This window comes from Arsenicicoccus sp. UBA6765, assembly GCF_002453335.1.
Lineage (GTDB): Bacteria > Actinomycetota > Actinomycetes > Actinomycetales > Dermatophilaceae > Arsenicicoccus > Arsenicicoccus bolidensis.
The window spans coordinates 1-112,863 of record NZ_DKGR01000002.1 but is presented as its reverse complement, the minus strand read 5'-3'; the positions used below and the strand labels follow the sequence as shown (position 1 = coordinate 112,863).

General features: G+C 72.7%; 106 protein-coding genes, 1 pseudogene and 1 riboswitch (1 of these 108 only partly in view). Of the genes and pseudogenes, 52 read left to right on the top strand and 55 right to left on the bottom strand.

The window, feature by feature from the left end; genetic code table 11:
* Positions 1-89 carry the beginning of a DUF6504 family protein gene (locus B4K29_RS00565; protein WP_019287061.1) on the bottom strand. The gene continues 190 nt to the left of window position 1, outside the view, so the window shows 89 of its 279 coding nt (coding positions 1-89); the start codon lies at positions 87-89; its stop codon lies off the left edge, out of view.
* Between the two features lie 253 nt (positions 90-342).
* Between B4K29_RS00565 and B4K29_RS00560 the strand changes: the two genes are divergently transcribed.
* On the top strand, positions 343-936 hold the full coding sequence (locus B4K29_RS00560; RefSeq protein WP_019287060.1) for a DUF4126 domain-containing protein: 594 nt from the start codon (positions 343-345) through the stop codon (positions 934-936).
* Positions 937-939: 3 nt separating this feature from the next.
* Here B4K29_RS00560 and metF read toward each other — a convergent pair whose 3' ends face one another.
* The gene (metF, locus tag B4K29_RS00555; RefSeq protein ID WP_019287059.1) at positions 940-1,851 is read right to left on the bottom strand and encodes a methylenetetrahydrofolate reductase [NAD(P)H]; all 912 of its coding nucleotides are present in this window, start codon (positions 1,849-1,851) and stop codon (positions 940-942) included.
* Between the two features lie 113 nt (positions 1,852-1,964).
* Between metF and B4K29_RS00550 the strand changes: the two genes are divergently transcribed.
* Positions 1,965-3,062: a polyprenyl synthetase family protein gene (locus B4K29_RS00550; RefSeq protein ID WP_286958023.1), complete on the top strand. Its 1,098-nt coding sequence runs from the start codon at positions 1,965-1,967 to the stop codon at positions 3,060-3,062.
* A 79-nt stretch (positions 3,063-3,141) separates the two neighbouring features.
* Here the strand turns inward: B4K29_RS00550 and B4K29_RS00545 are convergent, their stop codons facing one another.
* Complete coding sequence (locus tag B4K29_RS00545; protein WP_019287057.1) at positions 3,142-3,531, bottom strand: Rv2175c family DNA-binding protein; 390 nt, start codon at positions 3,529-3,531, stop codon at positions 3,142-3,144.
* A gap of 164 nt (positions 3,532-3,695) precedes the next feature.
* Here B4K29_RS00545 and B4K29_RS00540 point away from each other — a divergent pair, with 164 nt between their 5' ends.
* The 3 genes from B4K29_RS00540 (at position 3,696) to B4K29_RS00530 (ending at position 7,433) form a co-directional block, all read left to right on the top strand.
* Positions 3,696-4,553 carry a transglycosylase SLT domain-containing protein gene (locus B4K29_RS00540; RefSeq protein WP_286966166.1) on the top strand — a complete coding sequence of 286 codons (858 nt, stop codon included), beginning with the start codon at positions 3,696-3,698 and terminating at the stop codon, positions 4,551-4,553.
* Between the two features lie 33 nt (positions 4,554-4,586).
* Positions 4,587-6,500, top strand: coding sequence for a Stk1 family PASTA domain-containing Ser/Thr kinase (gene pknB, locus B4K29_RS00535; protein WP_029209993.1), 1,914 nt, complete (start codon positions 4,587-4,589; stop codon positions 6,498-6,500).
* 63 nt (positions 6,501-6,563) lie between these two features.
* On the top strand, positions 6,564-7,433 hold the full coding sequence (locus B4K29_RS00530; RefSeq protein ID WP_286958025.1) for a DMT family transporter: 870 nt from the start codon (positions 6,564-6,566) through the stop codon (positions 7,431-7,433).
* Positions 7,434-7,541: 108 nt separating this feature from the next.
* Here the strand turns inward: B4K29_RS00530 and B4K29_RS00525 are convergent, their stop codons facing one another.
* Both B4K29_RS00525 and B4K29_RS00520 read right to left on the bottom strand, forming a co-directional pair.
* On the bottom strand, positions 7,542-8,123 hold the full coding sequence (locus tag B4K29_RS00525) for a molybdopterin-dependent oxidoreductase (RefSeq protein ID WP_029209991.1): 582 nt from the start codon (positions 8,121-8,123) through the stop codon (positions 7,542-7,544).
* Between the two features lie 33 nt (positions 8,124-8,156).
* Entirely contained in the window at positions 8,157-9,560 is a 1,404-nt protein-coding gene (locus tag B4K29_RS00520) for a class II 3-deoxy-7-phosphoheptulonate synthase (RefSeq protein ID WP_084412315.1), read from the bottom strand.
* A 45-nt stretch (positions 9,561-9,605) separates the two neighbouring features.
* Between B4K29_RS00520 and B4K29_RS00515 the strand changes: the two genes are divergently transcribed.
* Complete coding sequence (locus tag B4K29_RS00515) at positions 9,606-10,463, top strand: DUF1028 domain-containing protein (RefSeq protein WP_029209989.1); 858 nt, start codon at positions 9,606-9,608, stop codon at positions 10,461-10,463.
* 58 nt (positions 10,464-10,521) lie between these two features.
* On the opposite strand, the gene B4K29_RS00510 is transcribed toward B4K29_RS00515, so the two are convergent.
* The 3 genes from B4K29_RS00510 to B4K29_RS00500 are packed head-to-tail and all read right to left on the bottom strand — an operon-like array spanning position 10,522 to position 13,234.
* A complete protein-coding gene (locus B4K29_RS00510; RefSeq protein WP_019287049.1) occupies positions 10,522-11,220 on the bottom strand; it encodes a response regulator in 699 nt (232 codons plus the stop codon).
* A gap of 1 nt (position 11,221) precedes the next feature.
* Positions 11,222-12,352 carry a MacS family sensor histidine kinase gene (macS, locus tag B4K29_RS00505; protein WP_029209988.1) on the bottom strand — a complete coding sequence of 377 codons (1,131 nt, stop codon included), beginning with the start codon at positions 12,350-12,352 and terminating at the stop codon, positions 11,222-11,224.
* Between the two features lie 3 nt (positions 12,353-12,355).
* Positions 12,356-13,234, bottom strand: coding sequence for a lysophospholipid acyltransferase family protein (locus tag B4K29_RS00500; RefSeq protein WP_156911079.1), 879 nt, complete (start codon positions 13,232-13,234; stop codon positions 12,356-12,358).
* Positions 13,235-13,341: 107 nt separating this feature from the next.
* Here B4K29_RS00500 and B4K29_RS00495 point away from each other — a divergent pair, with 107 nt between their 5' ends.
* On the top strand, positions 13,342-14,094 hold the full coding sequence (locus tag B4K29_RS00495) for an alpha/beta hydrolase (protein ID WP_240483913.1): 753 nt from the start codon (positions 13,342-13,344) through the stop codon (positions 14,092-14,094).
* A gap of 4 nt (positions 14,095-14,098) precedes the next feature.
* On the top strand, positions 14,099-14,785 hold the full coding sequence (locus B4K29_RS00490; RefSeq protein WP_286966165.1) for a hypothetical protein: 687 nt from the start codon (positions 14,099-14,101) through the stop codon (positions 14,783-14,785).
* A 60-nt stretch (positions 14,786-14,845) separates the two neighbouring features.
* Here the strand turns inward: B4K29_RS00490 and B4K29_RS00485 are convergent, their stop codons facing one another.
* Genes B4K29_RS00485 through B4K29_RS00465 form a run of 5 tightly spaced genes read right to left on the bottom strand, consistent with a single transcriptional unit; the run spans position 14,846 to position 18,345 of the window.
* Positions 14,846-15,526: an endonuclease/exonuclease/phosphatase family protein gene (locus B4K29_RS00485; RefSeq protein ID WP_239266496.1), complete on the bottom strand. Its 681-nt coding sequence runs from the start codon at positions 15,524-15,526 to the stop codon at positions 14,846-14,848.
* The gene (locus B4K29_RS00480; protein WP_239266498.1) at positions 15,523-16,500 is read right to left on the bottom strand and encodes an ROK family glucokinase; all 978 of its coding nucleotides are present in this window, start codon (positions 16,498-16,500) and stop codon (positions 15,523-15,525) included. The genes B4K29_RS00485 and B4K29_RS00480 overlap by 4 nt, the downstream gene beginning before the upstream one ends.
* Positions 16,497-17,462: an ROK family glucokinase gene (locus B4K29_RS00475; protein WP_029209984.1), complete on the bottom strand. Its 966-nt coding sequence runs from the start codon at positions 17,460-17,462 to the stop codon at positions 16,497-16,499. Before B4K29_RS00475 ends, B4K29_RS00480 begins: the two co-directional genes overlap by 4 nt.
* On the bottom strand, positions 17,459-17,899 hold the full coding sequence (locus tag B4K29_RS00470) for a hypothetical protein (protein WP_156911078.1): 441 nt from the start codon (positions 17,897-17,899) through the stop codon (positions 17,459-17,461). The genes B4K29_RS00475 and B4K29_RS00470 overlap by 4 nt, the downstream gene beginning before the upstream one ends.
* Positions 17,900-17,904: 5 nt before the next feature.
* A complete protein-coding gene (locus B4K29_RS00465; RefSeq protein ID WP_286966163.1) occupies positions 17,905-18,345 on the bottom strand; it encodes an SRPBCC family protein in 441 nt (146 codons plus the stop codon).
* A gap of 228 nt (positions 18,346-18,573) precedes the next feature.
* Between B4K29_RS00465 and B4K29_RS00460 the strand changes: the two genes are divergently transcribed.
* Entirely contained in the window at positions 18,574-20,376 is a 1,803-nt protein-coding gene (locus tag B4K29_RS00460; protein WP_029209981.1) for an AMP-dependent synthetase/ligase, read from the top strand.
* A 122-nt stretch (positions 20,377-20,498) separates the two neighbouring features.
* Here B4K29_RS00460 and B4K29_RS00455 read toward each other — a convergent pair whose 3' ends face one another.
* Together B4K29_RS00455 and B4K29_RS00450 are read right to left on the bottom strand one after the other, a co-directional pair.
* Positions 20,499-21,872: a peptidase MA family metallohydrolase gene (locus tag B4K29_RS00455; protein WP_286966162.1), complete on the bottom strand. Its 1,374-nt coding sequence runs from the start codon at positions 21,870-21,872 to the stop codon at positions 20,499-20,501.
* A gap of 21 nt (positions 21,873-21,893) precedes the next feature.
* Positions 21,894-22,127 carry a hypothetical protein gene (locus B4K29_RS00450; protein ID WP_019287036.1) on the bottom strand — a complete coding sequence of 78 codons (234 nt, stop codon included), beginning with the start codon at positions 22,125-22,127 and terminating at the stop codon, positions 21,894-21,896.
* Between the two features lie 141 nt (positions 22,128-22,268).
* Between B4K29_RS00450 and B4K29_RS00445 the strand changes: the two genes are divergently transcribed.
* Both B4K29_RS00445 and B4K29_RS00440 read left to right on the top strand, forming a co-directional pair.
* A complete protein-coding gene (locus B4K29_RS00445; protein WP_286958029.1) occupies positions 22,269-24,089 on the top strand; it encodes a DEDD exonuclease domain-containing protein in 1,821 nt (606 codons plus the stop codon).
* A complete protein-coding gene (locus B4K29_RS00440) occupies positions 24,086-24,367 on the top strand; it encodes an Lrp/AsnC family transcriptional regulator (RefSeq protein ID WP_019287032.1) in 282 nt (93 codons plus the stop codon). Before B4K29_RS00445 ends, B4K29_RS00440 begins: the two co-directional genes overlap by 4 nt.
* A 64-nt stretch (positions 24,368-24,431) precedes the next feature.
* Here B4K29_RS00440 and trpD read toward each other — a convergent pair whose 3' ends face one another.
* Together trpD and B4K29_RS00430 are read right to left on the bottom strand one after the other, a co-directional pair.
* A complete protein-coding gene (trpD, locus tag B4K29_RS00435) occupies positions 24,432-25,493 on the bottom strand; it encodes an anthranilate phosphoribosyltransferase (RefSeq protein ID WP_286958030.1) in 1,062 nt (353 codons plus the stop codon).
* A gap of 8 nt (positions 25,494-25,501) precedes the next feature.
* Positions 25,502-25,939, bottom strand: a complete 438-nt coding sequence (locus tag B4K29_RS00430; RefSeq protein WP_286958031.1) for a hypothetical protein — start codon at positions 25,937-25,939, stop codon at positions 25,502-25,504.
* Positions 25,940-26,065: 126 nt separating this feature from the next.
* Here B4K29_RS00430 and B4K29_RS00425 point away from each other — a divergent pair, with 126 nt between their 5' ends.
* The 5 genes from B4K29_RS00425 (at position 26,066) to B4K29_RS00405 (ending at position 30,983) form a co-directional block, all read left to right on the top strand.
* Positions 26,066-26,716: a cytochrome c oxidase subunit 3 gene (locus B4K29_RS00425; protein WP_286958032.1), complete on the top strand. Its 651-nt coding sequence runs from the start codon at positions 26,066-26,068 to the stop codon at positions 26,714-26,716.
* Positions 26,717-26,789: 73 nt separating this feature from the next.
* Positions 26,790-27,575, top strand: coding sequence for a c-type cytochrome (locus B4K29_RS00420; protein ID WP_286958034.1), 786 nt, complete (start codon positions 26,790-26,792; stop codon positions 27,573-27,575).
* A 57-nt stretch (positions 27,576-27,632) separates the two neighbouring features.
* The gene (locus B4K29_RS00415; RefSeq protein ID WP_286966161.1) at positions 27,633-28,706 is read left to right on the top strand and encodes a ubiquinol-cytochrome c reductase iron-sulfur subunit; all 1,074 of its coding nucleotides are present in this window, start codon (positions 27,633-27,635) and stop codon (positions 28,704-28,706) included.
* Positions 28,706-30,415, top strand: a complete 1,710-nt coding sequence (locus B4K29_RS00410; RefSeq protein WP_286958036.1) for a cytochrome b — start codon at positions 28,706-28,708, stop codon at positions 30,413-30,415. The genes B4K29_RS00415 and B4K29_RS00410 overlap by 1 nt, the downstream gene beginning before the upstream one ends.
* A 214-nt stretch (positions 30,416-30,629) precedes the next feature.
* A complete protein-coding gene (locus tag B4K29_RS00405) occupies positions 30,630-30,983 on the top strand; it encodes a metallopeptidase family protein (protein ID WP_239263252.1) in 354 nt (117 codons plus the stop codon).
* 60 nt (positions 30,984-31,043) lie between these two features.
* On the opposite strand, the gene B4K29_RS00400 is transcribed toward B4K29_RS00405, so the two are convergent.
* The 9 genes from B4K29_RS00400 to def all read right to left on the bottom strand — a co-directional run bounded on the left by B4K29_RS00400 (position 31,044) and on the right by def (position 39,889).
* Positions 31,044-32,087: a L,D-transpeptidase gene (locus B4K29_RS00400; RefSeq protein WP_019287024.1), complete on the bottom strand. Its 1,044-nt coding sequence runs from the start codon at positions 32,085-32,087 to the stop codon at positions 31,044-31,046.
* 399 nt (positions 32,088-32,486) lie between these two features.
* Positions 32,487-32,891, bottom strand: coding sequence for a cytochrome c oxidase subunit 4 (locus B4K29_RS00395; RefSeq protein ID WP_239263256.1), 405 nt, complete (start codon positions 32,889-32,891; stop codon positions 32,487-32,489).
* A complete protein-coding gene (gene ctaD, locus B4K29_RS00390; protein ID WP_239263258.1) occupies positions 32,891-34,657 on the bottom strand; it encodes a cytochrome c oxidase subunit I in 1,767 nt (588 codons plus the stop codon). Before ctaD ends, B4K29_RS00395 begins: the two co-directional genes overlap by 1 nt.
* Positions 34,657-35,580, bottom strand: coding sequence for a cytochrome c oxidase subunit II (gene coxB, locus B4K29_RS00385; protein WP_376783725.1), 924 nt, complete (start codon positions 35,578-35,580; stop codon positions 34,657-34,659). Before coxB ends, ctaD begins: the two co-directional genes overlap by 1 nt.
* Before the next feature lie 136 nt (positions 35,581-35,716).
* Positions 35,717-36,415, bottom strand: a complete 699-nt coding sequence (gene aat, locus B4K29_RS00380) for a leucyl/phenylalanyl-tRNA--protein transferase (protein WP_286956608.1) — start codon at positions 36,413-36,415, stop codon at positions 35,717-35,719.
* Positions 36,412-37,392 (bottom strand): carbohydrate kinase family protein, encoded by a 981-nt coding sequence (locus tag B4K29_RS00375; RefSeq protein WP_286960566.1) that lies wholly within the window; start codon positions 37,390-37,392, stop codon positions 36,412-36,414. Before B4K29_RS00375 ends, aat begins: the two co-directional genes overlap by 4 nt.
* A gap of 116 nt (positions 37,393-37,508) precedes the next feature.
* Complete coding sequence (locus B4K29_RS00370; RefSeq protein WP_019287018.1) at positions 37,509-37,886, bottom strand: HesB/IscA family protein; 378 nt, start codon at positions 37,884-37,886, stop codon at positions 37,509-37,511.
* A gap of 138 nt (positions 37,887-38,024) precedes the next feature.
* Positions 38,025-39,224: a glycerate kinase gene (locus B4K29_RS00365; RefSeq protein ID WP_286966160.1), complete on the bottom strand. Its 1,200-nt coding sequence runs from the start codon at positions 39,222-39,224 to the stop codon at positions 38,025-38,027.
* Positions 39,221-39,889 carry a peptide deformylase gene (gene def, locus B4K29_RS00360; protein ID WP_286966159.1) on the bottom strand — a complete coding sequence of 223 codons (669 nt, stop codon included), beginning with the start codon at positions 39,887-39,889 and terminating at the stop codon, positions 39,221-39,223. Before def ends, B4K29_RS00365 begins: the two co-directional genes overlap by 4 nt.
* A 109-nt stretch (positions 39,890-39,998) precedes the next feature.
* Here def and B4K29_RS00355 point away from each other — a divergent pair, with 109 nt between their 5' ends.
* Positions 39,999-40,598, top strand: coding sequence for a DUF3043 domain-containing protein (locus B4K29_RS00355; RefSeq protein WP_286956635.1), 600 nt, complete (start codon positions 39,999-40,001; stop codon positions 40,596-40,598).
* On the top strand, positions 40,595-41,431 hold the full coding sequence (locus B4K29_RS00350) for a methyltransferase domain-containing protein (protein ID WP_286966157.1): 837 nt from the start codon (positions 40,595-40,597) through the stop codon (positions 41,429-41,431). The genes B4K29_RS00355 and B4K29_RS00350 overlap by 4 nt, the downstream gene beginning before the upstream one ends.
* An 84-nt stretch (positions 41,432-41,515) precedes the next feature.
* Here the strand turns inward: B4K29_RS00350 and B4K29_RS00345 are convergent, their stop codons facing one another.
* Genes B4K29_RS00345 through cobN form a run of 9 tightly spaced genes read right to left on the bottom strand, consistent with a single transcriptional unit; the run spans position 41,516 to position 55,178 of the window.
* Positions 41,516-42,910, bottom strand: coding sequence for a serine hydrolase domain-containing protein (locus B4K29_RS00345; RefSeq protein WP_239263270.1), 1,395 nt, complete (start codon positions 42,908-42,910; stop codon positions 41,516-41,518).
* A 2-nt stretch (positions 42,911-42,912) separates the two neighbouring features.
* A complete protein-coding gene (locus B4K29_RS00340) occupies positions 42,913-43,134 on the bottom strand; it encodes a hypothetical protein (RefSeq protein ID WP_019287012.1) in 222 nt (73 codons plus the stop codon).
* A gap of 38 nt (positions 43,135-43,172) precedes the next feature.
* On the bottom strand, positions 43,173-44,255 hold the full coding sequence (gene cobA, locus B4K29_RS00335) for a uroporphyrinogen-III C-methyltransferase (protein WP_286960559.1): 1,083 nt from the start codon (positions 44,253-44,255) through the stop codon (positions 43,173-43,175).
* Positions 44,252-46,027, bottom strand: coding sequence for a nicotinate-nucleotide--dimethylbenzimidazole phosphoribosyltransferase (cobT, locus tag B4K29_RS00330; RefSeq protein WP_286966156.1), 1,776 nt, complete (start codon positions 46,025-46,027; stop codon positions 44,252-44,254). The genes cobA and cobT overlap by 4 nt, the downstream gene beginning before the upstream one ends.
* Positions 46,024-47,223 (bottom strand): aminotransferase class I/II-fold pyridoxal phosphate-dependent enzyme, encoded by a 1,200-nt coding sequence (locus tag B4K29_RS00325; protein ID WP_286966155.1) that lies wholly within the window; start codon positions 47,221-47,223, stop codon positions 46,024-46,026. The genes cobT and B4K29_RS00325 overlap by 4 nt, the downstream gene beginning before the upstream one ends.
* Positions 47,220-48,599 carry a cobyrinate a,c-diamide synthase gene (locus B4K29_RS00320; RefSeq protein WP_286966154.1) on the bottom strand — a complete coding sequence of 460 codons (1,380 nt, stop codon included), beginning with the start codon at positions 48,597-48,599 and terminating at the stop codon, positions 47,220-47,222. Before B4K29_RS00320 ends, B4K29_RS00325 begins: the two co-directional genes overlap by 4 nt.
* 23 nt (positions 48,600-48,622) lie before the next feature.
* Positions 48,623-49,237, bottom strand: coding sequence for a cob(I)yrinic acid a,c-diamide adenosyltransferase (gene cobO / locus B4K29_RS00315; protein ID WP_019287006.1), 615 nt, complete (start codon positions 49,235-49,237; stop codon positions 48,623-48,625).
* Positions 49,237-51,453 carry a VWA domain-containing protein gene (locus tag B4K29_RS00310; protein ID WP_286956654.1) on the bottom strand — a complete coding sequence of 739 codons (2,217 nt, stop codon included), beginning with the start codon at positions 51,451-51,453 and terminating at the stop codon, positions 49,237-49,239. The genes cobO and B4K29_RS00310 overlap by 1 nt, the downstream gene beginning before the upstream one ends.
* Positions 51,450-55,178, bottom strand: coding sequence for a cobaltochelatase subunit CobN (gene cobN, locus B4K29_RS00305; RefSeq protein ID WP_286966153.1), 3,729 nt, complete (start codon positions 55,176-55,178; stop codon positions 51,450-51,452). The genes B4K29_RS00310 and cobN overlap by 4 nt, the downstream gene beginning before the upstream one ends.
* Positions 55,179-55,225: 47 nt before the next feature.
* A riboswitch (cobalamin riboswitch) is annotated at positions 55,226-55,307 on the bottom strand.
* Between the two features lie 134 nt (positions 55,308-55,441).
* On the opposite strand from cobN, the gene B4K29_RS00300 reads away from it, so the two are divergent.
* Genes B4K29_RS00300 through cobJ form a run of 3 tightly spaced genes read left to right on the top strand, consistent with a single transcriptional unit; the run spans position 55,442 to position 58,943 of the window.
* On the top strand, positions 55,442-56,758 hold the full coding sequence (locus B4K29_RS00300) for a nitrite/sulfite reductase (protein WP_029209956.1): 1,317 nt from the start codon (positions 55,442-55,444) through the stop codon (positions 56,756-56,758).
* On the top strand, positions 56,755-57,384 hold the full coding sequence (locus tag B4K29_RS00295) for a precorrin-8X methylmutase (RefSeq protein ID WP_029209955.1): 630 nt from the start codon (positions 56,755-56,757) through the stop codon (positions 57,382-57,384). The genes B4K29_RS00300 and B4K29_RS00295 overlap by 4 nt, the downstream gene beginning before the upstream one ends.
* On the top strand, positions 57,384-58,943 hold the full coding sequence (gene cobJ, locus B4K29_RS00290; protein ID WP_286966152.1) for a precorrin-3B C(17)-methyltransferase: 1,560 nt from the start codon (positions 57,384-57,386) through the stop codon (positions 58,941-58,943). Before B4K29_RS00295 ends, cobJ begins: the two co-directional genes overlap by 1 nt.
* Positions 58,944-59,067: 124 nt before the next feature.
* Here cobJ and B4K29_RS00285 read toward each other — a convergent pair whose 3' ends face one another.
* Positions 59,068-59,367 carry a hypothetical protein gene (locus B4K29_RS00285; protein WP_019286999.1) on the bottom strand — a complete coding sequence of 100 codons (300 nt, stop codon included), beginning with the start codon at positions 59,365-59,367 and terminating at the stop codon, positions 59,068-59,070.
* Between the two features lie 279 nt (positions 59,368-59,646).
* On the opposite strand from B4K29_RS00285, the gene B4K29_RS00280 reads away from it, so the two are divergent.
* The 4 genes from B4K29_RS00280 to B4K29_RS00265 all read left to right on the top strand — a co-directional run bounded on the left by B4K29_RS00280 (position 59,647) and on the right by B4K29_RS00265 (position 63,370).
* Positions 59,647-60,993 carry a DUF222 domain-containing protein gene (locus tag B4K29_RS00280; protein WP_019286998.1) on the top strand — a complete coding sequence of 449 codons (1,347 nt, stop codon included), beginning with the start codon at positions 59,647-59,649 and terminating at the stop codon, positions 60,991-60,993.
* Between the two features lie 87 nt (positions 60,994-61,080).
* Positions 61,081-61,620, top strand: a complete 540-nt coding sequence (locus B4K29_RS00275; protein WP_286960547.1) for a DinB family protein — start codon at positions 61,081-61,083, stop codon at positions 61,618-61,620.
* Positions 61,621-61,745: 125 nt separating this feature from the next.
* Entirely contained in the window at positions 61,746-62,399 is a 654-nt protein-coding gene (locus tag B4K29_RS00270) for a class I SAM-dependent methyltransferase (protein WP_084412277.1), read from the top strand.
* A 50-nt stretch (positions 62,400-62,449) separates the two neighbouring features.
* Entirely contained in the window at positions 62,450-63,370 is a 921-nt protein-coding gene (locus B4K29_RS00265; RefSeq protein ID WP_239263290.1) for an NADPH:quinone reductase, read from the top strand.
* Positions 63,371-63,397: 27 nt separating this feature from the next.
* Here B4K29_RS00265 and B4K29_RS00260 read toward each other — a convergent pair.
* Both B4K29_RS00260 and B4K29_RS00255 read right to left on the bottom strand, forming a co-directional pair.
* Positions 63,398-64,684 (bottom strand): annotated as a pseudogene (locus B4K29_RS00260) (lysine--tRNA ligase).
* A gap of 35 nt (positions 64,685-64,719) precedes the next feature.
* Complete coding sequence (locus B4K29_RS00255; RefSeq protein WP_240483906.1) at positions 64,720-66,741, bottom strand: phosphatidylglycerol lysyltransferase domain-containing protein; 2,022 nt, start codon at positions 66,739-66,741, stop codon at positions 64,720-64,722.
* Between the two features lie 223 nt (positions 66,742-66,964).
* On the opposite strand from B4K29_RS00255, the gene B4K29_RS00250 reads away from it, so the two are divergent.
* The 3 genes from B4K29_RS00250 to B4K29_RS00240 all read left to right on the top strand — a co-directional run bounded on the left by B4K29_RS00250 (position 66,965) and on the right by B4K29_RS00240 (position 69,373).
* Positions 66,965-67,273: a hypothetical protein gene (locus B4K29_RS00250; protein WP_286960543.1), complete on the top strand. Its 309-nt coding sequence runs from the start codon at positions 66,965-66,967 to the stop codon at positions 67,271-67,273.
* Between the two features lie 133 nt (positions 67,274-67,406).
* Positions 67,407-68,054 (top strand): hypothetical protein, encoded by a 648-nt coding sequence (locus tag B4K29_RS00245; RefSeq protein ID WP_286966150.1) that lies wholly within the window; start codon positions 67,407-67,409, stop codon positions 68,052-68,054.
* Positions 68,051-69,373 (top strand): LssY C-terminal domain-containing protein, encoded by a 1,323-nt coding sequence (locus B4K29_RS00240; RefSeq protein ID WP_286966149.1) that lies wholly within the window; start codon positions 68,051-68,053, stop codon positions 69,371-69,373. Before B4K29_RS00245 ends, B4K29_RS00240 begins: the two co-directional genes overlap by 4 nt.
* Positions 69,374-69,460: 87 nt before the next feature.
* Here the strand turns inward: B4K29_RS00240 and B4K29_RS00235 are convergent, their stop codons facing one another.
* The 3 genes from B4K29_RS00235 to B4K29_RS00225 all read right to left on the bottom strand — a co-directional run bounded on the left by B4K29_RS00235 (position 69,461) and on the right by B4K29_RS00225 (position 71,361).
* Complete coding sequence (locus B4K29_RS00235) at positions 69,461-69,943, bottom strand: hypothetical protein (RefSeq protein ID WP_286966148.1); 483 nt, start codon at positions 69,941-69,943, stop codon at positions 69,461-69,463.
* 171 nt (positions 69,944-70,114) lie between these two features.
* Positions 70,115-70,606 (bottom strand): hypothetical protein, encoded by a 492-nt coding sequence (locus tag B4K29_RS00230; RefSeq protein WP_019286989.1) that lies wholly within the window; start codon positions 70,604-70,606, stop codon positions 70,115-70,117.
* Entirely contained in the window at positions 70,603-71,361 is a 759-nt protein-coding gene (locus B4K29_RS00225) for a cobalt-precorrin-6A reductase (protein WP_286966147.1), read from the bottom strand. The genes B4K29_RS00230 and B4K29_RS00225 overlap by 4 nt, the downstream gene beginning before the upstream one ends.
* A gap of 25 nt (positions 71,362-71,386) precedes the next feature.
* Here B4K29_RS00225 and B4K29_RS00220 point away from each other — a divergent pair, with 25 nt between their 5' ends.
* A complete protein-coding gene (locus tag B4K29_RS00220) occupies positions 71,387-72,499 on the top strand; it encodes a cobalt-precorrin-5B (C(1))-methyltransferase (protein WP_029209944.1) in 1,113 nt (370 codons plus the stop codon).
* Positions 72,500-72,502: 3 nt separating this feature from the next.
* Here the strand turns inward: B4K29_RS00220 and cobM are convergent, their stop codons facing one another.
* The 6 genes from cobM to B4K29_RS00190 form a co-directional block, all read right to left on the bottom strand.
* Positions 72,503-73,279, bottom strand: a complete 777-nt coding sequence (gene cobM, locus B4K29_RS00215; protein ID WP_286966146.1) for a precorrin-4 C(11)-methyltransferase — start codon at positions 73,277-73,279, stop codon at positions 72,503-72,505.
* Positions 73,276-74,508: a precorrin-6y C5,15-methyltransferase (decarboxylating) subunit CbiE gene (cbiE, locus tag B4K29_RS00210; RefSeq protein WP_286966145.1), complete on the bottom strand. Its 1,233-nt coding sequence runs from the start codon at positions 74,506-74,508 to the stop codon at positions 73,276-73,278. The genes cobM and cbiE overlap by 4 nt, the downstream gene beginning before the upstream one ends.
* The gene (locus B4K29_RS00205; protein WP_286960529.1) at positions 74,505-76,004 is read right to left on the bottom strand and encodes a cobyric acid synthase; all 1,500 of its coding nucleotides are present in this window, start codon (positions 76,002-76,004) and stop codon (positions 74,505-74,507) included. The genes cbiE and B4K29_RS00205 overlap by 4 nt, the downstream gene beginning before the upstream one ends.
* A complete protein-coding gene (locus B4K29_RS00200; protein WP_286966144.1) occupies positions 76,001-77,083 on the bottom strand; it encodes a cobalamin biosynthesis protein in 1,083 nt (360 codons plus the stop codon). Before B4K29_RS00200 ends, B4K29_RS00205 begins: the two co-directional genes overlap by 4 nt.
* Positions 77,084-77,147: 64 nt before the next feature.
* Complete coding sequence (locus B4K29_RS00195) at positions 77,148-77,576, bottom strand: cobalamin biosynthesis protein (RefSeq protein ID WP_084412276.1); 429 nt, start codon at positions 77,574-77,576, stop codon at positions 77,148-77,150.
* Positions 77,577-77,718: 142 nt separating this feature from the next.
* Entirely contained in the window at positions 77,719-78,921 is a 1,203-nt protein-coding gene (locus tag B4K29_RS00190) for a hypothetical protein (protein WP_286966143.1), read from the bottom strand.
* Positions 78,922-79,307: 386 nt separating this feature from the next.
* On the opposite strand from B4K29_RS00190, the gene B4K29_RS00185 reads away from it, so the two are divergent.
* Genes B4K29_RS00185 through B4K29_RS00160 form a run of 6 tightly spaced genes read left to right on the top strand, consistent with a single transcriptional unit; the run spans position 79,308 to position 85,221 of the window.
* Positions 79,308-80,123, top strand: coding sequence for an SCO2322 family protein (locus B4K29_RS00185; protein WP_286966142.1), 816 nt, complete (start codon positions 79,308-79,310; stop codon positions 80,121-80,123).
* Between the two features lie 29 nt (positions 80,124-80,152).
* On the top strand, positions 80,153-81,271 hold the full coding sequence (locus tag B4K29_RS00180; protein WP_239263325.1) for an energy-coupling factor transporter transmembrane component T: 1,119 nt from the start codon (positions 80,153-80,155) through the stop codon (positions 81,269-81,271).
* The gene (locus B4K29_RS00175; protein WP_239263327.1) at positions 81,268-83,028 is read left to right on the top strand and encodes an ABC transporter ATP-binding protein; all 1,761 of its coding nucleotides are present in this window, start codon (positions 81,268-81,270) and stop codon (positions 83,026-83,028) included. The genes B4K29_RS00180 and B4K29_RS00175 overlap by 4 nt, the downstream gene beginning before the upstream one ends.
* Entirely contained in the window at positions 83,025-83,849 is an 825-nt protein-coding gene (locus B4K29_RS00170) for an ECF transporter S component (protein ID WP_029209937.1), read from the top strand. Before B4K29_RS00175 ends, B4K29_RS00170 begins: the two co-directional genes overlap by 4 nt.
* Positions 83,846-84,409 (top strand): bifunctional adenosylcobinamide kinase/adenosylcobinamide-phosphate guanylyltransferase, encoded by a 564-nt coding sequence (locus B4K29_RS00165; RefSeq protein ID WP_286960517.1) that lies wholly within the window; start codon positions 83,846-83,848, stop codon positions 84,407-84,409. The genes B4K29_RS00170 and B4K29_RS00165 overlap by 4 nt, the downstream gene beginning before the upstream one ends.
* The gene (locus B4K29_RS00160) at positions 84,406-85,221 is read left to right on the top strand and encodes an adenosylcobinamide-GDP ribazoletransferase (protein WP_239263333.1); all 816 of its coding nucleotides are present in this window, start codon (positions 84,406-84,408) and stop codon (positions 85,219-85,221) included. Before B4K29_RS00165 ends, B4K29_RS00160 begins: the two co-directional genes overlap by 4 nt.
* A gap of 83 nt (positions 85,222-85,304) precedes the next feature.
* Here B4K29_RS00160 and B4K29_RS00155 read toward each other — a convergent pair whose 3' ends face one another.
* Both B4K29_RS00155 and gcvT read right to left on the bottom strand, forming a co-directional pair.
* Positions 85,305-86,207 (bottom strand): DMT family transporter, encoded by a 903-nt coding sequence (locus B4K29_RS00155; protein WP_029209934.1) that lies wholly within the window; start codon positions 86,205-86,207, stop codon positions 85,305-85,307.
* Between the two features lie 124 nt (positions 86,208-86,331).
* The gene (gene gcvT, locus B4K29_RS00150; RefSeq protein ID WP_019284720.1) at positions 86,332-87,450 is read right to left on the bottom strand and encodes a glycine cleavage system aminomethyltransferase GcvT; all 1,119 of its coding nucleotides are present in this window, start codon (positions 87,448-87,450) and stop codon (positions 86,332-86,334) included.
* Between the two features lie 156 nt (positions 87,451-87,606).
* On the opposite strand from gcvT, the gene B4K29_RS00145 reads away from it, so the two are divergent.
* The 5 genes from B4K29_RS00145 to B4K29_RS00125 all read left to right on the top strand — a co-directional run bounded on the left by B4K29_RS00145 (position 87,607) and on the right by B4K29_RS00125 (position 94,980).
* Positions 87,607-89,109: a leucyl aminopeptidase gene (locus tag B4K29_RS00145; protein WP_286966141.1), complete on the top strand. Its 1,503-nt coding sequence runs from the start codon at positions 87,607-87,609 to the stop codon at positions 89,107-89,109.
* 213 nt (positions 89,110-89,322) lie between these two features.
* Entirely contained in the window at positions 89,323-90,486 is a 1,164-nt protein-coding gene (locus tag B4K29_RS00140) for a putative zinc-binding metallopeptidase (RefSeq protein WP_286966139.1), read from the top strand.
* Between the two features lie 154 nt (positions 90,487-90,640).
* Complete coding sequence (lpdA, locus tag B4K29_RS00135; protein WP_019284718.1) at positions 90,641-92,017, top strand: dihydrolipoyl dehydrogenase; 1,377 nt, start codon at positions 90,641-90,643, stop codon at positions 92,015-92,017.
* 61 nt (positions 92,018-92,078) lie between these two features.
* A complete protein-coding gene (gene sucB, locus B4K29_RS00130) occupies positions 92,079-93,980 on the top strand; it encodes a 2-oxoglutarate dehydrogenase, E2 component, dihydrolipoamide succinyltransferase (protein WP_286966138.1) in 1,902 nt (633 codons plus the stop codon).
* A gap of 82 nt (positions 93,981-94,062) precedes the next feature.
* A complete protein-coding gene (locus B4K29_RS00125; RefSeq protein WP_286966136.1) occupies positions 94,063-94,980 on the top strand; it encodes a TIGR01777 family oxidoreductase in 918 nt (305 codons plus the stop codon).
* A gap of 121 nt (positions 94,981-95,101) precedes the next feature.
* Here the strand turns inward: B4K29_RS00125 and B4K29_RS00120 are convergent, their stop codons facing one another.
* A complete protein-coding gene (locus tag B4K29_RS00120) occupies positions 95,102-95,470 on the bottom strand; it encodes a hypothetical protein (protein WP_029209930.1) in 369 nt (122 codons plus the stop codon).
* A gap of 86 nt (positions 95,471-95,556) precedes the next feature.
* Positions 95,557-97,347, bottom strand: a complete 1,791-nt coding sequence (locus B4K29_RS00115) for a protein kinase domain-containing protein (protein WP_286966135.1) — start codon at positions 97,345-97,347, stop codon at positions 95,557-95,559.
* Positions 97,348-97,501: 154 nt separating this feature from the next.
* Between B4K29_RS00115 and lipB the strand changes: the two genes are divergently transcribed.
* On the top strand, positions 97,502-98,212 hold the full coding sequence (gene lipB, locus B4K29_RS00110) for a lipoyl(octanoyl) transferase LipB (protein ID WP_286966134.1): 711 nt from the start codon (positions 97,502-97,504) through the stop codon (positions 98,210-98,212).
* Positions 98,213-98,224: 12 nt separating this feature from the next.
* Here the strand turns inward: lipB and B4K29_RS00105 are convergent, their stop codons facing one another.
* Positions 98,225-98,746, bottom strand: coding sequence for an ASCH domain-containing protein (locus B4K29_RS00105; protein WP_286960505.1), 522 nt, complete (start codon positions 98,744-98,746; stop codon positions 98,225-98,227).
* A gap of 181 nt (positions 98,747-98,927) precedes the next feature.
* Here B4K29_RS00105 and lipA point away from each other — a divergent pair, with 181 nt between their 5' ends.
* Both lipA and B4K29_RS00095 read left to right on the top strand, forming a co-directional pair.
* Positions 98,928-99,938, top strand: coding sequence for a lipoyl synthase (lipA, locus tag B4K29_RS00100; RefSeq protein ID WP_286966133.1), 1,011 nt, complete (start codon positions 98,928-98,930; stop codon positions 99,936-99,938).
* Between the two features lie 42 nt (positions 99,939-99,980).
* Positions 99,981-100,784, top strand: coding sequence for a DUF4191 domain-containing protein (locus B4K29_RS00095; protein ID WP_019284709.1), 804 nt, complete (start codon positions 99,981-99,983; stop codon positions 100,782-100,784).
* 553 nt (positions 100,785-101,337) lie between these two features.
* Here the strand turns inward: B4K29_RS00095 and B4K29_RS00090 are convergent.
* The gene (locus B4K29_RS00090) at positions 101,338-101,802 is read right to left on the bottom strand and encodes an RDD family protein (RefSeq protein ID WP_286960499.1); all 465 of its coding nucleotides are present in this window, start codon (positions 101,800-101,802) and stop codon (positions 101,338-101,340) included.
* Between the two features lie 145 nt (positions 101,803-101,947).
* On the opposite strand from B4K29_RS00090, the gene glnA reads away from it, so the two are divergent.
* The 9 genes from glnA to B4K29_RS00045 all read left to right on the top strand — a co-directional run bounded on the left by glnA (position 101,948) and on the right by B4K29_RS00045 (position 110,481).
* The gene (gene glnA, locus B4K29_RS00085; protein ID WP_029209923.1) at positions 101,948-103,372 is read left to right on the top strand and encodes a type I glutamate--ammonia ligase; all 1,425 of its coding nucleotides are present in this window, start codon (positions 101,948-101,950) and stop codon (positions 103,370-103,372) included.
* 85 nt (positions 103,373-103,457) lie between these two features.
* On the top strand, positions 103,458-104,162 hold the full coding sequence (locus tag B4K29_RS00080; protein ID WP_029209922.1) for a SanA/YdcF family protein: 705 nt from the start codon (positions 103,458-103,460) through the stop codon (positions 104,160-104,162).
* 78 nt (positions 104,163-104,240) lie between these two features.
* A complete protein-coding gene (citC, locus tag B4K29_RS00075) occupies positions 104,241-105,311 on the top strand; it encodes a [citrate (pro-3S)-lyase] ligase (protein WP_286956799.1) in 1,071 nt (356 codons plus the stop codon).
* A 27-nt stretch (positions 105,312-105,338) separates the two neighbouring features.
* On the top strand, positions 105,339-105,689 hold the full coding sequence (gene citD, locus B4K29_RS00070) for a citrate lyase acyl carrier protein (protein ID WP_029209920.1): 351 nt from the start codon (positions 105,339-105,341) through the stop codon (positions 105,687-105,689).
* Entirely contained in the window at positions 105,686-106,609 is a 924-nt protein-coding gene (citE, locus tag B4K29_RS00065; RefSeq protein ID WP_019284702.1) for a citrate (pro-3S)-lyase subunit beta, read from the top strand. Before citD ends, citE begins: the two co-directional genes overlap by 4 nt.
* Complete coding sequence (gene citF, locus B4K29_RS00060; protein WP_286956804.1) at positions 106,606-108,150, top strand: citrate lyase subunit alpha; 1,545 nt, start codon at positions 106,606-106,608, stop codon at positions 108,148-108,150. The genes citE and citF overlap by 4 nt, the downstream gene beginning before the upstream one ends.
* Complete coding sequence (gene citX, locus B4K29_RS00055) at positions 108,147-108,665, top strand: citrate lyase holo-[acyl-carrier protein] synthase (protein WP_286956805.1); 519 nt, start codon at positions 108,147-108,149, stop codon at positions 108,663-108,665. The genes citF and citX overlap by 4 nt, the downstream gene beginning before the upstream one ends.
* Positions 108,649-109,572 carry a triphosphoribosyl-dephospho-CoA synthase CitG gene (gene citG / locus B4K29_RS00050; protein ID WP_286956808.1) on the top strand — a complete coding sequence of 308 codons (924 nt, stop codon included), beginning with the start codon at positions 108,649-108,651 and terminating at the stop codon, positions 109,570-109,572. The genes citX and citG overlap by 17 nt, the downstream gene beginning before the upstream one ends.
* Before the next feature lie 39 nt (positions 109,573-109,611).
* Positions 109,612-110,481 carry a diacylglycerol/lipid kinase family protein gene (locus tag B4K29_RS00045; protein WP_286966131.1) on the top strand — a complete coding sequence of 290 codons (870 nt, stop codon included), beginning with the start codon at positions 109,612-109,614 and terminating at the stop codon, positions 110,479-110,481.
* Between the two features lie 122 nt (positions 110,482-110,603).
* Here B4K29_RS00045 and B4K29_RS00040 read toward each other — a convergent pair whose 3' ends face one another.
* Together B4K29_RS00040 and B4K29_RS00035 are read right to left on the bottom strand one after the other, a co-directional pair.
* Positions 110,604-112,019: an MFS transporter gene (locus B4K29_RS00040; protein WP_286966130.1), complete on the bottom strand. Its 1,416-nt coding sequence runs from the start codon at positions 112,017-112,019 to the stop codon at positions 110,604-110,606.
* 237 nt (positions 112,020-112,256) lie between these two features.
* Positions 112,257-112,754, bottom strand: coding sequence for a PhoX family protein (locus B4K29_RS00035; protein ID WP_349680234.1), 498 nt, complete (start codon positions 112,752-112,754; stop codon positions 112,257-112,259).
* Between the last annotated feature and the right edge of the window lie 109 nt (positions 112,755-112,863).

Genomic DNA, 112,863 nt, shown 5'->3' with positions numbered 1-112,863 from the left:
GCGCGCACGTCGTAGAGGCGCCCTCGCCAGATGAACTGCAACGGTCGGCCCTCGTGCCTGACCTCGATGACGTCCTCGCACCGCCTCATCGCCGTCCTCCTTCGAACAACCGACCCGTGAACCGAACATGTGTTCGATGGAGAGAACTCTAGGCCCGACCACCGACAGACCCCACCCCCACGTCACCCGCTTGCGCATCGGCGCAGGTCAGTCGATCCCTGACCGAGGGGCCCCGACCGGATACCGTGAGGCGTCGTCGTCGGACGCCCTTGGCTCGAGCCAGGCCGCCGGCCCGGCGAGACCCGAGCACGAGCACGAGCACACGATCACTGAGGAGGACCCATGGGGACCGAGCTGCTACCGATGGTCTTCACGAGCGGCTGGGCGAGCGGCATCAACGCCTACGCCGTGGTGCTCGTCATGGGCCTGGCCGGGCGGTTCTTCTCGATCGACCTGGTCCCGCACGTGCTGACCCGCACGGACGTGCTGATCGCCGCCGCGGTGCTGTTCCTGCTGGAGATGTTCGCCGACAAGATCCCCTACCTCGACTCGATGTGGGACAGCGTCCACACCGTCGTCCGGCCGGCCGTCGGCGCGACCCTGGGCTATCTCCTGGCCGGCCACGAGGGGTCCGGGCTGGAGCAGGCCTTCGCCGCCGCGACCGGTGGCTTCAGCGCCCTGGCCAGCCACGGGGTCAAGGCCGGGATCCGCGCGGGGGTCAACGCCTCGCCGGAGCCGGTCAGCAACGTCGCCATCTCGTCCGCGGAGGACGTCGCCGTGATCGGCGTGATGACCCTCGCCACCGAGCATCCCTGGGCGGCCGCCACGGTGGCCGGGATCCTGCTGCTCGCCGGCATCGTCGCCGTGGTCTGGCTGCTGCGGCGCATCGTCCGGCTCAAGCGCAGGTATGACGACTGGGGCACCCGCACCGGCTGAGGGTCAGTGCCCCAGGTTGGCGAAGACCTCGAGCGTCGCGGTCGAGCGGTTCATCGTGTAGAAGTGCAGCCCCGGCGCGCCCTCGGCCATGAGGCGGGACGCGTGCTCGGTCGCGATCTCGACCCCCACCTCGCGCACGGCGTCGGCGTCGTCCCCCACCGCCTCCAGCCGCGACGTCACGGCGACGGGCAGGGCGGCCCCGGACAGCTCGGCCATGCGCGTGATCTGCTTGGCCGAGGTGATCGGCATCAGCCCCGGGATGATCGGCAGGGTCCCGCCACGCGCCGCCACCATGTCCCGCAGGCGCAGGTAGTTGTCGACGTCGAAGACCATCTGCGTCACCGCGAAGTCCGCCCCGGCCCGCTGCTTGGCGACCAGCACGTCGGCGTCCTGCTCCAGCGAGGCCGACTCGGGGTGCTTGTCGGGGAACGCCGCCACCCCCACCGTGAAGCCGCCCAGGGCGCGCACCAGGGACACGAGCTGGTCGGCGTGGTCGAGCCCCTCGGGGTGGGCCACCCAGGGGCTGCCGAGGCCGCCGGCGGGGTCGCCGCGCAGCACCATGACGTTGCGGATCCCGGCGTCGGCATACGCCCCGACCACGCTGCGCAGCTCGGCCCGCGAGGAGGCGACGCAGGTCAGGTGGGCCATGGGCAGCAGGGTCGTCTCCTCGGCGATGCGCCGGGTGACGCGGACCGTGCGGTCGCGCGTGGACCCGCCGGCGCCGTAGGTCACCGACACGAACGACGGGCGCTTCTTCTCCAGGTGGCGGATCGCCTCCCACAGCACCTGCTCCGACTCGTCGTTCTTGGGCGGGAAGAACTCGAAGCTGAAGCTCGTCCCCTCGGACCGCAGCATGTCCGGGATGGAGATGCCGGAGAGGTCGCGGGGAGCGAGGAAGGACGTGCCCGATGCCATGGCCGCGACTCTAGGTGACCCGACCGCGTAGGCTCGGTCTGCACCGACATGTGGGCACTCCCGTGTCGCCGTACCCACAGTGCCGCAGGGCCGCACCGACGGAGGATGCCGGGATGACCACCGCAGGGACCGAGATCGTCGACCTGGCGCAGCTGCGTCACCGGGTCCAGGCCGAGATCGACGAGGAGATCGCCCTGCGCACGTCCCAGCTCGCGCCCGTGGGGCGCGACACCCGCCTGCTCGTCGACGCGATCGCCGACCTGCTGCGCGGGGGCAAGCGGCTGCGCGCCGCCTTCTGCTACTGGGGCTACCGCGCCGCCGGGGGCGACGACAACGAAGCCATCGTGCGGGCCGCCGCCGCGATGGAGCTCTTCCAGGCCGCGGCGCTCATCCACGACGACGTCATGGACGACAGCGACACCCGACGCGGCCTGCCCGCCGCGCACCGCCGCCTCGCCGCGCACCACGCGGAGCAGCAGTGGGAGGGGCTGTCGGAGCGGTTCGGCGTCGCGGGGGCCATCCTCGCCGGCAACCTCTGCCTGACCTGGACCGACTCGATGTTCGCCGGCTCCGGGCTGAGCCGGCACGAGCTGCACGGCGCGCGGCCGGTGTTCGACGAGATGCGGACCCAGCTCATGGGCGGGCAGTTCCTCGACGTGCTCGAGGCCGCGCGCGGCTGGGACGACCTCACGACCGAGCAGCGCCTGCGGCTGGCGCACCGCGTCATCACCTACAAGAGCGCGAAGTACTCCATCGAGCACCCCCTCGTCATCGGGGCCGCGGCGGCGGGTGCCAAGCAGGGCGACCTCAAGAAGCTCGGCGAGTTCGGGCTGGCCGTCGGCCAGGCCTTCCAGCTGCGCGACGACCTGCTCGGGGTGTTCGGCGACCCCGAGGCGACGGGCAAGCCCGCCGGCGACGACCTGCGCGAGGGCAAGCACACCGTCCTGGTGGCGCACACCCTGTCCACCCTCGACGACGAGCGCGCCGCGCGCTTCAGCCGCCACCTCGGCGACCCCGACGTGGACGACGAGACGGTGGACTGGATGCGCGAGACGATCGTCGCGTCCGGAGCCGTCGACGCGGTCGAGCGCGACATCGAGCGCCTCGTGGCCCAGGGTCTGGAGCGGCTGCACGACACGCGGGCGCTCCTCGACGACGGCCGTCAGGTCCTCGTCGACCTCGCGACCTACGCCACGAGCCGCACCACCTGAGCGGCGTCAGCCGCCGGGCCGACGGCTGACGAGACCCCGGCCGTATGCCGGGAGGCGCCACCGCCTCGCGGGGTCACCCTCAGAAGGCCAGCTCCTGCGCACGGCGGCGGATCTCGGTGCGGTGCCCCGCACGCAGGTCGCCGACCGGGGTGCCGGTGCGCAGCGTGTCGTCCGGCTCGTGCAGCCAGGCGATCGCCTCGGCGTCGCTGAGGCCGGAGTCGTGCAGGACCGACAGGGTCCCGCGCAGCAGGTGCAGCGGCGCCCCGTCCTGGACGAAGGTCGCGGGGATGCTCACGACCTTGCGCTCGCCGCGGCGCACGGACGCGATCTCACCCTCCGCGAGCCACGACCGGACGGTCGCCAGGGGGACGGCGCACGCCTCGGCGACGTCGGGCACGGTGATCCACTCGGGCACGAGCTCGTCGAGACGGGCGAGGAGGACCTGGTCAGGGGCTGAGGAGCGGCTCACGGCCCCTAGCCTGCCATGCGCGCCGGTCGACGCGCACGGATGCGCCATCCGGGTGAGCGTGCTTCACTGGACGGGCTGGATCGTTCAAGGTCGCCCGACGCGCTCGGGCCCTGACCTCCCACCGGACGGACCACGCTCCCCGACACCGACCACAAGGACCCACGATGCCCCTCGTCGCCGGAATCGCCGCCGTCTCGATCGCCGTCGCGATCACCCCCACCGCCACCTCCCCGTCCACCACGTCGCACCCGTCCACGTCCTCCGCAGCGTCCGCCACGTCCGCAGCGTCCGCAGCGTCGGCGCTGTCTGCGCTGTCTGCGCTGTCGGTGCTGTCCGCCGTCCAGGGGGACTACACCGTGCGCCGCGGAGACTCGACCTACACCATCGCCCGGCGCGCCGGCACGACCGTGCAGGCCGTCGTCGCGGCCAACGGCCTGCAGGGCGGGGGACGTCGCATCCACCCCGGCCAGCGGCTCGTGATCCCCGCGGCCGGCACCGACGCCCAGGCCGGACGTCGCCAGGCTCCCGCGACCACGGCCCCCACGCGCACGGCACCCCCGTCCAAGGCCCCCACGAGCAAGGCACCCGTCGCCAGGGCCACCGCCCGCACGTCCCCACCTGCCGCTGCCGGGACGCAGAAGGCCCAGGTCCGCGCCCTCATCGAGCAGGTGGCCGACGAGCACGGCGTCGACCGGCGGCTCGCGCTCGCCGTCGGGCTCCAGGAGTCCGGGTGGCGCCAGGACGTCACGTCCCACGTCGGCGCGAGGGGCACCATGCAGGTGATGCCCGCCAACGCCCGCTGGGCCTCGTCGCTCGCAGGCCGCCGACTCGACCTCGGCGACGCCCGCGACAACGTCACGGCCGGGGTCGTCATCCTCAAGCAGCTCCAGGCGACCGCCGGCAGCGAGGACGCGGCCATCGGCGCCTACTACCAGGGGCTCCCCTCGGTCAAGAAGCGCGGGATGTACCGCGAGACCCACCGCTACGTCGCCTCCGTCAAGGCACACCGGTCCCGGATGTGAGGTCGGGGAGGCTCCCCCGCCTAGGATCGAACGGTGCCTCGACCCACCGACGTGACCGCGCCCGGGCGTGTGCTGGACGGGCGTTATCGCCTGGTCCGGCACATCGCCGACGGCGGTATGGCGTCCGTGTGGGAGGGCCTGGACGAGCGCCTCGACCGTGAGGTCGCCGTCAAGATCCTGCGGCGTGGGCTGACCGACGACGAGTCGTTCACCTCGAGGTTCCAGCGCGAGGCGAGGTCCGCGGCCCGCCTCAACGACCCGCGCATCGTGGCGGTGTTCGACCAGGGCATCGACCATGACGACATGTTCCTCGTCATGGAGCTGGTGCCGGGTCGCACCCTGCGCGAGGTCGTCCACGCCGAGGCTCCCCTCACGGTTCGTGCCGCCCTCGACCTGGTCGTGCCCCTGGCCGAGGCGCTCGGCGTGGCCCACCGGGCCGGGATCATCCACCGCGACGTCAAGCCCGAGAACGTCATCATCCGTGACGACGGCCGCGTCAAGGTGGCCGACTTCGGCCTGGCCCGTGCCGTCACCGCTCAGACCGTCACCGCCGCCAGCAGCACGATCCTCGGCACGGTGTCCTACCTGTCCCCCGAGCAGGTCGAGCGGGGCATCGCCGACGCGCGCAGCGACGTCTACGCGACCGGCCTGATCCTCTACGAGCTCTTGACCGGTCAGAAGGCCTACGAGGGCGAGTCCCCGATCCACGTCGCCTACCAGCACGTGCACGGCAGCATCACGGCCCCGAGCGACGTCGTCCCCAGCGTGCCCGCCGCGCTCGACGAGGTGGTCGCCTGGGCCACGCACCGCGACGCCGGGGAGCGTCCCGCTGACGGCGCCGCCCTGGCCGAGCGGCTGCGCGAGGTGCGGGCGGAGCTCTCCCCCGACGACCTCGACGCCCGGCCCCGCGAGCCGGAGGCCTCCGCGGCCAGGGCGACCCCGACGGTCGCCATACCGCGCTCCGGCGCAACCGGGTCCGCCCGACCGATCCCCACCCCGGTGCAGCACCGCGACCCCGTCGGCGCCACGCGCGGCGCCGCCTCTCCGTCAGCAGCCCCCCGCCGGCGCCGGCTGCGCCTGCTCCTCCCCCTGCTGGCGTTCCTGGTCCTGCTGGGGGGCGGTGGCGCGTGGTACCTCACCCAGGGCCCCGGTGCCTCCACCACCGTGCCTGCCCTGCAGGGCCTCGCCCTCGCCGACGCCCAGTCGAGGCTCGCGGCCGCCCACCTGGACGCCGCCATCGAGGAGACCTACGACGAGCGGGTCCCGCGCGGGTCGGTCATCCAGGCGTCGCCGGGCGAGGGCACGGCCCTGCACCGCACCGACGACGTCACCCTCGTCGTGAGCCGCGGGCCCGAGCGCTACCAGGTGCCGCAGGTCCGGGGCACCCCGGTGGACGCGGCGCGGCAGGCCCTCAAGGACACCCGCCTGTCCGTCGGCGCGGTCACCGAGGCCCACGACGAGCAGGTGCCGGCCGGCCAGGTCGTCTCCACGGACCCCGCGGCCGGCGCCTCGCTGAAGCCGCTCACCAAGGTCGCCCTCGTCGTCAGCAAGGGTCGTCAGCCCATCCCCGTCCCCGCCCTCGCCGGACGCACCTCCGCCGAGGCGCGCACCGCCCTCACGGCGGCGGGCCTGACCTATGCCGAGGCGCCCGACCGCGTCTACTCCACCACGGTGCCCGAGGGGTCCGTGACGCAGCACAGCCCCGCGAGCGGCACGCTCTTCAAGGGCGACACCGTCACGGTGACGCTGTCCAAGGGCCCGGAGCTGGTGGCCGTGCCGTCGGTGCGGGGACGGAGCAAGGACGACGCGGTCGCCGCGCTCAAGGCCGCCGGCTTCCAGGTCCGGGTGTCCGCCCCGCTGGGCGAGGTGTTCGGGCTGGTGTCCCAGCAGCGCCCCTCCGGCGGTCGCGCGCCCAAGGGAAGCACCGTCACGGTCGTCGTGGTCTGAGTGGCCGTGGCTCCCCCGCGGCCCTCGGTCGCACCGCGCTCGGGCCTCGCCACGCTCGCCCTCGTGGCGGTCACCGCCGTCTGGGGCTCGACGTTCTACCTCATCCACGACCTGCTCGACTCCATGGACGCCGTGGACTTCCTGGCCGTCCGGTTCACCATCGCCGCCGTCTGCCTGCTCCTGCTCTTCGGCCGCAGCCTGCGGGCCCTGGACCGACGCGCCTGGATGGCCGGCGGGCTGCTCGGCCTCGTCTACGCCCTGGCGCAGGTCCTGCAGACCGTGGGGCTCGCCCACACCGCCGCGTCGCGGTCCGGCTTCATCACCGGTCTGTACGTCGTCCTCACCCCCGTCCTCGGAGCGATCCTGCTGCGCGAGCGGGTCGGACGACCCACCTGGGTCGCCGTCGTGCTCTCCGTCGCCGGTCTCGCCGTCCTGTCCCTCGGTGACGTGGCGTCTGCGGTCGGTCTCGGCGAGGCCCTGACGCTGGCGTGCGCCGCGGTCTACGCCATCCACATCCTCGGGGTGGCGAGGTACTCCACCGCCGAGCTCGCCACGGCACTGGCGACCGTCCAGATGATCGCCCTCGCCGTGGGGTGCACCGTCACGGCGGCCGTCGACGGCGTGCGCCTGCCCCCGACCCCCGCCGCGTGGTGGGCCGTGGTCTACATGGCGGTCGTCGCCGGCGCCGGCGCGCTGTGGGCGCAGACCTGGGCCCAGGCGCACCTGAGCGCCAGCCGCGCCGCGATCGTCATGACGCTCGAGCCCGTGTTCGCCGCGGGCTTCGCGGTCACGCTCGGCGGCGAGTCGGCCACCTCGCGCATGGTCCTCGGCGGCGGGCTGGTCCTGGCCGCGATGTATGTCGTCGAGCTCGCGGGTCGCCGTGGTCGCTCGGCGGACGACCCGCCGCTGGAGGCACTGCACCACGAGCCGTGACGCGACCCGCACAGCCGCCCGGTCAGGCAGCGACTCGGTCCTTCAGCTGCTCGGTCGTGCAGCTGCTCGGTCATGGGGCGACACGGTCTGGCGGTCACGCGGTCACACTCATTCTTGGTAGGCGTACCGCTCCTGGCGCCATACGTCGCCCACCAGGTGATAGCCGCGCTGCTCCCAGAAGCCGCGGCCCGGCTCGCGAAGGTAGGCGATCTCGCCGATCCACTTGGGGCCCTTGTAGCCGTAGAGGTGCGGCACGACCAGGCGCACCGGCCCCCCGCGCTCGGCGGACAGGGGCTCACCGTTGCGGTGCGTGGCGAGGAGCGAGCGCGGCGACACGAGGTCGTCGAGCGGCAGGCTGGCGCTGTAGCCGTAGGTCGCCGAGACGAGGACGTGCCCGACCCCATCGGCCGGGGGTGCGAGGTCGACGACGTGGCGCACCAGCACGCCCTCCCAGACGACGTCCTGGCTGGTCAGCTTGGACACGCAGTGCTGGTCGGCCACGATCGCGTCGCGCGGCAGCTGCTGCAGGTCGTCCCAGGTCAGGACCCGCTCGGGCCCGGCCGTCTCGCCGACGACGGACAACGTCCATGTCTCGGGCGAGAGCGCCGGGACGCGCCCGTAGTGCTGCACCGGGAGCTCGGCGACGAGCCGTTGCCCGGGGGGCACGGTGCGCGGCTCGGTCCGAGGCATGGGACGAACTCTCTCACATCACCCAGGTGGGGCTCAGGACCGCTGGGCGAGCATCTCGGCGACGAGAAAGGCCAGCTCCAGGCTCTGCTGGTGGTTGAGCCGGGGGTCGCACACGGTCTCGTAGCGCGAGGACAGGTCGGCGTCCTCGATGCGGATCGAGCCGCCGGTGCACTCGGTGACGTCGTTGCCCGTGAGCTCGACGTGCATGCCGCCGGGGATGGTGCCGAGGTCGGCGTGGACCTCGAAGAAGCCCCGCACCTCGTCGACCACGTCGTCGAAGTCACGCGTCTTGTAGCCGCTCGCGCTCGTGTGGGTGTTGCCGTGCATGGGGTCGGTCACCCAGGTGACCTGGACGCCCTCCTGCTTAACCCGCTCGACGATCGGGGGGAGCGCCTCGCGGATCGTGCCGGCGCCCATCCGCGTGATGAAGGTCAGGCGGCCGGGACGGCGCTCGGCGTCGACCTTGTCGACGATCGCCATGACGTCGTCGCCGGTCGTCGTCGGCCCGAGCTTGACCCCGATCGGGTTGCGGATGTGCGAGACGAAGTCCAGGTGGGCGCCGTCGAGCTGGCGGGTGCGCTCGCCGATCCACACCATGTGGCCGCTGGTGTCGTAGGCCACGCCCGTGCGGTGGTCGATGCGCGTGAGGGCGCGTTCGTACTCCAGCAGCAGGGCCTCGTGGCTGGCGAAGAACTCCACGGACCGCATGGCGTCGAAGTCGGCGCCGCAGGCCAGCATGAACCGCATCGCCTTGTCGATGTCGCGCGCCATGGACTCGTAGCGGGCGTACTCGGCGTTGGCGGAGAACCCGCGGTTCCACGCGTGGACGTGACGCAGGTCGGCGAACCCGCCGGTGGTGAAGGCCCGCACGAGGTTCAGCGTCGCAGCGCTGGCGTGGTAGCCCCGGACCATGCGCTGCGGGTCGGGCCGCCGCGAGTCCGGCGTGAACTCGAAGTCGTTGACCATGTCACCGCGGTAGGCCGGGAGCGTGACGTCACCCCGCGTCTCGGAGTCCGAGGACCGGGGCTTGGTGTACTGCCCCGCCATACGGCCGATCTTGACGACCGGCACGCTGGCGCCGTAGGTGAGGACCGCGGCCATCTGCAGGAGGGTCTTGACCCGGTCCCGGATGTTGTCCGCCGTGGCGTAGGCGAAGGTCTCGGCGCAGTCGCCGCCCTGGAGCACGAAGGCCTCGCCACGGGCGGCCGACGCCAGCCGGTCGGTCAGCTGGTCGCACTCGCCGGCGAACACCAGCGGCGGCATCGAGCGGAGCGTGTCGACCGCCGCGTCCAGGCCGGACCCCTCGGGCCACGACGGCTGCTGGGCGGCGGGCAGGTCGCGCCACGCGTCGAGGGCAGTCAGGAGCTCGGGAGCGGGTTCGGTACTCACGCGCCCCAGCCTAGGGCCCGCGACGTCCCCGCCCGGACGCGTCCGCATCACGGGCGCCGCGCCGCTGACTCCCCCAGCCGTTAGGGTCGACGCATGACGTTCTCGATCGTGGCCAACGTCGGAGATGCCTACGGCGTCGCCGTCGCGAGCAGGTTCCTCGCCGCCAGCGGACCGGTGGCGATGGTGCGCCCGGGTGTCGGCGCCGTCGCCAGCCAGGCGCTGGCCAACGCCGGCTACCGCGTGGCGGCGCTGGACCGGCTCGAGGAGGGGCGCACCGCCGACGAGGCCCTGACGGCCATCACCGGGGAGGATTCCCAGACGTCCACCCGCCAGGTCGGCATCGTGGGCTCGGCCAGCCAGGTCACCTTCACCGGCGCGGACTGCGTCCCCTGGTGCGGCGGCGTCGCCGGGCGCGACGCGGACGGCGGCTACGCGATCCAGGGCAACATCCTCACGGGCGAGGAGGTCATCACCTCGATGGAGCGCACCTGGCTCGAGGGTGCGCACCTGCCCTTCGTCGACCGGCTGGTCGAGACCCTCCTCGCGGGCGACCGCGCCGGCGGGGACCGTCGGGGCCGCCAGAGCGCCGGCGTCTACGCGACCTACCCCGGCGCGGGCTACGACGCCTGCGGCGTCCTGGCCGACCTGCGGGTCGACGACCACCCGCAGCCCGTCCAGGAGCTGCACCGCCTCGTGGCGCTCAACGAGCTGCACTTCGGCCGACCCACCAAGGTCCTGCCCCTCGAGGGACCGCTGCTCGAGGACGTGCGCGAGCGGCTGGAGCGTCTCGGCTACGCCGGCGACGTCCCCACCGCGCTGGACGCGTGGGGCGCCATGGAGAACCTCGAGATGCGCCTGACGCCCGAGGGCATCGACGCCCGCGTGCTCCAGGTGCTGCGCGAGCAGACCCTGCCCCCGGAGCAGACGAGCGAGCGCTTCCCGACCTTCTGACCTGATCTTCTGACCCGGCCTTCTGACCTGATCTTCAGGCTCGACCTCCTGAGGCGAGTCAGGCCGGGCCGTCGAGCCCCTGGTCGATGGCGTAGCGCACCAGCTGCACCCGGTTGTGCAGCTGCAGCTTGGTCAGGGTGTTCTGGACGTGGTTCTGCACCGTGCGGTGGCTGATCGTCAGCTCGGCCGCGATGTCCTTGTAGGACATGCCCGTCGCGACCAGGCGCAGCACCTCGACCTCTCGCGCGGTCAGCTCGGGCACCGGCGCCGATCCCGGCTCGGGGTCTCGCTCGGAGCGGGTGGCGAGGCGGCGGTACTCCCCCAGCACCAGGCCGGCGAGCCCGGGTGTGAAGCTGGCCCTGCCCTGCGCCGTCGCCTGGACCGCGGCGAGGAACTCCGTGCGGCCGGTGGACTTCAGCAGGTAGCCCGTGGCCCCGGCCTTGATGGCGTCGAGGACGTCCTGCTGCTCACCGCTGGCGGTGAGGATGAGCACGCGGGTCGCGATGCCGGCCTCAGCGAGCCGGGCACAGACCTCCTGCCCGCTCAGCCCCGGCATGTTGAGGTCGAGGACGAGGACGTCGGGTCGTGTCGCCAGGGTGCGACGCACGGCGGCGGCCCCGTCGTTGGCCGTGCCCACGACCTCGTAGCCCGCGTCGTCGAGATCGCGCACCACCGCGTCCAGCCACATCGGGTGGTCGTCGGCCACGAGCACCGAGGTCCGGCGGCCGTCCTCACGGGTGTCCGTCTGCTGAGCCATGTCACTCCTCCTGGGCGGGCAGGCACAGCCGCACGGTCGTGCCCCGCCCCACGGTCGATCGGATGGTCGTCTCTCCCCCGAGGTCGCGCAGCCGCCCTCGCACCGACGACGCGACGCCGAGCCGGCCGTCGCGCTCCGCCTGGTCCAGCCGACCGGGCGGTATGCCGCAGCCGTCGTCCCGCACCGTGACCTCGATGGCCGGGCCGAGGTCGTCGAGCAGGACCCAGGCGCGGGCGCCGGGCCCGGCGTGACGCGCGACGTTGTCGAGGCAGGCGGCGACGGCGGCGACCAGCTCGTGGCCACGCTGCGACGGGACCGGCACGGCTTCGGCCGGCGCCACGACCTCGACCCCCGGCCCGGCCAGGGCCAGCAGGGCGGCCCGCACGTCGATGCTCGTCGCCGTGTCGGGGCGCTCGCGTGGGCGGGCCGCCGTCACGAGCGAGCGCAGGTCACGCTCCGACTCGGCCGCGAGCGCCCCGAGGGCGGCGGCCTCGCCACCGGCCTGGGCACCGCGCCGGTGGATGAGGGCGAGCGTCTGCAGGACACCGTCGTGGACGACGCGGGCGATGCGCTCCCGCTCGGCGGCCTCGGCCTGCAGGCGCAGCCCCTCGTCGATCGCGGCCTGGCTGCGGCGGGCCAGCTCCATGCAGATGCCGAGGCAGGCGGCCACGACGACCAGCAGCAGGGTGTTGTAGATCGTGGCTCCCGTCGGTCGGCCGACCTCCACGAGGTTGGCCACCGTCACGAGCCCGGACGAGCCCAGCGCGCCCCGCAGGCCCCAGCGGACGGCCGAGGCGGCGACGGGCGCGGCGGCATACATCGACGGGATGGTCGTCGCCCCTCCCGCGATCTCGGCGGGTGGGTGCACGGCGAGCGTGGCGAGGATCGCGCCGCAGGCCAGGGCCACGTCGACCACCAGGGCGGGCGCGCTGCGGTCCTGACGCGTCGCCAGCCAGCAGGACCACGCGGCCAGGGCGAGCAGCACCGCCCACGCCAACCACGGGCGGGTCATGACGTCCTGCTCCATCCACACCATGCTGGCGGCGTAGCACAGCGCCAGGAGGCGGAAGACGTCGATGCCGCGCCAGATCCCCCGCTCCAGCCCGGCCATCGTCGAGCGCAGCGCCGCCACGTCTCAGTCCTTGTGAGTGCGTCGGTCCTTGGCCTTGGCGATGGCCTCCTCGGCCCGCGCCAGGGTCTGGTCCCCCAGCTCCTTCAGGGCCGCCGGGTCGCCGAGCTCCTTGGCCCGGGTCAACGCCTCGTCGGCCTTGACCCGCGTCTGGTCCTGCAGCTCGCGCGCCCTGACCTTGGCCTCCTCGGCCTTGGCCCGGGCGGAGTCCACCATCCGCTGCTTGCGGGTCGCGGCGTACTCGTCGACGTACTCCTGGCCGGACAGCTCCATCAGGGCGTACATGATCTCGTCCGTCATGGCGCGCAGGACGTGGCGGTCGCCCTCCATCCCGGCATACCGCGAGAAGTCGATCGGCTCGCCGAAGCGCACCCCGATCCGCATGACCTTGGGGATGATCTTGCCGGTGGGCTGGGCCTTGTCCGTGCCGATCATGGCCACGGGTATGACGGGCACGCCCGCCTCGAGGGCCAGCCGGGCCACCCCGGTCTTGCCCCGGTAGAGCCGTCCGTCAGGAGAGCGCGTCCCCTCGGGATAGATGCCGAAGAGCTCGCCGCGGTCCAGGACCTCGAGACCGGACTTCAGGGCGGCGGCGCTGGCCGAGCCTCCCGAGCGGTCGATGGGGATCTGGCCGACCCCGCGGAAGAACGCCGCCGTCAGCCGGCCCTTGATCCCCCGGCCGGTGAAGTACTCCATCTTGGCCGGGAAGGTGATGCGCCGGCTCAGGACCAGCGGCAGGAAGAACGAGTCCGAGAAGGACAGGTGGTTGCTCGCCAGGATCGCTCCGCCACGGGTGGGGACGTGCTCGGACCCCTCGACCCAGGGTCGGAAGAGCAGCTTCAGCAGCGGGCCGAGGGCCAGCGACTTGACGAACCAGTACAGCACCGTGGCCACCTCGATCTGTGCGCGTGATCAGCACTCTAACCCAGCCCCGGTTACCCTGGGACGGCCGTGTCGGACGGCTCAGCCACCAGGAGGTCGACGTGCAGGTCATGCCAGGTGCCGAGGCGTTCAGCAGCCCCGGCCGGCCCGAGGGGGGCGGGGTCGGCGTCCTGGTCAGCCACGGCTTCACCGGCAGCCCGCAGTCCCTGCGGCCCTGGGCCCAGCACCTCGCCGACCAGGGGTATGCCGTGCGACTCCCCCGCCTCCCGGGGCACGGGACGACCTGGCAGTCGCTCAACCGCACCCAGTGGCAGGACTGGATCGCCGTGCTCGAGCGCGAGCTGCTGCGGCTGCTCGACGAGTGCGACACCGTCTTCGTCGCCGGCCTGAGCCTGGGCGGCGCGCTCGTCACGCGCCTGGCCGAGGAGCACGGCCCGAGCATCGCCGGCCTGATGCTCGTCAACCCCGCCTATCGCAGCGACGACCCCCGCATGCGGGCCCTGCCCGTCCTGCGCCGGCTGGCCCCCTCGATCGCCGGGATCGCCAGCGACATCCGCCTCGCCGGCGTGACCGAGCTGGCCTACGACCGCACGCCGCTGCACGCGCTGTCGTCCATGCTGCAGCTGTGGGCGCTGACGGTCCGGGACCTGCCGGAGATCACCCAGCCGGTCCTGCTGATGCAGTCGGACGAGGACCACGTCGTCCCGGCGTCCAGCTCCGAGCTGCTGCTGAGCCGCATCTCGAGCACCGACGTCACCCACGTGCGCCTGGCCGACAGCTACCACGTCGCCACCCTCGACCACGACGCGCACGTGATCCACGACCGCTCGGTGGAGTTCGTCGAGCGCGTGCGGCGAGGCTGAGGGCATGGGCACCCACGAGCCGGACGACATCGACGCTCGCTTCGAGGAGATCGTGGCGCGCTGGGACGACGAGCAGCGCGCGCAGGACGGGTCCGAGCCGGGCGGGGAGGGTGGACCCGATCCTGCGGGGCGGCCGGACCGGACGGGTCGGGAGACGCCGCAGCACGAGAGCGCGCCCGGACGTCCGACGCACCCCTCGGCGATCAATCCCCCGCCCGGGCGTCGCGCGTCCCCACCGGCGGCCGACCCCTCGCCCGGCTCGCCGCCCGGCTCCCCGCCCGGCTCCCCGCCCGGCTCCCCGCCCGCTCCCCCAACCGCTCCCCCAGCGTCGCCGCAGCAGCGCCGCGCCCTCGACCCCCGCCTCGTCTACCGCGACCCCGGCTCCGGCCTCTCGATGGGGACGGACCACCGGTCGTGGACCCCTCCCGTCGACCCGGACGACCCGGACGACGACTACGTGCCGCCACCGCCCACCCCGATGCCGTCGTGGCGCGCGGACCCGGTCTGGTGGGCGATCCTGGTCGGCCTGGTGGCCGGGCCGATCGTCCTGCTCACGATGGTCCTGACGGGCCACACCAGCCCCCGCATCTACCTGTGGCTCGCCGGTCTCGCCACCGTCGCGGCCTTCGTCGGGCTGGTGCTCCGGCTGCCCAGCACGCACGACGAGGACGACGACGGCGCCCGGGTGTGACCCTCACCCGACGCTGGTGCTCCGCGGTCGGCCGATCGGCCAGATCGCCTCTGGTCCGCGTCAGGACCCCAGCACGTCCACGTCGACCCACACCGGCAGGTGGTCCGAGGCGCGGCGCACGTCCCTGCCTCGTCGGTCCAGCTCCGGCGGTGGCGTGCCGTCCACGCGCCGCACACCCCTGCCCCAGACCACGTCGAGCATCTCGACCGGCGCCCAGGACGGATAGGTCGGCTCCTCCACCGACAGCACGTCGAGCAGGCCGGCGAAGGTCTGCCAGCTGGGCCCGCCCGGGCCCTCGTTGAGATCCCCCGCGACCACCAGCGGCCCCTCGACCGGCAGGTCCCGGAGGATCTGGTGCGTATGCCGCAGCCGCTGCCCCTCGAACAGCCCCAGGTGCACGCTCGCCGCCGTCAGCAGCGACCCCTCGGGGAGCCGGGCGCGCAGCACGGCATACCCGCGGGTCCGCTGCCCCAGGGGCACCGGGAGACCACGGTGCACGCAGTCCACCAGGGTGAGCCGGTCCGAGAGCATCACGGTGGTGCCTCCCGAGCCGCGGTGCCCACCCGGCCAGCGCAGGCCCGTCTCGCGCGCGAAGTCCCGCACCAGGGGACCCGGCCAGAAGCGGCGGGGTGCCTCCTGCAGCAGCAGGACGTCCGGCGCCAGCGCACGCACGACGCGAGCCGCGGCCCGTCGGTCGTCGAGGAAGTCGCGCGTGTTGTAGCTCGCGACGCGCACGGTCATGACGTGCTGAGCACCTCGGTGCGGGCGAGGTCGGCCGCACCGATGAGTCCGGCCTCGTTGCCGAGGCTGGCCTGCAGGATCTGCGCCATCGGGCGGTAGCCGCGTCCGGTCAGCTCGCGGGCGAAGGTCTCGCGGGCGGGACCGAGCAGCAGGTCTCCGGCCGCGCTGACCCCGCCGCCGATGACGAAGCTGCCGGGGTCGAACGCCGCCGCGAGGTTGGCCAGTCCCGTCCCGAGCCAGCGGCCGATGTCGGCGATGAGCTCGACGCAGGTCTGGTCACCGTCCTGCGCGGCTTCGGTGATGACCGGTCCGGTGAGGCTCTGGTCCTCGCCCCCGAGCCGCTCGAGCAGGTCGTGGGCCACCGGGGAGTTGGCGAGCAGGAGGCTGCGCGCCTCGCGGACCAGGGCGTTGCCGGAGGCGTACTGCTCCCAGCAGCCGCGGTTGCCGCACTCGCACCGGTGGCCGCCGGGCACGACCATCATGTGGCCGTACTCCCCCGCCACGCCGTAGCGACCGCGCTGGACCTGGCCGTCCATCACGAGCGCCCCACCGATGCCGGTGCCGAGCGTGATCATCATGAGGTGGGTCTCGCCGCGCCCGGCGCCGAACCGGTGCTCGGCCCACCCGGCGGCGTTGGCGTCGTTGTCGACGTAGACCGGGACGGGCACCCGGGTCGACAGCCGCTCCTGGAGGGGCTCGTTGCGCCAGGACAGGTGGGGCGCGAACAGGATGGTGGCCCGGTCGGCCGAGACCCAGCCCGCCGCGCCGACCCCCACCGCCACCACGTCCTCGCGGGCCGTCTGGCCCAGCAGGTCCTCGATGACCCCGACGATGGTGTCCTCGACGACGTCCGGGCTCTTGCTGCGGTGCGGGGTGTCGCGGCGCGCTCGGGCCACGATGGCGCCCTGCTCGTCGAGCACGCCCCCGGCGACCTTGGTCCCGCCGATGTCGATCCCGATGGCGAGATCGCTCACGCGTCCGCCCCCGCACCGTCGTAGACCTCGGCGGCGATCGCGGCGGCACCGATCATGCCGGCGTCGTTGCCCAGGGCCGCGGGGACGAACCTGGCCACCGGGCGGTGACCCCGCGCGGTCAGCTGACGGCCGTAGGCATGACGGGCCGGGTCGAGCAGGAGGTCGCCCGCCTCGACGACGCCGCCACCGATCACGATCATGTCGGGGTCGAGGATCGCCGTCATGCTCGCGCAGCCCTCGCCCAGCCAGTGGCCCAGGTCCTCGAGCAGCTCGATGCAGGCCAGGTCGCCCTTCTTGGCGAGCTCGGTGATCGCCTGGCCCTTGAGGTCCTTGGGCCGTCCTCCGCACGCCTCGCGCAGGCGGGCCGCGTGGGGGGTGCCCGAGGACACGAGCTCCTTCGCCGAGCGGAGCAGGGCGCTGCCGCTGGCGTACATCTCCCAGCAGCCGCGGTTGCCGCACCCGCACTGCGGTCCGTCGACCACCACCCGCATGTGGCCGATCTCCGCCGCGAAGCCGTAGGCCCCCCGCAGCAGCCGCTGGTCGACCACGATGCCGCCGCCGATGCCCGTGCCGACGGTGACCAGCAGCATGTCGTCGCTGTCCCGCCCCGCGCCGAACTGGAACTCCCCCCACGCCGCCGCGTTGGCGTCGTTGTCCAGGATGACCGGGTAGTCGATGAGCGACTCCATGCGCTGCTTCATCGGCTCGTCCTGCATGCCCAGGTTGGTGCCGTAGACGACGTGCGCCCCGGACTTGTCCACGAACCCGGCCACCGCCATGCCCACACCCTTGACGTCCTGGTGCTGGGCCAGCTCGCGGACGAGGTCCGCCGACGCGCTCGCGACGGACTCGGCGCTCGGGATCCCCGTCTCGCGGCGGGCTCGAGCGAGGACCTTGCCGTCCTCGTCCACCAGGGCGCCGGCGATCTTGGTGCCGCCGACGTCCAGACCGATCGTGGTCATGCTCGCTCCTCGTCCGTCCGTGCCTGCAGATGCTCGTCAGTATGCCGTCTGGCCGCCGCCGCGACCCCCCGGAGCGATCGCCCCAGCGCCTCCATCCCGCGCCCCACCTCGTCGATCAGCTCCGGCGCCAGGGTGTGGGCGAGGCGGCTGGCCCGGCATACGGGGCAGGTGTCCGCCGCGTGCTGGGGCGAGGTGGTCCGGTGCGGGTGCTCGCCCTCGTCCGCCGGGTCGTCATCGGGGTCGCCGTCGTGCGACCGGTCCCCTTCGCCTTCTCGCTCGTCGTCCCCCGGGTCGTCGTCCGCGTGATCCTGGTCCGCATGGTCGGTCCACTCTGGCTCCGGCCTGGTCGGCGCGCGACCGAGATCCAGGGTGTCCTGCAGCAGCGCCTTGAGCCGCCGCGACTCCTCGTCGACGGAACCGGCGACCTCGTCGGTCACCCCCATCAGCCGCGGACGCGGGCGGCGAGACCCTGCAGCGCGCCCTCGACGATGCGCTTCTCGGCGGCCCGCTTCATGGCGCCCAGCATCGGCACCTTGACGTCCACGCCGAGGGCGTAGGTCACCCTGGTGCCACCGTCCACGGGCTCGAGGACGTAGGACCCGTCCATCGCCTTGAGCACCCCGCCCTCGACGAGGTGCCACGAGACCGTCCCGGCGCCCTCCTCGTCGACGTCCCAGTCGTAGGCGAGGGTGTAGGTGTCCTTGACCGGCCCGGCCTCCAGCGCGAACCGCACCTGCGCGGCCCAGCCGTCGTCCTCGGACAGGATCTGCACCGACCGGATCTCGGGCGTCCACGCGGGATAGGACTCGACGTCGGCGACGACGTCGAGGACGGCTGCCGGAGAGGCGGCGATGACGGTGCTGGACTCGGTGCGCTGGGCCATGCGCCCACCCTAGCCAGGGCCGAGGCGGGATGACGATCGGTGACGACCGCCGTCGGTCGAGGGACTGGCCCCTCCTGCTGAAAGCCGCTGGGACGGCGGTGGGTGCCACGAGCTGGACGTGTGGGTCCGGCCACATCCCGCGCCCCGAGACCGGCACGGTGACTACTCTCCGGTAGGTCCGGCCGCCTGTAGCCTGCATCCGGTCCGACCCGAGCCAAGGAGCAGCACGTGGACGCCACCAGCACGCCCATCATCGTCCCCGCGCCCACCGAGGGGAACCTCGCGGGCCTCGTGACGCGCAACGCGGCGCGGCACCCCGACCGCGTGGTGTTCGGGCGCCAGGTCGGCGATGCCTGGCAGGACGTCACGTCCGCGCAGTGGCGCGACGAGGTCTGGGCGCTCGCCAAGGGCTTCGTGGCCGCGGGCGTCGAGCCGGGCGAGCGGGTCGGGATCCTGTCCAGCACGCGCTACGAGTGGACGCTGACGGACTTCGCGCTCTGGACCGCCGGCGCGGTGGGGGTCCCGGTCTACGAGACCAGCTCCGCCGAGCAGATCGCGTGGATCCTCGAGGACTCCGGCGCCTCGGCGGTCGTCGTCGAGAAGCCTCAGCACACGGCCTCGGTGGCCGCTGTCCGCGACCGGCTTCCCGGTCTGCACCACGTGTGGACGATCGACGACGGCGGGCTCGACGAGCTGGTCGCCGCCGGCCACGAGGTCGCGGACGAGGTCGTCGAGGAGCGTGCGAACCTGGCCGGGCCGTCGGACCTGGCCACGATCATCTACACGTCCGGCACGACAGGCCGCCCCAAGGGCGCCGAGCTCACGCACTCCAACTTCATGGCCCTGTCCGACAACACCCGGCACTACCTACCGGAGGTCGTCACCGACGACGCCTCGACCATCATGTTCCTGCCCCTCGCGCACGTCTTCGGTCGCCTCATCCAGGTGCTCGTGGTGGACTATGGCCTCCGGATGGGCCACACCGCGTCGATCAAGAACCTCATGGCGGACCTGGCGTCCTTCCGTCCGACCTTCCTGCTCGTCGTGCCCCGCGTCCTTGAGAAGGTCTACGTCGGTGCCGAGAGCAAGGCCGAGGCGGGCAGCACCCACAAGATCTTCCACGCCGCCGCCCGCGTCGCCATCGCCCACAGCCGCGCGACCGACCAGGGCCGCGTCCCCGTCGCCCTGCGCCTCCAGCACGCGCTGTACGACCGCCTCGTCTACGCCAAGCTGCGGGACGCCATGGGCGGCCGGGTCCGGTACGTCGTGTCGGGCGGCGCGCCGCTCGGACCGCGGCTGGCCCACTTCTTCCGCGGCATCGGCGTCACGGTGCTCGAGGGCTACGGCCTCACCGAGACGACGGCGCCCATGAGCGTCAACGACGTGCCCGGCCTCAAGATCGGCACCGTCGGTCGACCCATGCCCGGCGTGGAGTGCCGCGTCGCCGAGGACGGCGAGCTGCTCACCCGCGGCGTCAACGTCTTCCGCGGCTACCACGGCAACCACGAGGCCACGGCCGAGGCCTTCGTCGACGGGTGGTTCCGCACCGGAGACCTCGGGTCGATCGACGACAGCGGTCACGTCCGGATCACCGGGCGCAAGAAGGAGATCATCGTCACCGCCGGCGGCAAGAACGTCGTGCCCGGCGTCCTGGAGGACCGGCTGCGGTCCAACCCCGTCGTGTCGCAGTGCGTGGTGGTCGGCGAGAAGCGCCCCTTCGTCGGGGCGCTGGTCACGCTCGACGAGGAGATGTGGCCGGGGTGGGCCGCGCGCCACGGCCTCGGGGAGGTGGACTTCGCCGACGCCCCTGCTCACCCGCGGGTGCGCAAGGAGATCGAGGCCGCCGTCGCGCACGCCAACGAGGCCGTCTCGCGGGCCGAGTCGATCCGGGAGTTCGCCGTGCTCGACCAGGACTTCACGGAGGCGAACGGCTATCTCACCCCGTCGCTCAAGGTGAAGCGCCACCTCGTCCTGCGCGACTTCGCGCCGACGATCGATGCGATGTATGGCGGGCCCGTCTCCGACGAGTGAGCCCAGGCGCACGATCGGCGACAGCCACGCTCGCCAACGCACGCCCATGCATCCAGGATCCCCAGCGCACGCCCCGGCACCAGGCTCGCTCCCCACCACCCTCGCCCGGACCCGCACGCGGCTCAGCGCGCGAGGCGTCGCAGATCCTCCTGCCACCCGGCGAGCAGGGTCGACTCGGTGAGCCCGATCCGCCCCAGGGCGTCGCTCGGCGTGCTCCCGGTCCCCATCTCGCGATACAGCCGGCGCAGCGCGTCCTCTCCTCGGGCGCGGGCCAACCAGTCGACCAGCAACCAGGCCTCGTCGTAGGCCGTACCCGATGCCACGTCGCTGAACCTCTCGTCCTCCGGCAGGCGCGTCGGCAGGGTCCCGCGGGCCACGGCCGCCATCAGCTCGGGCGCCGCCCTGCGGGGATCCACCTGCAGTCCCGCGTAGGACGTGTGCACCGCGTAGCCCTCGCTCAGCCACTCCGGCGCGGGGTGGGTGGTCGTGGCCCGCACCGCCAGGTGGGTCAGCTCGTGAGTGAGAACGATCCGTCGTCCCTGACGCGTCGACGACGCCCAGGCGAGAGGATTGACCACGATCTTGTCGCCACGGGCGACGCTGCCGGTCTCGAGCATCCCGTAGGTCACCGCGGCGACCCCCGACGTGTCTTTGCCCACCCGCCCGGTGAGGGCCGCGAACTCCGAGCTCGTCGCGGGCAGCAGGACGGCGGGGAGGTGGGACAGGGCGCCCCAGGCATGCTCCACGTGCTCGCGGGCCGGCGCCAGGTCGACTGCCACCTCGTCGAGCCGCTCCGCGGGGGCGTTGCCCGCCACCACGCCCGCCGGGTTGCGGCGCACCTGCAGGCCGGACAGGTCGAAGGCCTGCCGCACCGTGCCCGGGCCCGCGTCGTCCACCACCACCCACCCGCCGCCGTGACGGCGGACCGTCAGCTCCAGGGTGAACGGGGCGGGCCGGGCATCGACGCCCGGCAGGCGCCAGGCACCGACCACGTCGACCCGGGCAGCCTGGTCACCGACGGAGCCGTCCGGGCGCACGGCGGGGCCCGGCAGGAATCGCTCTGCGCGGAGCGTGAGCTCACGGACCTGCAGGGACCGCAACGCGCTCAGCAGGGCCTGCTGCCGCTGCCTCAGGCCGGCGGCCGAGGGATCCAGGTCGGCCAGCCAGGCCGACTCGTCGCGGGCTCGGGCCGCGGCGGCCCGACGGTCCAGCACCTGCTGCACCCCGGCCAGCGGCTCAGACCTCGCCGTCTCGGATCCCGTTGCCGTCTCGGATCCCGTCGCCGTCACGGATCCCGCCGCCGTCACGGATCCCGCCGCGGGCTCCGATCCTGTTGCCGACCGCGACCCTGCCGAGGTCGGACGCGGCACCCGCTCAGGCGTCCCAGCCGGCGCCAGGAGGACCCAGGTCAGGCCGGCGGCCATCACGATGCAGACGGCCACGACGAAACCGAGCACGACGGGCCACCAGCGGGACGTCGGTCCGTGGCTCGTCACGGCGTCACCCTAGTCCGCGGCTCAGCCCGCGCGGGCGCCCGACAGCGGGACCGAGCGGACGGTGGACACCGGCTCGCGCCGCGCGTAGAGCCCTCGAGCCTGGTCACGGCTCACGAGCCCAGCGCCGACGAACTGCGCCACCACGGCGTGCTCGCGCGGGTCCAGCGGCACCGCTGGTCCCTCGACGAGGGCGCTGACCATGCAGTCGCGGCAGGCGTCGCCACGAACGGGGCAGGTGCGGCACTCCAGCAGCATGAGTGACTCCTCGTGTCGGTGGGACCGGAGGGTCCCGATGTCCAGAACGCTAGGTGCCACCACTGACAGACCCCCTGGGGGCCAGCGTGTCGACGGCCCCACCGAGGGGGCTTGTCGGTGGTCGCCCCTAGGGTCGTCGCCATGAGCTCGACCTCCACCCTCCTCGCCGGACCCCCCGTCCAGGGTACCTTCGACGAGCTGGGCCCCACTCTCGCGGAGACGACCTTCGTCGTCGTCGACCTCGAGACGACCGGTGGCAGCCCGGCCACCTCCGCCATCACCGAGATCGGCGCGGTCAAGGTCCGCGGCGGGCTGGAGCTGGGCGAGTTCCAGACCCTGGTCAACCCCCACGCGCACATCCCCGCGTTCATCTCGGTCCTCACCGGCATCACCGACGCCATGGTCGCCGAGGCGCCCGCGATCGCGCAGGTCCTGCCGTCCTTCCTGGAGTTCGCCCGCGGCAGCGTGCTCGTCGCGCACAACGCCCGCTTCGACGTCGGCTTCCTGCGGGCCGCGGCGGAGCGGTCCGGCCTGGACTGGCCGGCCTTCCGCGTGCTCGACACCGTGCACCTGGCCCGCCAGCTGGTGCCCCGCGACGAGGCGCCCAACCACAAGCTCGCCACGCTCGCCGCCCTGTTCTCCTCCCGCACCACCCCCGACCACCGGGCGCTGCACGACGCCAAGGCCACCGTCGACGTGCTGCACGAGCTCGTCGGTCGCGTCGGCAACCAGGGCGTCCACACCCTCGACGAGCTGTTGACCTTCACGTCGCGCGTGTCCCCCGCCCAGCGGCGCAAGCGCCACCTCGCCGAGGGGCTGCCGTCACGACCGGGGGTCTATGTCTTCAAGGACGCCCAGGGCCGGCCCCTCTACGTCGGCACGTCGCAGGACATCCGGTCCCGGGTCCGGTCCTACTTCACCGCGTCCGAGCGACGCACGCGGATGGCGGAGATGGTCGCGATCGCGGAGTCGGTCACGCCCATCGTCTGCGGCACCCGGCTCGAGGCCCAGGTCCGCGAGCTGCGACTGATCGCCTCGCACCAGCCCCGCTACAACCGACGATCGCGCCACCCGGACCGCGGCGTCTGGATCAAGCTGACCGACGAGCCCTTCCCCAGGCTGTCCCTCGTGCGGCAGGTGCGCGACGACGGCGCGACCTACTCCGGCCCGTACTCCTCGCGGCTGTCTGCCGAGGCCGCGGTCGCCGCGGTCCACGACGCGGTCCCGCTGCGCCAGTGCACCCCGCGGCTGAGCCTGCGCCCCCGCAGCACGGCGTGCGCCCTGGCCGAGATGGGGCGTTGCGGCGCCCCCTGCACCGGCGCCCAGTCGGTCGACGACTATGCCGCGGTGGCCGGTCGCGTCCGCGACATGCTCGAGGGAGACTGCCGCGCGGTCGTGGGCGCGCTCCACGCCCGCATGGCCGACCTGTCCGGCGAGGACCGCTTCGAGGAGGCGGGGGTCGTCCGTGACCGGCTGCTCGCCCTCGTGCGCGGAGCCGGCAAGGCGCAACGCCTGGCTCCGTTGCGCACCACGCCAGAGCTCGTGGCGGCCCGGCGGGCTCCCGGGGGCGGGTGGGAGGTCGTGTGCATCCGTCACGGCCGGCTGGCCGGGACCGTCGTCACCCCTCCCGGGGCCGATCCGATGCCGCACGTCGAGGCCCTGCGTGCCTCCGCCGAGCACGTCCCCACGCCGACTGTGGGCCACCATGGCGCGGCGACGGCCGAGGAGACCGAGCTGCTCCTGCGCTGGCTCGAGAGCGACGGCGTGCGACTCGTCGCTCTGGACGGGTCGTGGAGCTGCCCCGTCCACGGGGCGCAGCGGGAGCACGCCCGCCTGGAGCCGCTCGTGGCCGCCGCCACCGACCCGGGGTTCGACGCCTGGCCGACCCGGGGCGCGACGTCCCACGGGCACGACCGTCCCGGGGGACGGTCTCCCGCGTCGCCCACTATGGTGGGCTCGTGATCTCAGCCATCGTCCTCATCAACGCCGACGTCGACCGCATCCCCGAGGTGGCCCAGGCCATCGCGGAGCTGGAGGGAGTCACCGAGGTCTACTCCGTGACGGGGGACGTCGACCTGATCGCCATGGTGCGGGTGCGTCAGCACGACGACTTCGCCGACGTGATCGCCGATCGGCTCAACAAGGTCGACGGCGTCGTCGGCACCCAGACCCACATCGCCTTCCGCACCTACTCGCGGCACGACCTCGAGGCTGCCTTCAGCCTCGGGTTCGACGGCTGAGTTCACCCCACGCCTCAGGTCCAGCGGCTGAGCGCTGCCCGTTGCCCAGAAGGGGCGTTCGATCTCAGGCTGAGGTCGAGGTGATCCAGCGCTGCAGCACCCGAGCGGCATGACCATCGTCGATCGCCCGCCGGGCACGCTCCACCCCGTCAGCCACCAGGGCGACGAACGCGTCGTGGTCCGCCGCGCCACCGCCGTCCCGCGCACCAGCGACCGCCAGCCCCAGGCCGGCGTTGAGCAGGACCGCGTCGCGGACCGGACCGGTCTCGCCCTCCAGGAGGCGGCGCACAACACCAGCGTTGTGCTCGGCGTCGTCGCCGACGAGCGTCGAGAGGTCGTGCAGGTCGAAGCCCAGCTCGCGCGGGTCGAGCGTGCGCTCGACGATCCCGCCGTCCACGACCCACCACACCGAGGTCGTGGTCGACACCGTGACCTCGTCCAAGCCGTCGTCGCCGCGAAACACGGCGGCGTCCGTCCCGCGCCCCGCGAAGACGCCGGCCATGAGGGGCGCCATACGAGCGTCGGCGCAGCCGACCACCGCATAGGTGGGCCGGGCCGGGTTGGTCAGCGGGCCCAGGAAGTTGAATGCCGTCCCGATCCCCAGCTCGCTGCGCGCCACCGCGGCGTGCGCCATCGAGGGGTGGAACGAGCGAGCGAAGCAGAAGGTGATCCCGGCCTCGTCCGCCACCTCGGCAACCCGCTCGGACGGCAGCGTCAGCGCGACCCCCAGCGCCTCCAGGACGTCGGCCGAGCCGGACTTGGAGGAGGCCGCACGGTTGCCGTGCTTGACGACGCGCACACCGGCCCCCGCGATGACCAACGAGGACATCGTCGAGATGTTGACGGTGTTGGCGCGGTCGCCCCCGGTCCCGACGATGTCGAGAGACGGGCCCGGGACGGACAGCGGACGCGCGTGCGCGAGCATCTCGTCCGCGAGGCCGCGGAGCTCCTCGGCGGTCTCGCCCTTGACCCGCAGCGCCATGAGCAGGCCCGCGGTCTGGGCAGGAGTGGCCTCGCCCGACATGATCTGTCCCATGGCCCACCGGGCCTCGCCCAGCGACAGGTGACGCCCCTCGACCAGGCTGCTCAGCACCGTGGGCCAGGTGAGGGAGGCGGCGTCCGGCATGATCTCCGTCACGCGGGGGTGCGGTCGCGACGCACCAGCTCGCAGACGCCGGTGGCCAGGGCCAGCGGGTCCAGCGGGTGCGGCACGGCGAGGTCGGCCTGGGACCAGGCGGCCAGCCAGCTGTCCTGAGGACGACCGGTGAGCACGAGGATGGGCGGGCAGCCGTAGATCTCGTTCTTCATCTGCCGGGCCAGGCCCATGCCCCCGACCTTGCCGGCCTCCCCGTCCAGGATCAGCAGGTCGAACTGCCCGTTCTCGGTGTCGCGCAGGGCCATCTCGCCGGTCGCCACCTCGTGCCAGGCCTCGATCACGACGTCCTTGGCGGGGCGCTTCCCGACCGCCAGGCGGACCTTGTCACGCGTCGTGACGTCGTCGGAGTAGAGCAGGACGCGAAGCCCCCGGGGGGCGTCGGTGCCGCTGGACGAAGCAGTGTGGCTCGCGGTCATGCGGCCGATCTTAGCGGCCCCCGCGAGACCCGCCAGACAGGGTTCTCAGGGTGTTCTCACGCTCCCGACTCTCCGGAGATCGCCTGCCGTTGGGCAAGTCCCACGTTTTTGGGGCAAGATGGCGTCGTGTCGACTGCATCCGCTGTGCACCACAGCTCCCCCAGCCATGCCGCGCTCGGCCCGGCGACCCGACCCAACCTCGCCTCGGTGGGCACGATCGTCTGGCTCTCCAGCGAACTCATGTTCTTCGCGGGCCTGTTCGCGATGTACTTCACGATCCGAGGGGTCGTCCCCGAGCAGTGGGCCGCGGAGACCCCCAAGCACAACGTGCTCTTCGCGGCGGTCAACACGCTGATCCTGGTCATCTCCTCGGTCTGGTGCCAGCTCGGCGTGTGGAAGGCGGAGGCTGGCCAGCCGGCCCGCACCGGGTCGCTGCTGGACGTCAAGCGCTGGGGCATGCGCGAGTGGTACGTCCTCACCTACATGTTCGGTGCGGTCTTCGTCTCGGGTCAGGCCTGGGAGTACGCCAAGCTGTCCAGCGAGGGCATCACCTTGAACTCCAACGGCTACGGGTCGGTCTTCTACATGACCACCGGGTTCCACGCCATCCACGTCACGGGTGGTCTGATCGCCTTCCTGCTGATCATCGCCCGCAGCTTCACCACCAGGCGCTACACCCACGCGCAGGCCACCGGGGCGATCGTCACCTCCTACTACTGGCACTTCGTCGACGTCGTGTGGATCGCCCTGTTCGCGGTGATCTACATCCTCAAGTGACCACGACCAGCTCCACGCAGCTCGACACACACAGCAGCATCCGCCCCTTGACCGTCGACGACAGGACCCTTTCGTGAACGCGTTGGCCGCCCGGCGCAGGCACCCCGCCACACTGTTCGTGCTCCTCCTGGCCATGCTCCTCGTGGTGGGGACGGCCTACGCCGTCGCCAAGCCGCAGGACGCCACGGCCACGGCCAGCGCCTCCACCGCCCAGGACGTCGAGGAGGGCAAGAAGCTCTTCCTCGCCAACTGCGCCAGCTGCCACGGCCTCAATGCCGAGGGTGGCCCGGACGCACCCACCCTCGCGGGCGTCGGTGCGGCGGCGGTCGACTTCCAGGTCGGCACCGGTCGTATGCCGATGGCGGCCCCCGCGGTCCAGGCGCCCCGCAACAAGCCGAAGTTCTCCGAGGAGCAGATCCGCCAGATGAGCGCCTACGTGGCCTCGCTCGGCGCAGGCCCGGCGATTCCCTCCGAGGAGTTCACCGAGGGCGGCGGCAACGCGGCCGAGGGCGGCGAGATCTACCGCGTCAACTGCGCCATGTGCCACAACGCCGTGGGCTCCGGCGGTGCCCTGACGCGCGGCAAGTGGGCGCCCACCCTGCGCGGCGTCGAGGGCAAGCACATCTACGAGGCGATGCAGACCGGCCCGCAGTCGATGCCGGTGTTCAACGACGCCAACCTCAGCCCCGAGGCCAAGCGCGACGTCATCACCTTCCTCAAGGCCATGGACGAGGACAAGAACCCTGGCGGCGCCGCCCTGGGCAACCTCGGCCCGGTCCCCGAGGGGCTGCTCGCCTGGACCCTCGGCATCGGCCTGATGATCCTCGCCGCGGTGTGGCTCGGCAAGAAGGCGGCCTGAGCGATGAGCACCAGCGACCAGTCCAACCACTCCGTTCCTGATGGGGCATCGCATCGCATGACTGACTCCAACGACTTTGGCAAGGATGCCGTGCGTCTCGACCAGGGCGACGTCGTCGGCCAGGGCGGGATCCCCGACCGTTTCCAGAACCCCGGACTCCCCCCGCACGTCGAGCGGCTGGCGGACCGGGACCCTGCTGCCGCCCGGCGCGCCGAGCGCCAGGTCGCGACGATGTTCCTGCTGTCGATCCTCGGCACGCTGGCCTTCATCGTGCTGTACTTCGTGATCCCGCAGCACAGCTACGTCGGCATCCCGTTCCTGGGCAACGTGCTCGCGCTCCACCTGGCGCTCGGTCTGACCCTCGCCATCAGCCTCTTCTTCATCGGCGCGGGCGCCGTGCACTGGGCCAAGACGCTCATGCCCGACCACGAGGTCGTCGAGGAGCGTCACGAGCTCCGCAGCTCCCCCGAGGAGCGGGCGGGCTTCGCGCAGGCCCTCACCGAGGGTGGGGAGGCCGCTCAGCTCAACCGTCGTCCGCTGATCAAGGCGACGCTGGGCGGTGCGCTCGGCCTGTTCGCCATCCCCCTGGTCCTCCCCTTGCTCGGTGGCCTCGGCCCCGTCCCGGGCAACGACCTGTCCACGACCTTCTGGGACCAGAAGCACTGGCCCAAGGGCCGTCGGCCGCGCCTGATGCGCGACCCCCAGAACCTCCCCATCCGGGCGGACGAGGTCACGATCGGCTCGGTCTACCACGTGCTCCCCGAGGGCATCGAGAAGTCCGAGCACCCGCTCAACGAGAAGGGCAAGGCCGCGGTCCTGCTCATGCGTCTCGACCCCGACGACATCTTGGTCAAGAAGGAACGTGACTGGGGCTACCAGGGCATCGTGGCGTACTCCAAGATCTGCACCCACGTGGGGTGCCCGGTGGGCCTCTACGAGCAGCAGACCCACCACCTGCTCTGCCCCTGCCACCAGTCGACCTTCGACGTCACGCAGGACTGCAAGGTGATCTTCGGCCCGGCGCACCGCCCGCTGCCGCAGCTCAAGATCACGGTGGACGACGAGGGCTACCTCGTCGCCGACTCTGGATTCGCCGAGGCAGTGGGCCCGAGCTTCTGGGAGCGTGGCTGATGAGCAGCAGCACTCGATCGACCAACGACCTGAGGACCGACGACATCCGCGAGGTCCGCACGGCGCGCAAGCCCGGTGGCCTGGCCGGTGTCGGTGGCTGGGTCGACGACCGCACCGGCGCCGCCAAGGGCGTCCGCTACATGATGAGCAAGGTCTTCCCGGACCACTGGTCGTTCATGCTCGGCGAGGTCGCGATGTACTCCATGATCATCTGCCTGATCACCGGAGTCTTCCTGACCATGTGGTTCGTCCCGAGCGCCGGCCACGTGGAGTACAACGGGTCCTACGTCCCGCTCAAGGGCATCCACATGTCCGAGGCCTACCGCTCGACGCTGGACATCTCGTTCGACGTCCGCGGCGGTCTGCTCATCCGTCAGATCCACCACTGGGCGGCCCTGATCTTCGTGGTCGCGCTGGTCGTCCACATGTTCCGGGTGTTCTTCACCGGCGCCTTCCGCAAGCCGCGTGAGATCAACTGGGTCATCGGCGCGCTCATGGCCATGCTCGCGCTGGTCGAGGGCTTCGCCGGCTACTCCCTCCCCGACGACCTGCTGTCGGGCACGGGTCTGCGCGCCGCGCAGGGCTTCATGCTGACCATCCCGGTCATCGGCTCCTACTTCGTCTACTTCCTCTTCGGCGGCACCTTCCCCGGCGAGGCGATCATCCCCCGGCTCTTCGCCGCCCACGTGCTCCTGCTCCCGGCGATCCTCGTCGGTCTGCTGGCCGCGCACCTCATCCTGGTGATGGTCCACAAGCACACGCAGTACCCCGGGCCGGGCCGCACCAACGACAACGTCGTGGGCTACCCGCTGATGCCGGTCTACACCGCCAAGGCGGGCGGGTTCTTCTTCATCGTCTTCGGCATCACCGCCCTCATCTCGAGCCTGTTCTCGATCAACGCGATCTGGAACTACGGCCCCTACGACCCGACCCAGGTGACCGCGGGGTCGCAGCCTGACTGGTACATGGGCTTCGCCGACGGAGCCCTGCGCCTCATGCCCGGCTGGACCGAGGTCACGGTCGGCGGCTACACGCTGACCTACGGCGTGCTCATCGGCTCGCTGCTGCTGCTGCCCCTCGTCTACGTCCTGCTCGGTGCCTACCCGTTCTTCGAGCGCTGGATCACCGGCGACAACCGCGAGCACCACCTGCTGCAGCGTCCCCGCAACGCCCCGACCCGCACGGCGATCGGCCTGGCCGCCATCACGGCCTACACCGTCCTGTGGGCGGCCGCGGGCAACGACCTGATCGCCACCCACCTGCACCTGTCGATCAACGACATCACGTGGTTCCTGCGGATCGGCTTCTTCGTCCTCCCCGTCCTGGCGTTCTGGGTCACCAAGCGCGTCTGCATCTCGCTGCAGCGCCGCGACCGCGACCTGGTGCTCCACGGACGCGAGACCGGTCGGATCATCCGGGACGCAGACGGCAGGTTCACGGAGAAGCACGAGGACATCGACGAGTACACCCGGTGGAACCTTGTCCAGCACGAGGCGCACCGCCCCCTCGAGCTCGGGGACGCCACCGATGCTCACGGGATCCCGCGGCCTGGCACGACCTCGGACAAGAGGCGCGCACGCCTGTCGCGCTTCTTCTTCGAGGACGACATCCAGCCGGTCACCCCGCGCGACGTCGCCGCCGCGCACCACGACGGGCACGGCCACGAGGCGATCGAGGGTCAGCGCACCGCCGAGGTCGAGCGGCACTGACGCCAGAGTCCTGGTACCACGTACCGACACCGACGAATCCGTAGATGGGCGTCCTCCCCCGGGAGGACGCCCATCTCGTCGTCTGGGTCCGCTGCGCCCGTCGGGTCCGCTGAGCCCTCAGGGCAGACCGATCGCTGCCGGGCGCCTGCGGACGGACCGCGCAGGCTCGGGCCGGGACGCACCAGCCGTCAGGCGGACGTGGGAGGCTGGTTCCATGCCCGTGACCGTGGACGACGCGACCTTCGACGCGGCTGTCGGCGATGCGCTCGACGACGTGCCGCAGGAGCTGATGGCCCTGCTCGACAACGTCGTCTTCCTAGTCGAGGACGAGCCCCCGGAGGACCTAGGCGACCTGCTGGGCCTCTACGAGGGCACGCCGCTGACGGAGCGTGGCTGGGGTCTCGAGGGCATGCTGCCGGACCGGATCTACCTCTACCGCGGGCCGCTTTCCCGCCTGTGCGAGGACCTCGAGGATCTGCGGGACGAGGTCACCGTGACGGTCGTGCACGAGATCGCCCATCACTTCGGCATCGACGACGAGCGTCTCCACGCGATGGGCTGGGGCTGACAGGGGGCGTCGGCCGAGGACATCCAGGCCGTATGCCGGGAGCCCACCCGGCACCTCGGTTCAGCGCAGGGCGCTCTGCTGCTGCCACTGCGGCCAGGAGTACTGCCAGACCCCGATGCCCTCGGTGGGCTTGAACGGGCGGTCCGAGCCGGTGAACTGCACGACGTCGCCCACCATGGAGCTCTCGAACATCCAGCGCGCGTCGTCCAGACCCATGTTGGTGCAGCCGTGCGAGACGTTGCGCCTGCCCTGGGCCCACTGCGACCAGGGGGCCGCGTGGAGGAACTCCCCCGTCCACGTGATCCGCATGTTCCACTTCGTGTCGAGCTTGTAGTACTCCGGGTTGCCCTTGGGGATGCCGACGGTGGCGGAGTCCATCGTCATCGCGCCGACCTTCTCCATGATGACCTTGGTCCCCGACCGGGTGATGAAGCCGGGCTTGCCGGTGGTGACGGGGATGTTCTTGACCTGCTGCCCGTCCCGCACGACCGTCATATGATGCGTCTTCATGTCGACCGTGCTCACCTGCGAGCGGCCGATCGTGAAGGTCTTGGTGTCGTTCCTCCCGACATACTTGCCCTCACCCGTCTGCAGCCCGGCGAGCCGAGCGTCCATGGTGACCTTGGTCCCCGGCTTCCAGTAGTCCTTGGGCCGCCACATCAGCTGCCGGTCGTCGAGCCATCCCCAGGATCCCTCGACGGCCGGCTCGGTGGTGACCTTCATGCTGCGCTCCACCTCGGCCCGTTGCTGGGGCGTCTTGACCGACGAGGCGAACTGCACAATGGCCGGCATGCCGACGCCGACCGTGTCGTCGGAGGGCAGCAGCGTGTACTTCGCGGTCGTCTCGGGCTTGAGCGTCCGGAAGGACGAGGTCGCGGTCTGCGACCGCCCGTCGGCGAGGGTGACGACCGAGCGTACGGAATAGGCCGAGTCCAGGCCGAGACGGCTGGCAGGCGTCCACACCCCGTCCTTGACCGTCCCGGGAACCTTGGCTCCCTTGTCGTCGGTCACGACGACGTCGGTGACGGTGCCACCCGAGGCGGCGACCTTGACGGGCGCCCCAGGCTCGATGCCGCGCGCCCGGTCGGCCGGCGTCACCGTCACCGTGGCAGGAGCAGAGCGGGGCCGCGCGGTCGTGGAGGACGCCGCAGGGGTCTGTGAGGCGCTCGGGGTCGCAGACCGTGCCGCTGGACCCCCCGATGCGGTCTGGCCCCCGGAGCAGCCCGCCAGGGCCGTCAGTGCCGTCATAGCCGTGGTGACCGCGAGAGCTGTCGTCGCGTCGGCGCGCGTCGTCCGGAACATGCGTGGATCTCCCCCTGAGTGAACGTCCTGGATCCCCGCCCAGGCTAGTCGAACAAATGTGACCGAGAGTGACCGACGGTCACACGGTGGCCAGATCGTGACCGGGAGACCGCTGCTGCGCGACGGCTCGACCAAACGCATCGAGCGCGCGCACGGGCCCCGAGGACATGACGTCCCCGAGGCCCGGCAGGTTGCACGTGGTCAGACCGCGTGCTCCCCGTGGAAGAACTCGAACACCCAGCCGATGAGGCCGATGATCCCGAGGCCCGCGGCCAGCAGGAAGAACCACCAGCCGACGGCGATGCCCATGAACATGAGGGCGGCCGCACCGGCCAGCATGATCGGCCACCAGGACTTGGGGGCGAAGAAGCCGTAGTCGCCCTCGGCGTCGGCGATCTCCCCACGCGGGTTGTCCTCGGGACCGACCGCAGGCAGGCGCTTGGCCGTGGCGTGGATGTAGAAGGCCGACATCCACATCTCGGGCACGAGCAGCAGCAGCGCCACGACACCCACCGGCTCCGACCAGCTGGTCACGAAGCCGTAGATGATGCCCACCGGCAGGAAGAAGAAGCCCAGGATGGTGAAGAGCTTGACGGCGGTGCGCATCAGTGGCGGTCCTCTCGGTGCGCGGCGGTGGAGGTCGCACCGTCACGCCGGCCGGAGTCCGTGCCGAGACGCTGCATGGTGGCCGGGTCGGCCTGCGGGTGGGCACCCTCGGAGTCCGGGTGGTGCAGGTCCCACGCGGGACGCTCGGAGCGGATCCGCGGGATGCTGTCGAAGTTGTGCCGCGGCGGCGGGCAGGACGTGGCCCACTCCAGCGAGGCGCCGTAGCCCCACGGGTCGTCGACCAGGACCTTGGGCGCGTGGCGCGCGGTGTGCCAGACGTTGTAGAGGAAGGGCAGCATCGACAGGCTCAGGATCACGGCGAAGACCGTCGAGATCTGGTTGAAGAAGGTGAAGCCGTCCTCGGGCAGGTAGTCCGCGTAGCGGCGCGGCATGCCCTCGACACCCAGCCAGTGCTGGATGAGGAAGGTGCCGTGGAAGCCGATGAAGAGCATCCAGAAGTGAACCTTGCCGAGCGTCTCGTCGAGCATCTTGCCGGTGAACTTGGGCCACCAGAAGTAGAAGCCGGCGAACATCGCGAAGACGACCGTGCCGAACACCGTGTAGTGGAAGTGCGCGACCACGAAGTACGAGTCGGACAGGTGGAAGTCCATGGCCGGGCTCGCGAGGATGACGCCGGTCAGGCCGCCGAAGCAGAAGGTGACGATGAAGCCGATCGCCCAGATCATCGGGGTCTCGAAGGTGAGCGAGCCACCCCACATCGTGCCGATCCAGTTGAAGAACTTCACGCCGGTCGGGACGGCGATGAGCATCGTCATGACCGAGAAGAAGGGCAGCAGGACCTGGCCGGTGACGTACATGTGGTGGGCCCACACCGACATCGACAGGGCGGCGATGGCCACGGTCGCGAAGATCAGGGTCTTGTAGCCGAAGATCGGCTTGCGGGAGAAGACCGGGATGACCTCGCTGATGATGCCGAAGAACGGCAGGGCGATGATGTAGACCTCGGGGTGGCCGAAGAACCAGAAGAGGTGCTGCCACAGCACGGGGCCGCCGTTGTCCGGCGAGAAGATGAACGAGCCGAACTTGCGGTCCGCGCCGAGCGCGAAGAGAGCCGCGGCCAGGACCGGGAAGACCATGATGACGAGCAGCGACGTCACCAGGACGGTCCAGGTGAACACCGACATGCGGAACATCGTCATGCCCGGCGCACGCATGCACAGGATCGTCGTGATGAAGTTGACGGCACCCAGGATCGTGCCGAAGCCACCGAGGGCGAGGCCGAAGACCCAGAGGTCACCGCCCAGGCCGGGGCTGTAGCTCGCGTCCGACAGCGGAGCGTAGGCGAACCAGCCGAAGGACGCCGCGCCGTTGGGGGTGAGGAAGCCGAACGCCGCGACGAGGCCACCGAAGAGGTACATCCAGTAGGCCAGCGCGTTGAGCCGCGGGAAGGCGACGTCCGGTGCGCCGATCTGCAGCGGGACCAGCGCGTTCGCGAAACCGGCGAACAGGGGCGTCGCGAACAGCAGCAGCATGATCGTGCCGTGCATGGTGAAGAGCTGGTTGAACTGCTCGGGGTTGTCCACGATCTGCAGCCCGGGGCCGAACAGCTCGAGGCGGATCAGCAGGGCGAGCAGCCCGCCGATCATGAAGAACGCGACGGAGGTCACGAAGTACATGTTGCCGATCACCTTGTGATCGGTCGTCGTCAGCACGTTGGCGATCTGCGTGCCGATCGACTTCTTGCGTCGCTCGTCCCGGATCTGTCGGGGCGTCTGCGGCTCACGGGTCGTGGTTGCGGTGGCCATCAGTTGCTGCTCCCCTGCGTCGTCGGGATCTTGGCCTGCTCGGCCGGCTCGAGCTTCTCGCGGTTGAGACCGTTGGGCAGCTGACCGGTGCGCCCCGAAGCCTTGAGGTCGGCGATGTGCTTGTCGTAGTCCGCCTGGGAGACGACCTTGACGTTGAACAGCATCTCCGAGTGGTAGGCGCCGCAGAGCTCGGCGCACTTGCCCTTGTAGTCACCGATCCGGTCGGGGACGACCTGGAACTTGTTGACCCGTCCGGGGATCATGTCGAGCTTCTGCTGGAAGGCCGGGACCCAGAACGAGTGGATGACGTCGCGGCTGGTCAGGACGAACTCCACTCGCTTGTCGACGGGCAGGACCAGGGTCGGGAGCGCCGCCTCGGCGCCGGGCTTGCCGTCGAGCTTGGCCTGCTTGCCGGCCACGTAGGTGTTGGCCTCGACGTAGTTGAAGTCCCAGCTCCACTGCTTGCCCACGACATTGACGGTCACGTCGGGCTTCTTGGTCGTGTCCAGCAGCGCAGCCTCGTCGCGCGCGGTGTAGAAGAACAGCACGCCCACCATCAGGATCGGCACGACGGTGTAGAAGATCTCCACGGGGACGTTGTAGCGCAGCTGCGCCGGGTAGCCCGTGTCGGTCTTCTTGCGCTTGAACGCGACCATGCAGTAGATGGTCAGGCCCCAGACGATGCAGCCCACGACCAGCGCGGCGATCCACGACCAGACCCAGAGGCTCTCGATGCGCTGCGTGGAGGTCGTCGCTCCGCGGGGGAGGAAACCGCGCTGCGCGGCCTCGCTGCACCCGCTCAACAGCGTGGTCAGTACCACGAGACCCAGGCCGCCCGTCAGGAGACGGGAGCGCTTGGTTGCTCGCGATGAGTCATTGTGCCTGCGCAACAGACGCACCTTCCGACATGGTGAAGCACTCATACAGGGAACAGACAACTCGAACCCTACCCTGTGAATGGCCCAGATCGCCTCCCCGCACACGCCGCGTGGACCCGTTGCTCGGCAACTCGTGATGTGAGTCGCGCCGCACTGCTCCGACCCCGGATCTCGGGGCGGCTCAGCGCCATACGGCCGGCAGCGGGCTCCGCAGGAGCCGGGGCAGGCGAGCCAGGTAGGCCGCCCGCGGGACCTCCGTGATCCCCAGCCCGGCGAGGTGGGGGGTGCTCCACTGAACGTCGACCAGGCGGTCACCGCCGGACGCGCGGACGTCCTCCAGGTCAGCCGTGAGCAGGTCGACCAGCCCGACGAGCGCGACCTTGGAGGCATCGGTCGTCCGGTGGAACATCGACTCCCCCGCGAACAGACCCCCGACCGCGATGCCGTACAACCCGCCGACGAGCTCGCCCCCGTCCCATGCCTCGACGCTGTGCGCCCAGCCGAGCCCGTGCAGCTCGGAGTAGGCGCGGGCCACGGCCGGCGTGATCCACCTCCCCGAGCGGGAGGGATCGGCGCAGCCGGCCACGACCTCGTCGAACGCGGTGTCGACGCGCACCTCGAGGCGCCGGCACGAACGGCGCAGGGAGCGGCTGACCCGCAGGTCACCCAGCTCGAGGACGCCGCGCGGGTCCGGGGACCACCAGCCGAGCGGCCCTCGCCCGCCCTCCCCCAGACCCATGGGAAAGATGCCGGTGCGGTAGGCCGCCAGGAGCGTCCCGGGGCTCAGGTCGGCGCCGACGCCCACGACGTCCTCCCCCGGCTCGGCGCCGTCCAGCGTGAGGTGCCAGGGGCTCGGCGGCGGCTCGACCGGCGGGGTCACCTCAGCGTGACCGCAGCGGCCAGCTCGTCCGCGGCATCCTGGCCGTAGACGTCCGCCAGCCGGGCGTAGAAGCCCTCGTGGTCGAGGTGGTACTCCTGGGTGCCGGTGGTCTCGAGGACGTGCGTGGCGAGTATGGAGCCCAGCTGGGCCGACCGCTCGTGCCCCAGGCCGGCCGCGACGCCGGCCAGGAACCCCGCCCGGAAGGCGTCACCGACGCCCGTGGGGTCGACGACCGTCTCGGTCAGCGCCGCCGCCACCCGCACGGGCTCCTGGCCACGGGCAATGATCTCGGCGCCGTCCTTGCCGCGCGTCGTCACGCGGACCCGTACCCGGTCGGTGATCTCGTCGACGGTCCACCCGGTCTTCTGCGCGGCGAGGTGCAGCTCGTACTCGTTGGTGAACAGGTAGTCGGCACCGTCGATCAGCCCGCGGATGGCCGGGCCGTCCATGAACGCCAGCTGCTGGGACGGGTCCGCGGCGAAGGGGACGCCGAGCTCGCGGCACTGCTGCGTGTGCCGGGTCATGCGCGCGGGGTCGCTGGGGGCGATGACCACCAGGTCGACCTGACCCAGCTCGCGGACGACCTGGGCCAGGTCGATGCGGTTGCCCTCGTTCATCGCGCCGGCGTAGAACGTCGCCATCTGGGCCAAATCGCGGTCGGTCGTGCACACGAAGCGTGCCGTGTGCTGGTCCTGCGAGCGGTGGACGTGGTCGCAGTCGACCCCGTGGTCCACCAGCCAGGTCTGGTAGTCGGCGAAGTCCTTGCCCACCGCGTCGACGAGGACCGGGCGCTGCCCCAGGGCGGCGAGTCCGAACGAGATGTTGGCACCCACGCCCCCGCGCCGGATGTCGAGGCGGTCGGCCAGGAAGGAGACCGAGATCTTGTCCAGCTGCTCCACGAGCAGGGAGTCGGCGAAGCGGCCTTCGAAGGTCATGAGGTGGTCGGTCGCGATGGACCCGGTGACGAGGATCTGCACGCGCCGACCCTACCGGAGCGACGCGAGAGGGGCGGCCCCGCGAGATCGCGGTGCCGCCCCTCGGGCGCTCGACGTGCTTGGTGGTGCTGTGCCGCTCGTGGTGCTGCGGGTGCGGCTCAGCTGAAGGAGTCGCCGCAGGCGCAGCTGCTGCCCGCGTTGGGGTTGTCGATGGTGAACCCCTGCTTCTCGATCGTGTCGGCGAAGTCGATCGACGCGCCGTCCAGGTAGGGGGCGCTCATCCGGTCCACCACGACTCCGACACCGTCGAAGTCACGGACGAGGTCACCGTCGAGGGTGCGCTCGTCGAAGTAGAGCTGGTAGATGAGACCGGAGCAGCCGCCGGGCTGCACGCCCACGCGCAGCCGGAGGTCGTCGCGGCCCTCCTGCTCGAGCAGGCTCTTGACCTTGACGGCGGCGACGTCGGTCAGCTGCACCCCGTGCGTGGCAGCGTCGACCGAGTCAGCGCGCGTCTGGGTGTCGTCCTGAAGACTCATGAGCAGTCTCCTCCATGGTTCGGGATCCCCCGCACAGGTCGGCGGGATACGAACAACAACCTTCGCACACGGCTCCGTGTTCCCGGAAATGGCGCGCGGACGAGATGTGGGGGCGCGACGGCGGAGGACTGCCGGGTGTCAGCCGGGCGGCGTGGTGCCGGGGGCCGATGCGCTCGGCGGGGCGGGCGACCAGGTGCGGGCCACCCGCTCGGCGCGTGCGGTGAGGCTGCCCGCGGGATCCGCCATCGCCCGGGGGACGGCCGTGATCGAGTCGGCGACGGGATAGATGCCCGTCACGCTGATCGCCGCGCACTCCCGGCGCCCGACCAGGCTCTGACCGGGTATGACGACCACCGGCCGCGCGTGGCGCAGCGCCGTCTCGCCCAGCACGGCGGGCACCCGGCCGCGCAGGCTCGCCCAGTCCAGCCGGCCCTCCCCCGTCACCACCAGGTCGCAGGCGGCCACGGCATCGTCGAGGTCGAGCGCGGCGGCGAGGACCTCGCCCACCGGCTGCACCGTCCCGCCGAGGACGAGCACGGCATAGCCGATCCCCCCGCCCGCACCTGCACCCGCCAGCTTGTCCACACGATGGCGTCTGCCGGTGAGCAGGTCGGTCGGGCCGGGGACGACACGTCCGACGGCGTCGACGAGAGCTCCGAGCCTCCGCTCGAGGGCCTGGGCCTGCTCAGGGGTCGCCCCTCGAGACGGTCCCTGCTGGGCCGAGGTGCCCTGGAGCCCGAGCAGGGGCAGCTCGTCCGGCGTGGCCACGACGAGCTCGACCTTGGCCTCGATCAGAGATCCACGGAGGTCGCCGAGCCAGTCCAAACCCTCGACCTCGTGCTGAGGTCCAGCTGGCAGCCCATCGTCGGGGGACGGTCGACGGGCGAGGGCACACCACAGGCCATAGCCACCGTCGTTGCACAGCAGGTCCCGGACACCGATCACCACCGAGGACGCGCCGGCCGCGATGGCTTCGCGCACGAGCTGCCCCACACCGTGGGACGAGGTGCGCCAGGGGTCGCGGCTGTCGGCCGGCAGGAGGGCGGGGCCGCAGGCCTGGGCGGCCTCGACATACGCGACCGTCCCTCTCGGGCCGTCGAGCAGCAGCACGACGCCCGGCACCTCCCCACCCAGCGGGCCCCGCACGGTGGTGGCCAAGGTCCTGGCCCCGGGCAGGCTGCTGAGCACGTCGACGAAGCCCTCGCCGCCGTCCGACAGCGGCAGGGTCTGGACCTGGTCGTGCGGCGCGGCACGACGCCAGCCCTGCGCGATCGCGTCCGCGGCCAGGGCGGCCGTCAGGGTGCCGCGGTAGGCGGTCGGGGCGACGAGGATCCTCACCGGCGCTCGGTCTCCCCGCCCTCCGGGACCGTGACCTGGTCTGACCCCCGGGCCCCCTCCACGATCTCGACGTCGCCGTCGGCGTCCACGTCGTCATGACCGAAGGGATCCGCGTCGACGCCCGGCATCCAGGTCAGCCCGGGGACGTTCCAGCCGTTCGCCTTGAGCATCCGCTTGCCCTTGCGGGCCCAGCGCCCCTCGAGCCGGTCGACGTACAACGTGCCGTTGAGGTGGTCGTACTCGTGCTGCATGCATCGAGCGAACCAGCCGGTCGCGTCCCACTCCAGCCGGTTGCCCTCGACGTCCTGCCCGATGACGTGCGCGCGCAGCGGGCGGACGAGGGGGAAGGACTCGCCGGGGACCGAGAGGCAGCCCTCGGCGTCGTCGTGCGGGTCCGGGTCCTCGGACGGCTTGCCGGAGGTCGTGACCACGGGGTTGATCACCACCCCGCGGTGCGGCACGCCGTCGTCGTTGGCCATCTCGTAGGTGAAGATCCGCAGCCCCACACCGATCTGGGGGGCCGCGAGGCCCACGCCGTTGGCGGCGTCCATCGTGGCGTACATGTCCTCGACGAGCTCCCGGAGGGCGTCGTCGAACTCGGTCACCGCCTCCGCGCGACGGTGCAGCACGGGCTCGCCGTAGATCAAGACGGGACGGACGGACATGCGAGGACTCCTTCGGCAGGGCGATCGGCGAGGTCGAGCCTACCGTCGGGCGAGCGGGCGTCCGTGAGCCGTGCGGCCGGCGACCTCGTGGGCCGATAGGCTGACCCTCGTGCTAGGACGCAAGAAGACCGAGGCCGCGACCCTCGAGCAGCTCGAGGAGCAGGCCCACACGGACCGCCCCGGGGCCAAGAACCGCCCCACGCCCAAGCGGCGCGAGGCCGAGGCCGCCCGGCGGCGACCGCTCATCGAGACGGACCGCAAGGCCGCCGCGCAGCGCGACCGCGCCGTGTCCCGCGAGGAGCGCGCCAAGCAGCAGCAGGCCATGATGCGCGGCGAGGAGTGGGCCCTGCTCCCCCGCGACCGGGGCGTGGCGCGCCGCTACATGCGCGACTACATCGACGCGCGGTGGAACATCGCGGAGTTCACGATGCCCGCGCTGATCGTGGCGATGATCCTGTCGCTGCTGGTGGGGCAGCTCAAGAACCCCGGCCTGATCACGGCGGTCATGGTCCTGACCTACGGCGTCATCCTGCTGGGCGTCGTCGAGCAGACCCTCGTGCACTACGCGATGAAGCGGAAGTTCGCGGCCACCCACCCGGGCGAGATCTGGCCCCCGCGCGCCGGTTTCTACTCCGGGATGCGCGCCTTCCAGCTGCGCCCGACGCGCGTGCCCCGTGCGCAGGTCAAGCGGGGCGAGAAGCCCCGGTGACCGAGGCGGGCTTCGACGCCGGTCGCGACCGCTGGCTCGACCGCCAGGGGCTGCTGCGCAACGTCGTGCGCCAGGAGCTCGTCCGCCGCCAGCTCGAGGTGCACCTCGCCCTACCCCCGGCGAGCGTCCTCGACGTGGGCGCCGGCCAGGGGACGCAGGCGATCCACCTCGCCCGCCAGGGCTACGAGGTCGTCGCCGTGGAGCCCGACCCCCAGATGCGCGCCGCCTGCGAGGATGCGCTCGCCGCCGAGCCGGCGGCCGTCTGCGGCCGGATAGCCGTCCTGGACGGCTCGCTCGAGACCCTGGACACCATGGCGGCCCTCGAGGGCCGCACGTTCGACGCCGTGCTCTGCCACGGCGTCCTCATGTATGTCGACGACCCCAACCCCGCCCTCCGTGCGCTGGGACGGCGGGTCCATGTGGACGGCATCGTCTCCGTGGTGGCGCGCAACGCCGGAGCCATGGCCTGGCGACATGTGCTGCGCGGCGACTTCGCCCAGGCGCGCACGGTGCTGGACGAGGTCGACCGGTCAGGGTGGGACCGGCGCGACCCGCGCTACACCAACGAGCTCGGTGTCGGCTGCCGGGCCGACTCGCTGGAGCGGCTCGGCGCGTTCTTCGGAGGGATCCGGTGCTCCTTGGAGTACTGGTACGGCATCCGGACGTTCACCGACGGCGTGGCGGTCGACACCCCGGTCCCCGAGGACCCGGGCGAGCTCGCCGAGATCCTGGCGGTGGAGGAGCGCCTCGGCCGCACCGAGCCGTATCGCCGGATGGGCACGCTGATGCACCTCGTGGGGCGTCGCGGCGAGGGCCGCGGGCCGGTGCTCTAGACCTGTCCTTGACCTGGTCAGGACCTGCTCAGGCCCTCCTCAGGACCGGCGCCGGACCACAGCGAGCATCGCTCGTCGCTACCGCTACCTGCTCTGGAGCTCGGCGAAGGCCAGCGGTTCGCGCGTGACGGCGTAGGTCGCGAAGTAGAGCTTGGTGATCCGTCCGTCGGCGTCGCGGACGAGCTCCAGGCGCTCACCGCGCTCGCGTCCCTCGACCGCTCGGTAGAGATCGCGGTCCACCTGCTCGTAGCGCGTGTCGTCGAGGGCGCCGCGAGACCCCGGCATCGTGGACCACAGGGCGTCCCCCCGGATCTCGAAGTCCAGGGGCGAGCCCTCGCTCCACCACCGCCCCAGCAGCTCGCCACGCTCGTCGTCCCGCCGCGACGGCGTCCACACGCAGGGCGTGGTGGGCTCGTGGTCCAGCAGCGCGCACAGCAGGTCGGTCGCGAGGCCGAGGGGAGCCGGGCCGGACGTCGCGTTGGCGAAGACCACGGCCCCGACCCGGTCGCGGGGCCGGAAGCGCAGGCCGGTCAGGAAGCCGGGCATGGCGCCACCGTGACCTGCGAAGACGCGCTCGCCCCGGCGGAAGAGTCCGAAGCCCAGCCCCTGGCCCGTGGTCCAGTCGTCGGGGTCCGCCATGATCACCGGGCTGCACATCTCGGTGACCGTCTCCGGCGCCAGGACGTCGAAGCGTCCCGGGTCGGAGCAGAACGCGGCGTAACGACCCAGGTCGGCGACGGTGGACCACAGGCCGCCGAGCGGGGCGGTCGAGCGCAGGTCGATCACCGGCTCGAGGGTCGCCGTGCGCGCGTGCGGGTGGATCTGGTAGCCGTGCGCCCGGTCCTGCTCGTCCGGCACGAGACCGGTGCGCGTCATACCGAGCGGGTCGAGCACGACCTCGCGCACGACGTCCTGCCAGGGTCGCTCCTCGACCCGGGCGATCACCTGCCCGAGCAGCGCGTAGGCGAGGTTGGAGTAGTGGAAGGCCCGCTGCGGGGGCAGGACGCGCTCGGCGCGGACCAGGTCACGCAGGAGCCCGTCCTCGTCGGGGGCCTCGAAGGACTCCCACAGGTGGCCGGCGGGCTCGCGCTGCAGGCCGGAGGCGTGGGCAAGCAGCGACCGCAGCGTCAGGTCGCCGAACGGCGTGCCGGGCAGCAGGTCGTCGAGCGTGTCCTCGACCGACAGCCGGCCCCGGTCGCGCAGCGCCATGATGGTAACGGCGCTGAAGGTCTTGGTGACCGACCCGATGAGGTACTGGGTGTCGTCGACGGCGTTGCGCGCGGGGGCGCCCCGATCACCGTCCTCGGCGCCGCGGACGAGCTCCCCGTCCAGCCGGGCCGAGCCCACGTGCGTCGACCACACCAGGCGCCCGTCCCGCACCACCCCGGCGCTCACGCCGGGGCTGCGCCACTCGTACTGCGCCGTGCCGACCAGGTGCTGCAGGGAGCGGGCCAGGTCGGCGGGCAGCGGGTCGGCCACCGTCACTCCCCCATCGCCTGCAGCGACATGGGTCCGTAGACGACGTCCTCGCCGCGCAGCAGCGTCACCGCGTCGACGCCCGCGGCCTTGACGTCCTCCCACTCCTGGGCGAACCACGCCTCGGCCTCGCCCTGGCTGGGAAAGGTCAGCGCCGGCAGCGCCTCGGAGGTCGTCGGGCGGCCCTCGGCGTCGAGGTAGGACCAGGTGTAGGCGTCGTTGCTCATGGCGCCAACCCTAGTCCGGGCGGTGGCACGGTGGGCGCTCAGGACAGTGCGGCGACGTCTCCGACGACGGTGACCGCCGGGGGCACCAGACCCTCCGGCACACCGTCGGCGGCGAGGGCTGCCAGGGTGGTGCGAACGGTGCGCATCGAGGGCAGCCCGCCGTCCATGACGCAGGCGACGGGCGTCCGGTCGTCACGGCCGGCGGCCAGGAGCGCCACGGCGATCCGCGGCAGCGTCTCCACGCCCATGAGGACGACGATCGTCGTGCCGGCGCGCGCGAGGGCGTCCCAGTCGACGGTGCTGCGCGGGTCGTCGGGGGCCGCGTGCCCGCTGACGACGGTGAAGCCCTGCACCGTCCCGCGGTTGGTGACCGGGATGCCGGCGAGCTCGGGGACGGACACGGCCGACGTGACGCCGGGGACCACCTCGACCGGCACGCCGGCCTCGCGGCAGGCCAGGACCTCCTCGTAGCCGCGCCCGAACACGAACGAGTCCCCACCCTTGAACCGCACCACGCGTCGTCCGCGCAGGGCGTGCTCCACCAGGACGCGGTTGATCTCCTCCTGCGGCGTGAAGCGGCCGCGGGGGATCTTTGACACGTCCACGACCTCGACGTGCGCGGGGAGGTCGGCGAGCAGGCTCACCGGCGCGAGGCGGTCCGTGACGACGACGTCGGCTGCCCAGAGGGCGTCATACCCGCGTCTGGTGAGCAGTCCGGGGTCGCCGGGGCCGCCGCCCACGAGGACCACCGAGCCGGCGCGCTCCCCGGCCTCCTGCCCGGTCGCCTGCCCGGTCGCCTGCCCGTCCGTCTCCAGGCCGTATGCCGGGATGCCCGCCACGGCGGCGAGCTGCAGCACGTCCGGCCCCTCGGACCGCTCCGCGGGGGTGCGGGCGTCGACGACCAGGCGCGAGGCGGCCACGACCTCGGCCTCGGTCACGTCCGCACCGCGCGCGACGAGGCCGCGGTCGACCAGGTCCTCGAGCGCAGGGACGAGCTCGTGCGCGACGACCGTGACGTCGGCGCCCCGCTCGCGCAGCTGGACGACCTCGGCCAAGGCCCCGGCCCCCCCACCGGCCACGAGGACCGGGACGCCGGCGAGCCGCCAGCCCGGTGCGGTCATGCGTGGGCCTCGACGTCCGCCACGTCCCGTCCGGCCTCGGCGTCCTTGCCGCTCACCCCGGCGGACTCGAAGGTCGCGACCTCGGTGAGCATGCGGACGGCGAGCTGGACGTGCGGGACCGCGAGGGCGGCGCCGGTGCCCTCCCCGAGCCGCAGGTCGAGGTCGACGAGGGCCTCGAGCCCGAGGGTCGACAGCGCGGCCAGGATGCCGGGCTCGACGCCGGCGTGCCCCGCGACGAGGTAGTCGACGCAGTCGGGAGCGAGGGCCTGGGCCACCAGCGCGGCGGAGCAGACGATGACGCCGTCGAGGATCACGGGGGTGCGCTGCGCCGCGGCGGCGAGCAGGAAGCCGACGATCGCGGCGTGCTCCAGGCCTCCCACGGCCGCGAGGGCCGCGACGGGGTCCTCGCTGGTCGCGCCGTTGGTGCGGATGGCGCGCTCGACGACGGCGACCTTGGCGGCGCGGCCGGCCTCGTCCAGCCCGGCGCCACGACCGGTGACCTCCTCGGGCGCGCGCCCAGTGAAGACCGAGATCAGCGCGGCGGCCGGGGTCGTGTTGCCGATGCCGACCTCGCCCGCCAGGAGCAGGCGGTTGCCCTGGGCGACCAGGTCGCGGGCGACGTCGATGCCGACCTCGATGGCCTCGTGGACCTGCTCCAGGGTCATGGCCGGGCCCTGCGTCATGTCGGCGGTGCCGCGGGCGACCTTGCGCACGAGCAGGCCGGGCATGGCGGGCAGGTCAGTGGCCAGGCCCACGTCGATCACGTCGACCTCGGCACCGACCTGGCGGGCGGCCGCGTTGCACACCGCCCCGCCGGTCGCGATGTTGGCCGCCATCTGCACGGAGACCTCCTGCGGCCAGGGCGAGACGCTGTGGGCCTGCACCCCGTGGTCGCCGGCGAAGACCGCCAGGGCCACGGGGGACGGCGGTGCCGGAGGCCAGGTGCCGCACGCCGCCGCGACGCGTTCGCCGGTGGACTCCAGCAGCCCCATCGCCCCGGGGGGCTTGGTCAGCTGCGCCTGGCGCTCCTGCGCCCTCGCGAGGACCGCGGCGTCGGCAGGCGTGATGGCGGCGATCGTCTCGTCGAGCAGGGACACGGGAGCTCCTCCGGGAAGGGTGCGGGTGGACCAGTTCTCATCATGCACGGCCCACGCGAGCGGCCGGCGGCGGGCCCAGCCCGTCGTCTGAAGCTCGGGGGCGGGCGGGAACGCGCTGACGTGGCCGACGCACAGGTAGGCCACGACCTCCAGGTGCTTGGGCAGGCCCAGCTCGCGGGCCAGCTCGTGCGGGTCGAAGAAGCTCACCCAGCCCACGCCGAGACCCTCGGCGCGGGCGGCGAGCCAGAAGTTCTGGGCCGCGGTGGCCGTGGAGAAGCTCGTCATCCGGGGGTCGGCGTGGCGTCCGATGGTGTGCGGGCCGCCGCGCGTGGGGTCGCAGGTGATGACGACGTTGAGCGGGGTCTGGCGGATGGCCTCGATCTTGAGCCCGTCGAACATCCGTTGCCGCTCGCTCGGCAGGCTCGCGGCGAACCGGTCGCGCTGCCGCTGGGCGAGGCGCTGGATGCGCCGTCGTCGCTCCTCGTCGCGAACCAGCACGAAGTCCCACGGCTGGCTGAACCCGACGCTCGGCGCCATGTGCGCGGCGGCGAGCACCCGCGTCAGGGCTGCGTCGTCGATCGGGTCCATGGTGAACGTCGAGCGGATGTCCCGTCGCTCGCGGATGACGTCGTAGACGGCGCTGCGTCGCGCGTCGTCGAAGGCGTTGGTGCTCATGGGATCTCCTCCAGGACGGCCCGTATGCCGCCCGCCAGCTCGGACACGGGGCCGGCGTCTCGCGCGGCGAACCGCAGCCAGGTGTCGTCGAGCCCCCGGAAGGTGTCGCCTCGTCGCACGGCGATCCCCTTGGCCCGCAGTCCTTCTCGCAGGGCGGCGGCGCGGGGGTGCTGGGCGAGGACGAACGGTCCGTCGGGATCGACGGGCACGTGCAGACCTCGCGCGCGCAGCGTGTCGGCGAGGTGGGCGGCGTTGCGGCGCAGGCGCTCTCGCTGCGCGTCGCGGAAGTCGCGGCCCTGCGGGGTGCAGACGGCGAGCACGGCGGCGAGGGCGAGCGAGCTCACCGACCAGTGCGGCTGGTGGTCGCGCAGCCGACGGACGACGTCCGGCGAGCTCACGACGTAGCCCGCCCTCAGGCCGGCCAGCCCGTAGGTCTTGGTGAGGCTGCCGGTCACGATGATCGGCCTGGTCCGGTCGCCGCTGGTATGGCCGGAGCTGGTCAGGCCGGCGTTGGTCAGGTCGGCGTTGGAATGGCCGGCGCTGGTCAGGTGGGCGTTGGTCCTGTGGGTGCCGGACGCCGCGTCCCGCACCAGCGTCTGCGTCGGGTCCGTGGCGACGTCGAGGAAGGCCTCGTCCACGAGCAAGACGCGATCGGGCGGGGTGGTGGCGGGATCCACCAGGCGGAGCAGCTCGGCGCGTGGGTGCAGCCGTGAGGTGGGGTTGGTCGGGTTGCCGACGACGACGAGGTCGGGCGCCACCGGGCTCGCTGCGGAGCCGCATCCCGCCTCGATCGCGGCCGGGTCGAGCGCCCAGCGGTCGGCCCGGTCGAGCAGGTGGGCGGTGAACGCCGACCCGGCGTGCAGCAGCGCCTGCCCGGGCTCGGTGAACTGCGGCTCGACGACGAGTGGTGCGCGCCATCGCGTGAGGTGGGCGACGAGGGTGAAGGCCTCGGCGGACCCGTTGGTCAGGAGCACGCACTCGGTGGGCACCCCGAGCTCGGCCGCCAGGGCCGCGGTCGCCGGCGCGGCGTCGGGATAGGCGGCCAGGCGCGGGATCTCGCGGGCGATCGCCTCGGCGAGGAACGCCGGCGGCTGGTCCACGGCCACGTTGACGGCCAGGTCCAGGCGGGCGCCGCGCGCGTCGACGTCGCCGTGATGGCCAGCTGCGGGGTGCGGGGGCTGGTCGGGGGTCGTCATGGTGCGTCCACCAGCGCACCGGTGAGCCGGCCCACGAAGGAGCGGGCCAGGTGCGGCTGCCCGGCCCAGTGGACGTGCAGGTAGGACGCGTGCACGCTCCCCTGCACGACCCCCTCGGCCCGGTGGCCGCCGTCGCGGTCGGCCCACGCCCACGCCGGCGCGTGGTCGGTGTCGCCGGACACGACCTGCGTGCGGTGGAACTCGTGGCCCGTGACCCGGGCGCCGGCCGGTCCGAGGACCGAGTCGGTCAGCGCCACCGCCGACCGGTAGCCGAGCGTGAGACGGTGGCCGAACTCCGCGTGCGTCGGCAGGACGCCGGCCATCCGGTGCCCGTCGAGGGTCTGCCCGAGATAGAGCAGTCCGGCGCACTCGGCGCTCACCGGCGCTCCTGCCTCGGCCAGCTCCCGGATGGACCGCAGCAGAGGCACGTTGGCGGCGAGCTCGAGCGCGTGGACCTCGGGGAAGCCGCCCCCGATGACCAGTCCCGACACGCCAGAGGGCAGCTCGGCGTCCACGAGCGGGTCGAAGACCTCCACCGCCAGCCCGGCGGCGGCGAGGAGCTCGGTGGTCTCGGCATACCCGAAGGTGAAGGCCCGTCCACCGGCGACCGCGACGCGTCCTCGCGACCCGGCCGGCGCGGCCAGGGGGCCGAGCGCGTCGGACGGCGACCAGGGCTCCCCCTCGAGATCCGGTGCGGCACCAGCGATCTCGAGGAAGGCGTCGAGGTCCACGTGCGCGCTCACCATGTCGGCGAGGGCGTCGACGGCGGCCGCGGCCTCCGGCGAACGTTCGGCGGCGGGGACCAGTCCGAGGTGCCGCGACGGGACCACGACCTCGGGGACGCGGGGCACGCAGCCGATGACCGGGATCCCCGTCTCCTCGATGCCGTCCCGCGCCTCGGCCTCGTGACGCGGCGAGGCGATGTTGTTGAGGATGACGCCGGCGATGCGCACCGCGGGGTCGAACCGTGAGTAGCCCAGGACCGTCGCGCCCACCGAGCGCGACGTGTGCGCGCCGTCCACGACGAGCACGACGGGCGAAGAGGTGAGCGTCGCGATGTGGGCCGTCGACGCGAATCCCCGTGCGCCCAGCTGGCCGTCGAAGAGACCCATGACGCCCTCGACCACCGCCACGTCCGCCAGGGTCGGGGCCGTCGCGCCGTGCAGCAGCAGCGGCACCACGCGGTCGACGCCCTGCAGGTGCGGGTCGAGGTTGCGCCCGACCCGACCGCACGCGGCCGCGTGATAGCCCGGGTCGATGTAGTCGGGACCCACCTTGTGCGGCGACACCTGGATCCCCTTGCGGGACAGGGCAGCCAGGATGCCCGTGGTGATCATCGTCTTGCCGCTGCCCGACCCGGGGGCGGCGATCACCACGCGGGGCAGCCGCGTCGACGGGGCTACCACTCGATGCCTCGCTGGCCCTTCTGCCCGGCGTCCATGGGGTGCTTGACCTTGGTCATCTCGGTGACCAGGTCGGCGGCCTCGACGAGCCGGGGGTCGGCGTCGCGACCCGTGATGATGACGTGCTGGTGGCCGGGTCGGTCCCGCAGCGTGGCGACGACCTCGTCGACGTCGACCCAGCCCCACTTCATGGGATAGGTGAACTCGTCGAGGACGTAGACGTCGTGCGTCTCCGCGGCGATGCGACGCTGGATCTCGCGCCAGCCCTCTAGCGCGGCCTGGGCGTGGTCCTCGTCGGAGCCCGCCTTGCGGGTCCAGCTCCAGCCCTCGCCCATCTTGTGCCACTCGACCGGGCCGCCCTCGCCGGTCTGCTCGTGGAGGCGGCCGAGGGCCTTGAGGGCGTTCTCCTCCCCGACCTTCCACTTGGCGCTCTTGACGAACTGGAAGACCCCGACCCGCCAGCCCTGGTTCCAGCCGCGCAGCGCGAGCCCGAAGGCCGCGGTGGACTTGCCCTTCATCTCGCCGGTGTGCACGACCACGAGCGGTCGGTTGCGGCGCTGCCTCGTGGTGAGGCCGTCCTGCGGGACGGTGGTGGGGACTCCCTGGGGCATCAGGCCACGCTCCTCGGGGCTCGGGTCACGCTGGTGGAGAGGCGGTCTCGGTGTCGGACGGCGCCGGCCAGCTCCTCGGCCGCCACGCCCTGCAGGTCGATCAGCTCGGCGCGCAGGTGCCCGGCGAGCTCGCGAGCCAGCCCCAGGCGGAAGCCCGCCCGCGTCTGCTCGCAGTCCACGACCACGCTGGCGATCCCCGCGTGGGCGATGCCGTCGGCCACCCGGTGGGCTCGTGGGATCGCCTGGCGCCCACCGGAGCTCGCGCGTCCGTCGGTGAGCACGACCAGCAGCGCACGACGGTGGGGGTCCTTGGCGTGCTCGCGGCGCACCACCTCGTAGGCGCTCTGCAGCCCCTCGGCCAGCGGGGTCCGCCCCCCGGTCGGCACCCGTGCGAGCAGTCGCTCGGCCAGCTCGACGCTCGTGGTCGGGGGCAGCACGAGGTCGGCCCGCGCTCCGGCGAAGGTCACGACCGCCACCTTGTCGCGTCGTTGGTAGGCATCGAGCAGCAGCGACACGCACGCCGTCTTGACCTCGCGGATGCGCTGGGCCGCGCCCATCGAGCCGGACGTGTCGACGACGAAGACGACGAGGTTGCCCTCCTTGCCCCGGCGCACGCTGCGGCGCAGGTCGCTCGGGCGCACCCCCAGCGGGTCGCCCACGGCCCGTGCCGTCGTCGCGCGGGACGCGGCCCTGAGCACCGTCGCGGTCAGCGAGATCCCTTGTCCCCGTGGGTCGTCGGGCGCCACGGCGCGCACGTGGCGCCCGGTCGTCGTGTCGGCCGTCGAGCGTCGGCCTGCCACACCGGTGCCCGCGGTGGGCAGGGTGAGCAGCCTTGCGCGGTATGCCGATCCGGCCCGCTCCCCCGTCGTGCCGCGGCCACGCGCCGGGCCGCCGGACGCGCCGTCGTCGTCTGCCTGCTGGTCCGCTCCCGTGGCGTCGCCGCTCGGATCCTGGCGGTTGGGCGGGATGGGGGCGTCGTCGCCGGGCCCGTCATCCGTCGGGACCTGACCGGTCGGCGGAGGGGTCTCGGCGCCGGATCCCCCGTCGAGGTCGCCGTCCCGGGAGCCGTCTCCGTCGGCAGCATCGACCTCGGCACCATCGTCGTCGGCACCATCGTCGTCGGCTCCACCGCCGTCTCCACCGCCGTCCCCACCACCGTCGCCGCCGCCGTCAGGCCCGTCGTCGTCACCGTCCGGCTCGGGGAGGTTGTCGTCGAGGATGTCCTCGAGGTCGTGGTCCCCACCGTCGTCGAAGGGGTTGCGCCGCTTGCGGTGCGGCAGCGCGAGGCGGGCGGCCACGCGGATGTCCTCCGCGCCGACCTCGTCGTGCCCGCACCAGGCCGCGTGGGCGACCGCCGTGCGCGCCGTGACCAGGTCGCCGCGCATGCCGTCGACGTCGAAGGCCGCGCAGATGGCGGCGATCCGCTCGATGGCCTGGTCCCCGAGACGGACGTGGGGCAGGCGGTCCTGCGCCGCCGCGATCCGGTCGGCGAGGGCGGCCTCGCGGTCGGCATACGTGCCGATGAAGCTCACGGGAGAGTCCTCGTAGGCCATGCGGCGCCGCACGACCTCGACGCGGACGCGGGGGTCGCGCGAGGCGGTGACGTCGACGGCCAGCCCGAAGCGGTCGAGCAGCTGGGGACGCAGCTCGCCCTCCTCGGGGTTCATGGTGCCGACGAGGACGAATCGCGCTGCGTGCGAGACGGACACGCCCTCGCGCTCGATGCGGGCGCGCCCCATCGCGGCCGAGTCCAGGAGGGTGTCGACGAGGTGGTCCGGCAGGAGGTTGACCTCGTCGACGTAGAGCACGCCGCGGTGCGCCTGCGCCAGCAGACCGGGGTCGAAGGCGACCTGGCCGCTCGCGAGGAGGCGGTCGAGGTGCAGCGACCCGACCACCCGGTCCTCGGACGCGCCGACGGGCAGCTCGACCAGGCGGACGGGCCGCGTGATCGCGCCGTCGCCGTGCAGCGCGACGTCCGGGCACCCGGCGTCGGGAGCGGTGGGGTCGCACGAGAACCGGTCGCCCGCAACGACCTTCACGGGGGGCAGCACCGAGGCGAGGGCGCGCACCATGGTGGACTTGGCGGTGCCCTTCTCGCCGCGGACGAGGACGCCGCCGATGGACGGCGAGACGGCGGACAGGCAGAGGGCCAGGCCCATGTCGTCCATCCCGACGACGGCGCTGAACGGGAAGGCCTGGGTGTCGACGGCCGTCATCGCGCGGCCCCGGCCGCGTCCTCGAGGTCACCCTCGGCGTCGAGGTAGGCCGCGCGCAGCTCGGCCAGCACCTCCGGGTCGGGCGACTCCCACAGCCCGCGCTCGACCGCCTCCAGCAGCCGCTCGGTCATGCCGTGCAGCGCCCACGGGTTGGCCTCCGCGAGGAACGCGCGGTTGGTCTCGTCGAGGACGTACTCCTTGGTGAGGCGGTCGTACATCCAGTCGGCAACCACACCGGTCGTGGCGTCGTAGCCGAACAGGTAGTCGACGGTCGCCGCCATCTCGAAGGCGCCCTTGTAGCCGTGCTGCCGCATCGCGGACATCCACTTGGGGTTGACCACGCGGGCGCGGAACACGCGTGAGGTCTCCTCGACCAGGGTGCGCGTCGCGACGTGCTCGGGGCGGGTCGAGTCGCCGATGTAGGCCTCGGGGCTGTCCCCGGTGATGGAACGGACGTGCGCGACCATCCCGCCGTGGAACTGGAAGTAGTCGTCGCTGTCGGCGATGTCGTGCTCGCGGGTGTCGACGTTCTTGGCGGCCACGCGGATCCGGCGATACGCCGAGCGCATCTCGTCGCGCGCCGGGACGCCCTCGAGCTCGCGGCCGTAGGCGTAGCCGCCCCACACCTCGTAGACCTCGGCGAGGTCCGCGTCGGTGCGCCAGTCGCGCGAGTCGATGAGCTGCAGCAGACCGGCGCCGTAGGTCCCCGGGCGCGACCCGAAGATGCGCGTCGTCGCCTTGCGGTGCTCGGTGCCGCTCGCGAGGTCGGCCTGGACGTGCGCGCGCACGTAGTTGTCGCTCTCACCCTCCTCCAGGGACGCGGCCAGCTGCACCGCGTCGTCGAGCAGCCCCACGGCATGCGGGAAGGCGTCGCGGAAGAACCCGGAGATGCGCAGCGTGACGTCGACGCGGGGGCGTCCGAGCTCCTCGAGCGGGACGGCCTCGAGACCCGTGATGCGGCGCGAGGCGTCGTCCCACACGGGGCGGATCCCCATGAGAGCCATGGCTTCTCCGATGTCGTCGCCGGCGGTGCGCATGGCGGACGTCCCCCACAGGGACAGTCCGACGGAGGCGGGGAACTCGCCCTTGTCCTGCTCGTAGCGCCGCACCAGCGAGTCCGCGAGGGACACCCCGGTCTCGTAGGCGAGACGGCTCGGGATGGCCCGCGGGTCGACGGAGTAGAAGTTGCGGCCGGTCGGCAGCACGTTGACCAGGCCGCGCAGCGGGGACCCTGACGGGCCGCTCGGGATGAACCCGCCGTCCAGGGCGTGCAGGACGGCGTCGAGCTCGCCGGCGGTGCCCGCGACCCGCGGCACGACCTCCTCGACGGCAAAGGTCAGGACGGCTCGTATGGCGTCGCGATCGGCCCCCGGGCGCTCCGGCATCTCGGCGAGCACGGCGTCGACGGCGTCCGCGGTCCAGCCGCGAGCCTCCATGCCCTCCACCTGGGCTCGCGCGGCGGCCTCGACGTCGTCGGTCTCGCCGCGCTTCTTGGCGGACTCGTCCAGGCCGAGGGCGGTGCGCAGCCCGGGCAGGTGCTGGTTGCCGCCCCAGATCTGGGTGGCCTGGAGCATGGCGAGGACGAGCGAGACGCGGGCCTCGCCGACGGGCTCCTGCCCGAGCACGTGCAGGCCGCCGCGGATCTGGACGTCCTTGATCTCGCAGAGCCAGCCGTCGACGTGCAGCACGAACTCGTCGAAGGCGTCGGTGTCGTCGAGCTCCGGCCGGTCCGTCAGGCCGAGGTCGTGGTCCAGGCGGGCGGCCTGGATGAGGGTCCAGATCTGCTGGCGCACGGCCGGCGCCTTGGCCGGGTCCATGGCCGAGACCGTTGCGTACTCGTCGAGGAGCTGCTCGAGGCGGGCGATGTCGCCATACGAGTCGGCTCTGGTCATGGGCGGGACCAGGTGGTCGACGAGCGTGGCGTGCCCGCGGCGCTTGGCCTGGGTGCCCTCGCCGGGGTCGTTGACGAGGAAGGGGTAGACGAACGGGAGGTCGCCCAGCACTGCGTCGGGCGCGCAGTCGGCCGACAGGGCAGCGCCCTTGCCGGGCAGCCACTCGAGGTTGCCGTGCTTGCCGACGTGGACGATGGCGTGCGCGCCGAATCCGCCGTCGCTCTGGTCGGCCTCGAGCCAGCGGTAGGCCGCGACGTAGTGGTGGGACGGCGCGAGGTCGGGGTCGTGGTAGATCGCGATCGGGTTCTCCCCGAAGCCGCGCGGAGGCTGGACGAGGACCACGACGTTGCCGGCCTGCAGCCCCGCGTAGACGAGATCCCCCTGGTCCCCGTGGTCGTTGCCCCGCACGCGCCCGGCGTCGTCGCTGCGCCCCCGACGAGCGGAGCGCGGTGCGCGCGAGGTGTCGAGGTACATCTCGCCGGGCGCCTCGCCCCACGCCTCGGTCACGGCGGCGCGGAAGTCCTCGTGCAGCCCGGCGAACCAGCGGTGGTAGTCAGAGGCCTTGACGCGCAAGGGGTTCGACGCGAGCTCGTCCTCGGTCAACCAGGCCTGGTCGTAGCCGCCGCGCGCGATGATCGCCTTGATCAGGTCGTCGCCGTTGCCGGACTCGAGACCCGGCAGGGATCCCTCGCCCGCGAGCGGGCCGATGTCCCAACCACCCTCGTGCAGGCGACGCAGCAGGGCCAGCGTCGACGCCGGGGTGTCGAGGCCGACGGCGTTGCCGATGCGGGCGTGCTTGGTGGGATAGGCGGAGAGGACGACGGCGAGCCGCCGCTCCCCCACCGGGACGTGACGCAGGCGGGCGTGGGCGTGGGCGATGCCCGCGACGCGGCGGCAGCGCTCCGGGTCGGCGACGTAGGTGGGCAGGCCATCCTCGTCGATCTCCTTGAAGGAGAACGGGACCGTGATGAGTCGCCCGTCGAACTCCGGCACCGCGACCTGGGTCGCCGCGTCCAGAGGCGTCGTGCCGTCGGCGTTGTCCACCCACTCCGCCCGGCTGCTCGTGAGGCACAGCCCCTGGATCACCGGCACGTCGAGGTCGGCGAGCGCGCCTGCGTCCCAGGCACCTTCGTCGCCGCCGGCCTGGGCCGCGGCCGGGGTGGTCCCACCCGCCGCGAGGACGGTCGTGATGACCGCGTCCGCCTGGCGCAGGGTCCGCATGAGCTCGGGCTCCGGAGCGCGCAGGGAGGCGACATACAGCGGGAGCGGGCGCGAGCCCGCAGCCTCGAGGGCCTCGGCCAGGTCACGCACGAAGGTCGTGTTGCCGCTCGTCTGGTGCGCCCGGTAGTAGAGGACGGCCACGCACGGCCGGTCGTCACCCTCGGGAGCCTCCAGCGCGACGGTGTCGTCGAGCGGCCCCCAGGACGGCGCGGGCTCGGGCTGCGCGAACCCGTGCCCCGTCAGCAGGATCGTGTCCGACAGGAACGAGCCCAGCTCGGCCAGGTTGGTGGCGCCGCCGTGCGCGAGGTAGGCGTGGGCCTGCGCCGCCACCCCGGCGGGGACCGTCGAGGCCGACATGAGCTCGGCGTCGGGGGCCTGCTCACCCGTCAGCACCACGACGGGTCGGGAGCCGGCCAGCAGGTGGTCCAGGCCCTCCTCCCAGGCGCGGCGGCCTCCGAGGAGACGCACGACCACCAGGTCGGTGCCGTCCAGCAGCTCGTCGAGCTCGTGCATCGAGACGCGGTTGGGGTTGGCATAGCGCCAGGTCACGGGGCCGTCGGCCGCTCGTGCGCTCCGCAGGTCGGTGTCCGACGTGGACAGCAACGCCAGCATGGGGTCCTCTCCCGGGTGTCCTCGCCCGTGGGTGGCGGAGACGGCGGGAGTTCCTGGCTCACGGACCGCGGGGAGCACCCGGGTCCGCACACAGTGGCGGGACCGCGCCGGAGTCGCACCGGCTTCCTCCGCTGATGCCGTCAGCGGTGTGGCCGAGACGGTCGTCCCGGCTGGTCCGGAGCCTAGCAGCCCGTATGACGACGCCCGGGGCCCCGCCACCCCGCTCACGGGGCGTGGCTCCCCGGTCACTATGCTCGACGACCATGGTGACCACAGGCTCTGCCGTCCCACCCGTCCTCGAGCGTCACTCCGTGCCGGACAAGTGCCCCGGGGCGCTGCGGATGTTCGAGGCGTCGGACGGAAAGATCGCGCGCGTCCGCCTCGCCGGATCACCCATGACGGTCGAGCAGGCCCGCCTGGTCGGCGAGCTTGCTGACGAGCTCGGCGACGGGCACGTGCTCTTCACCACCCGCGCCAACGTTCAGATGCGCGGTCTCGACGAGGCGCAGGCAGGCGAGTTCCCCTCTCGCGTCGAGCCGGCCGGGCTCCTGCCCTCTCGCACCCACGAGCGGACCCGCAACATCGTCGTCAGCCCGATGACCGGCATCGACGGTCGGGCCGACGTCATCCCGGTCGCCCGCGCGCTCGACCAGGCCATCTGTGCCGCACCGGAGCTCGTCGGCCTGGCCGGTCGCTTCCTCGTCGGTCTGGACGACGGCACCGGGGACGTCGCCTCGCTGCCGCTCGACCTCACGGCCCAGGTCCACCACGACCAGCTCGTCCTCGCCCTGGGCTCGGGCCGCGACGAGAACACCTATGCCGTGGGCCCGCTCGCCGACCCGGCCACCGTGGCAGCCACGCTCGCCGACGTCTGCCGCACCTGGCTGGCGGTGCGCGCTGACCACGGCGAGGAGGTCTGGAACGTCGACGACCTCGGCGCCGACGCTCGCGACGACCTGCACGACCGGGTCGGCGGCACGCTGGGGCACGCGGACCACGCGGTGCGGCGTGCCTCGCAGCAGCCGCGGCTCGCAGGTGCCGTCCCTGACGGCGACGGCGGGGTCGCGGTGCTCGCCAAGGCTCCGATGGCCGCGATCTCCACCGCTGGGTGGCGGGCCGCCTGCGACGTGGCCGAGCACGGCGACGGGCAGCTGCGCGTGACGCCGTGGCACGCGATCGTCATACGAGGTGTGCCTGGTCACGAGGCTCCGTCCCTGCTCGCGGCGCTGGCCGGGACCGGGTGGGCCACCGACCCGACCAACCCCTGGCTGGACGTGCACGCGTGCACCGGCCTACCGCTGTGCGCCCGGTCGCACGCCGACGTGCAGGCCCGCGCTCGCGACCTCGTCGACTCCCTCGGCACCCAGCCGCTGGACGGCCTGCCCGTGATGTGGTCCGGCTGCGCCCGTCAGTGCGGCCACCCCTCCACGCCGCACCACGCGGTCGTCGCGTCCGAGGCCGACGCCTACGAGCTCTTCCTCCACGACGGCTCCCACGCGCCCCAGGACGGACCCAGTCGTGAGAAGGTCTCCTCCGGCCAGGCCATCGCCCTACTGACGACCGCGGGGAGCATCGCGTGACGCACGACTACATCAAGGACGGCGCCGAGATCTATCGCCAGTCCTTCGCCACGATCCGGCGCGAGGCGCGGCTCGACCAGCTGCCCGAGGACGTCGCCTACGTCGCGGTGCGCATGATCCACGCGAGCGGGCAGGTCGACCTGGTGGACGACATCGCCTACTCCCCCAGCGTGATCCAGCGCGCTCGCACCGCGCTGCAGGCCGGCGCGCCGATCCTGTGCGACGCCCAGATGGTGGCGTCCGGGGTGACGCGCACGAGGCTGCCTGCCGACAACGAGGTGCTCTGCCTCCTGAACGACCCGCGGGTCCCGGGGCTCGCCGCCGATCTCGGCACGACGCGCTCGGCCGCCGCGCTCGAGCTGTGGGGCGACCGCCTCGACGGTGCCGTCGTCGCGATCGGCAACGCTCCTACGGCGCTCTTCCACCTGCTGGACCTGGTGGAGCACAGCGCGATTCGCCCCGCCGCGGTCGTCGGCATCCCGGTCGGCTTCATCGGGGCGGCGGAGTCCAAGGAGGCCCTGGCCACCAACACCCTGGGCCTGGACTACCTCGTCGTGCACGGTCGTCGCGGCGGCTCGGCCATCACCTGCGGGGCGCTCAACGCCATCGCGTCCGAGGTCGAGTGATGCCGGCCGACCTCCCATCCGCCCGTGACACCAGCACCGCCAGCCCCGCCAGCCCCGCCGGTCGGCTGATCGGCGTCGGCCTGGGGCCCGGCGACCCGGAGCTGTTGACGCTCAAGGCGGTTCGCGCGATCGAGAGCGCCGACGTCGTCGTCTACCACTCCGCCCGGCACGGCCGGTCGACGGCTCGGCAGATCGCCGACCCCTACCTGCGCGAGGGCGTCGTCGAGGAGCAGCTCGTCTACCCCGTCACGACGGAGGACTGCGACGACTACGACGCCCAGCTGGCCGCCTTCTACGAGCAGTGCCGCGTCCGCCTCGCGTCCCACCTGGACGCCGGGCGGACCGTCGCCGTGCTGTCCCTCGGCGACCCCCTCACCTACAGCTCCTACCAGCACCTGCACCAGCGGCTGGCTGCGGCATACGACACCACCGTCATCCCCGGCGTCACCTCGATCACCGCAGCGGCCGCGGCCGCGGGCGTGCCGCTCGTCGAGGACACCGAGCTGCTGACCGTCATCCCCGGCACGCTCGCGGACGACTCTCTCGCAGCGGCGATCTCGTTGACCGACGCGGCTGTCGTGATGAAGCTCGGCCGCACCTTCGGCCGCGTCCGTGACGCCCTGGAGCGGGCGGGTCGGCTCGACGACGCGATCTACGTCGAGCGCGCGACGATGACCGGCGAGCGGGCCCTGCCCGCGCGGGACGTGAACCCCGCCGAGGTGCCCTACTTCTCGGTGGTCGTGCTGCCGAGCCGTATGCCGAGAACACCCGCCCCCGTGGCCCCCATCGGCGCCCCGGTGCCGCTCGGATCGGTCACCGTCGTCGGCACGGGGCCGGCCGGCGCCGAGTGGCTCACCCCCGAGGCACGCGGAGTCCTGGCCGCCGCAACGGATCTCGTTGGCTACACGACCTACGTCAAGCGAGTTCCCGTGCGGCCGTGGCAGATCCGTCACGAGTCGGACAACAAGGTCGAGTCGGAGCGCGCCGCCTTCGCCCTGGACCTGGCTCGGCGCGGACGGCACGTCGCCGTCGTGTCCTCCGGAGACCCCGGCGTCTTCGCGATGGCGACCGCGGTGCTCGAGGTGGCCTGCGACGAGCCGTATCTCGACGTCCCGGTGCGTGTCTGCGCGGGGATGACGGCGGCCCACGCCGCAGCCGCGCGGGCGGGTGCACCGCTGGGCCACGACTACGCCACCATCTCGCTGTCGGACCGCCTCAAGCCGTGGTCGGTCATCTCGTCGCGCATACGTGCCGCGCTGTCGGCGGACCTCGTCGTCGCGATCTACAACCCCGCGTCCCGGTCGCGGCGCGAGCAGGTCGTGCAGCTCAAGTCCCTCGCCCTCTCGCTGCGCTCCCCCGACACCCCCGTGGTCGTCGCGCGCGACGTCGGAGGACCCACCGAGCGGGTGCGCGTCCTGAGGCTCGAGGACCTGCCCACCGACGAGATCGACATGCGGACCCTGCTGCTCGTGGGCTCGTCGCAGACGCGGATGGTCACGCGTCGGCCCGGCGGCGAGGCGCAGGTCGTGGCCTGGACGCCACGCCGCTACCCGGACTGAGCACGCAGTCAGCCCTACCTCCGGGGCGTGGTGCCCAAGAACGCCATGCGCGCCCTGGCCCGGCCGAGGCGGCCGAGGCGGCCAAGGCGGCCGGGGCGGGTCACGGAACCGGTCGGGCGGCCCGTCATACCGGATCGGTGAACTCGACGGGTGTGCCGGTGGCCTCGGCATAGGCGATCTCCCTGCGCGTGGACTCCCCCACGTAGCCGCCGGGGTTGACGACCAGCACCCGGTCAGCCAGGTCGATCTTGCGCAGGTGCAGGGCGTCCAGGGCGGCCTTCTGCTCGTCCGTGACCACCTCGTCGGCCTCTCCGGGCGCGACGACGATGACGCCGGCGAAGGTCAGGTCGCGGTTGGCCGCGCGCATCTCGGTCACGAAGCGGGTGGAGCCGCAGATGCAGACGATCTCAGGTCGGTCAGGCACGGCGTGGTCCTTGGGTCGGGCGGAGCAGACGGCTCGGACGAGCGACTCTACGCGGCGAGGTAGACAGCACGGTCGCGCGCTGGCGGTCGACACGAGCCGCCCGTCGTCGTGGGTGGTGAGGTCTACACCCCCGGGGGGGAGGGGGGGTCTGTCAGTGGTGGCCTCTAGGGTGAGAAGCACCTGAAGACGTCGCCTCACCCGTGCTGCTGCACGCGTCCCTCACGTCTCACGTGGATCCCGTCCGCCGGGCGGGATCCGTCGATCGACGAGGAGGCGACCATGAGTCCTGAGCTCACGGCCGACGCGGTGCCCATCGGGGGCGCTGCCACGGCCGAGCTGGCACCGGAGGTGCACGACGCGTTCCGCGGCTCGTCCTGGGGCGAGCACCCCGTGCCGGGCACGCTGCCGGACATCCTGCACCTGATCCGCCGGATCGAGGGCGGCGACGACCCTGCCGACGCGGTCGATCAGCTCACCCTGCTGGAGCGGATCCGTCACGCGGCCGGAGCGGCCCAGCTGAGGGTCATGCTCGGGCTCGAGGCGACCCGCCGCGCGGAGCAGGGCACGCCCGAGGACCGGACGCCCGCCGGTCTCGCGGCCGAGGTCGGGCTCGCCACGCGTGCCTCGGCCGGATCCGCGTCACGACGCCTCGGCATCGCCCGCAGCCTCCGCCACCACCTGCCGCGGTGCGGGCTGCTGCACGCGGCCGGCCTGATCGACGAGGGCACGGCCGCTCAGGTGGTGACCGCCTTGGCGCCGCTGAGCCGCGCCGACCGCCTGCGTGCTGACCGGGAGCTGGCGGCCGAGCTGCCTGGACTCACCTGGGCCCAGGCGGGCAAGCGCGCTCGCGCGATCGCCTACGCCCTGGACCCGCAGGCCGCCATGCGGGCAGCGGCCAAGGCCGCCGCCGATCGCTACGTCTCCACCCGCCCCGCCCCGGACTGCATGGTGCAGCTCACCGCCCTACTCCCGGTCAAGGAGGGGGTCGCCGTGCACGCCGCGTTGATCCGGGCGGCTGACGCGCCGCGCGGCGCCGAGGACCAGCGCACGCGGGCCCAAGTCATGGCCGACACCCTCGTCGAGCTGGTGACCGGGCGGTCCACCGACACGATCGACGTCGAGGTGGGCCTGATCATGACCGATCGCACCCTCCTCGACGGCGATGACGACGCCGCCACCGTCCCGGGCTACGGGCCCATCCCCGGTCCACTGGCCCGAGCCCTGGTCCTCGGCGGCCAGACGAGTGAGGGCGAGCAGGCACAGGGCTGTCACGCCGCCAGCGTGTGGCTGCGCCGGCTCTACGCGGATCCCGAGACGGGCGAGCTGGCCTCCATCGACGCGAAGCGTCGGACCTTCACGGGGGTCGTGCGGCGGCTGGTCGTGTGGCGGGACGGGACCTGTCGGGTCCCCTACTGCGACGCGCCCATCCGCCACATCGACCATGCCGAGCCGTACGCCGAGGGCGGTCCAACCAGCGCCGACAACGCAGTCGGCATGTGCGAGGCGCACAACTACGCGATGGAGGCCCCCGGGTTCGCCCGGCACCTCGACCCGGACGGGGCGCTCACCGTGATCACGCCGACGGGCGGACGGCACACCTCCCCACCACGCCGTGCAACCGGTTGAGCGCATCGGCCAAGATCGAGATCGTCGGTCATGATCCCCGACCCAGGTTGTTGGCGCCCGCGTCGTCCGCACGACTACGGTGCGGGCATGCCTGACACCGCCGTCGTTCCCGAGCGCGCCGATCACCGCAGCGACCCTCCGATGCTGGCGGGCGATCGTGCCGGCCTGGACTCCTGGCTCGAGCTCTATCGTGAGACGGTGCTGCTCAAGGTCGCCGGTCTCGACACCGAGCAGCTGGCCCGGCGCTCGGTCCCACCGTCGACCCTCAGCCTGATCGGCGTCATCCGGCACCTGACCGAGGTCGAGGCCTACTGGCTGCGCAAGGTGCTGCTGGACGAGCCAGGGTTCGAGGACCGCTACACCCGGCCCGGGCAGCCTGATGCCGTGTTCGACGGAGCCTCGACCGCGACGGCTGCGGCGGACGTCGCGGCATACGAGCAGGAGCTGGCGATCACCCGCGCCAACGCCGAGGCTTGGTCCGACCTGGACGCCCCGGTCCGCGGTCTCCGGCATGGCAAGCAGGTCAACCTCCGGTGGATCCTGACCCACCTGATCGAGGAGTACGCCCGCCACCTGGGTCACATGGACCTGCTGCGGGAGGCCGTCGACGGTCGGACGGGCTACTGAGCGGGCGCCCGAACGTGGAGGCCGTTGACACGAAGCACGCGCGGAGCGGCCGTTGACACGAAGCGCCCGCGGAGACCTCTGACCGGAAGACGGGACCCCGCGGGAGGGCAGGGCACAATGGCGCCATGAGCGAGCACGAGGAGCACCACCACCATCCAGCGCCGATGGCGCAGACCGCGGAGGACTGGGACGAGCGCTACTCGGGAGAGCAGGTCTGGAGCGGCAACCCCAACGAGGCGCTCGTCGTCGAGAGCAAGGACCTTGCGCCTGGCCGGGTGCTGGACGTGGGGTGCGGGGAGGGCGCGGACGCGGTGTGGCTCGCGCACCAGGGCTGGGAGGTCACGGCGCTGGACATCTCGTCCCGGGCCGTCGAGCGCACCCTCGCAGCCGGACGACAGGCCGGCATGACGATCACCGGGGTCGCCGCGCCCCTGCTCGAGGCCGATCTGGAGCAGGGGTCCTTTGACTTGGTCAGCGCCATGTATCCCGCCCTGATGAAGGTGCCCACCCACGACGCGGAGCAGCGCCTCGCGGAGCTGGTCGCCCCGGGCGGGACCCTCCTCGTGGTGCACCACGGTGACATCGACCGTGAGCTCTCGCTCTCCCACGGCTTCGACCCGGACGAGTACGTCGCCCCGGCGGACGTCGCCGCCGCGCTGGGCGAGGAGTGGGAGGTCGTCGTGCACGAGCAGCGGGATCGCGACGTCGCCCTCGGCGCAGGGTCCCACCACAAGAGCGACATCGTGCTGCGCGCGACACGGCGGGCTCAGGTCGGCTGATGCGGGCGGCGTGGTACGACCGTCCTGGTCCGGCTGCGGAGGTGCTCGTCGTGGGCGAGCTGCGCGACCCCGAGCCCGGGCCGGGCGAGGTGCGCGTGCGGGTCCGCCTGTCCGGGGTCAACCCGGGCGACACCAAGAAGCGACTCGCCTGGACGGGAGCGGCCATGCCGTGTCCCCGTGTCATCCCGCACAGCGACGGATCCGGGGTGGTCGATGCGGTCGGGCCCGGGGTGGACCCGGCCCGGGTCGGACGACGGGTCTGGGTCCACGGCGCCCAGAGCTATCGAGCGAACGGCACGGCCGCGACCTATGTCGTCCTGCCGCAGCACCTGGCCGTGGATCTGCCGGACGAGGTGAGCGACGAGCTCGGCGCCTGCCTGGGCATTCCCGGCATCACGGCCCACCGCAGCGTCTACGGCGACGGACCGGTGGCGGGGCAGGTGGTGCTCGTCCACGGCGTGCTCGGCGCGGTCTCGCGCATCGCCGCGCAGCTGGCGCGTCGAGGGGGCGCCACGGTGATCGGCAGCGTGCGGCGTTCCGCGGACCTGAACGCCGCGCTCGATGTCGTGGACCACGCCGTCGCCCTGGACGACGACCCCGCGTCGGCGATCCGTGCGATCGCACCCGAGGGCGTCGATTGCGTCGTCGAGGTGGCGTTCTCCGCCAACGTCGCGCTGGACGCCGAGGTGCTGCGGCAGGGCGGCGTGGTCGCGGCCTACGGCACCGTCGAGGCGGAACCGCGAATCCCCTTCTGGCCCATGCTGTTCGACAACCTCACGATCCGCCTGCTGGGCAGCGACGACTTCCCGCCCGAGGCCAGGGCCGACGCCGTCCGAGAGCTCACGGCTGCCGCCGCGGCGGGCGCCCTCACCATCCCCGTCGCCCGCCCACTCCCCCTGGAGCGGATCGCCGCGGCTCACGACCTGGTCGATGCCGGGAGCCGCGAGCGGATCCTGGTCGACCTCGGCTGAGCGCCGGAGCCCGCCCCCGCACCTGGGTCAGCCGCGCTCGGACGGCTTGGTGAACGGGAACGCCAGGGTGGCTCGGATGTTCGCGCCCGTCAGCATCATGACGAGCCGGTCCACTCCGATGCCGAGACCGCCGGTCGGCGGCATGGCGTACTCCAGCGCGGTGAGGAAGCCTTCGTCGATCTCCATCGCCTCCGGGTCGCCGGCGGCGGCCTTGTAGGACTGCTCGGTGAGCCGCTGGCGCTGGTCGACCGGATCGACCAGCTCGCTGTAGGCCGTGCCGATCTCGGCTCCGAACGCCACGAGGTCCCACCGCTCGGAGAGGCGGGGGTCGGTGCGGTGCGTCCGGGTGAGCGGCGACGTCTCGAGCGGGAAGTCCGTGTAGAAGGTCGGGAAGGTCGTCTGGCCCTCGACGAGCTCGTCGTACAGCTCCAGCACGACCTCGCCCGAGGTCATGGCCGGCGTGTAGTGCACGCCGTGCCGGTCGGCGACGGCCCGGGCCTCCTCCACCGTGGAGGCCGAGGTCAGGTTGACCCCGGCCGCCCGCGACACGGCCTCGTGCACGCTGATGACGGGCCACTCGCCGTCGAGGCGGATCCGCTCCACGGTGCCGTCGGCGCCGGGACGCACCGCGACCGGCTCGCCGTGGGTGGCGGTGGCGACCTCGATGATCAGCTCGCGCGTGAGCTCGCGCATCGTGTTGTAGTCACCGTGGGCGGCATACGCCTCGACCGACGTGAACTCGGGGTTGTGGGTGGCGTCGGCGCCCTCGTTGCGGAAGTTGCGGTTGAGCTCGAAGATCCGGTCCATGCCGCCGACGCACAGGTGCTTGAGGAACAGCTCGGGGGCGATGCGCAGGTAGAGCTAGGCGTTGTAGGCATTGACGTGCGTGCGGAAGGGGCGCGCGCTGGCGCCGCCGTGGACGGCCTGCAGCATCGGTGTCTCCACCTCCATGTAGCCGCGCTGAGCGAAGCCGTGGCGGATGGCCGCCACGGCGCGCGAGCGGGCCGGGAGCATGGCGGAGGACTCGGCGTTGACGATGAGGTCGAGATAGCGCTGCCGGGCACGGGCCTCGGGGTTGGTGAACCCGGTGCGGGCGTCCGGGATGGGGCGCAGGCACTTGGAGGCCATGACCCACGACGACACGAGGATCGAGGCCTCGCCGTTGCGGCTGCGGCCGGGGCGCCCGGTGAGCGAGACGTGGTCCCCGATGTCGACCGTGCGCCGCCACAGCGGCACGTCCGGCCCGTTGTCGGCGTCCCGCTCGAGGACGCCCTGGATCCGGGCCCCGTGCTCCTCAAGGATGCAGAACAGCACACCACCGAGGTCTCGTATGGCGCGCACCCGGCCCGTCACGGAGACCACGCCGGGAGAGCCCGCGGCATCCACGAGGGTGAGGGCGTCGGCGACGCTGCACGTCCGGGGCACCCGACGGGATAGGGCTCCATCCCGGCCTCGCGCAGCGTGGTCAGCTTGTCGAGCCGGACCTGCTGCTGCTCGCCGATGCGCCGCGTGGGACGGGGCGGGGTGAGCAGGTCGCGGTCCTGGTCGAGGATCAGGTCCGCGAGCGGTCGGGGCTCTCCCCCGTCGACGACGGTGAGGTCCTCGCCGGTCCGGTCGGGGGTGACGACGCGGCCGGGCAGGAAGCCCTCGGCGGCACCGGCTGCCAGGCCGATCTGCGGCAGGACCCCCACGGTCTCGAAGCACACGAAGCGCGGCTCCCAGCGCGGGAGGTACTTCGCGTTCGCCTCGTAGAGGGACTCGAGCTGCCAGAACCGGCTGGCGACCATGAGGATGCGGTCGGCGATCCGCACGCCGATGCCTGCCCCGACCTTGTCGGCGCCGGAGAACACCGACCGGAACATCGCGAAGTTCAGCGAGACGTGCCGGACCCCGAGGTCCGGTGCGGCCTCGACGAGAGCGGCGACCATGGCCTCGTTGACGCCGTTGGGTGCGGCCGGCGACCGGCGCATGAGGTCGAGGGAGAGCCCGCGGGTCCCCCACGGCACGAAGGACTGCACGGCGCAGATCGCCCCGTCCTTGGCACGCACGATGACGGCCACGCAGCGGCCGTCGGCCCGGTCGCCGAGGCGGTTGAGCGCCATCGAGAAGCCACGGTCGGGCTCGTCCCCGCGCCACTGCTCCGCGAGGCGGACGATCTCGTCGAGGGTGCTGGCGGGCAGGTCCGCGTGCCGCTCGACCGTGATGTCGCAGTCGGCGGCGCGCACGCGGGCCACGGCCCGCTTGACCGGCCGCATGGCCCGCCCCTCGAGGGTGAACCGGTCGACGTCGACGACGGCCTCGTCGCCCAGGTTGCGGGCGCGCAGACCGGCAGCGACGTATGCCGTGGCCCCGTGCTCGGACGCCGACAGGACGCCGGGGTGCCAGGCGTGCAGCCGCGCGTGCTCGAGCCAGGCGTTGATCGCCTTGGGCCAGTCCTCGCTCGGCCCGATGGGGTCGCCGGAGGCCAGGCACACGGGGCCGACCACGCGATAGGCGATGGCGGCGGACCCGTCGGGTGCGAAGACGAGGGACTTGTCACGCCGCGTCGCGAAGTACGCCAGGGAGTCCTGCTCGCCGTTGCTGGCCAGCAGCGCGCGCAGGCGCAGCTCCTCCGCAGCGGTCATCAGCTCCGCGCGCCGCGCGGAGTGGATGAAGCGCCAGATCGCGAGCAGCAGGACACCCGCTGCGAGGACGCCGGCCAGGGTGCCCAGCCACGGGGACGCCTCGTGAGCGCCGGCCTGGGGCCCGAACGGCAGCGACAGGCCCAGCGTGCGCTGGAGGGACCACCACAGCCGCTCACCGGGCCCCGCGAGCGTCCCGGACGCCAGCCAGGACAAGCCGAACGTCAGCGCCAGCACCGCGAGCAGGCCACCGACCAGGGTGAGCAGCGCCTCGCGGAGCGACCCCGCAGGACGCTGCGCGGGGAAGGCGGCACGGCGACGAAGGAAGAGAATGAAGATCACGGTGGTGGCGATCGTGCTGATGACATACCCGCTCAACCCAACGGTGGGCGGGATGTCGCCCCACAGCTCGGCGTCGTTCATCAGCTCGTCGAAGTCGGAGAACACGAACGCCAGCCCGGACAGGAAGGTCAGCGCCGCCAGCCCCTGGAACAGCACGACGATCCACCAGGCCACCCGCAGCCGCCGGTGCAGCGCCTCGCCGACGATGAGCAGCAGCGCCGCGACGAACAGGTTGGGCGACGTGGGGACGGCGATCAGCGAGAACGCCTCGTCCACCCACATCGGCCAGCTGAATCCCTGCAGGAGGATCGAGAGCGCCGACCAGACGGCTCCCCAGGTCACCACGTCCCCGGCGATCTTGGGCAGCCGGCTCGTCGTCCCCAAGCCCCCCCGATTACTCTGCGTCATGTGGGACACCTTAGGAGGCGTAGCGATCATTCGGGTGCATCTCCGTCGCGCGTGGGGGTGATCATCGGCACCGGCGGGCGGCTCGCGTCGATCTGACGCCAGGCTGCCCGGACGGCTCCACGTCGTACGACGCCCCAGCTCCGCCCGTGGTTGGGGACGACCCCGGCTCGCCATACGCGATGGTGGGTCGGAACACTGCAGGTCATGCGCCACAATGTGGCCCATGGGGGATGACCAGCGCAGGTATGCCGCGTCGACCGGTGCCACGTCGAGCGAACGGCTCGAGGTGCTGCGCCGCGAGCTGCGACGACGCGGTCTGCCGCTCGTCCTGGAGAGCGGGGCCCGCCGACGCGGCCTGCTCGCCCGCTGCGCGCCCGCCCTGCTCTGCCTACTCGTCGTCACCGTGTCGATCGGCTATCTCGACACCCTGTTCGTCGGCGTGGGCGACGAGGACCTGTCCGCGGAGGATCCCCGCGCGATCGCGGGCAGCGTCGCCCTGATGTTCGCCGTCGCCAGCCCTCTGGTCTGGTGAATCTCGTCCCTGGTGCTGCGCCGGCTGCCGCGCGTGGTCGGCACGGCGGTGTCCCTGGCCGCCATCGTCGCCCTCGCCACCCAGCACCTGCTGCCGGCGCTGCGCCTGGCGGGAGCTCGACTCCCTCGGCCCCATGATCAGCCGGGTCATCCCGCTGCTGATGCTGACGATGCTGTTCTTCTTCTACAACGCCGAGATCTGGCAGGTGGCGGCGCAGCTGACCATGCAGCGCACCTGGGCCGCCGTCGCCGTGATCGCCCTGCTGAGCATCTCGCTGGCCGCCGGCAACGCCAACGACGAGCTCGGCCGGATGCTGGAGGACCACGCCAAGGACCCCGAGGCCGAGGCGCACCCCGTCCGCCGCGCCGAGCGGTTCAACGTCCTGCTCGTCAGCGTGCTGGTCACCATGATCCAGGTGACCCTCCTGGCCATCCTGGTCTTCGTGGGCTTCCTCGCCTTCGGTGCGCTGTCGATCACGGAGGGCACCGCCACGCAGTGGATCGGCAAGGCGCCCGCCCAGTTCGAGGGCTTCCTGGCCATCCTCCCCAACACGATCAACCGCCCCATGGTCCAGGTGTGCCTGGTGCTCGCGGGACTCGGCGCCCTCAGCTTCGTCGCCAGCGCGGGGGCCGACCCGGCCTACCGCACGAACTTCGTCGAGCCCGTGCTGCGCGAGATGCGCGAGGGGCTGGACGTCCGCGACGCGTACGTCGCGGCCCGGCACCAGTGCGAGTGCGCCGACCAGCTGGCAGCGGAGCAGCGGGCCGAGCGGCAGCCGTGACCCGCCCGGCCCCCGTCTACGAGCACCCACCGACCAAGGTCAACGACGGCAGCCTCCGGGGCCGGCGCCTCGTCGACCTGATCGAGAACCTCTTCTTCGCGGTCACGACCGGCCTCACCTTCGCCTTCGGCGTCGTGCTGCTGCGCGAGAGCACGACGAGCCTGGTCCACGTGTCCTACCTGGTGCTGTTCTGGGCGGCCATGGCCTACCTGGCGCTCCCCCGCCTGCACCGGATCCTCACCACGATGTACGTCCCCGACTACTTCATCGGGCGGGCCCGCACCACCGATGGGCTCCTCGGAGATCCGGTCAACCTCGCGTTCACCGGCAGCGCCGAGCAGATCCACGCATCCATGCAGCGCGCTGGCTGGGTGCTCGCCGACCCGGTCGACCTCACCTCCAGCGCCCGGATCATCTCGTCCTCGCTGAGCCGGCGCAGCTATCCAGAGGCGCCGGTCAGACCGCTGCTGCTCTTCGGCGAGATCCAGGCCTTCGCCTACCAGCAGGAGGTCGAGGGCAACCCGGCCCAGCGGCACCACGTGCGCTTCTGGCCCTGTCCCGAGGGGTGGCTGCTCCCCGGAGGGCACCAGGTCGACTGGCTCGCCGCCGGCACCTACGACCGCTCGGTCGGCCTGTCGCTGTTCACCCTGCAGGTGACCCACAAGATCGATCGCGACATCGACGTGGAGCGCGACTACATCGTCGACACCGTCGCCTACGCCGTTCCTGAGTCGTCCGTCACCGTGATCGAGGACTTCTCCACCGGCTACCACCACCGCAACGGTGGCGGGGACGTGGTCGCCACCGACGGTGACCTGCCTGACGTGGACGTGTCCGGCGTCGCGAACCTGCCCGAGGAGCTCGTCCCCGAGCCCCTGGACGCGCTCCACGACGTGGGTCGCCGCCCGTTCTCGATCATCGCGGCCGTGGTGCTCGGCGCCATCGCGCTCGGCGTCACCGTGGGGATCACCGTGGTCCGGCTCGCGGCCGGAGACGTGTCGGGGGTGCTGGGCGAGAGCGTCGAGAGCGACTTGCGCACCACGACCACGGTGGCGCTGCTGGCGTACTACGCCCTCATCGTCGCGATGTTCGCCCTGCTGGCGTGGAAGACCTATCTCGGGCGGCGGTGGGCGCGCCTGTGCCTGGTGGTGCTCCTCACCGTCACCCTCATGACCGAGTTCGCCCAGGCCTTCTCGAATCCCAACCAGACGCCCGGCAGCATGCTCAGCCTGTCGGCGGACCTGCTCACGATCTACGCCCTGACGAGCCTGTCCGCCCGCCAGTGGACCAGCCCGCGACGTCACGCCCGCGTCCGATGACGGGCGGTCGGCATACTGGGTCTCCATGGAGCTGAGGACCGACCGGCTGATGCTGCCTCGCCAACCCCGCCAGACCGACGCGTGCGGTCAGCGGTGGCCGATGGCCGCCAGCGCGGGCCCGCGGTCGAGGTAGGCGACCTGCGGCGCGACGCCCGGCACCACCACGAAGGCCGGCCTGCCCGGCTCCAGCGAGGTCAGCCACGCCTGGTGACCCGCGGGCGCGTAGACCTGGTCGGAGGTGATGTCCCACTCCTTGCCCTGTGGATCCACCAGCCGCACCCCGGACAACGGCCGCTGCGGTGCGACTCGGCACTCGATCAGCGCCGACGCCTCGTCGACCACCCGGCGCCGGCTCCGCAGCGCAGGGAGCTGGGAGAGCACGATCCCGGCGTTGCCGAGCGCGAGAACGACCATCGACCAGCCGAGGCCGTCGGACCGGTCCGCGCCCAGGCGGCCCCAGGCCTGCACGCCGAACGACACGGCGAGCAGACACCAGAGGATCACCTGCCACGTCAGCAAGCGGCCCCTGCCTTGCCGACGCAGCGCAGCGAGGGCCTCGTCGTGCGTCATGGGGTCGTCTGCCTCCGGTGGACGTGGTGTGGCACGGTGGTGCTCGACCTGAGCGTATGCCGACCGCGCCGACCGCCACGTGCGTTCTCCACAGGCGCGCCCGCCGTCGCTGCTTGCGCGCCTGACGAGCCCCGACGCCCGCCGCGCCTCTGCCGTGGCAGACGACGCGCGTCAGCGTGCCTCGGCCGGCACCCGCGTCGCCCCCTTCGCGACGTAGGCGACCCGGGTCTCGGCCCCCGGCACGACGAGGTAGCACGGCCGCCCCGCCTCCAGCGGGGTCACCCACACCTGCTGGCCCGTCGTCGCGTGCACCCCGGACCACGGCAGGTCCCACACGTCACCGGACGCGCCGACGAGGCGGTGGTGGGTGGTGTGCACCTCCGGAGCCACCGTCATCGTGTGCAGACCATCGGGTGCGGCCGCCAGCCGACGCCGGCGCAGCCAGTCCCTCACCTCCCGCCAGACGGCCACGGCCAGCAGCAGGACGCAGACGAGCCTCAGCCACCAGCCGACCCCCATCTGCTCGTTGCGCCACCCGTCGGCGGCCAGCAGCCCGACCACGACCGACCCGCACGTGAACAGGGCGAGGGACCAGCGGGAGCGCGCTCCCAGGGCCGAGCGGCGCAGCGCCGCCAGGGCTTCGGCGTACGAGATGGTCGTCACCCCAGCGACGCTAGCGACTCCAGCATCGCCACCGCGGCCTCGGGGTCCTCCACGGTCGGCACGTCGGGCCCCGCGGGGCGGTCGACGAGGACCACGGGCAGGCCGAGCCGGCGGGCCGCCTCGAGCTTGGCGGCGGTCGCCGTGCCTCCGCTGTCCTTGGAGACGATCACGTCGATGGCGTGCTCGCGCAGCAGCTCCAGCTCCCCCTCGACGGTGAAGGGCCCGCGGGCCAGCACGACGTGGGAGTACGCCGGCAGGACCTCTGGCGCGTCCACGGACCGCACGAGGCAGAAGGTGTCGTGCAGGAACGTGAACTCCCCCACCTCCTGGCGCCCGATCGTCAGGAACAGGCGCCGACCCAGGTACGCAGCGATGTGCGCCGCGTCCTCGAGGGTCGGCACCCGGTGCCAGTCGTCGCCGTCCTGCTCCTGCCACCCCGGTCGCCGCAGCGCCACCAGGGGCACGCCGACCTGCGAGCAGGCCTGCGCCGCGTGCTCGCTCATCCGCGCGGCATAGGGGTGGGTGGCGTCGACGACCACGTCGACGCGCTCCGCGCGGAGGTATGCCGCCAGCCCCGCGACTCCCCCGAAGCCCCCCACGCGCACGTCGACGTCAGGGACCCGCGGCGCACTGGTCACCCCCGCGAGGGAGTAGGTGACGGCATACGAGCGGGAGCGCTCGGCGAGGAGCCCGGCGAGGTGACGGGCCTCGCCGGTCCCGCCCAGGAGGAGCGTCCGCGTGGTCACGCGACCCATCGAACCACAGTGCGACAATGCCGTCATGGAGCAGGTGGGGGGCGGTCGCGAGGCCCAGCTGGAGCACACGGGGCTGCGTCCCGGCTGGACCACGGGGGCGTGCGCGACGGCGGCGACCAAGGCGGCCTACGCGGCGCTGCTGACCGGCGACTTCCCCGACCCGGTGACGATCTCGCTGCCCAGGGGGCGCACCCCCGCATTCGCGCTGACGGCCGAGGACCGCGGCGACGGCTGGGCGCAGGCGGCCGTCACCAAGGACGCCGGCGACGACCCCGACGTGACGCACGGCGCGATCATCCGCTCGCGGGTGAGCCACGGGGACCCGGGATCAGGCGTCACCTTCCGCGGCGGACCCGGCGTCGGCCGGGTGACCCTGCCCGGGCTGCCGCTCGCGGTGGGCGAGCCCGCGATCAACCCGGTGCCGCGCACGCTGATGAGGACAGCCCTGCGCGAGGTCGCCGGCGGTGAGGCCGATCCGGACGTGGTGGTCGAGATCAGCGTCGACCAGGGCGTCGAGATGGCCCGCCACACCTGGAACCCCCGCATCGGGATCCTCGACGGGCTGTCGATCCTCGGGACGACGGGCGTGGTCGTGCCCTACTCGTGCGCGGCGTGGATCGACTCGATCCGCCGCGGCATCGATGTGTCCGAGGCGATGGGGCTGGAGCACGTCGCGGGCTGCACCGGGTCGACCTCGGAGCGGGTCGTGACCGAGCTATACGACCTGCCCACGCCGGCGCTGCTGGACATGGGCGACTTCGTGGGGGCTGTGCTGAAGTACCTCCGGCAGCATCCCCGCCCGCGCCTCACCATCTGCGGCGGGTTCGCCAAGCTCTCCAAGCTCGCGAACGGTCATCTCGACCTGCACTCGGGGCGCTCGCAGGTCGACAAGGCCCACCTGGCGTCGCTGGCCGAGGGCGCCGGTGCCCCGGCCGAGCTCGTGGCGCGGCTGCACGAGGTCAACACCGGCCTCGAGGCGCTCACCCTGTGCCAGGAGGCCGGGGTCGCCCTGGGCGACCAGGTCGCGTATGCCGCCCGCCAGGCGGCCCTCGAGGTCCTGGAGGGCGCGCCGGTCCTGGTGGACGTCGTCTGCATCGACCGCGCGGGCACGGTCGTGGGGCGCGTGGACCCGGCCTGACCCTCAGCGAGGCGTGATGGGCGGTGGCAGTGCGCAGTCGTGCCGCTCGCGCTCGGTGGAGTAGAGGTGCGAGTCGCGGAACTCCGAGGCGGCCAGCACCTGACCCACGAGGATGATGGCGGTGCGGCGCAGCCCGTGGTCGCGCACCGCGTCGCCCAGCTCGCCGAGCGTGCCGCGCCAGACGACCTGCTCGGGGCGGCTCGCCATGGCGACCACCGCTGCGGGACAGTCGAGGCCGTAGTGCGGCGCGAGCTCCTCGACCACCTCGTCGGCCAGGTGGGTCGCCAGGTGCAGGGCGATGAGGGCGCGGGAGCGGCCGAGGGTGGAGATCGTCTCGTGCTCGGGCATGGCGGAGGCGTTGCGCGACAACCGGGTCAGGATGATCGTCTGCCCCACCGTGGGGACGGTGAGCTCCCGGCCGAGCGCCGCGGCGGCGGCGGCGAAGGCCGGCACCCCCGGCACCATGACGTAGTCGATCCCCGCGGCCTCCAGGCGCCGCACCTGCTCGGCGACGGCGGAGAAGACCGACAGGTCCCCCGACTGCAGGCGCGCGACGTCCTGCCCGGCCTCGTGGGCGCGGACGAGCTCACCCATGATCTGGTCGAGGTCGAGGTGCGCCGTGTCGACGAGGCGGGCGCCCGGGCGGCACTCGGCGAGCAGCTCGTCGGGGACGAGGGCTCCGGCATAGAGCACGACGGGGCAGGACTGCAGCAGCCGCAGGCCACGGACGGTGATGAGGTCGGGGGCGCCGGGACCGGCGCCGATGAAGTGGACGGTCATGCGGGCAGCTCCTCGGGTCGTATGACGGACCACTGCGTCACCGGGCGGGCGGGGTTCCAGGACGTGAAGCCACCGACCGCGTCGGCGTGCGACACCTCGAGGCGGGTCAGGGATCCGCCATACCGGCGAAACATGCTGAGCAACACGGACTCCGAGTCGAGGGTGACCGTGTTGGCGACGAGCCGGCCGCCGGGCCGCAGGGCGTCGAGGACGGCGGGGACGAGGCCCTCCGCGGTGAGCCCGCCCCCGACGAAGACGGCGTCCGGGCGCGGCAGCCCCGCCAGCGCGCCGGGCGCCAGTCCCTCGACGACCTGCAGGCCGGGGACGCCGAGGTGGTCGGCGTTGCGGCGGATGCGCTTGATCCGGTCGCCGCGGGGCTCGACCGTGATGGCGCGGCAGGTCGGGTGGGCCCGCATCCACTCGATGCCGATGCTGCCGGACCCCCCGCCGACGTCCCACAGCAGCTCGCCTGGCGCCGGGCGCAGGGCCGCGAGGGTCGCTGCGCGCACGTGCTGCTTGGTGAGCTGCCCGTCCGTCTCGTAGAGCTCGTCGGCGAGCCCGGGGACCAGCCCGGCGAGCGAGTGGTATGACGAGAGGCACTGCACCGCAACGATGTTGAGCGCGCTGCCGGGGTCGGCGTGCCACGACCCGGCCACCCCCTCGACGACGCGCTCGTCGGGGCCGCCGAGGTCGGACAGGACCCAGACGAGGCTGTCCCCGAGCCCGTGCTCGGTGAGCAACGTGGCGACGGCCTGCGGGGTGAGGGCGTCGCGCGACAGCACGAGGATGCGCCGGCCGGGGTGGGCCACGAGGGCGAGACGTTCGAGGGGGCGGCCGACCGCCGACACGACGTCGACGTCCTCCAGGCCCCAGCCGAGCCGGGCGCAGGCCAGCGACAGCGACGACGGGGCACCGATCACGGTGACGCGCTCGCGGCCGAGGACCTCCGCGAGGGTGCGGCCGATGCCGTGGTGCATGGGATCGCCGCTCGCGAGCACCACCACGTGCACCTCGTCGCCAGGCCTCCCGAGGCTGTCCAGCAGGGGACGCAGGCCCTCGCGCAGCGGCACGGGCAACGGCACGACCCGCGCCTCGTGGTGGCCGGCGACGAGGTCGGTCTGGCGGGTGCTGCCGACGACGACGTCGGCGGACGACACGGCCGCGCGGGCGGGCTCGCCGAGCCCGGCCCAACCGTCGGCGCCGATGCCGACCACGGTGACGGGGTTCACGATCCGATCAGCTCCTCGAGGGCGAGGGTGTCCAGGTGGTCCTCGACGGCGTCGGCGAGGCGGTCGAGCATGGCAACCCGCTGCACCGCGAAGGACGAAGCGTCCGGGGCCGGAGCCCAGCCGGGGCGGGTGCGGGCCGCCACGTCCTGCAGGAAGGCGCGCCGGAACCCGTCGTTCTCGAAGGCCCCGTGCCAGGTCGTGCCCCACACGGCGTCACGCTGCCACCCGTCGAGGAAGGGCAGCACGTCCGCCTCGCCCCGCAGGTCCGTGCGCTCGCTCACGCCGTGGTGGATGAGATAGGCGGTGACGTCGTGCCCGCCCCAGCGTCCGGTCGGCGTGCCGAGGTGCTTCTCGCGGGCGAAGGTCACCCGCGTCGGCAGCAGCCCGAGGCCGGGCACCGTTGCGGCAGCGGGGCTCTCGACGGCATACGGGTCGTGGATCTGGTCGGCGAGCATCTGGTAGCCACCGCAGATCCCGAGCACCGGACGCCCGGCCCGGGCGCGCTCGACGACGGCCCGGTCGAGCCCGCGGGAGCGGAGCCAGGCCAGGTCGCTCTGCGTGGCGCGTGACCCGGGCAGGACCGCGAGGTCGGCGGCCGCCACGACGGCAGGGTCGGCGGTCACCTCGACCTGCACGCCGGGCTCGATCGCGAGGGCGTCCACGTCCGTGGCGTTGCTGACGCGGGGGAAGCGGATCACCGCCACCCGCAAGGGTTCTGGCGAGTCGGCGGGCGAGCCGGCGCCGGTGCGGGACCCGGCGCGCGACCACCCCGAGATGGCCAGGGCGTCCTCGGAGTCCAGCCAGACGTCCTGCAGGTAGGGCACGACGCCCAGCACGGGCCGGCCCCCGGTCCGCTCCTCGAGCATGCGCAGGCCGGGCTCGAGCAGCCCGAGGTCGCCGCGGAACTTGTTGACGATCCAGCCCTTGATGCACGCCTGGTCCTCGGGGTCGAGGATCCCGAGCGTGCCGTAGAACGCGGCGAGCACGCCCCCGCGGTCGATGTCGCCGACCACGACGACGGGCAGGTCGACGGCCCGGGCCAGGCCGAGGTTGACGTAGTCGCCGGACCGCAGGTTGATCTCGGCGGGCGACCCGGCGCCCTCGGCGATGACGACGTCGTAGCGGGACGACACGTCGCGGAAGGCCTCGAACGCCGCCTCGGCCAGCGCCCGGCGCCCCGTCGCCCACTCCCCCGCCTGCAGCTCACCCCACGGCTGCCCGAGCAGGACGACGTGGCTGCGGCGGTCTGAGCCGGGCTTGAGCAGCACGGGATTCATCGCGGCCTCGGGCGTGACGCCGCACGCGAGGGCCTGCACCCACTGGGCGCGCCCGATCTCGGAGCCGTCGGGGCAGACCATCGAGTTGTTGGACATGTTCTGCGCCTTGAAGGGCGCGACGCGCACGCCCTGGCGCGCGAGCCAGCGGCAGATCCCCGCTGTGACGAGGGACTTGCCCGCGTCGGACGTCGTCCCGGCGACGAGCAGCCCCCTGGTCATGCCTGCCCGCCTGTCGTCGTCGTTGTCGTCGTCGTTGTCGTCGTTGTGGTTGTCGTCGTTGTCATGGTGGTCCCGTCCCCGCCCTCGGCGAGGCGGTGCGCCGGGCCGACGGGCCCTCGGACCGGTCGTATGCCGTCCGCCACCGCTCCGACGACCGCCGCCACGGCCAGGGCCGCCGCGCCGATGGTCCGCGAGAGACGCACCGCCCGAGCCAGGTCCGCGGTGACGACCGCGCGTCCGCGACCCAGCGTGCCGCGATCCTCCACCTCGTCGTCGTAGCGGTTGACGCCCCCAAGGCGCACGCCCAGCGCCCCGGCGAAGGTCGCCTCGACGGGACCGGCGTTGGGGCTCGGGTGGTGGGGGGCGTCCTCGCGCCACGCGCGCAGGGCCTCGGCCCGGTCGCCGCCATGGCGCGGAGCCAGCGCCACGGTCAGCGCGGCGCACGCGCGGGCCGGCGCCAGGTTGACGAGGTCGTCGAGCCTGGCTGCGGCCCAGCCGAACTCGCGATACCGCCGGTTGCGGTAGCCGATCATCGCGTCGAGGGTGTTGATCGCGCGGTAGCCGAGCAGGCCCGGCACGCCCAGCAGCCCGCCCCACAGCAGCGGGGCGACGACGGCGTCGGAGGTGTTCTCGGCGAGGGACTCGGTGGCGGCCCGGGCCAGCTCGTCCGCGTCCAGTCCGTCCGGGGCGCGGGAGCACAGGTGACTCAGGCGGTCTCGCGCCCCGGGCAGGTCGTCGGCGTCGAGGAGCCGCGCCATCGCGTCGCCTTCGCGCGCGAGGCTGGTGCCGCCGAGGACGACCCAGGTGGCGACGGCGGTGGCCGTCATACGGAGCAGGGGCCGGTCGCGCAGCCCGCGCTCGACCAGCCCGCCCGCACCCGTGACCGCCCCGACGAGCAGGGCGACGTGCAGGACCCCGGCAGGCCGTCCGTCCCGATAGGTGAGGCGCTCGAGCCGGCTCGCCAGCGTCCCGAACGCCGCGACCGGATGGGCCCGGCGCGGGTCGGCGAGGGCGAGGTCGGCGGCATACCCCAGGACCAGGCCCCCCGCCCGCGGTCCGACACGCTCCAGCCACTGCACCCGCACACCCTATCCATCCGCTGAGCCTGCCCCCGCCACGACCCGAGGGGCGGGTCGGAGCGCGTCAGGGCAGGCGTCCGAGGACCACCGTCGCGGTCGCGGACCGGGCCCGGGCGACCACCACTCCGCCGGCCGCCAGCACCGCCGCCTCGGCGACGCTGGGGGCGCCCACGTGGCGACGCACGACCTCGCTGGGCGCCGCGACGGGCTGAGACGCGAGCGTCTCGTCGTCGTAGGTCTGCAGGGGCACGCCGAGGCGCCTCGCCAGCTCGACGACGGCAGGCTCGGTCCGCTTGCGGGTGGACGTCACCACGGCGACCATCGCGTAGCGGGGGTCGACCCCGTCGCCGTCGGCGGGACCGTCGACCAGCTCGTCGAACCGTCCTTCGTCGAGCCCCTCGACCAGCCCGTCGATCAGCTCGTCGACCAGCGCGACGAGCCCGTCGACGGCGGCGCCGGACCGGGTGCCCACCCCCAGGATCAGTTCACTCATGGTCGCGATCCTGCCACCGTGCCCAGGTCGTCCTCCCGACCGGACGGGCGGGTATGCCGAGAGCCCGCCCCCTCGCCGGGGACGGGCTCTCGCGCTGGTGTCGCGGCGGGTGCTGCGGTCTGTGGTGCGCGCGCCGACCTGGTCAGCCTGCGGCCGGGGCCGACGGCACCGCGGACGCCGAGCCCGAGCCCGAACCCGAGCCGGACGACGACTTCCCCATCGAGCCACCCATGCCACCGAGCTGCTCCAGCTCGGCCTTGGTGACCATGCGGGCGCCCTCCGGCTTGGTGACGTCACGGTCGAGCTCGGAGATCTGGGAGACCAGGGTCAGGTGCAGGTTCTTGGCCTTGAGGTCCTGCAGCTCCTTCTTGCTCTTGGCGTCCTTGGCCTTGGTCTCGTCGAACCAGTTCAGGACCTGCATCACGTCGCCCTTGACGGCGGTGAAGCGACCGTCGGCGATCGTGGCGTCGAAGGCCAGGACCGAGCCGGCCTTGAACTCGCCGAGGCTCTTGGTGGCGTCCTTGACCATCTGGTCGGTGAACTGCTTGGGCGCGATCCGCTTGCCGTCCTGGAACATCTGGGTCAGGAAGGGCTGGATCTTGACCTGCACCTTGACCGTGTCACCCTCGCTGGTGAACGTGCTGTTGGTGTCGAGGTTGCTCTTGACGGCGGCGGTCAGCTGCTTGGTCTGGTCCGGCGTCAGCTGGGTCGGGTTGGTGGTGGCTGCGGTGCCGCCGCTCGACTTCGCCAGCTGCTCCACGGTGCCCTTGTCGAAGCCCACCCACTTGCCGTTGACCGCGTCCTTGATCCAGGTCGGCGCCTGCCCGAGCGCGCCCTGCACGTCGGCCATGGAGAACGCGCCGGTCTGGTCGGCGATCTTGGCCAGGTCGAGCTTGACGAAGGTGTCCTGCGCGGCGGTCCTGAGGTTGAACAGGTCCGAGTCCGTCTTCCAGGACATCGCGGTGTTGATCTTGGTCGGGTCGGTCTCGTCCTTGAGCGCCGCCCCCGTCGACTGCATGTCGACGACGATGGACGACCCGGAGATCAGCTGGGCGATCTTGGGCGAGACGCTCGGCGTGCTGGTGGACCCGCCGCTGCCGCTGCCCATGCTCGACGCGAGCTTGATGATCGTGTCCGGGCTCGCCTCGAGCTTGGTCGTGACGCGCTGGCGCTTGCTGTCACCGGTCTTGTCGTAGGCGGAGAAGAACGCTCCCTTGGCGTCCGACCCAACCGCCGCGGCCGCCTTGGCGTCGCTGCCGGTCGTGCCTGCCCCGCAGGCGGCGAGCGTCCCGATCGCCAGCGGCGCGGCGACGAGGCCGGCGATGATCCTGCTGCGCGTGTCCATCCTGGTGTCCCCCTTGGATCCTGGTGTCGGCGGCCCTGGCGGGCCGGCCACTGACTCGAACCTACTCGTCGATCCGGGCCGGCGAAACCCGATCCGGCCAGGGTCCACCCTGTCGCGACCCTGGTCGTTGCCGGTCCACCCCTACCAACCCCCGGGGCCGGGTCAGGGTTCCCGTTGGTAGGCTGCGGGCACCGAACACCGCAGGGCGGGGAAGCCGGTGAGACTCCGGCGCTGACCCGCAACCGTGACCTCCTGGCGCCATCCGTGGCTTGGAGCAGCCGGACCGCCCGTCCTGCGCGTCGGCTCCGTCTATCCGCCGTGGCATGCGGGTGGAGCTCGTCCCGGGCAGTTCCGAGGCGGCCCACGCCCGCCAAGGAAGGTCGCCCGTGTCCCCCACGTCCCGCTCCATCTCTCGTGCCGGCCGTGCCCGCAGGGCACGTGGGAACGTCGCCACGCCGTTCACCGCGGTGCTCGCCCTGTTCCTGGCAACGCTGCTGTCGGCGCTCGTGTCGACGGTCGCCCTCGCGGCGCCCGCGCACGCGGCGGACTCCTACCGCTTCTGGGGCTACTACCAGCTGACCAGCGGCACGTGGGGCTTCGCGACCAAGGGGCCCGACGGCACGACGCCGGCCGACGGGTCGGTCGAGGGCTACCGCTTCGCCCTGGGCGACACGAGCACCCCGCGGCTGCCGCGGGCGGTCGTGACGTTCGACCAGGCCTGCGGCTCGACCCCGGCCGTGTCCGGGAGCAAGCGCGTGGGCGTGGTCGTGGACTTCGGTCGCGCGGCGGACGCACGGGAGCAGGGCGCGACCGTGCCGGCCCCCTACGCCACCTGCGTGACGGTGCCCACGGCGGCGACCGGGGCCCAGGTCCTGGCGGCGGCCGCCAAGCCCCGCGTCGAGAAGGCCATGGTCTGCGGCATCGACGGCTACCCGGCGAGCGGCTGCAGCGACACCGTCAAGGACGTGCCCGCCGCCGCCAAGGCCGCCGACCAGCCGGTGACCATCGACGTCCGCCCGGCCTCGTCTGCAGGCTCGACCTCTGCCTCGGGCGCGGCCGCCTCCTCGTCCGCCGCCGCACCCGCGTCATCGAGCTCGTCCTCCAGCACGACCGCGTATGTCGTCGGCGTGCTCGCTGTCCTGGCGCTCCTGGCGGCCGCGGCGTGGGCCATGGCGCGCCGGCGCCGCACGGACGGGCGCTGACGGACCCCGTGACGTCCGGGCGAGCACGCGTGCCGCGACGGGTCCATCCCGTCGCGTGGTGGCTGTGGGCCGCCGGGCTCGCCACGGCCGCCTCCCGCACGGACAACCCGTTGCTCCTGCTCGCCGTCGTCGCGGTCGCCGTGCTCGTGGTGGCGCTGCGCGAGGACCCGCACGCCGACGCGCCCCTGACGATGTTCCTCGTGCTCGGGCTCGTCGCCATCGGGCTGCGGGTCGGCCTGTCGATCGTCCTCGGCGGCGGGGTCACCGGGCAGGTCGTGCTCGTCACCCTGCCCGAGGTCCCGCTCCCGGAGGCGGCGGGCAGCCTCCGGCTGGGCGGCCCCGTCACGCTCGAGGGCGTGCTGGCGGCCCTCTGGCAGGGGCTGCAGCTCGCCGCGATGCTGGCCGCGATCGGCGCCGCCAACGCCCTGGCCTCCCCGCGGCGCCTGCTGCGCTACGTCCCGGCCACCCTCTACGACGTCGGCACCGCCGTCGTGGTCGCGTTGTCCTTCGCCCCGCGGATGGTCGTGGACGCCCGTGCCGTCCGCACCGCCCGTCGCCTGCGCGGCCATGACGGACGCGGGCCCCGCGAGCTGGCCCGCACGATGGTGCCCGTGCTCGAGGCGGCCTTCGACCGCTCCCTGGACCTGGCGGCCTCGATGGAGGCCCGCGGCTACGGCCGCCACACCCGGGCGGGCGGCACCCCTCGCTGGTCCGGCGTCGTCACCGTCGTCGGGCTGATCGGCCTGGTCGCCGGCCTCTACGGCCTCCTCGACGGGTCGGCGGCGTCCGCCTTCGGCTGGCCGCTGCTCGTCCTCGGCGTCCTGGTCAGCGCGGGGGCCCTGCTCCTCGGCTCCCGCCACGACACCCGGACCCGTTACCGCCGCGACCCCTGGGGATGGCCCGAGTGGGGCGTGACGCTGGCGGGCGGCATACCGGCCCTGACCCTGATCACCCTGGCGACGCGGCAGGTGCCGGGCCTCACGATGCCCACCGTCCCGCTCACCGCCCCTCCCCTCGTCGTCCCGGCGCTCGTCGCCATCACCTGCGCCGCGCTGGCCGCCGTCGCCGCGCCTCCCCTGCCGCGGACCGAGGCTCCCGCAGCCCGGCCCGGGCAGCCCGAACGCCCGCGGCAAGAGGTGGCGGCGTGATCAGCGTCGAGGGCTGGACCGTGACCTACGACGGCGCGAGCCGCCCTGCCCTGCGCGACGCCGACCTGCACGTCGACGAGGGCGAGCTGGTGCTGGTCGTCGGCGAGACCGGGTCGGGCAAGTCCACCCTGCTGCGCAGCCTCGACGGGCTGGTCCCGCACTTCAGCGGCGGCACCGTCTCCGGGCGGGTGCAGGTCGCCGGTCGGGACACCCGCACCCACCGGCCCCGCGACCTGGCCGACGTCGTCGGGATGGTCGTGCAGGACCCCGCCGCGTCGTTCGTCACCGACACGGTGGAGGACGAGCTGGCCTACGGCATGGAGGCGATCGGCCTGTCCCCCACCGCCATGCGCCGCCGCGTGGAGGAGACGCTGGACCTGCTCGGCCTCGCCGACCTGCGCCACCGGGGTCTGCGGACCCTGTCCGGCGGCCAGCAGCAGCGGGTCGCCATCGGTGCTGTGCTGGCGGCGGGCCCCCGCGTCCTCGTCCTCGACGAACCCACGTCCGCCCTCGACCCCGTCGCCGCCGAGGACGTCCTGTCGTCGGTCACCCGGCTGGTCCACGACCTCGGCATGACCGTGGTGGTCGCCGAGCACCGCCTCGAGCGCGTCGTCCACCACGCCGACGGCATCGTGCTCGTCGAGGGGTCCGCGTGCTCGGACGTGCTGGCTCCCGCGGCGGCGATGGGCCGATCTGTCGTGCACCCACCCGTCGTCGGGCTCGGACGGGCCCTGGGCTGGTCGCCGCTGCCGCTGTCGGTGCGCGACGCCCGCCGGGCCGTGCGACCGCTGCGCGACCGTCTCGAGGCCGCGGCCCGACAGACCACGCCGGCCCGGCTGATCGAGCCGGCCCGACAGACCATGCCGGCCCGGCTGGTCGAGGCCGGGCGACCGGCCATCGCAGCAGCCCGGGCTGCGGGCGGCCGCCGGCCCGCCGGCGAGCCCCTCGTCACCCGGACCGCTGGCGAGCCCCTCGTCGCCGTCGACGGCCTCGCGGTCGTGCGGGACGGCCGACCGGTCCTCGCCGGCGTCGACCTCGACGCGCACGCCGGTCAGGTGCTGGCCCTCATGGGCCGCAACGGCGTCGGCAAGTCCACCCTGCTCCGGGTGCTCACCGGCACCCTCCGTCCGTCCCGGGGGCGCGTCCGGGTCGACGGCCTGGACCCCGCGGGCGCTCGGGCCCGCGAGCTGGTGCGGCACGTCGGGCTGGTCCCCCAGGACGCCGGCACGCTGCTGCACGCCGACACCGTGGCGCGGGAGTGCCGCGAGGCCGACACCGACTTCGGCGCCGTGCCGGGGACCTGCCGGGCCCTGCTGTCCCGCCTGCTGGGGCCGAGCGAGCCCGCCGACCTCGACGACCGCCACCCCCGTGACCTGTCCGAGGGCCAACGACTGCTGCTGGCGCTCGCCGTGGTCCTCACCGGCGCGCCCCCCGTGGTCCTGCTCGACGAGCCGACCCGGGGGCTCGACTACACCGCCAAGGCCCGGCTCGTCGCGGTCCTGGACCAGCTGGCCGCCGAGGGCAACGCCGTCGTCCTCGCGACGCACGACGTCGAGCTCGCTGCTGACGTCGCGGACCGCGTCGTGCTGCTGGCCGAGGGCGAGGTCGTGGCCGACGGCCCCGCCGACGAGGTGCTCTCGGCCTCCACCGCGTTCGCCCCGCAGGTGGCCAAGGTCCTGCACCCGCTGTCGGTGCTCACGGTCCCGGCGGCCACGGACCTGGCGACCCGCGCGGGCGTCATACGGGGGCGCTCGTGAACCTCCGGCTGCGCCCCACCTCGGCCCTCACGCTGCTGCTCGTCAGCGTGGTGTGCGCCGCGGCCTTCCTGTGGCCGTTCGTCACGAGCTCCCCCGAGGTGCTCGCGCACGCCCATGACGCGCCCTGGGTCTTTGCGGCCCTCCTCGGCCTGCTCGCGCTCGTCTGCCTGGCCGAGGTCACCGCCGACGGCCTCGACGCCAAGACGGTCGCCGTGATGGGCGTGCTGTGCGCCGCCGGGGGTGGGTTGCGGGTCCTGTCCGCGGGGACGGCCGGGCTGGAGCCCATGTTCTTCCTGCTGGTCATGGCCGGCGCGGTGCTCGGCCCGGCCCCCGGCTTCGTGGTCGGCGCGCTCGCCCTGCTCACCGGGGGCCTGCTCACGGGCAACATCGGTCCGTGGGTGCCGTTCCAGATGATCACGGCCGGCTGGGTCGCGCTCGGTGCCGGGCTGCTCCCCACCGCCCGCCTCGGACGGTGGGGTCGGCGGAGCCTGCTCGCGGTCTACGGCCTGGTGGCGGGGCTGGGTTACGGCGTGGTCATGAACCTCTGGTTCTGGCCCTTCCTCGCCACCACCATGGCCCCCGAGGGCGCCGGCTTCGTGCCCGGCGGGGACCTCGCGACCAACGTGGCGCACTACGCCACGTTCTACGTCCTCACCTCGCTCGGCTGGGACCTGCCCCGGGGCATCCTGACCGCCGTGCTCGTGTGGTGGGCCGGGCCTGCCATCGACCGCGTGCTGCGGCGGGCGGTGCGCCGGGCGCGCTTCGACGCGTCGCCCACCTTCGTCGACAAGGACGTCCCCATCCCGCAGGAGGCAGCATGATCACCCTCGTCACCGGCGGGGTCCGGTCCGGCAAGAGCCGGTATGCCGAGAGCCTCGTCCCCGCCTCGCGGCCCGTCGCCTACGTGGCGCCCGGCCTCGTGCCCGTCGACGGCGACGCTGAGTGGGCCCGCCGGGTCGCCGCGCACCGCGAGCACCGCCCTGCCTGCTGGACCACGGTCGAGTCGGCCGACCTCGCCGCAGTGGTGGCCGGGGCGAGCACCCCGCTGCTGATCGACTGCCTCGGCACCTGGGTGACCCGGCTCGTCGACGACGCGCAGGCGTGGGACGACCCGGTGGCGGCCGCCGAGGCCGTCGGTCTGGCGCGTGAGTCGCTCGTCGGTGCTCTTGCCAGAGCCCGCGCCGACGCCCGCGCCGGGGTCGACGTCGTCCTCGTCACCAACGAGGTCGGGTGGGGCGTCGTGCCCGAGCACGCCTCGGGCCGGATGTTCCGCGACGAGCTGGGGCGGGTCAATGCCGCTGTGTCCGCGATCGCGGACCGGGTGGTGCTCGTGGTGGCCGGGCGCGTGCTCGACCTGTCGGCGGCGCCGGTGGTCCCGTGAGCGGGGCGACCGGCGGCACGGGGGCTCCCGCGAGCGGGACGTGGACGGACGGGGTGCGCCTGGCCTGGGGGATGCTCTCCGCGGTGCCCGTGCCCCCACCACGCCGCGTGGACCGCCCCGTGGCCGGCGTCGCCATGCTCGTCGCGCCGCTCGCCACGCTCCCCCTGCTCGCGTCGTGGGTCGGGTGGGCGCTCGTGGCGCGCTGGGCGGACGCCCCGAGCCTCGTCACCGGGGGCGTCGCCGTGGCGCTGCTCGTGCTCCTCACCAGGGCCATGCACCAGGACGGGCTGGCGGACTACGCGGACGGGCTGTCGTCGAGCTATGACCGCGAGCGCGCCCTGGCGGTCATGAAGACCGGCGACGTCGGCCCGTCCGGTGCCACCGCCATCGCGCTCTGCCTGCTCCTGCAGGCCGCGAGCCTCGGAGCGCTCGCCGCGACCTGGCACGGCATCGCGCTCGGCGCCGTCGCCCTGGTCGTCAGTCGGCACGTCCTTGCGTGGGGGTGCCTGCGCGGGGTGCCGAGCGCGCGCCCGGGCGGCCTCGGCGACATGGTGGCCGGCAGCGTCGCACGGTGGCAGGCCGGGGCGGCGCTGGCGGTCCTGTCGGCGCTGGCCGTCCTGGCGTCCTGGACCTCGGGTCCCGCCTCGGCCTGGTGGCACGGACCTGCTTGCGTCGCAGCGGGACTCGTGGGCTGCTGGCTCGTGGTGGAGCGGGCCGTGCGCCGCCTCGGCGGCATCACGGGCGACGTCCTCGGCGCCGCGATCGAGGTGTCGCTCACCCTCGCGCTGGTGCTGGCCGCCATCCTGGTCTGAGACCGGTGGAGGATCGCGCCAGGTCAGGCCCGTGGAGGTAAGGCCGCCATATGTCAGGCCGTCGCGTGTCAGGCCGGCGGTGGTCAGCCCGGTGCGGCCGATCCCTCGCGCGCCTCGATCTCGGGCTCCTGCTCGGCGTGCGCCAGGACGGCGACGGCAGCCCCCGCCAGCACCGTGGCAGCACCCAGCCACTGCCAGCCGGTCATCGCCGCTCCCAGCAGGACCGCCGAGCCCACGACCGAGATGATCGGCTCGACCGTCGACACGATGGACGCCTGGGTCGCGCCCACCGCCGCCACCCCCGCGAAGAAGGTCGCGATCGCGAGCGCCCCGCCGACGAGGCCCACCCCGGCCACCGCCCAGGGGGACCGCATGGCCAACGCCGGGGCGAAGGTGCCCGTGGCAGCGGTCGCGACGACGATGAACCCGGTCGCGAGGGTGCACACCCAGGCGCTCGCCAGCAGCGGGGGGACGGTCGCGCCGAGGTGGTCGGTGAGCAGCACGTAGGCCGTGTAGCACAGCGCCGTCGCCACCCCTGCCAGCACGCCGGAGAGGCTGCCCGCGCCGGTCACCCGGCCGAGGGCGAGCCCGATCCCCGCGAAGGACAGCACGAGCGACAGGACCACGCCGCGCGACGGCACGACGCGTGCCGCCAGGGCCGTGACCAGCGCCACCAGGCAGGGGTAGAGGTAGAGGAGCAGTGCCGCCAGCCCCGCCGAGATCTGCTGCACCGCATAGAAGTAGGTGGCGGCCTGCAGGACGTACGCGAACCCCGCCACGCCCAGGCCCGCCAGCGCGCGACGTGGGAGCGGCCGCACCAGCCCCCGGCCCACGCACAGCCCCCACAGCACGAGCGCGGCCACCGCGAAGCGGTAGAAGAGCACCGTGGGGACGTCGACGCCCGCGCGATAGGCCGCCGTCGCGAGCAACGGGTTGATCCCGAAGCCGACGGCGGAGGTCAGGACGAGCAGGTATCCGCGCAGCACGCCGCTCACGCTAGCGACCCACGGTGCGTGTCCGGCGATCCGTCCGGCCGACGCTCCTGGCGGCGACGTGCGACGAGGGCCTCTCGCCATACGGCAAGAGGCCCTCGCAGGTGACGTATGGCGATCAGCTCGCGGCGCCGCCCTGGACGAACGGCGGCTTGGTGACGGTGGCCGCCACCTCGCGGCCGCGCACGTCGACGACGACCTCGTCGCCCTCCTTGGCGCCCCGGTCGAGCAGGCACAGCGCGATGCCCTGCTTGAGGGTCGGCGACATCGTGCCGGAGGTGACCACACCGATCACTGCGTCGTCCTCGCCGCCCGCACTTCTGATCACGCAGTCCTTGCGCGGGATCCCCTTGCCGGTGACCAGCAGCCCCCAGGACAACCGGCAGTCCTTGGCGGCCTTCTGCTCCGCGAGGACCTCCTTGCCCCAGAACGACTCCTTGCCCCAGCCGACCGCCCAGCCGGCCCGCGCCATGTTGGGGGTGATGTCCATGGACAGCTCGTGGCCGTGCAGGGCGTACCCCATCTCGGTGCGCAGGGTGTCGCGGGCACCCAGCCCGCACGGCAGACCGTCGAAGGGCTCCATGGCCTCGACGAGGGCGTCCCAGACGGCAGGGGTGTTGTCCCACGTCGGGAGCAGCTCGTAGCCCTTCTCGCCGGTGTAGCCGGTGCGGCACACGATCACCGGACGACCGTTCCACTGCGCCTCGGCGAAGGACATGTACTCCAGGTCGGTCGGCAGGCCGAGCGCCTTGACCACGTCCTCGGACCGGGGTCCCTGGACGGCGATGACGCCGTACTCCTCGTGCAGGTTGGTCAGCTCGAGACCCTCGGGGAGCTTCTCCCGCATGCGGCGCACGACCTCGGTCGTGTTGGCGGCGTTGGGGATGAGAAAGACCTCGTCGTCGCTCTTGACGTACTGGATGAGGTCGTCGACGACCCCGCCGCTCTCCTCGTCGCAGCACATCGTGTACTGCGCCTTGGGCGGCTCGACCTTGCGCAGGTCGTTGGTGAAGCAGGCGTTGCAGAAGTCGGCGGCGCCCGTGCCGACGACCCTGGCCTTGCCGAGGTGCGAGACGTCGAAGATCCCGACGCGCTCCCGGACCGCGGTGTGCTCGCGGATCACGCCGCCACCGGGGTACTCGATGGGCATCTGCCACCCGCCGAAGTCGGCCATCTTGGCGCCGAGCGCGACGTGCTTCTCGTGGAGGGGGGACTTCTTCAGTGAAGTTTCCGTCATGGGGCCGACACTACAAGGGGCGGTGGGCGTCCACCGCGCCGGGAGGCTAGGTTGTCGGGAAGGCCTCCCCGGGCCGGTCCTGTCCTGTCCTTCCCTGCCATCCGCACCACCGACCCCGCACGTCTCGTGCACCGTCCATCCCCCACAGGAGCTGTCGTGACCTCGCTCACCGTCACCGCGCGCTCCGCCGCAGACCTCGCCGTCGACGTCCTCGTCCTCGGTGCCTTCAGCGGCGACGCGTCACCCGTCCTCCCGTCCGGCCTCTCCGAGGCTGCGAGGTCCTACCTCGCGGGCGCCCTGCCCACGCTCGGGTTCACCGGCGCCCCCGACTCGACGGTCGTCCTGCCCGCCGTGCCCGGGGTCAAGGCCCCGCGCGTCGTGGTCGCCGGTCTCGGCGCCGAGCCAGCCAAGAAGAAGCTCGTCGACGAGGCCGCCCTGCGCCGCGCCGCCGCCACCGCCACCCGCGCCGTCAAGGACGCCGGCACCGTCGCCGTCGCCTTCCCGGGCAGCTCGGCGACGGCCGTGGGCGCCGTGGCCGAAGGAGCCGCCCTGGGCGCCTACCGCTTCACGGCGCAGCGCGGCACCTCGAGCGCACCGACCGTCATCGAGACCATCACCGTCGTGGCCGACCGCGGACGCGACTCCGCCGTCAAGGCCGCCGTCAAGCGGGCCGCGGCGGTCGCCGAGGCCGTCGGCTACGCCCGTGACCTGGTCAACACGGCCCCCAACCTCCTCTACCCGCAGACCTTCGTCGACAGCGTCCGCGAGCGCACCACCGGGTCCAAGGTCAAGATCAAGGTGCTCGACGAGAAGGCCCTGGCCAAGGGCGGGTTCGGCGGCATCGTCGGGGTGGGCCAGGGCTCGGCGCACGCGCCGCGGCTCGTGTCCCTGTCCTACAAGCCGGCCAAGGCCAAGCACCACCTGGCGCTGGTCGGCAAGGGCATGACCTTCGACTCCGGTGGCCTGGACATCAAGCCCGCCAACAACATGGCCAACATGAAGTCCGACATGGCCGGTGCCGCCGCGGTCGCCGGCGCGGTCCTCGCGATCGCCGAGCTGGGTCTGCCGATCCAGGTCACCGGGTGGCTCGGGCTGGCCGAGAACATGCCCTCGGGCACCGCGCAGCGCGCCTCGGACGTCGTGACCATGCGCAACGGCATGACCGTCGAGATCCTCAACACCGACGCCGAGGGGCGCATGGTGCTCGGCGACGCCATGTGCGCCGCCGGCGAGGAGGGCCCCGACACGATCGTCGACATCGCGACCCTCACCGGCGCCCAGGTCGTGGCCCTCGGGCACGAGGTGGCCGCCGTCATGGGCAACGACGACGACTTCCGCACCCGCGTGTGCAGCGCCGGCGACGACATGGGTGAGGACCTGTGGCCGATGCCCCTGCCCCCGGCATACCGCAAGGCCCTGGACACCGAGGTCGCGGACATCGCGCACAAGGCGGGCCCGGCCGGCGGCATGCTCACCGCCGGACTGTTCCTCAAGGAGTTCGTCCCCGAGGTCGGCGGTGACCGCATCCCGTGGGCCCACGTGGACATCGCCGGACCGTCCTTCAACGAGCAGGCTCCTCGGGGCGTCGCCCCCAAGGGCGGCACGGGCTTCGGGGTCGCCACCCTGGTCCGTCTCGCCGAGGTGCTGAGCGCCGACTGACGCCCACGCGCCCCGTCACCCGGATGGACGGCGCCCGGTCACGCTGGTGACGGGCGCCGTCCCTCTGCGCGATAGTGCTCGGCAGGACGGATGCCGACCTGCTGCGACGCGGTGCCAAGGGGCGCCGGGCTGCGGTGAGATGCGTCTGTGCCCCACCGCTCCGACCAGCCACGACGCGCCTCGCAGCCGCGCCCTGCAGGTCGGCTGCGCGCGGTGGCGACGACCGGGGCCGTCGCAGCCCTCGCCCTGGTGCTGACCGTGGTCCTGCCTGTCGTCCTGCCTGCCGTGGCGCGCGACGCGTCCGGCCTCCGCACCCTCGCCGGGGGTCTGCTGCCGGAGCTGGTCCAGGCCCGAGCCGACGGCCGGCGCGCGCCGCAGGCCGTGCTCCGCTCGCGCACCGACATCCCGCGCGAGGTGCCGGTCGTGCCGGCCGTGGCGGCGCCGAAGCACGTGGACCCGGGCAGCGCCGCCACTCCCGAGGACGTGCGGGGCGCCACCAGGCTGACCTGGCCGCTGCCGGCGTCCTGCACCGACGTGTCCTCGCGGGCGAGGGGTGCGCTGCCGCCTCGCCTCCCCGCGCGGACGGGTTACAGCACCGACCCCGCCAGCCTCGGCAAGGGCGCCAGGCTGCAGCGCGTCTACGCCGTTCGCGACGGACGCCTCAGCCCCCTCGACGGCCTCGGCCCGGCCGATCGTTGCGACCGGTGGCGGTGGGAGGTCCTGCGGTCCGGCATACCCGCGGCCCATCTCGTCGCCCTGGACCAGGTCGTGCTCTACGACTACCCGCCCGAGGTGCTCCAGGACCCCTCCCGCCAGGGAGGGATCCGCACAGGCTTCTTCGAGCCCAACCCGAGCGACCCGACGCGCTACCGGCTGGCGTTCGCCACCGGCCTCGGAGCGCAGGAGCAGCTCCTCACCATGGCGCACGAGGTCGGGCACGTGGTCAGCCTCTACCCGGACCGGACCCGCCCCTCCCGCGACCCCCGGTGCCCCTGGGTGATCGACAACGCCGGCACCTGCGCGGCAGCCGGCACCCCGCTCGTGGCGTTCTACGCCGGCACCTACTCGGCCGAGCAGCGCAGCCGCATCTCCAGGCTGTATGCCGACCACCGTCAGCCCTCCGCGGACGAGCTGCAGGCCTTCCACGCCACCGGCCCGGAGTCCTTCGTGTCTGCCTACGCGGCGACGCACCCCACCGAGGACTTCGCCGAGAGCTACGCCTACTGGTGCCTCCACGGCACGTCACGTGACGCCCCCGTGGAGGGTGCGTCCACCGCGGGGCTGGCCAAGCGCGCGTTCTTCGACGCCGAGGCGCGGGACGGTCGCCTGGACGCGAGGGTCTGCGGGCCCTGGCGTGCCCTGGCGTCGCGTGGCTGAGCGTCGGCCTCGACGTCGGCCTCGGCCTCGGGAGTCGCGACTCCGCTTGCGCCCTGGAGACGCGTGGGTGAGAGGATGACGGCGGCTGCGGCGGCGTCACGAGCGCCTCGAGGCCATCCCGACCAACGACGGCCGAGACGCAAGGGAGCGCACCATGGCTGACCAGCAGCAGGACACCTACGACATCGTCATCCTCGGAGGGGGCAGCGGGGGCTACGCCTGCGCGCTGCGCGCCGCGGAGCTGGGCCTGTCCGTGGCCCTGGTCGAGAGGTCCAAGCTGGGCGGCACCTGCCTGCACCTCGGCTGCATCCCCACCAAGGCCCTGCTCCACGCGGCCGAGGTGGCCGACAGCGCCCGCGAGAGCGCTCAGTTCGGGGTGCGGGCGACGTTCGAGTCGATCGACCTGCCCGCCGTCCACGCCTACAAGGACGGCGTGGTCAACCGCCTCCACAAGGGTCTCCAGGGCCTGGTCAAGGCGGCCGGCCTGACGTATGTCGAGGGCACCGGACGGGTCGTCGCGGCGGACGCGGTCGAGGTCGACGGACGGCGCCTGACCGGCCGCAACCTCGTGCTCGCGACGGGGTCCTACGCCAAGACGCTGCCCGGGCTCGAGATCGGGGGGCGGGTCATGACCAGCGAGCAGGCGCTGCGGCTCGACGAGGTGCCCGCCCGCACCATCGTGCTGGGTGGAGGCGTCATCGGCGTCGAGCTCGCCTCGGCGCTGCGCAGCTTCGGCTCCGAGGTGACGATCGTGGAGGCGCTCCCCCGGCTCGTCGCGGCCGAGGACCCGGCGATCTCCAAGCAGCTGGAGCGATCCTTCCGCAAGCGCAAGATCGCGGTCCGCACCGGCGCCCGCTTCGAGTCCGCGACGCAGGACGACGCCCAGGTGACCGTGACGCTCGAGGGTGGCGACCAGCTGGAGGCAGAGCTGCTGCTCGTGGCCGTCGGCCGGGGCCCCGTCACCGACGGCCTCGGCTACGAGCAGATCGGCGTGGCGACGGACCGCGGCTACGTGCTGGCCGAGGACTGCCGCACGTCCGTCGAGGGCGTCTGGGCCGTCGGCGACATCGTGCCCGGGCTGCAGCTGGCGCACCGCGGGTTCGCCCAGGGCATCTACGTCGCCGAGGCCATCGCCGGGCTCGAGCCGGCGCGCATCGACGAGCGGGGCATCCCCCGCGTCACCTACTGCGACCCCGAGATCGCGTCGGTGGGCTACACCCAGGAGCAGGCCGAGGAGGCCTTCGGGGAGGTCGAGGCCTACGAGTACAACCTCGGCGGCAACGGTAGGTCCCAGATCCTCGGGACGCAGGGCTTCGTCAAGCTCGTCCGACGCAAGGACGGGCCGGTCGTCGGACTGCACATGATCGGCGCCCGCATGGGCGAGCAGGTCGGCGAGGCCCAGCTGATCTACGGCTGGGAGGCACTGCCCGAGGACGTGGCCTCGCTGGTCCACGCCCACCCCACCCAGAACGAGGCGCTCGGGGAGGCTCACCTCGCTCTCGCGGGCAAGCCGCTCCACGCGCACTCCTAGCGCCTTGTCGCAGTAGGGTGGCTCTCGAACGTCAACGGCTCACCGAAGGAGAACCTCACACATGTCTGAACGCGTGACGATGCCCGCACTTGGCGAGTCGGTGACCGAGGGCACCGTGACCCGCTGGCTCAAGTCCGTGGGTGACTCGGTCGAGGTTGACGAGCCCTTGCTCGAGGTCTCGACCGACAAGGTCGACACCGAGATCCCCTCCCCCGCCGCGGGCACCCTCCAGGAGATCCTGGTGGAGGAGGACGAGACGGTCGAGGTCGGTGCAGACCTCGCCGTGATCGGTGACGGCGACGCCCCCGCCAAGGACGACTCCGGCGACGAGGACCAGTCCGCCGCCGAGGAGGCCAAGGACTCCGAGTCCTCGCAGCCCGAGACGGAGGAGACGGTCGAGGAGACCACCCAGGCCGCTCCCTCCACCGAGCAGGAGGAGCCGGCCGACGAGAGCGACTCCGGCGACACGTCGGGCTCCGGCTCCGGCGGATCCGTCTCCGGTGGCGACAAGGTCACCATGCCCGCGCTCGGCGAGTCCGTCACCGAGGGCACCATCACCCGGTGGCTCAAGGCCGAGGGCGACGACGTCGAGGTCGACGAGCCGCTCCTCGAGGTGTCCACCGACAAGGTCGACACCGAGATCCCCTCCCCGTTCGCGGGCAAGCTCACCAAGATCCTCGTCCAGGAGGACGAGACCGCCGAGGTCGGCGCCGAGCTGGCGATCGTCGGTGGCGAGGCCTCCGGCGGCGACTCCTCTGACGGGGATGGCTCCGAGGGCCAGTCGCCCAAGGAGGACGCCCCGAAGGGAGAGGCTCCGAAGGAAGAGGCTCCCAAGGAAGAGGCTCCCAAGGAAGAGGCTCCCAAGGAAGAGGCCCCCAAGGAGGAGCCGAAGGCCGAGGAGAAGCCCAAGGAGCAGCCGAAGCAGGACGCCCCCCAGCAGCAGTCGTCCGAGCCCAAGGCCGCGGCGCCTCGCGCCGAGTCCCAGGGTGACGCCGACGCCTCGGCATACGTGACCCCGCTGGTCCGCAAGCTCGCCGCCGACAACGGCGTCGACCTGTCCAGCCTCAAGGGCACGGGCGTGGGTGGCCGCATCCGCAAGCAGGACGTCCTCGACGCCGCCAAGAAGGCCTCCGAGCCGGAGGCGGCTGCCCCCGCTGCGGCCGCCGCGCCGGCAGCAGCCCCGGCCCCCGCGGCCGGTGGTGGCGCTCCGACCGCCGTGCCGACCGCCGACCCCGCGTCGGCCGCCAAGCGTGGCACGACGGAGAAGATGCCGCGCCTGCGCAAGGTCATCGCCCAGCGCATGGTCGAGTCCCTGTCCGTCTCGGCGCAGCTCACGGCCGCCATCGAGGTGGACATGACCCGCGTCGTGTCCCTGCGGGCCCGCGCCAAGGGTGAGTTCCAGCAGCGCGAGGGCGTCAAGCTCACCTACCTGCCGTTCATCACGTTGGCCGCGATCGAGGCCCTCAAGGCCTTCCCGCAGCTCAACTCCAGCATCGACGGCGACAGCCTCGTCTACCACGGCGCCGAGCACGTGGGCATTGCGGTCGACACCGAGCGTGGCCTGCTCGTGCCGGTGATCAAGGACGCCGGTGACCTCAACATCGCCGGGCTGTCCCGCAAGATCGCCGACCTGGCCGACCGCACCCGCACCAACAAGGTCGGGCCGGACGAGCTGGGTGGCGCGACCTTCACGATCACCAACATCGGCAGCAACGGCTCGCTGCTCGACACGCCGATCATCAACCAGCCCAACGTCGGCATCCTCGGCACGGGCGCCATCGTCAAGCGGCCCGCCGTCGTCACCGACGCCGAGGGCAACGACGCGATCGCGATCCGCTCGATGATGTACCTCGTGCTCACCTACGACCACCGCGCGGTCGACGGTGCGCTCGCCGGCAAGTTCCTCTCGGCGCTCAAGGCGCGCCTGGAGGAAGGCCGGTTCGAGTCCTCGCTCGGGCTCTGACCCACCCTGTCTGCGGGCCGTGATCACCACCGGTGGTCACGGCCCGCAGCCATCTCTGCACCTGACACCTGGGAGGCACCCCGTGGCACGACGAATCCTGGTCAGCGGCGCCAGCGGCCTGATCGGCACCGAGCTGCGCACCGCCCTGGCCGCCCGTGGCGACCAGGTGATCCGGCTGGTGCGCCGACCGCCGTCGAGCGCCGACGAGATCCGATGGGACCCGACGGCCGGGCACATAGACCTCGACGGGGTCGAGCCCGTCGATGCCGTGGTCAACCTGTCGGGTGCCCCGGTCGCGCGGCGCTGGACCTCGCGCTACAAGCGAGAGCTCCTCACCAGCCGCACGAGCACCACGCGGACGCTCGTGCGGCACCTCGACCGTCTCGGCGACCAGGTGCCGCTCATCAACGCCTCCGCGGTCGGGATCTATGGCAGCGACCGCGGCGAGGAGGAGCTGACCGAGGCGAGCGCCCCGGGCCACACGTTCCTGGCCGAGGTCGTCAAGGCCTGGGAGCTCGAGGCCTGCGCGGCGCAGACGAACGGTCGTCGGGTCACGCTCGCCCGCACCGGTCTGGTCCTGTCGGCCGAGGGCGGTGCCCTCGGCCCGCTCCTCCCCCTGGCTCGCCTCGGGCTCGGGGGACCCATCGGCAGCGGGCGCCAGTGGTGGCCGTGGATCTCGATGGAGGACGAGGTGCGGGCGCTCCTGCACCTGATCGACACCGGGGTCCATGGTCCGGTCAACCTCGTCGCCCCGGGCAGCGCCCGGCAGGGCGAGATCGCGATGGCCCTGGCTCGTGCCCTCGGCCGTCCTGCGTTCGTCCCCGCGCCCGCGACGGCCTTGCGGCTCGCGCTGGGCGAGCTGGCCGACGACATCCTCGGCAGCCAGCTGATCCGACCAGGGGTGCTCGAGCAGACCGGCTTCGTATGGCGCCACGCCCGGGTCGAGGATGCCGTGCGCCAGGTGGCGAGTCCTTGGCACGACCTCACGGTCCGCGCCTGACCCAGGCGCCTCAGGATCTGCCCTCAGCCCTCTGCCCTCTGCCCTCTGCCCTCTGCCCTCTGCCCTCTGCCCTCTGCCCTCAGCCCTCAGCCCTCAGCCCTCAGCCCTCAGCCCTCAGCCCTCAGCCTCGAGCGTGACTGCCGACCCCGCTGCGTCGCCCGACGATCGAGGCGATCGCCGCCACGGCGGACAACCCGACGCCCGTGCCGAGGGCCATGAGGATCGCGCCCACGGCGTAGAGCCCCGTCTCGTCGGCCCGCGCCCACAGGGTCCAGGCGCCCGTGAGGCCGACCGCCATGGGCAGGGCGACCTCCAGGACGGCCGGAACCGGACCGAGGCGCCAGGCCCCCAGCGCGGTCGCCGCGACCGCCGTGATCCCGCAGGCGGCCACCTGCCAGGCGGGATAGGTGCCGTCGAACCCCCAGGACAGCCAGATCGCCCAGACCAGGGCTCCTACGGCCAGGAACAGCAGTGCGCGTGCGACTCTCATGATCTCCCCCGACGGTCGTTGGTCCCGACGTCTCCACCGTAGGCCCGTTCCCCTGAGCTAGCCGTGAGCCCGCAAGGCTCACGGGTTCACCGGCCCACGACGGCGGGTGCCTCGGCGATGCCGTCGAGCCGCCAGCCCTCCCTCGTCCTGCGCAGGTGGTAGTCCGCGGCAGTAGCCGCATGACCTGACGCCGTCCGCGTCGGCGACCCGGGCTCGGTCCAGGTGTAGTCGTCCAGCCGGACGGAGGCCCGCACGGTCGCCGCTCCCCCGTCGATGCGGACGGTTCGTGCCTGCTCCACGACGAACCGGACGCCCCGCTGCGTCTGGCCCCGTCGTCGCAGCTCCGCGACGGCCGTCTCGTCGTTCCGGCGGGCCCACGACCCGTCGGCGTCGGCCGATCGGAGCGCCCCGACGTCACGGGCCATGAGCGCTGAGGCGCGCGCATCGAGAAGGTCCTGGAGCACGGCCCGGGGATCGGTCGAGACGGCCCCCGATGGTCCGGACGCCCGCGAGGAGGCGCCCCCGGCGGGGGGTGCGGCCGACGTGCCCGCCAACGGGCTGGCGGTCGACTGGCTCGCGGCCGGCGGGCTGGCGGTCGACTGGCTCGCGGCCGGCGGGCTCGCGATCGACGGGCTGGTGGGCGCCGGGCTGGTGGGCGCCGGGCCAGTGCTGGCGGGGCGCGTGGTGGGGCCCGAGGTCGCGGCAGCCGTGGTGACGGGGTCCGAGCGGCCAGGTGCAGCGGCGGCTTGGGCGGGACGGGCAGGTGTGGAGGCTGACGCAGGGGTGCCCGACGGGCGTTGCGTCGCAGCCGCGACGGGGCGAGATGCGGCGGCCGCGTGCGCGTCTCGTCGGTCCAGCCACCAGCGACCGCCGAGGACGCCGAGCACCAACCCGACCGCGATCGACAGGGCCAGCGCTCGTCGGGAGAGCAGTCGCGGCCGTGCTGCCTTGCGTCGGGCCTCCTCGAGGTGCGCGGCTCGCACCCTGGCACGGGTGAGGGCCCGCTCCTGCTCGGCGGCCTGCTCCCGAACCCGCCGGGTGACGTCCTCGGGGCGGTCGACCGGGCTGACCTCCACCGGGGACGACACGAGCGCGGTCAGGGACTCGACCAGCTCCGCCACCTCTGGTCGGTCACCTGGGCGTGGGGACAGGCAGGCCCGCACGACGTCCAGCAGCCCGGCGGGCGTGCCGGGGACCCGGGCATCGAGCTCGCGCGGGTCCGTGGCCGCGGGGCGGGCCTCACCGACGAGGGCGTACCACGCGAGGGCGCCCAGCGAGTACACGTCGGAGGACGGCGCAGGCTCGCCACCGGCCACGATGTCCGGTGCGACGAATCCGGTCGTCCCCCACGGATCGTCGACCGCCTCGTCGAAGGCGCTGAGGGTCCCGAGGTCGCCCACGAGCGGCTTCCCGGTCGCGTCGAGCAGCACGTTGCCGGGTGACAGGTCGCCGTGGACCAGGCGGGCGGCGTGCAGGTCTCGGATCGTCGTGGCGAGACCCAGCAGCACCGCCGTCACCTCCGCGGGGGTGAGGTGGCCGCGTGAACGGACAAGGTCGGACAGGGAGCCGCCCTCCGCCAGCGTCAGCACCACGACGATCCGCTGGTCCTCCAGGACCATCGCGTCGAGGAGCTCGACGACGCCGGGATGGTGGACCTGCCTCAGCCACTCCAGCTCGGCCAGGACGCTCTCCGCGTCCCGCGGTGCCGTCGACCACCCCTTGACCTGCCAGGGGTCGTCGGGTCGCAGGGGCTCGCGCGACACCTTGAGCGCAACCGCACGTCCGTCGGAGAGGCGTTCGCCGCGCCACACCACGCTCGCGGCGCCGCCCCCGAGGACGCCCTGGACGTCATACCCGGGAACTGCGGGCCTGGCCATGGGAGCCCTCCTGCCTGCCACGAAGAGGTCCGTCCCCCTCGACCCACACCTTGCCTCCTCCCGGACGACCACCCCGGCCGTCATCCACAGGCGGGGTTGTGAACGTTCAACGCCTGTGGACGAAGGAGTCGTCACGCGGTCGTATCGTGGGGGCATGCGTTTCGAGCACCTGGGCTTCGCGCCGGACCTGGTCGACTACCAGCAGGCCTGGGACCACCAGCGGGAGGTCCACGCGCAGGTCGTGGCCCGCGCGATCCCCGACACGACGCTCCTGCTGGAGCACCGGCGGGTCTACACCGCGGGCAAGCGCACCGAGCCGCACGAGCGGCCGTTCGACGGCACCCCGGTCATCGACGTCGACCGGGGAGGCAAGATCACCTGGCACGGCCCCGGGCAGCTGGTCGGCTACCCGATCGTCCACCTGCCCAGCAACCGCGACGTCGTGGCGCACGTGCGCCGCCTCGAGGACATGATGATGGGGGTCTGCGCCGACCTCGGCGTCGAGACCGCCCGCGTCACCGGGCGCAGCGGCGTCTGGGTCATGGCCGACGATCGTGGTGGCGACCGCAAGATCGGGGCGATCGGGATCCGGGTCAGCCGGGACGTGACGATGCACGGCTTCGCGCTCAACGCGGACTGCGACCTGTCCTGGGCGCAGGTGATCGTGCCGTGCGGCATCGCCGACGCCGGGGTCACCTCGTTGTCCCGCGAGCTCGACCGGGACGTCACCGTGCAGGAGGTCCTGCCCCTCGCCGAGCGGCACCTCGCCCGCGTGTTCGACATGACGACCGCCCAGGCGGTCGAGGCGGCCCGCCAGCGTGGCACGGTCACCGGCACGACGCCGCTGCCCGAGCTCCTGCACTGACGACGCGCCCGCCTACGCGCGGGCGAGCACCTCGAACTCCTCGAGGACGACCGGCATGTCCGCCGCGAACGGGTGACTACCGTCGTCGACACGGGTGAAGAAGTCCTGGTGACCCGCGCGCCAGCCGTCAAGGCTCCCGTCACCTTCGCCCTCGGCCCAGGCATGAGCCGCCTCCACCTCGTCGAAGGGCACGACGCGCACGCGCGTGGTGCGCAGCAGCGCCCGCGGCGCGCCGGAACCGTCGCACAGGATGGTCACGGACCCCGCCTCGGGCATCGGCTCGCCGGCTTCAGCGTCAGCGTCGTAGGCCCAGGCCGGTGACGACGTCGTGGTCTTGCGGCCGGACAGGACCAGCGCGCACAGCTCGTCGGCCATCTCACGGGTGTCCCCGAAGGACCAGGCGGGCGGGCGCAGGACCGCGGACGAGGAGACCCCCTGATAGATCTCCTCCCCGGCGAGGCCGGAGCGCACCCGAGCCTCGGTCCAGAACGCCTCGACGAGCTTGGTCTGCGGGTCTGCGGGTGGGGTCGGCATGCGTTCACGGTAGCCCTGGTGCAGCGCTCGCACATCCGGACCCCGCCGTGCCGGCACCGCTGCATTGGGGGTGTGTCCGTGGCGCGGCGTACCCTGTGGGAACGGTCGCCCCCGCACCCCGGACGCGGCCGGTTGCTAGGGGTCGGCATACGGCCTGACGCACACGATCGCTAGGAGCACCATGACCGTCGCACCGGAGGGTCGTCGCATGTTGCGCGTCGAGGCGCGCAACGCGGAGACCCCCATCGAGCGCAAGCCGAGCTGGATCCGAACGACGGCCAAGATGGGGCCCGAGTACTCCCAGATGCAGTCGCGCGTGAAGGGCCAGGGCCTGCACACGGTGTGCCAGGAGGCGTCCTGCCCCAACATCTTCGAGTGCTGGGAGGACCGCGAGGCGACCTTCCTCATCGGCGGTGACGTGTGCACCCGCCGCTGCGACTTCTGCGACATCGCGACCGGGCGCCCCACCGAGCTGGACCGCGGCGAGCCGACCAAGGTCGCGCAGAACATCGCGACCATGCAGCTGCGCTACGCGACCGTGACCGGCGTCGCACGGGACGACCAGCCCGACGGGGCGGCCTGGCTGTATGCCGAGACGATCCGCGAGATCCACCGGCTCAACCCCACGACCGGGGTCGAGATCCTGCCGCCGGACTTCGGCGCCAAGCCCGAGCTGGTCGGCCAGGTCTTCGACGCCCGCCCCGAGGTGTTCGCGCACAACCTCGAGACCGTCCCGCGCATCTTCAAGCGCATCCGCCCGGCGTTCACCTTCGACAAGTCGCTGCGGGTTCTTTCCATGGCCCAGGACGCCGGCCTCATCACCAAGTCCAACCTCATCCTCGGCATGGGTGAGCAGGAGCAGGAGATCGAGCAGGCCATCGCAGACCTGGTCGACGCGGGCTGCCACGTCCTGACCATCACGCAGTACCTCCGGCCGTCCAAGCTGCACCACCCCATCGACCGCTGGGTCAAGCCCGAGGAGTTCGTGCACTGGCGCGACCTGGCCCTCGACCGCGGGATGAGGGCCGTCATGGCCGGCCCCCTGGTGCGCTCGTCCTACCGGTCGGGCAAGCTCTACAGCCAGGCCATGCGGGAGTTCGGCCGTCCGCTGCCCGAGCACCTGTCGCACCTCTCCGACGCCGCCGACCAGACCACTCGCCAGGAGGCGTCCTCGCTGCTCGCGCAGCGCTGACGTCCCCCGAGCCAACCCCCATAGAACGGTAAGATCCGCCCCATGGCACGAGAAGCATCCGGCAGCACGAAGGCGTCCCGGTTCGGGCGCAACAAGGCGCCCAAGCAGCCCAAGGACCCCAACAAGCCCGGGCGCATCGCTCAGATGAAGCAGGCGTACGGCTTCGCCAAGCAGGTGGATCCCAAGATCACGCAGTGGATGGTCGGCGCGGCGCTGCTGACCCTGCTCGTCATGGTGGCCATCGGCTTCCTGGTGGGGCACCCCTGGTACTTCCTGTTCCTCGGCATCCCGCTCGCCGCGCTGGCCGCGATGATCGTGATGAGCCGCCGTACGGACCGCGGTGCCTACTCGATGATCGAGGGCAAGCCCGGTGCGACCATGGCCGCGCTGTCCTCCATCCGCCGCGGCGGCTGGTTCATCGAGCAGCAGCCCATCGCCGCGGACGGGCGGCCCAAGGGGCAGGACTACACCAACGTCGCCACGCTGTATCGCGCTGTGGGTCGCCCCGGCGTCGTGCTCGTCGCGGAGGGTCCGACGGCCCGCGCCAAGAAGCTCCTGGTCGAGGAGCGTCGCAAGGTCGAGCGCCTCGCGTCCGGCTCGCCCGTGCACCTGATGCGGGTCGGGGATGCGGAGGCGGAGGGGCAGACCGGTGACGTCGAGGTCGTGCCCGTGCGCAAGCTCGCCTCCAAGGTGCAGCGCCTGAAGCCGGTGCTGACCAAGGAGGAGGTCGCGGTCGTCAACAAGCGCCTGAAGGCCATGACGGGCGCCCGCGCCGGCGCCGGCGTCCCGGCGGGGATGGACCCGACGAGGGCGCGCGTGGATCGCAAGGGCATGCGCGGTCGCTGACGAGAGACGTATGCGGAGGTTGAGGGCCCTGGGCGAGGAACGAGCCTGGGGCCCTCGGCCGTAGCGGAGTCCGAGGAAGCGACCGAGTCAGGCAGGTCGCTGACGAAGGACGTATGTGGAGGTTGCGGGTCGTCCCGAGGTACGAGGGGCGGCTCTCGGCCGTAGCGGAGTCCGAGGAAGCGACCGAGTCAGGCAGGTCGCTGACGAAGGACGTATGCGGAGGTTGAGGGCCCTGGGCGAGGAACGAGCCTGGGGCCCTCGGCCGTAGCGGAGTCCGAGGAAGCGACCGAGTCAGGCAGGTCGCTGACGAAGGACGTATGCGGAGGTTGAGGGTCGTCCCGAGGTACGGGGGGCGGCCCTCAACCGTCTGCACGATCAGTTCCCGTCTGCACGATCAGTTCCCGTCTGCACGACCAGCGCCCGTCTCAGCCACCGTCCCCCGTCTCGTGCTGCAGCACGAGACGGAGGACGCAACCAGAGACGCGGGACGCAAACAGAGACGCGGGACGCAACCAGAGACGCTGGACGCGGGACGCGACGAGAGACGCTCAGGTCAGCGGGTGCGGACGATGACGCTGCCGGCGGCCTTGTCGTGCAGGCCCCGGCCGTCGCCGTCCCACACCACGGGTGGGATGACCAGCAGGAGCAGCAGGGTCCGCAGCGCGGCGCCCACGACGCCCAGCGGCCCTCCGGCGGCGCGGCGGACGTGCAGGCCGAGCAGGCGGTGGCCGATCGTGCAGCCGGCGGTGCCGACGAGCAGGACGTTCTCGACGGCGAACACGGCGAGCGGGATGAACGAGTCCAGTCCGGTGGCGCCGACCGGCATGCGGAACAACCCGATGGCGATGGCGCAGCACAGCAGCCAGTCGACGAGCAGGGCCAGCACGCGGCGTCCGAGCGGTGCCATGGCGCCTGGCCCCGACGCGGGGAGGCCGAGGCGCTCCCCGGCATACGCGCCCTGCTGGGTCAGCTGACCCGGTCCCTCGAGCCAGCCACCGACGTCCCTGCGATCCACCACCGGCTCAGGCTACCTGCCGGGCGGGGTTCGGCTGGACAGCGTGTAACACGCGGGAAACATTGGAGTCATGGTCGGGTAACGGCCTGCCCGTACGTTGGTGGGCAACAGGTCGGCCAGTCGGGCCGACGACACACAGGAGGACGATGTGTTCAGCACCCCTGAAGAGGTCCTGACTTTCATCAAGGACGAGGACGTCAAGTTCGTCGACATCCGGTTCTGTGACCTGCCGGGCGTGATGCAGCACTTCAACGTGCCGGCCCAGACGCTCGACGAGGACTTCTTCACGGAGGGCCAGGCCTTCGACGGGTCCTCGATCCGCGGGTTCCAGGCGATCCACGAGTCCGACATGAAGCTGCTGCCGGACGTCAAGACGGCCTATCTCGACCCCTTCCGCGTCGAGAAGACCCTGATCATGAACTTCTCGATCGTGGACCCGTTCACGGACGAGCCCTACAGCCGCGACCCGCGCAACATCGCGCTCAAGGCCGAGACCTACCTCAAGTCCACGGGCATCGCCGACACCGCGTTCTTCGGCGCCGAGGCGGAGTTCTACGTCTTCGACGACGTGCGCTACGCCAACAACGCGCAGACCTCCTTCTACTCGATCGACTCTATCGAGGCGGCCTGGAACTCCGGGCGCGAGGAGGAGGGCGGCAACCGCGGCTACAAGACGGCGTTCAAGGGTGGCTACTTCCCGGTGCCGCCGGTGGACCACTTCGCCGACACCCGCGACAAGATCTGCCTCAACCTGGACCGCGTCGGCCTGGAGGTCGAGCGCTCCCACCACGAGGTGGGCACCGCCGGCCAGCAGGAGATCAACTACAAGTTCAACACCCTGCTGCACTCGGGCGACGACATCATGAAGTTCAAGTACGTCGTCAAGAACACCGTGTGGGAGGAGGGCAAGACCGCGACCTTCATGCCCAAGCCGATCTTCGGCGACAACGGGTCCGGCATGCACACGCACCAGTCCCTGTGGAAGGACGGCAAGCCGCTCTTCTACGACGAGCAGGGCTACGGCGGCCTGTCCGACATCGCTCGCTGGTACATCGGCGGCCTGCTCAAGCACGCCCCGGCGCTGCTGGCGTTCACCAACCCGAGCGCCAACTCCTACCACCGTCTGGTGCCGGGCTTCGAGGCTCCGGTCAACCTGGTCTACTCCGCCCGCAACCGCTCGGCCTGCATCCGCATCCCGATCGCGGGCACGAGCCCCAAGGCCAAGCGCATCGAGTTCCGCATCCCGGACCCCTCGGCCAACCCCTACCTCGCCTTCGCCGCGCAGCTGATGGCCGGCCTGGACGGCATCAAGAACCGCATCGAGCCCCCGGAGCCGATCGACAAGGACCTCTACGAGCTGCCCCCGGAGGAGCACGAGCAGATCGAGCAGGTCCCCTGCACCCTCGAGGAGGTCCTCAAGGCGCTCGAGGAGGACCACGAGTTCCTGCTCGAGGGCGACGTCTTCACCGAGGACCTGATCCGCACCTGGATCGACTGGAAGACCGAGAACGAGGTGGCGCCGCTGCGTCTGCGCCCCCACCCCTACGAGTTCGAGATGTACTTCAGCATCTGATCGAGCCGTCGCCGAAGGGCCGTCCTGCCGCGTGCAGGGCGGCCCTCGTCGCGTCCCCAGGGGCAGTGTGGTGGGAGGATGCCGTATGCCGAAGCCCGCCGTCTCCCCCACCGCCGCCCTGCGCTGGGGCGCCCTCACCGCCCTCCTCGGCGCAGCCGCCGCCACCGCAGCCGTCGCCGGGACCCGGGCCTGGGCCCTCGTCGCCGCCCGCGACCGGATCCACTCCCCCGGGTCCACGCCCGCGGCCGAGGTGGCGGTCGTGCTGGGGGCGGGCGTCCTGCCTGACGGGACACCGAGCCGCTACCTCGCCGCGCGTCTGGACCGGGCGCTGGAGCTGCTGCGGCTCGGACGGGTCGAGGTCATCGTCGTGTCCGGGGCCGACCTGCCCGGGGCGGACGAGCCCGGGGTGATGCGGCGGTACCTCGAGGACAACGGCGTCGACCCCGACCTCGTCGTCGAGGACCGGGAGGGCGTGGACACCTACGCCACCTGCTGGCGGGCGCGACGCGTCTACGGCCTGGAGCGGATCGCACTGGTGAGCCAGGCCTACCACCTGCCGCGGGCCCTGGCGATCGCCGGCGCGGCGGGGCTGGACGCGGTCGGGGTCGCCGACTGGTCCGTGAAGCGCCCCCTGGCCGGGACCGACCGCAACGCCTGGGCCTACGGCGTGGCCCGCGAGTGGGCCGCCGGCGCCAAGGTCCTGGCCGACCTCGTCCGCCCCCGGCGCGAGGACGACCCCGAGCACGACCCCGCCGTGCAGCGCGCGCTGGCGCACGCGCGATCACGGTGACCGGTCGGGGGGCCGGGCGGTCGGCATACGGCCACCCCGCCGGAGGCGCGGCCGGGCCCACGCCGTAGTGTCCAGAGCGTGGATGACGACCTCGACATCATCTGCGTGGACCCCGGTGAGGACCCCGCCGCGATGGAGCGCATCCGGACGCTGCTGGCGAGCCAGGACCTCGAGATCGACTCCGGCGTCGAGGAGTTCGTGACCTTCCAGCACTACGGCCGGGTGCTGGCCTGCGCCGGGCTGGAGGGTCAGGTCGTCAAGTGCGTGGCCGTGGACCCGTCCCTGCAGGGACGCGAGGTGCTGCTGCCGCTGATGACGGAGATGACCTACGTGGCCCTCGACCGGGGCGTCACCCACCTGTTCATCTACACCAAGCCGGACTACCGGCCCCACTTCGAGGCGTGCGGCTTCCACCACCTGGCGACCGTGCCCGGTGTCGTGACCCTGCTCGAGAACACCCCCCGCGGCCTCCCGGCCTACTGCGAGCAGCTGGCGCACCTCCGGCGCTACCGCGACAAGGTGGGTGCCGTCGTGCTCAACGCCAACCCGTTCACGCTGGGGCACCGCCACCTGCTGAGCCGGGCCGTGGCGGACTGCGAGGTGTTGCACGTCTTCGTCGTGGCCGAGCGGTCCAGCAGCTTCACCTTCGACGAGCGCTACCGGCTCGTGGTGGCCGGCGTCGAGGAGATGCCGGAGCGGGACCGGATCATGGTGCACCGCGGGTCGGCCTACCTGGTGAGCCGGGCGACCTTCCCGAGCTACTTCCTCAAGGACTCCGGGGTCGTCGACCGCGCCGGCACCGGGCTCGACCTGCTGATCTTCCGCCGGCACATCGCGCCGGCCCTCGGCATCACCGACCGCTACGTCGGCACGGAGCCGTTCTGCCCCGTCACCCGGGCCTACAACGCCGACATGCACCGCTGGCTCGAGGCGGAGCCGCTGGCCGCAAACCCCGTGCGCGTGCACGAGATCCCGCGCGTGGCGCGGGACGGCGTCGCGATCTCCGCGTCGGAGGTCCGTCGTCGCCTGGCCAACAAGGACCTCGTCGCCCTCGCCGGCCTCGTGCCGGCCCCCACCCTCGCCCTGCTCACCACCAAGGTGCAGGCCGACCGCCCCCGGGCCGAGCTCGTGCCCGCCGCCGTCGGCTGACCGCGCCACCACGACAAGGAGGTCGTCATGCGCATCGCCCAGGACGCCATCGCGGGCACGCTCGAGTCGAGCGACGTGATGGTGAGGGTCGCTCCCCCGCCGGACGGGGAGGACGGGCTGGAGATCGACGTCAGCAGCGCGGTGCTGGCGCAGTTCGGCCACCAGATCCGGGCCGTGGTCGACGAGGTGGTGTCCGCGCTCGGCGTCACCGCCGGTCGCATCACGATCGAGGACAAGGGGGCGCTCGACTGGGCGATCCGGGCGCGGCTGCAGGCCGCGCTGGTGCGCGGCTGCGGCGTCCCCCTCGACTGGACGACGCTGCAGGCCGCCGAGGGTGCACCTGACGGCAGCGATGACGAGGAGGGGGCGCAGGCATGATCACCGCTGCGACCATGCGCGATCCCGGGGCCATGCGCCACCGCTCCATGCTGTTCGTCCCCGGGTCCAATGCCTCGATGATGAGCACGGCCTACGTCTACGGCGCGGACGCCATCATGTTCGACCTCGAGGACGCCGTCGCCCTCCGCGAGAAGGACTCGGCGCGGCTCATGGTCTTCCACGCGCTGCAGTCCCCGGTCTACGCGGGCACCGACACGGTCGTCCGCATCAACCCCTTGGACACGCCCTACGGCCGCGACGACCTCGAGGCGTGCGTGCGCGCCGGCGCCCGGACGATCCGGCTCCCCAAGACCGACTCCGCCGACGACATCCGCGAGCTCGAGCACGAGGTGGAGGACGTCGAGCGGGACTGCGGGCGCGAGGTCGGCTCCACCCGGCTCATGGCGGCGATCGAGTCGGCGAGCGGGGTGGTCAACGCCGTCGAGATCGCCCAGGCGAGCCCGCGGATGGTGTCCATCGCCCTGGCCGGCTTCGACTACGTCATCGATCTGCAGACGACGCGGAGCCGCGAGGGGACCGAGCTGTTCTACGCCCGGTGCGCCGTCCTGCACGCCGCTCGGGTGGCGGGCATCGCGGCCTACGACGTGGTGTGGTCGGACGTCAACGACGAGGAGGGCTTCCTCGCCGAGGTCGAGCTGATCAAGCGGCTCGGGTTCAACGGCAAGTCCCTCGTCAACCCGCGACAGGTCCCCCTGCTGCACGAGGCCTTCGCCCCCACCGAGGACGAGCTGGCCCACGCCCAGGTCGTCGTCGCGGCGGCCGAGAAGGCCGAGCGCGACGGCCTCGGCGTCGTCTCCCTCGGCGGCAAGATGATCGACGCCCCGATCATCGTCGCCGCCCGCCGCACCATCGCCTTCGCCGACGCCTCGGGCGTCCGTCGCCAGGAGCGTCACGCATGACCGCCACCGACCTGCCCGTCACCCACCCTGCGCCCGATGACCTGCCCGACCTCGCGGCCTTTGGCCAGGGACTGCGGCCGTATGCCGGATGGGCCCGCACGACGCCCCACCTCATGGCGACCGACCCCCTGGGCCGCAAGGTCCGCCGCAGCCTGGAGGAGGCCATCGAGGCCAGCGGGCTGCGCGACGGCATGACCATCTCCTTCCACCACCACTTCCGCGAGGGCGACAAGAGCATCAACCTCGTGGTCGACACCATCGCCCGGATGGGCCTGCGGGACCTGACCCTGGCCTCCAGCTCGCTCAACCGCTGCCACGCGCCCCTGGTGCGGCACGTGCAGGACGGCGTCATCACCCGGATCTACACGTCGGGCATGCGCGGCGAGCTCGCCCGGCGCATCAGCGGGGGGCTGCTGGAGCACCCGGTCATGATCCACAGCCACGGCGGACGGGCCGCTCTCGTGACGTCCGGCGAGCTGCACCTCGACGTGGCCTTCCTGGGGGTGTCGGCGTGCGACGCCATGGGCAACGCCAACGGCGTCACCGGGCGGTCGCACTGCGGGTCGCTGGGCTACGCGATGGTCGATGCCGAGCACGCCGACAAGGTCGTCATGCTCACGGAGGAGATCGTCCCCTATCCCAACACCCCGGTGAGCATCAGCCAGGACCGGGTCGACCACGTCGTGGTGGTCGACGAGGTGGGCGACCCGTCCAAGATCTCGGTGGGGGCCGCGCGCCTCACCAAGGACCCCAAGGAACTGCTCATCGCCCGCCTCGCCGCGGACGTCATCGAGCACTCGGGGTGCTTCGAGGACGGCTTCTCGATGCAGACCGGCTCGGGCGCGAGTGCCACCGCGGTGACGCAGTTCCTCGGACCTCGCATGCGCCACCAGGGGATCAGCGCGGGGTGGGCCCTCGGTGGCATCACGGGTGGCATGGTCGACCTGCACCGCCAGGGTCTGGTGCGGCGCATCCTGGACGTGCAGGACTTCGACACGGTCGCGGCCCAGTCGCTCGCCGAGAACCCCGACCACCGGGAGATCAGCGCCAACGAGTACGCCAACCCGTTCTCCAAGGGCGCCTGCTCCGACGGGCTGGACGTGGTCATCCTCTCGGCCCTCGAGATCGACCTCGACTTCGACGTCAACGTCATCACCGGGTCCGACGGACTCATGATGGGTGCGAGCGGCGGGCATTGCGACGTGGCGGCCGGTGCCAACCTCGCCGTCGTCGTCGCGCCCCTGATCCGGTCTCGCATCCCCGTGGTGGTCGACAAGGTCACCACGAGGGTGACCCCCGGGGAGACGATCGGCGTGCTCGTCACCGACCACGGCATCGCGGTCAACCCGGCGCGCCCAGACGTCGAGGAACGGCTCCGAGCTGCGGGCCTGCCCGTGACGACCATCCACCAGCTCTACGAACGGGCCGTGTCGATCACCGGTGTGCCCCGTCCGATCGAGCGCGGTGACCAGGTGGTCGGGGTCGTGCGCTACCGCGACGGGAGCGTCATCGACGTCGTGCGGCAGGTGCTCGCGCCGTGACCACGACCACCCCGGCGCAGCTGCTCGCCGCCCGCGACGACCGGGTCCGTCGGCGTCGCTCCCTCCAGGGACGCCACCCGGGGTCGGTGGTCGTCGGCGTCACGCTCGTCACGCCAGGACCGGTCAAGAGCTCGCCCACCCTGGTGCGGATCAGGGACCGGGCGGTCACGGCGCTGCGGGGACAGGCCGCCGAGCTGGGCTGGCCGGTGCTCGACCGCGAGGAGCGCGACGGCGCCGCCGGGCCCGAGGCGCACCTGGTCCTGGACGTCCCGACCGGTGACGCCACCACCGTCAAGCGGGTGCTGGTCGGGCTGGAGGACTCGTGCCCCGGCGGGCGGCTGTGGGACCTCGACGTCCACGACGGCGAGCGGACCGTCTCGCGCACCTCCCTGGGCCGGGCGCCTCGACGCTGCCTGGTCTGCGCGGAGCCGGCCCACGCCTGCGCGCGCTCCCGGGCCCACGACCTGGCCGACCTGACCACCGCGGTGGAGGCGCTCCGTGCTGCCCACCGCTGAGCAGATCCCGACCTCCATGAGCTCCCAGGAGGCCACGGTGACCGCCCTGCACGACCGCGACCAGGCCCGTCGCCTCTCCCGGCTCGCGACGGAGGCCCTGCTGGCCGAGGTGGAGCTGAGCCCCAAGCCCGGTCTCGTCGACCCCACGTCGTGCGCGTCGCACGACGACATGGACGTCGAGACCTTCCGGGCGAGCATCGACGCGATCTCGCCGTGGTTCCCGGTCCTGCACGAGACCGGTCGCGCGGGCCACCGCGACGGGCCGGCCCGCTTCCTCGAGCGGCTCCGGCGCCCCGGCATGGGCTGCGAGGACGCGATGTTCGCGGCCACCCGTGGGGTCAACACGCACAAGGGAGCCGTCTTCGCCTTCGGTCTGCTGCTGGGCTGCGCCGGCCGGCTGGCGGCGGGCGGGCTCCCCGTCACCGTCCACACCCTCACGGCCCTCGCCGGCCGGATGGCGCGCCCCCTCGTCGAGGTCGAGCTGCCCTCGGTGGACCGGCCCGGCACCTATGGCGAGGTCGCCTTCGTGCAGCACCGGCTCGCGGGTGCGCGGGGTGAGGCGGCGAGCGGCTACGCGTCCGTCCGCCTGCGTGCCCTCCCGGCCTACCGGGCGGTCCTCGAGGACCGGGGCGATCAGCGGGCGGCGCTGCTGCAGGCGCTGCTGGTGCTGCTGGCGACGACCGACGACACCACCCTCGTCAAGGACGGCTCCCTCGACGGGCTGCGGCACGTCCAGCGCAGCGCTCATGAGCTCCTCGAGACCGGTGGGGTCCGGGCTCCGGACGCCCTCACCCGCCTCTGCCGGCTCGATGCGGACCTCACGGCTCGTCGGCTCAGCCCCGGGGGGTGCGCCGACCTGCTGGCCGTGACCCACTTCCTCGCCCACCTGCCGAGCGGCGACGACTAGGCTGACGCCGACCCGTCCGACCGCCCGAAGGCCCCCCGCATGAGCGTGACCCTGCTGGTCAACCCGGCCTGCCGGGCAGCTCGGCGACGGGCCGGCCTCGCCGAGCAGGTCCGACGGGCTCTCCCCGGGCCGTATGCCGACGCCACCGTCGTCGCCAGCCGGTCCCTGGAGGACGTCACCGCCATCGCCGCCGCCGCACGGCCGGACGACGTGGTGGTCGTGCTGGGTGGCGACGGCACGTTGCGGGCCGCCGCTGCGGGCGCGTCGAGGTCCGGGTCCGTCATCGCTCCCCTGCCCGGCGGCAGCGGCAACGACCTGTGCCGCCACCTGGGCATCCCCCTGGACCCGGTCCGCGCGGCGCGGGCGACGGCGTCCTGGACCGAGCGGCCCATCGACCTGGGGGACGTCGACGGCCAGGTCTTCCTCACGATCGCGACGCTGGGCTTCACCGCCGCCATCAACGAGCAGGCCAACCGCGTGCATCGTCGCGGCCCCCTCATCTACGTCGCCGCGGCCGTGGCGCTGCTGCCGCGGGTGCGGCCCACGAGGGTCGTGCACGTCATCGACGGTGCGGCCACACCGGTCGACGCGTGGATGGTGTCGATCGCGATCACGAGCAGCCAGGGCGGCGGCATCCTGGTCGCGCCCGGGGCCGAGGCCGACGACGGTCTGCTCGACGTCGTCAGCTATGACGCACGGACGTGGGGCGGCTTCGTCGCGAGCCTGGTCGCCACGCTGCTGAGGCGGCCCATCGCCTCGCGCGCCGTGCAGCACCGCCGGGCCCGCTCGCTGCGGCTCGAGACCCCCGACCCCGTGCCCGTCTATGCCGACGGTGAGCGGGTGGGGACCACGCCCTGCACGATCCGCGTGCGGCCTGGAGCCGTGCGGCTGCTCGGGCCCGCTCGCTGAGCGGCCGCGTGCCGGACGCCGCCCGCACGGTCCGCGGCGTCCGGCATACGACCTCCCGGGCACACCCCTGGTGGGTGGCACCTGGCTCGCGACGTCTCCGGCACCCGCACCTCAGCGTCGGCTCACGACAGGGGCGTGCCTCCGGCCTCGGCGCGCAGGCGGAGGTACTCCTCGCGCGGGATCGGCTGCGCGTCCGGCCGACCCAGGTCGTCGAGGTGGACGTTGTAGGTCTCGCGCGCCGAGAACGCCGCGATGGCAGCGATGCAGGTCACGACGAAGGCGAAGGCGCCGATCTTGAGCGGGATGCCCGTGGATCCCGGAGGCGCGATCGCGGCGAACAGCGCCGGGAAGAAGGCGGTGATCATCGTGCCGATGTTCTGCGCGATCGCCATCGCCGAGACCCGGGTCTTGGTGGGGAACAGCTCGGGGTAGAACGCGGGGAAGGTGGCGTTGTAGCCCTGGTAGACGATCCCCCACATCAGGATGGACATCACGATCGCCAGGACGACGTTGTGGCTGCTGATGGCCGAGAGGTAGAAGTAGGCCAGCAGCCCCGAGCCGAGGGCGCCCACGATGATCGGCGGCCGCCGCCCGATGCGGTCCGACAGCGATCCCACCCACGGGATCAGGATGCAGGCCACGACGTTGCCGATGACCGGGATCCACAGGTAGACGTCCTTGTCGAACCCCACCCCGTAGGACTTCTGCACGGCGTACGCCGCCCCGAAGATCGTCGCCACGGTGGGGATGACGTTCATCAGCGCCATGCACATGACCCGCACCATGTCCGCGAACGAGTGGCGGAACGCGCCGACGATGGGCGACTCGGGCAGCTGCCCCTCCTCCAGCTCCTCCACGAAGGCCGGCGACTCCTCGACGCTGCGCCGGATGTACCACCCCGCGATGATGACGAAGGCGCTCATCAGGAACGGGATGCGCCAGCCCCAGCTGTTGAAGGAGCCCTCGCTCATCACCGCCGCGAGGGGCAGGAACACGGCGGCCGCCAGGATCTGGCCGAACTGCGTGCCCTGCAGGGTGAACGACGCGAAGTAGCCGCGGCGGCCGAAGGGTGCGTGCTCCACGATCATCGAGGAGGCACCGGAGATCTCGCCGGCGACGGCGAACCCCTGGACCAGGCGCAGGACGACCAGCAGGATCGGGGCGAGGATGCCCACCTGCTGGTAGGTCGGCAGGAGCGCGACCGCCATGGTGGAGACACCCATGAGGAGCATGCAGAGCACGAGGACGTTCTTGCGGCCGTGCAGGTCACCCCACCGGCCGAGGTAGAACGCGCCGATGGGCCGGGCGACGTAGCCCACGCCGTAGGTCGCCAGGGACGCGACGATCGCCACGGTGGGGTTGCCCTTGGGGAAGAAGATCTCCGGGAAGACGAGCGAGGCCGCCTGCGCGTAGATGAAGAAGTCGTAGTACTCCAGGGCGCTGCCGATGAAGCCGCTGGCCGCGGCCTTGCGGGGGCTGTGGGCGCCGGGGGGCTCACGGTCCTGGGCGGCGACCGGGTCGCCGTGCTGATCGGTCATGGGACGGTCCATTCGTCGTCGGATGGGCGCCTCGTGGGGGACGGGTCCCGACGCGAGCCGAGGACAGTAGACAGAGCGACCGGCCGGCAGGAAAGAGGCGGTCCGAATCTCGGACACCCGTCCGTTCAGCGAACGCTGGATCGCCCGCGCACGACGGCGCCCCGCCGGATCACGAGGATCCGACGGGGCGCCGGGCGGTCGGCATACGGCATACGGCCCAGAGCAGGTGGCTCTCGGTCAGCCGATGCGGGTCACCTGCACGACGGTCGGGCGCGGGCCGGCGAAGCGGCCGCGACCGGACTGCTTGACGTAGTCGGGGAAGAACGAGTGCTGGTCGGCCCAGGTGCCGTCCTCGCCCGGGTGCTGCACGGCCACGAAGACCGAGCCGTCGCGGTCGTGGATGACCGGGCCGCAGGTCTCGGCCTCGGCCGGCACCGCCAGGAACTGCGTGACGCGACCCCGCTCGGGCCCACCCAGCTCGACGTGGAACAGGCCGTCGTCGTACTTCAGGGCGCTCGGCATGCCGTCCGTGGAGATCCACAGGTCACCGCGGCTGTCGAAGGCCACGTTGTCGGGGCAGGCGATCGGGGCGACCGGGCCGGTGTAGCCACCGAAGTAGGTGCCGGCGGTCTTGGGGTCGCCGCAGATCAGGACGAGGTCCCAGGTGAAGCGGCGACCGGTGTGGTCCCCGCCGACCTCGGTGATCTGGCTCTTCCGACCTGGGTGTGGGTTTATGGGGTGAGGCCGCCGGCGATGAGCAGGCAGCGTAGGCGGTAGTTGGTGGGGTTGCGGAAGCCTCGGGCGATGCGGCGGAGGGGGTCGACGGGGGCCTGTAAGTCTTTCG

What these genes read in the sequence shown, in the direction of transcription:
- B4K29_RS00560 (WP_019287060.1), top strand. Translation starts at nt 343, where the DNA reads ATGGGGACCGAGCTGCTACCGATGGTCTTCACGAGCGGCTGGGCGAGC.
- metF (WP_019287059.1), bottom strand. Translation starts at nt 1,851, where the DNA reads ATGGCATCGGGCACGTCCTTCCTCGCTCCCCGCGACCTCTCCGGCATC.
- B4K29_RS00550 (WP_286958023.1), top strand. Translation starts at nt 1,965, where the DNA reads ATGACCACCGCAGGGACCGAGATCGTCGACCTGGCGCAGCTGCGTCAC.
- B4K29_RS00540 (WP_286966166.1), top strand. Translation starts at nt 3,696, where the DNA reads ATGCCCCTCGTCGCCGGAATCGCCGCCGTCTCGATCGCCGTCGCGATC.
- B4K29_RS00525 (WP_029209991.1), bottom strand. Translation starts at nt 8,123, where the DNA reads ATGCCTCGGACCGAGCCGCGCACCGTGCCCCCCGGGCAACGGCTCGTC.
- B4K29_RS00520 (WP_084412315.1), bottom strand. Translation starts at nt 9,560, where the DNA reads ATGCGGACGCGTCCGGGCGGGGACGTCGCGGGCCCTAGGCTGGGGCGC.
- B4K29_RS00515 (WP_029209989.1), top strand. Translation starts at nt 9,606, where the DNA reads ATGACGTTCTCGATCGTGGCCAACGTCGGAGATGCCTACGGCGTCGCC.
- B4K29_RS00510 (WP_019287049.1), bottom strand. Translation starts at nt 11,220, where the DNA reads ATGGCTCAGCAGACGGACACCCGTGAGGACGGCCGCCGGACCTCGGTG.
- B4K29_RS00495 (WP_240483913.1), top strand. Translation starts at nt 13,342, where the DNA reads ATGCCAGGTGCCGAGGCGTTCAGCAGCCCCGGCCGGCCCGAGGGGGGC.
- B4K29_RS00490 (WP_286966165.1), top strand. Translation starts at nt 14,099, where the DNA reads ATGGGCACCCACGAGCCGGACGACATCGACGCTCGCTTCGAGGAGATC.
- B4K29_RS00485 (WP_239266496.1), bottom strand. Translation starts at nt 15,526, where the DNA reads ATGACCGTGCGCGTCGCGAGCTACAACACGCGCGACTTCCTCGACGAC.
- B4K29_RS00475 (WP_029209984.1), bottom strand. Translation starts at nt 17,462, where the DNA reads ATGACCACGATCGGTCTGGACGTCGGCGGCACCAAGATCGCCGGCGCC.
- B4K29_RS00465 (WP_286966163.1), bottom strand. Translation starts at nt 18,345, where the DNA reads ATGGCCCAGCGCACCGAGTCCAGCACCGTCATCGCCGCCTCTCCGGCA.
- B4K29_RS00450 (WP_019287036.1), bottom strand. Translation starts at nt 22,127, where the DNA reads ATGCTGCTGGAGTGCCGCACCTGCCCCGTTCGTGGCGACGCCTGCCGC.
- B4K29_RS00445 (WP_286958029.1), top strand. Translation starts at nt 22,269, where the DNA reads ATGAGCTCGACCTCCACCCTCCTCGCCGGACCCCCCGTCCAGGGTACC.
- trpD (WP_286958030.1), bottom strand. Translation starts at nt 25,493, where the DNA reads ATGCCGGACGCCGCCTCCCTCACCTGGCCCACGGTGCTGAGCAGCCTG.
- B4K29_RS00430 (WP_286958031.1), bottom strand. Translation starts at nt 25,939, where the DNA reads ATGACCGCGAGCCACACTGCTTCGTCCAGCGGCACCGACGCCCCCCGG.
- B4K29_RS00415 (WP_286966161.1), top strand. Translation starts at nt 27,633, where the DNA reads ATGACTGACTCCAACGACTTTGGCAAGGATGCCGTGCGTCTCGACCAG.
- B4K29_RS00410 (WP_286958036.1), top strand. Translation starts at nt 28,706, where the DNA reads ATGAGCAGCAGCACTCGATCGACCAACGACCTGAGGACCGACGACATC.
- B4K29_RS00405 (WP_239263252.1), top strand. Translation starts at nt 30,630, where the DNA reads ATGCCCGTGACCGTGGACGACGCGACCTTCGACGCGGCTGTCGGCGAT.
- B4K29_RS00395 (WP_239263256.1), bottom strand. Translation starts at nt 32,891, where the DNA reads ATGCGCACCGCCGTCAAGCTCTTCACCATCCTGGGCTTCTTCTTCCTG.
- ctaD (WP_239263258.1), bottom strand. Translation starts at nt 34,657, where the DNA reads ATGGCCACCGCAACCACGACCCGTGAGCCGCAGACGCCCCGACAGATC.
- coxB (WP_376783725.1), bottom strand. Translation starts at nt 35,580, where the DNA reads ATGAGTGCTTCACCATGTCGGAAGGTGCGTCTGTTGCGCAGGCACAAT.
- B4K29_RS00370 (WP_019287018.1), bottom strand. Translation starts at nt 37,886, where the DNA reads ATGAGTCTTCAGGACGACACCCAGACGCGCGCTGACTCGGTCGACGCT.
- def (WP_286966159.1), bottom strand. Translation starts at nt 39,889, where the DNA reads ATGTCCGTCCGTCCCGTCTTGATCTACGGCGAGCCCGTGCTGCACCGT.
- B4K29_RS00340 (WP_019287012.1), bottom strand. Translation starts at nt 43,134, where the DNA reads ATGAGCAACGACGCCTACACCTGGTCCTACCTCGACGCCGAGGGCCGC.
- cobA (WP_286960559.1), bottom strand. Translation starts at nt 44,255, where the DNA reads ATGACCGCACCGGGCTGGCGGCTCGCCGGCGTCCCGGTCCTCGTGGCC.
- cobT (WP_286966156.1), bottom strand. Translation starts at nt 46,027, where the DNA reads ATGAGCACCAACGCCTTCGACGACGCGCGACGCAGCGCCGTCTACGAC.
- B4K29_RS00325 (WP_286966155.1), bottom strand. Translation starts at nt 47,223, where the DNA reads ATGACGACCCCCGACCAGCCCCCGCACCCCGCAGCTGGCCATCACGGC.
- cobO (WP_019287006.1), bottom strand. Translation starts at nt 49,237, where the DNA reads ATGCCCCAGGGAGTCCCCACCACCGTCCCGCAGGACGGCCTCACCACG.
- B4K29_RS00310 (WP_286956654.1), bottom strand. Translation starts at nt 51,453, where the DNA reads ATGACGGCCGTCGACACCCAGGCCTTCCCGTTCAGCGCCGTCGTCGGG.
- cobN (WP_286966153.1), bottom strand. Translation starts at nt 55,178, where the DNA reads ATGCTGGCGTTGCTGTCCACGTCGGACACCGACCTGCGGAGCGCACGA.
- B4K29_RS00300 (WP_029209956.1), top strand. Translation starts at nt 55,442, where the DNA reads ATGGTGACCACAGGCTCTGCCGTCCCACCCGTCCTCGAGCGTCACTCC.
- cobJ (WP_286966152.1), top strand. Translation starts at nt 57,384, where the DNA reads ATGCCGGCCGACCTCCCATCCGCCCGTGACACCAGCACCGCCAGCCCC.
- B4K29_RS00280 (WP_019286998.1), top strand. Translation starts at nt 59,647, where the DNA reads ATGAGTCCTGAGCTCACGGCCGACGCGGTGCCCATCGGGGGCGCTGCC.
- B4K29_RS00275 (WP_286960547.1), top strand. Translation starts at nt 61,081, where the DNA reads ATGCCTGACACCGCCGTCGTTCCCGAGCGCGCCGATCACCGCAGCGAC.
- B4K29_RS00270 (WP_084412277.1), top strand. Translation starts at nt 61,746, where the DNA reads ATGAGCGAGCACGAGGAGCACCACCACCATCCAGCGCCGATGGCGCAG.
- B4K29_RS00255 (WP_240483906.1), bottom strand. Translation starts at nt 66,741, where the DNA reads ATGACGCAGAGTAATCGGGGGGGCTTGGGGACGACGAGCCGGCTGCCC.
- B4K29_RS00250 (WP_286960543.1), top strand. Translation starts at nt 66,965, where the DNA reads ATGGGGGATGACCAGCGCAGGTATGCCGCGTCGACCGGTGCCACGTCG.
- B4K29_RS00245 (WP_286966150.1), top strand. Translation starts at nt 67,407, where the DNA reads ATGATCAGCCGGGTCATCCCGCTGCTGATGCTGACGATGCTGTTCTTC.
- B4K29_RS00235 (WP_286966148.1), bottom strand. Translation starts at nt 69,943, where the DNA reads ATGACGCACGACGAGGCCCTCGCTGCGCTGCGTCGGCAAGGCAGGGGC.
- B4K29_RS00225 (WP_286966147.1), bottom strand. Translation starts at nt 71,361, where the DNA reads ATGGGTCGCGTGACCACGCGGACGCTCCTCCTGGGCGGGACCGGCGAG.
- B4K29_RS00220 (WP_029209944.1), top strand. Translation starts at nt 71,387, where the DNA reads ATGGAGCAGGTGGGGGGCGGTCGCGAGGCCCAGCTGGAGCACACGGGG.
- cobM (WP_286966146.1), bottom strand. Translation starts at nt 73,279, where the DNA reads ATGACCGTCCACTTCATCGGCGCCGGTCCCGGCGCCCCCGACCTCATC.
- B4K29_RS00205 (WP_286960529.1), bottom strand. Translation starts at nt 76,004, where the DNA reads ATGACCAGGGGGCTGCTCGTCGCCGGGACGACGTCCGACGCGGGCAAG.
- B4K29_RS00195 (WP_084412276.1), bottom strand. Translation starts at nt 77,576, where the DNA reads ATGAGTGAACTGATCCTGGGGGTGGGCACCCGGTCCGGCGCCGCCGTC.
- B4K29_RS00190 (WP_286966143.1), bottom strand. Translation starts at nt 78,921, where the DNA reads ATGGACACGCGCAGCAGGATCATCGCCGGCCTCGTCGCCGCGCCGCTG.
- B4K29_RS00165 (WP_286960517.1), top strand. Translation starts at nt 83,846, where the DNA reads ATGATCACCCTCGTCACCGGCGGGGTCCGGTCCGGCAAGAGCCGGTAT.
- gcvT (WP_019284720.1), bottom strand. Translation starts at nt 87,450, where the DNA reads ATGACGGAAACTTCACTGAAGAAGTCCCCCCTCCACGAGAAGCACGTC.
- lpdA (WP_019284718.1), top strand. Translation starts at nt 90,641, where the DNA reads ATGGCTGACCAGCAGCAGGACACCTACGACATCGTCATCCTCGGAGGG.
- sucB (WP_286966138.1), top strand. Translation starts at nt 92,079, where the DNA reads ATGTCTGAACGCGTGACGATGCCCGCACTTGGCGAGTCGGTGACCGAG.
- B4K29_RS00120 (WP_029209930.1), bottom strand. Translation starts at nt 95,470, where the DNA reads ATGAGAGTCGCACGCGCACTGCTGTTCCTGGCCGTAGGAGCCCTGGTC.
- B4K29_RS00115 (WP_286966135.1), bottom strand. Translation starts at nt 97,347, where the DNA reads ATGGCCAGGCCCGCAGTTCCCGGGTATGACGTCCAGGGCGTCCTCGGG.
- lipB (WP_286966134.1), top strand. Translation starts at nt 97,502, where the DNA reads ATGCGTTTCGAGCACCTGGGCTTCGCGCCGGACCTGGTCGACTACCAG.
- B4K29_RS00105 (WP_286960505.1), bottom strand. Translation starts at nt 98,746, where the DNA reads ATGCCGACCCCACCCGCAGACCCGCAGACCAAGCTCGTCGAGGCGTTC.
- lipA (WP_286966133.1), top strand. Translation starts at nt 98,928, where the DNA reads ATGACCGTCGCACCGGAGGGTCGTCGCATGTTGCGCGTCGAGGCGCGC.
- B4K29_RS00095 (WP_019284709.1), top strand. Translation starts at nt 99,981, where the DNA reads ATGGCACGAGAAGCATCCGGCAGCACGAAGGCGTCCCGGTTCGGGCGC.
- B4K29_RS00080 (WP_029209922.1), top strand. Translation starts at nt 103,458, where the DNA reads ATGCCGAAGCCCGCCGTCTCCCCCACCGCCGCCCTGCGCTGGGGCGCC.
- citD (WP_029209920.1), top strand. Translation starts at nt 105,339, where the DNA reads ATGCGCATCGCCCAGGACGCCATCGCGGGCACGCTCGAGTCGAGCGAC.
- citE (WP_019284702.1), top strand. Translation starts at nt 105,686, where the DNA reads ATGATCACCGCTGCGACCATGCGCGATCCCGGGGCCATGCGCCACCGC.
- citF (WP_286956804.1), top strand. Translation starts at nt 106,606, where the DNA reads ATGACCGCCACCGACCTGCCCGTCACCCACCCTGCGCCCGATGACCTG.
- B4K29_RS00045 (WP_286966131.1), top strand. Translation starts at nt 109,612, where the DNA reads ATGAGCGTGACCCTGCTGGTCAACCCGGCCTGCCGGGCAGCTCGGCGA.
- B4K29_RS00040 (WP_286966130.1), bottom strand. Translation starts at nt 112,019, where the DNA reads ATGACCGATCAGCACGGCGACCCGGTCGCCGCCCAGGACCGTGAGCCC.